Source organism: Marinobacter sp. BW6 (genome assembly GCF_008107725.1).
In the GTDB taxonomy this organism is placed as follows: domain Bacteria; phylum Pseudomonadota; class Gammaproteobacteria; order Pseudomonadales; family Oleiphilaceae; genus Marinobacter.
This window is the reverse complement of sequence record NZ_VIRN01000035.1, coordinates 114,993-230,335: the sequence shown is the minus strand read 5'-3', so window position 1 is coordinate 230,335 and position 115,343 is coordinate 114,993. Positions and strand designations below refer to the sequence as shown.

The following is a 115,343-nucleotide window of genomic DNA, read 5'->3' as shown; positions in this document are numbered from 1 at the left end:
AGTTCTTTGAACAGATCGAAGGGCTTGCCGGCGCTCTGGACACGGAGATTGCAGCAGCCGAGCGGGTTGTTCTGGTCAACAACTCCGGTTACGGGCAATTCGGCGCGCTTCGCGACCTCTCCGAATCCATGTGGCGAAAGCAGTTCAGCACCCACGTATTCGGCCCCATCAAACTAGCCGCTGTTTGCCTGAGGCTTTGCGAACAACACGGGGTACCCTTGCGGGTCATCGCCGTAAGCTCCGTACTCTCCATCGCGCCCCAGAAAATGAAAGGCGCCTACTGTGCCGCCAAATCCGCGATGAACACGGCCCATGAGAGTTTCTGGTTTGATGAACAGAGCAGCGAATGCCTGGAAAGCTTCTCGCTGGTGCTCCCGGGCCCCGTGGTGACACGGTTCAGAGAGCATGCCCTTGCCGCTTTACAGCCCGTGCTTGGGCGAGCGAGCGCGGTGCACCGGGAAAAGTACGAAGCCATGGAAGCAGCGCTCGCGCCAGGCGCCAGGATCAAGCCCTTTACCGCCAGTGCGTCGGATGTTGCCCAAAAGATCTACAGAGCTGCAGAAGCGAAACGGCCCAAGCCTCGATATCTGGTCACACCCCAGACCTACGCTGCCGAATTCATCACCCGGTTTATTCCCCGGTCGATCCAGCGCATGCTCTTCAGCTAGGGTTACCACATTCTCAAAGCCAATCCTGTTCAAGGAGACCCACCATGGAAAATCGCAAAGTCCGCTGGGGCATCATAGGCACCGCAGAAATTGCCACCAAGGTCGTGGCCGGAATGCACGATGCAGAAAATGCCGACGTGGTTGCGGTCGCAAGTCGCTCCCTGGACCGGGCACAAGCCTGGGCAGACGAGTACGATGTGCCGCAGGCGTTCGGCTCCTACGATGAGCTTCTGGCGGATGACAGTATCGACGCCGTGTACATCCCGGTCCCCACTGCCCATCGCAACGAATGGATCAAGAAGGCCGCCCGCGCCGGAAAGCACGTTTACGCCGAGAAACCGCTGGCCGACGGCATTGAAGAGGCCATCGACGTCTGCAAAGAAAACGGCGTCCAGTTCATGGACGGAACCATGTGGCTGCACAGCACGCGCACGCAAGACATCGAGAAGCGCATTGCCAACGGCGATATCGGCGATGTGCGCCGGGTAACCAGTGCCTTCACCTTCAAAGCCCCCTCCAAAGAATGGTACGAGGGCGGCAATGGCCGAACCGACAAGTCTCGGGAACCCATGGGCTGCTTTGGTGATCAGGGCTGGTATCCGATCAGCGCCACCCTATGGAGCTTCGGTTACGAACTGCCCGAACGCGTGCAGATGACGTTCGTCTCCAAGAACTCCATCGACACCATCGTCGCCTGTGGCGGCACCCTCTGGTTCTCTGACGGCCGAATGGCAACCTTTGATGCAGGCTGCGAACTCGCTCACCGATCCCAGGTAGAAACAGTTGGCGACGCCGGCCTTATACGAATCGACGACCTGGTGGGTGGCCAGGGTAGAAGCGGGAATTTCGCGGCCTACGGCGAACGCTTCACCGGCAGCACGCGTTACATACTGGGGGATGCCAATGGCAAAGACACAGAGCAAGAGGTAGAGCCCTGTGACCACGTCGTGAAGCTGGTTGAGAAGTTCTCGAACATCATTCTGACTGGCGAGCTGGACGACCAATGGCCCAAGCGCAGTCTGGCCTGTCATCGAGTGATGTCGGCGCTGTTCGAATCCGCGGAATCAAACGGCGCCGTTGTCTCCTTGTAAACGTTCTCAGGCCCCGCCGTGCTGGCGGCGGGCCTTTTTCACCCGCCGGGCCTGGCCCATTTCATCCTTCAAGTAAGCCCCGATGGCCTTGAAAATGCCCAGGTCCGGATCAGCCTTGCCATCATCCGCCAGCCGGAAAATCTGCTGGTAGTACCAGGCCTGGCCGCCCAGCACGTTAATGACTTTAAGCGGCATCAGCGGACTCGCCGGCGAGAAAAACCCTCGTTGAGCAAGCTTGATGTGGTCTTCATGGCAAACCGTCTTATCGATGCGCCCTTCAAACAGATCTTTGGGCGTATCGGGATCCGTGCAGAGCGGTCGGCCAAGGCCAACCACGTCGGTTTCGCCATTGGCGACTGCCTCTTCCATAAACGCGCGCGTCCGGAATCCACCGGTGACCATCAGCGGGCAATTGCACACCTCGCGAATCGTCTGGGCGTAATCCAGGAAGTAAGCCTCCCGCTTGCGAGTGCTTTCCCGCATGGCCGGCCCGTCGCTTGCCGTGTCGGCATCACCACTGTACCCGAGCAGCCGCGGCTGTTCGTAGGTGCCGCCGGATACCTCCAGCAGATCAATACCCTCCTCATTGAGCCAGCGCACCACGTTCACGGACTCGTCGAGCGTAAAGCCGCCCTTGCGGAAATCGTCGGAATTCAGCTTTACCGCCACCGGAAACTCCGGCCCCACAGCGGCGCGAGTAGCCCGCACTACCTCGAGCAGGAAACGGGCGCGATTTTCCAGCGAGCCACCCCAGCGATCGGTGCGCTGGTTGGTGACCGGCGACAGAAAAGACGACAACAAATACCCATGAGCCCCATGCACCTGAACGCCGGTGAAGCCCGCCTCCTTGGCGATCCGGGCCACATTGGCAAAACGCTGGATAAAGTCCAGGATCTCCGGCTCCGTGAGCGCCCGCGGGCGAGCATAGTTGCCCATCAGCGAAAGCTGCACCGCCGACGGCCCCATCGGACGAGTGGTCACGTAACGCGGCGACTGCCGACCGGCATGGGATATCTGCATCCACAGATGGTTGCCATTGCGGGTGCCCGCCTCGGCCCAGGCACGCAACTGCGCCATACCCTCCGGCTCGCCTTCAGCCGGCGCCGGATCAATCGCCACGTTACCCGGCCGCTCAAGCACCCGGTGATCTATCATCACGTTGCCGGTAATCAGCAGCCCCGCCCCACCATCTGACCAGCAACCGTAGAGGGTTTCATGGCGGTGGGTGGCGTGGAGTTGATCGTCTGCCAGTCCTTCGGTCATGGCAGCCTTGGCAATACGATTGGGCAGGACGGCTCCACAGGGGAGTTTCAAAGGTTCGGCGAGGGGCGATTGGGGCATGAAATCATCCTGATGGTTGTGAATTGTTGGCTTTTCAAGGTTAAAGAAACAAAGCCAATCATAAGCATAAATGCCCACGCTGGCGCCGGTTGTCCCCGGTCCTCACCTTGCCGTATTGTTTGGCGTTGACAGTGCAGATTCAAACACACGGCGCAATCAAAGGGATTGTCTTTATGTCACTCGAAAAACACGATCTGATTCATGAATTCCCCGAATCAAAAGAAGCCATTCATCACCTGAAAACTACCAACAATCATTTCGCGAAATTGTTTGAAGAGTACCATGAGGTAGATCATGCAGTTCACCATTTCGAGGGTGGTGCAGAGAACACCTCTGACGAGCATCTGGAGGATCTCAAGAAACAACGCCTCAATCTGAAAGACCAGCTTTCTGGCATGATTCGCGAGTACGAATCCTCAGCTGAGAAATAGAAGTAACCCGGCAACTGTTCCCCGGGCACGGGCGGGCTCTCTAAGCTCGCACCGGGGCTCCACCCCTTTCCGCGAACACTCCTAAAAAGAATCCAAACCGCGATTTACCGCATCAATAGCGCCGGCCAGATACCCCGTAAACTCACGTGACCACTCACTGCCAATTCCGGTTACCCGGTTAGCCCATACACCTGAGCTCGGCGACAAGGCAGGCATAGGGTGATCGCCAGAGGATCTCTGATCCATGTCGGTGGCGGTGTAGATCTCTTTAGCCCAGTCCTTGATAAATTCTGCCTCTGGATTCTCCGCTTGCGTACCAAACAGTCGCACGAACTGTGTGCGGCAAGCAGTAATAAGCTCTTCTTCAGAAACACGACCGCGCACGTCAGCAGGCACACCCAGGAAACCAAACAACGCCGCCTGCCCGCCCGGAGTAGAGGCATCATGGATCTCAACCATTGGCCCAACGGCACTTCGAGCCTCCCCGGATAACCCTTGATCTCGCCAGAAAGGCCGATCGAACACGGCAATGTATTTTGCATGCGGGGCCATCCAGGTATCTGTCGCCTGCCATTGCCTGGCAAGTTCATCCGTTAAGGCAGGCGAAAACGTTAGCTGAGACTCAACTAATCGGGGTGGCATTGCCAGCAATACATGGTCTGCGTTGTAGCTCACGGTTTGCCTTTGAGCATCATCGCTCTGTAGCTCGATAGAGGGCTCTGAAATGCGCAGACTACGAACCGTTTGGCCTGTCACAACCCGCGCTGGATCAAGCCGCTGATACAAAGCATCAATGAGCGAATACATACCACCAGCGATTCGCATTGAAGGTGGAGAGTTGACGTACCCAGCCGTTCGCTGAGGAGGCTGATTGGATGAACGTTCCAGAAGCATATCGCCCGTTTCAAATTGCTCAAAGGTCTCTAACCCGAGCTCATCCACCAGCCGCGCCATATCGGTCTGGAATGCAGGCCAGAACCAGGCGGGCCCCAGATCGAAGCCCTCACCCGACACATCCGGTTTACCATCAGAGTGGATCGTAGACGCAATACGCCCACCAAGAATCTCCCGGGCCTCGAGAATGACATAGTCTTTGATGCCCTTCTTCTCAAGTGAATAAGCGGCGTATAAGCCCGCCAGGCCGGCGCCAACAATGGCGATGCGGACGTTTTGCATGAATGAACTTCCCGTGATGATCGTGTTGTCTCGGTGATATACGGCTCTAACCCTTCTTTAGGCAAAGAGGTAACCGACTATTAGTGGCCTGATAGGCACTATCACTGCGAAGTGTCTATTGGGATCAGCGCATGGCTGCGAGAGTTCTCTACCTCGAACAAGGCGACTGGCAATTTTTCGGGTTAAAACCGAGCTCTGTAATTCTGCGGCAACAAATGCACATGTTGCTCAATCGCCCCCGGCAAGATGAAGAATCTCGGAGCAGTGGTAAATTCGTAAACCCGATACAAGCGAAAAGCGTCTGAGTAGTCATTGGAAAACGCCCGCTCATTCTCGCTAATAAAAAACGGCAAATATTTCCCTGAGTTCGTCGCCTTAACCTCCAGGAAACGCTCTTGATCCCCCGTCGAGTCAAAAGACCGAATGTCGAAACCTAATCCGTCGCCACGCTCCTTACTCGACCACTCCACATCTGCCGCCAGGTCCGGCCTACCTTGTGCGGTAAGCCTCTGCTTCTCCAAGCGAAGAACAAATTCTTCAGCGCGCTCGCCAAGCTGGCGATTTCGGCGTTCCCTTTCAGAGAAGTCGATACGTTTCGCTAGGTAGCTTGGCCTGTTCTCGGCCACATGAGGAATTCGCTCTGGCGGTTCCGGATCAAACACCGAATCCCAGGCCCGATCACTATGATCCGGCTCTTCGGCGACCTTATCCGCAACGAGATTAACGTCATCAACGACCTTCTGATGGCCCGCAAGATAAGACAGGACTACCTGTTTGAGTTGTTGCTGATAATTGAAAGCGGGTTTGTAACCGGGGATGTATGGGAGCCCCAACTCCAAAAACACAGCACTGACGTTCTGGTGTTTGTATTCGATCGAGCCCTCAGAGCGACTATTAAGGCGCGGCTGCAGTGCCCTGCGGTGTGCCGCCTTGCTGTAGGCGGCACCAACGAGGTGTTTCTCGAGCATCGTCACATAGTCATTGACCAAAAACTCGCATTCTAACCAGTCCCAACCACCACGCTCAGGTTGAAGAAGATCACGAATCGCCTTTTCATCAAGGCTAGTTAACAGTGCGGACTTGAGAAGCTCGCGGGCAATCCGGTTCCCCAGCAGTTCGAAAAGCTCATCGTCCAGAAACGCGTAATCAATGTGAGCGTTAATGACGCCCGGCGATGTCGCAGTTGTAAGTTGCTGATAGATCTCTTGTTGGCCGGGTCTGACTTTGTGGTGCCAAAAGCCTTCACTATGAAGGTGGAAGAAGGGTAAATGCGGATTGTTGTGATCGGAGTGGGATTTCAGCGCCTGAAAACGCTCAGTGAAATGGCGTTTTAGATTTTCATCAAAATAAATCCGGTTGTTCGTAATTTGCCCCGACTCTATGAGATCCATGACCGCCTGCAACATGGCCACTTTATGGGGGCTTTTTTTACCACCACGACGATTCAAACGGAGCGTCAAGAATCGTTTCTCGTAATCAAGCAAACTCATCGCCCACTCCAGTAATCCGCTTTCTCCGGGATGACCCATCGTACTCCGCCACGAGGATCTTGCTGGTCGCCCACATACCTGGGAATCAGGTGACAATGCATGTGCAGAACCGTCTGACCTGCCGCTGCTCCACAATTCATACCAATATTGTAGCCATCCGGCTGATAGCGCTCTTCAAGCCACTGCTTGCCTTGCTCTACCAGCTCCATGATGGCTTGTTGCTCAGCCGCAGTCAGATCAAACCAGTCGGCAGCATGGCGATTGGGAACGATCAACAAGTGACCTTCAGAAACCGGAAAGCCATCCATCCGGATATGAGCCAACGCGTTCGACGGCATTGAGCCTTTTTCTGATGTCTGATTAACGGAGCAAAACGGGCAGTCATGTTGCATTAGGCACTCCTTTCGATGCCTGAATATCCACCGGCGGCACACCCAGGTCCTGCCACTTCTCCGGATGGCAGGTAAACAGCAGTATTTGATGCCGGCTGGCCGCATCAAACAGGATGCGCTTCATGTCCTCGAGCCGGTCGCTGTCACTGTGTACCAGGGTGTCGTCCAGGATGACCAGCGTTGGCCTTCCGGCTTCCCGCAGCAGATCGGCATAGGCCAGGCGGCTGATCAGGCCCATCTGTTCCCGGGCGCCAAAGCTCAGTTCGGTGATCTGTCCCAGTTCGCTGCCCCGGCTGAAGGTGCCCGGGCGTAGCTGTTCGTCTACTTCCAGCGACGCTTCCGGAAACAGCACTGAAAGGTAGTGGTTCAGGTGTTTCTGCAGCGGCGCCTGGAGTCGACGCGTCAGGGCCTGGCGCTTTTCCGTGAGCAGGGTCAGCAGCAGATCCAGCGCCTGGGCGCGGCGGTGCAATTCCTGATAGCGCCGGTTGCACTGGTCGTATTCCGCCTCTTTCTCGTTGAGCTGCTCTTCCAGCCCTTCCGCGCCCCAGGCTTCCAGCCTGACTTTGATATCGCGGAGTTCGCGGCCCCGGTTTTCCTGGGTTTGGCGCAGCTGATTGACCGCATTCTGGTAGCGTTCGATATCCTGCCGGAGAAACTCCGGGCGGGCCTCGCGGATTTCCCGTTCGCGGCGTTCGAGGCTGGCTTCGAGCTCACCCTGCTGTTTCTCGATGGTCGCCAGGTCGGTGGTTATCTGGCGGAGTTGCTCCTGGCGCTCCGGGCTCTTTTCTTCATCCGCCAGCCGCTGCCATTCGGTTTTGGCGTTGTCCCGGGCCTGTTTCAGGGCGGACAGACTGGACTGATGCGCGCGCTCATCGGATTCCGCTTTATCGAGCGCGTTGCCAGCTCGGGCGAAAGCGGCCTCCGCTTCTTCCAGCGCAGGTACGTTTTCTTTCGGATCCGGTTTTGGCGTGGCTTCCAGTTGGCTCCTGGCTTTTCCCAGTTCGCTTTCCGCCTCGCTCTGCTCGGAGACCAGTTGCTCAAGGCCTGCCGGCGCCAGAGATTTAAACAATTCGTCGGCATGCTTCACGGCTCGTGCAGCACTTTCAAAGGCGGAAAGACGATCCTCCGCCTGTTGCACGGATTCCACTCCAAGGGTCTTCAGCTGTTCTTCCAGGTTTTCCTCAAGGGCTTTTAGCTTCCTCCGGGTGCTGGCCAGCTCTTCCCCGCCGGGCGTAATGCCAAGGGTGCCAACCCCCGGGATCACCAGGGTCGATTCTTCCAGAAGCTGTTGCTCGCCTTGCCCGGTAAGCGACTCATCGTTCAGCGTCAGCGAAGCGCCAGTATCCAGCTGCCAGGTCAATCGGGTGGCGATGGTCCGTGAGCGGATGGTCTCTTCGTTCAGCTGGTTCCCGGTTGCTCTCAGCTTTTTGACCAACTCTGCATCGATGCGGTTCTCCCTGGCCTGTTGCCTGGCTTGCTCCAGCTGCTGGTGGTATTCCTTTGCTTTGGCAAGGTTCTGGGTCAGCACTTGTTGTTGCTGTTCAAGCCGGCGGACATCCTGCTCCAGCCTTTGTCGGGTTTGCAGCAAGCCGGCAAGCTTGCGTTGCTTTTCAGCTTGCTTATAGGCAGTTCTGGCTTCTTGCAAACGGCCTGCAATCATCGGCGTTTGCGCTTGCGCGGTGGCGAGGTCTCGCTCCGCACGGTCCAGTTCGGATTTTCGGCCCTCGAGCTGGCGACTCAGGCCTTCCAGGTGTTCTTTGTTCTGCTGCAGCAATCGGTGATTCTGCTGCAGCTGGCCAAGCGTGGCCTTTTCCTGGGTTTGCTGCTGCTCCAAGCGTTCTACCTGCTGATACCGTGCCCGGGCTTGCTCCAGCTGTCGTTGGGCCTCTTCCCAGGGGCGCTCGGTCTCGGCCTGATCATAGTCCTGGGCCAGCTTGCCGAGTCGGTCGACCTGCTCCTGGTATTTATGCACCCGCTCCTTCAGCTCTTCAATTTCCAGCTCATATTGAGCGCGGTCTTTTTCCAGTTTCAGGTAATCGCCCCGGGGCTTGCCAGTGCCGGTCAGCAGGGTGTCCCGCTGGCTGCGAACCGTCTCGATCAGGTCGTCGCCGCCGGAACTGGCCACCTCGCCCACCATGGAATTCAGTGCAGACTTCAGGTGATCGCCAGCGTGTTCTATGGCCTGCTCGATGTCCTGCCCGGTGCCCTGCTCCACCCACAGCAGTCCCGGTATGCCCCAGTGTTCTGCTTTGCTGGCGCCGCGTTTCGGGTACTGGTAGCCCAGCAATTCAGCCAGTTTTTCTTCGGCGTCGTCTTCACTGTAGGTCTCGGTGCCGACAACCAGGTCGCACCGTTTGCGCTGGAGAAAGCTTTTGGTGAGACGCCAAACACGGTTGTCGTGCTCAAAATCCAGCTCGATGGTCGGCGCCGCGGCAGAGTCGCCCCACGGGCGCAGGTCGTCAACGGCCGTTGAACGATAGCGTTCGAAAAACGCCGCACGGATGGCACGTACCAGCGTGCTTTTGCCGGACTCATTGGGGCCGTGAATCAGGTTGAGGCCGGGTTGCAGGTTGTCCAGAACAAAAGGTTTGCGGAACTGGCGTAGCTGTTCAATGCGCATTCGCTGCAGCTTCATTGCCCCACCTCCTGTTCCCGTTCCCTGAGGAGCCCCGCCAGAATGGCCAGGGCATCCCGGGCGACATCGTCCTGGGCCCCTTCTTGCCGCTCCCGCAGGCTTTCAACCACCTCGCCCACGTAACCATCCGCTTTCAAGGCCGCGATGTCCTCATCGGTAGGTGCAAGCTGAAGCCCGCTCCGCTCGCAACGAAGACTGCGGAATCGCGCTTCGGCAACGGACAAGGCCTTCAACAGGGTTTCTTCGCCGGCCAGAGTCACCGAGCCTTCGAGGCGCAGATCAACCACGGCGGATTCGGGCAAGGCGTTCAAACGCTCCAGCAACTGTTCAAGATCGGACTGGACGGTGAGGGTTTCCCGCCACTGGTGCCACTGATACCGCCCCGTTGGGAGTGAGGTCACTGTCGGGGTTGCCCCGGGGTCGGACACTTCAACGATCAAGGCATTGCCGGCTTCGTTATTCCGGAACCGTTCCGGCTCGGGCGTTCCGCTGTACCAGGTGCGTTCATCGATCTGTTTGGTGCCATGCCAGTCGCCCAGGGCAAGGTAATCAAGCCGGCTGGCTTCCGCCCGCTCCGGCGCTATGGGGTTGGTGGAATCAATCTCGTCCGGCAGCAGGCCCTGGACGCTCCCGTGGGCCAGGCCGATCCGTAGGAAGCCTTCCGGTGACTCGTAGCCGCTGAACGGCTCGGTCAGATCGCCGTAGGTATGCCGCTGGGTCAGCGGCGCGCATAGGATGCTGAGGCGCCGCTGCTCCAGGTTGATAACGCCGGGCTGCAGCGCCAGGTGTACGTTCTCAGGTACTGCACCGAGGCGCTGGGCTCGCGTCCACACGCTCTCTGCCAGGGCGGCGTCGTGGTTGCCGGGCAGCATGACCCAGGGGCCAACAAAACCCTTCGTGGCGTTGAATACCCGCCGGATCGTGCGATCGGACACCGTTTGGGCATCAAACACATCACCGGCGACCAGAACGGCATCGCACTGATGCTCATTGGCCAGCTGTGCGAGCGTTTCGATGGCCTCAAACCGGGCCTCGACCAGGGCTGCACCGTCTTCGGTTTCAAAGCGGGTAAACGCCCGGCCCATCTGCCAGTCTGCCGTATGCAAAAACTTTGGCATTTTATCTACCTGAAAGATCTCGGAATTTTGGCGTTATTCTAGACTACCCGCGCCTGTTTTACAGACGCGGTGCGACAATGAACGTCGTTCGGGAGGAGTTTGTTCGCTTCAGAATCTATGCCGGGCTCAACCTGCAGGCTGCGTACTTGAACTCCGGAATCTTCCCGTCCGGGTCCAGCGCCGGGTTGGTGAGCACGTTCGCTGCCGCCTCCACAAAGGCGAAGGGGACGAACACCATGCCCTCGGGCATGGTCTGATCGGCCCGCGCCGTCAGGGTGATGGTGCCGCGCCGAGTGGCAATTTGGATGTCATTGCCCGAGGTTACGCCCATACGATCCAGCTCCGCTGGAGCCAAGTAGGCTGCAGCTTCCGGCTCCCGCTCGTCCAGCACCCGGCTGCGACGGGTCATGGCTCCAGTGTGCCAGTGCTCAAGCAATCGCCCGGTGGTCAACACGATGGGGTAAGCCTTATCCACCGGCTCATCCGGTGGCATCGGCCGAGTTGGCGAGAACCTCGCCCGGCCTCCTGCGCGTGGAAAGGCATCCGAAAAAACGACGTCCTGGCCAGGAGCATCATCGGCGGTACATGGATAGGTCACCGATCCTTCGCGTTCCAGTCGGGACCAGGAGATATGATCGAGTGAGTGCATGCCCTGCTTCATTTCTTCAAACACTTGCTCTGGGCCGGCGTAATTCCAGGCCAGCCCGAAACGCCGGGCCAATTCCTGGATAACCCACCAGTCGGGCTTTGCCTCCCCCGGCGGCGCCAGCGCAGCCCGGCCCATTTGCACCTGACGGTTGGTGTTGGTGACGGTGCCGGATTTTTCCGACCAGGCCGCTGCCGGCAGGATGACATCGGCAAACTGGGCGGTCTCGGTAACGAACAGGTCCTGCACCACCAGGTGCTCCAGGGCAGCGAGCGCGGCACGGGCGTGGGTCAGGTCCGGGTCGGACATCGCGGGGTTTTCGCCGAGGATGTACATGCCTTTGATGGTGCCCGCCTTAATGGCGTCCATAATCTCCACCACGGTGAGCCCCGGCTCCGGGTCCAGTTCAATGTTCCAGAGCTCTTCAAAAGCGGCGCGCAACTGGGCATCCCCGACCGGTTGGTAATCCGGCAATACCATGGGGATCAGGCCCGCATCGGAGGCGCCCTGCACGTTGTTTTGCCCCCGCAAAGGGTGCAGGCCGGTACCGGGCCTGCCGGTATGGCCGCACGTCAGGGCCAGGGAAATCAGGCAGCGGGCGTTGTCGGTGCCGTGCACATGCTGAGATATGCCCATGCCCCAGAAGATCATCGCTCTATCCGCCTGCGCGTATGCACGAGCCACTTCGCGAATGACTTCTGGCTCAACACCGCAGACCGGGCTCATCACCTCTGGGGTCATGCCCTCAACGCTTGCCGCCAGCGCATCGAAGCCTTCGGTATGGGTGTCGATGTAGTTCTTGTCGAAAAGCCGCTCGCTGATGATCACATGGAGCATGGCGTTGAAGAGCGATACGTCGCCACCGGGCGAGAAACGCACGCTGCGCCAGGCATAAGCGTCCAGCGCCTGGCCCCGGGGATCAATGATGATCAGTTTGGTGCCGTTTCGTGCTGCCTGCTTGAAGTAGGTGGCGGCCACAGGATGATTGACCGCCGGGTTACAGCCGGTGAGGATCACGACATCCGCCTCCAGCGCCTGCATGAAGGAGGCGGTTACGGCGCCCGACCCGAGGCACTCCATCAATGCGGCCACGGAGCTGGCGTGGCAAAGCCGCGTGCAGTGATCCACATGATTGGAGCCGAAACCGGTGCGCACCAGCTTTTGGAACAGCCAGGCTTCTTCGTTGGAGCACTTGGCGCTGCCAAAACCGGCGAGCGCATTTGGGCCGTGTTGTATTTTTAGTTGGGTTAATCCGTTGGCCGCCAGATCCAGTGCCTCTTCCCAACTTGCCTCTCGGAAGTGCGTTAACGGATTGGCCGGATCAAAGTCCGGGTCGAGCCCCTTGGGGACGCCCTCCCGCCGAATCAGCGGCCGGGTGAGCCTTGCCGGGTGTGAGGGGTAGTCGAAACCAAAACGGCCTTTCACGCAGAGCCTGCCCTGGTTGGAGGGGCCATCTTTGCCCTCCACAAAGAGAATACGCCCTCGCTGCTCGCCCGCTCCTGATTGGGCGCTGGCAGGCTCGTCTTTCACGTGATAGGTCAACTGGCAGCCCACGCCACAATAGGGGCAGACGGAGTCCACGGTGCGGTCAGCCGTGGCGGAGTCTCCGCGCCCCTGGGCATCGATCAGGGTGGCGGGCATGAGCGCGCCCGTCGGGCAGGCCTGCACGCATTCGCCACAGGCAACGCAGGTGCTGTCGCCCATGGGATCATCAAAATCAAACACGACCTTGGAAGCGGCACCGCGATGCGCCAGGCCGATGACGTCATTGCCCTGCACTTCGCGGCAGGCGCGCTCGCACAAACCGCAGGTGATGCAGGCGTCCAGGTTCACGTTCATGGCCGAGTGAGTGGCGTCATGGCCCCGGGCATGGGCCAGCGAATCCGAGCGCAGCGCAACATGGTGAACCGTTGGCTCCTCACGCTCTGAACGAGCCGGGAGACGTTGGCGCACCGCGCCGGCATCAATGGCCAGTTGATCCGCCGTTTCCCACAGATGGCTTGAACGATCGGGGCTGCTCTCTCGCTCAGGCTGGTCCGCCAGCAGTAATTCCAGAACCCCTTTACGGGCCGTCTGAACCCGTGAAGAGCCAGCACTTCGCACCACCATGCCGGGCGCTGCCTCGCGGATACAGCTTGCGGCGAGCACCCGCTCACCCGCCACTTCCACCATGCAGGCGCGGCAATTGCCATCCGCTCGGTAACCCGGGGCGTCTTTGAAGCAGAGGTGCGGGATGGTCTCGCCGGCGCGCTTGGCCACCTGCCACAGGGTTTCGCCGGGGTAGGCCTGCACTTCAACTTCGTCCAGTGTCAGGGTAAAGCTTTTGCTGGAATCGCTCATGGAGGCCTCCCCTAACCTTTCGCTATCAGGTTGCTGCTGGCCAGTTCGCCGCGGAAGTCTCGCAGCAGGCTCAGCACCGGATTTGGAGCCGCCTGGCCAAGACCACAGATGGATGCATCCGCCATCACACCGGCCAATTGCTGGAGCGTCTGCTCATCCCAGGCATCCCGCTCCAGCAAGGTGAGCATCTTCTCGGTGCCCACACGGCAGGGCGTGCATTGGCCGCAGGATTCATCCGCGAAGAAGCCCAAGAGGTTGGCAGCCGCAGCCTGCAAATCGTCCTGGTCAGACAAAACGATCACGGCGGCGGAGCCGATGAAGCAGCCGTGTTCCTGGAGGGTGTCGAAATCCAGCGGAATGTCGGCTTTGCTGGCCGGCAGGATGCCGCCGGACGCCCCGCCGGGCAGATAGGCCAGCAGGCGATGCCCTTCCGCCATGCCGCCGCAATATTCCTCGATCAATTCATTGAGAGTGATACCAGCGGGTGCGACGTGCACACCGGGCCGAGCAACCCGACCGGACACCGAGAAGCTCCGAAGCCCTTTGCGACCATGCCGACCCTGGCTGGCGAACCAGTCAGCGCCCTGGGCGTGGATGCGAGGAATCCAGTAAACCGTCTCGACGTTGTTAACCAGCGTGGGTTGATTAAACAGTCCCTTCTGGGCAACAAATGGCGGGCGATGGCGTGGCTTGCCGGGCTTGCCCTCCAGAGACTCGATCAGGGCGGATTCTTCGCCGCAGATGTAGGCGCCCGCGCCACGGCGCAGGATCACAAAGCCCGGTTCTACGATGCCGGCAGCTTCTAATTCGGCAACGGCGTCTTTCAGCACAACGAGGAGGCCGGGATACTCGTCTCGAAGGTAGATGTACAGAGCCTGCGCCTCAACCGCCCAGGCACTGACCAGCGCGCCCTCCAGGAATCCGTGGGGCTCGCGTTCGAGGTAATAGCGATCCTTGAACGTGCCAGGCTCTCCTTCGTCCGCGTTAATCACCGCGTAACGTGGCCCGGGTTCGGCTCGCACGGCCTGCCATTTGCGATAGGTGGGGAATCCCGCGCCGCCGAGGCCGCGCAAGCCGGCCTGCTCCAGCTCCTTCGCCAACGACTCGATGCTCACCCGGCCTTCATGGCAATCGGCCAGCAGTCCATAACCGCCGGTCGAGCGATACTCCACCAGACCTTGCCACTGGATTTCTTCCGGGTGAATCTGCCCCTGCTCTACCGCCGCTCCCACAGTCTGGGCATTGGCATGGCAAACGTGATGATGACCAACTTCTACCACTGGCGCCGTGTCGCAGCGCCCCATGCAGGGCGCGCGCCGCACACGTACCTTGGCGGGATCCGCCCCGTCAGAGACCGCCTGATGCAGCGCCTCTGCTCCTGCCAGTTGGCAGGAAAGCGAGTCACACACCCGCAGAGTTATCTCAGGTGGTGGGGTTTGTTCATCGTGAACAACGTCGAAATGGGCGTAAAACGTGGCCGTTTCATAAACGGCGGCCATAGGCAGATTCATGAAAGAAGCCAGGGCCCGGAGCCGAGGCATGGAGAGGTAACCGTAGGTGTCCTGCAGTGCATGCAGGTGCTCAATCAGGCGGTCGCGGTGGCGCAATGACGAATCGGTACGTTCGTCACCGATCAGGTCTCGCAACTCCGACAGTAGAGCTGGTTCCAGCTGACGGCCACGGAGAGCGGACCGTCGACGTTTGGCCATTTGTTCGTCTGTGCTCATTGTTTTTGACCACGCACCGAGGTACGACAGACCACATTTTTAGCTGGCCTGACACTATACAACTCATTGAAGCATATCAGGGTGGGGTGCCACCAGACGATCGTAAATTGACTGGATGGCGAAACGGGGCTGGCGCCTACGACGAAAGGAAGCGGACCTGATCCAGCCGGCTTCCCCGCCTGGCCTCTCTGCAGGTGTTACGCTGAGGCAGGATTTCCTGATGACGAGCCCAGATAGTCCATCAAATCGGCGCTGCTCATGGGACGGGCAAACAGGTATCCCTGCAGACCAGTCAAAGACTTTTCGTGAAGTATGCGAGCCTGGAGCTCAGTTTCTACACCCTCGGCAATAACTTCTAAGTTGAGGCTTCTTGATAGAGCAGCCACGGAATCCACGATGGCTTCTCCGGCGGCTGTTTCTCCCAGTTCGCGGATAAAGCTTTTGTCGATTTTCAACTGGTCCACATCCAGACGATGCAAATAAGCTAGAGACGAATAGCCGGTGCCAAAATCATCAATTGCGAACCGAAATCCCCGCTGCCGCAAGGCCTGCATCTGCTGATAGGTTTCCTGTTGTTGGCCCATCAAGAGATTTTCGGTGATTTCGAGGGTAAAGCGGTCTGCAGTCAGGTCATACCTTGCCAGGAAAAAATCGAGACGTTCAGTGAGCTTGTAGTTTTGGAGCTGGAGGGGGCTGATATTGATGGCAAGCCGGAAGACGGGCGGCAGTCGATCTTTCTTGCGCAATTCTGCAAGCATCTGGCAGCTCTGTTCGAAAACGATATCCTGAAGCTGATAGATCAATCCTGCCCGTTCCGCCACCGGGATGAACGCATCCGGGGGAATGGCGCCTTCTTCCGGATCAAACCAGCGCAGCAACGCCTCTGCGCCGAAGAGTGCCCCGTCCGGTGTCAACTGAGGCTGGAAGTAGGCCACAAAATGCATGCTCCGAATGGCTTGAACCATCCGACGCTCCAGGTCCAGACGCCGGTCAGCCTCCCGTTGCAGCGATTCTTCAAAGAACGCGACTCGATTTCCACCCAGACGTTTGGCCTCATACATTGCTGCGTCTGCGTTGCGTAGCAGGTCTTCTGTTTTCAATCCGGGCTTGTCGGCCAGGGCTATCCCGACGCTGACGCTGACGCTGTAGGCATGGCCCTGACTTTCCAGGGGCGCATTGAAGCAATCGAGTATTCTACGCCCCACTGCTGCAGTGGATTCGGCCAGTTCATCCTTGCCGGTTAAAGTCTCCCGCAACAACACAATGAATTCATCTCCACCCAGACGCGCGACCATTTCCGAACGGCGCGTCTGATCCTCAAGCCGCCGGGCAACCTGCTGGAGCAGCAAGTCACCCTGTTGGTGCCCCAGGCTGTCGTTAATACGTTTAAAATCATTAAGATCGAGGAACATCACTGCACCGCTGGCGTGGCCGCGATTCACCTCTTCGAGAAGCTGCTCCAGCTGTTCCTCAGCATGGCGGCGATTGGGCAAGCCGGTAAGCGCATCGAACAACGCCAAGCGGGCGGCGTTTTCTTCGGCGCACTTACGGGTCGTGACTTCACGGGCCATCCACAAGACGTAGGAGTCATCACGACCATCGGTATAGAAATCATCGACGATCGCGGTTCTGCCCTCGAAGACTCGGCGCTCGCCTTCAGTCACAACTTCGTACTCGAAGATCTGCATCTCTCCAGTCGCGAGTGTCTCGCGCGCTACCTTCATCACCTGTGCTGCGAGTTCGGGCTCGAACAGGTTTTCTATTGACTGGCCCCACAGTGTCTGCGGTGGTGTCGTCAGCTCGAAGGTGTCACTGCAAAAATCAATGTAGTGACCTGACTGATCGAGCACGATAGCCACATCCGGGATTACCTGCATGACAGCAGTAAGCCTGGCGTTTATCTTTCCCAAAGCTGCAGTAAGCCGGGACTGTTGTTCAGCCAGCCTATAATGATCAATGACAAGCAGTGCGAGGGCCGAAAAAGCCTGGATTAGATACAAATGCAATCGTGAGGGGGAGCGCTGGTCGGGATAGTAAATGGCAAAACTGGCGAGAACAGCACCGTCCGAAGCAATGATAGGATTTGACCAACAGGCGCCCAGTCCGTTTGACATGGCCAGGTCCCTAAAGTCCTGCCAAAGCGGATCGGTAGCGATATCGGTGACCACCACCTGCTCTCGACGAAAGAGCGCTGTGCCGCAAGAGCCTATGCCTTCACCTATAGTCACTCCATCGATAGCCTCGCAGTAGGCCTCCGGCAGGCTAGGAGCGGCGCAGTGTTTGAGTCGTTGACCATCAAGTAACAAAATGGAGCAGAGGGCGCGGTCCTCTTTCAGAGTTTGCTCTATCTCGCGGCAAAGCAATTCCATGCTGGAGACCAGACCATCGCCACGAATAGCTCTCTCCAGAACCTTTCGCTGGATCTGGTATATGGCCAACCTCTGGGACTCGTCCAGTTCGCTCTCATCCATGCAAGGACCTTTGTGTTGTGATCTGCGATGTTACCTTGAGCCTAAATATTATTGCACTATATAGCCAGCACCGAGGGTGCGGGGAATGCCACACGGCACTACAATGCCTGAGAGTCGGCCAGTCGGAAATGCCTAGAGTGGCTAAAACAACACCTTAGTTGTCTTGGGTAAGCTGAAAACGACTAAGCTAGAGGGTAGCAGGTCACCAAGAGGCGACTCTATCAGTTGATTTAGCGCTGGCTTGTCGCAGTGTAAGTGCAGAAATATGGGTTCCCAGGAATAAAGAATCCCTATTGCTCCATGGGCAGGTTCATGAAAGCTGAAAGGGCCCTAAGACGGGGCATGGAGAGGTAACCCGTCTGCATCCTGCAATGCATGCAGATGCTCGATAAGGCGGTCACGGTGGCGTAATGAAGGGTCAACGCTTTCGTCACCGATAAGGGCTCGCAACTCTGACAAGACATCAGGCTCCAGCTGACGCCCGCGAGGTGAAACGCGCCGGGGTTTTACCACTTTTCGCCTGTGCTCATTGTTTTGACCATTCCCCGAACAGGCTGAACCTAATTGTTTTAAAACCAGTAAGCAGCCGTAGCAATCCGTAATGACATATTTTAGCGTCAACTATTCTCAATAATAAATGTCGCCCCGCCCAGAACCAGATTGCCTTGCTCCGAACGCATTGTCACTTCAAAGTTAGGGCGCGAATCCTATCAATGGCCTTGCCCCCGTCCGGGGCTTGAGATTATTGCCGAAGGTGTCGACACTGAGGCACACGAAACTGGATTGTTGACCATAGACGCCCGGAATTCCTGAGCTGTTTGTTCGGGAAGCCACCTACAAACTACCAACGCTACTTCTATGAATCTCTCAACTTTGTTAGGCATTTTGCTTGGTTTGACTTCGGTTACGGTGGCTCTGTTCTTCGCCAGTGCCGATGCAAGTCATTTGGTCAACCTGCCGGGGCTGGCTATCGTTCTTACTGGCACTGCGGCAGCGGCCTTTATCGCGTATCCACTACGAGAGATTGGTCAGGCCATGCTTGCAGCAGGCAAAGTTTTCCGTAACGAGCGCATGCACCTTGAGGATGATGTTGAGGAGATCATTCGGGTTTCCCGGCTCTGGTACAAAGGTGAGCTCCAGGACACAGGTAAAAAACTGGTCCACATAAGAAACCCCTTTCTCCGGACCGGGGTTCAGCTTGTTCTGGATGGCGAAGGGTTTGAAAACATACTTGAGCTGCTGACCTGGCGCCTGAATCGTCTCAAGGCTCGCGAACGTAATGAGGCCGGTGTATTCCGAGATCTTGCCGGTTTTGCCCCCGCATTCGGCATGGTGGGTACCGTTATTGGCTTGATCACGATGCTGGTGCAACTGGGCAACCAGGATTTCACCCAAATGGCGATGGCCATGGCCGTGGCGTTGTTAACAACACTCTACGGCATGCTGCTGGCTCACCTTGTGTTCAAACCCATTGCTATCAAACTGGAGCGCCGCACAGAGGCCCGAATCGTGATGATGGGCATGATCATTGAGGGTGTCCGGCTGATCAGCGAGCGTCGCCAACCCTCGTTGGTGAAAGCCACACTCTACTCGTTCCTGGTGCAGCATCAGGACGAACTGCATGACACTGGCTCAAAGCTTACCGATGATGAAATTTATGCTCAGCAGGCGCATTTAAACACTGCCAAAAGCCATTCCGACCTGCCAAAGGAGTCGGTCCGTGACAACCGATGAGGGAAAGGCTCAAGGTTCAGACAAGCCATCGCCAGGTCTGATTTCCAACATGCCCGAATTCAGCGCTCAAGCCTCCTACTCTGACAAGGAACAAGGCGACGGATGGGTCGTCAGTTTTCTCGACATGATGATTCTGGTATTAACCTTTTTCGTGGCGTTCATCGCAACCCAGATGCCCAGCCCGAGCATTCTTGCAGACCAGCAGAACAACGAGTCAAAAACCGAGGTGGCACAAGCGATAGGCGAGTCTGGCGCTCCGATAAATGGAGATGAAGGCGACAATGCCATGGTCGCGACGCCTTCATTGCCTACCAGCTTCAATCAAGCCGCTGAAGACCGCAGGGTTAGCATTGATCAATCCAACGATGGCGTCACTCTGACCATCGACGACCGCTTTGTTTTTCCCTCGGGCAGCGCAGATATCAGTCCGGAGGGTATAGAAACCATCGAAAGACTGGTGCCGTTCCTCAAGGACCTACCTGGAAAAATCGAAGTATATGGCCATACCGATAATGTACCGATTCGCACAGAACGATTCGCTACCAACTGGGAGCTTTCGGCCGCCCGGGCAGTCAACATTGTGCGTCTTTTGATCATGCAGGGGATTGAGGAAAACCGCTTAAGGGCGGTTGGTGTGGCTCACACTCAGCCAATAGCGAGCAATACAACGGAGCGTGGCCGCAGCAAAAATCGACGGGTAGAGATTCAGGTCAGGAAGCAATAACTGCTCGTTGCAGATGAAAGCAATTTTCTGCTCGCATTTGGGCAGTTGGAATTACCGGGGAAATAATGGAGGCGCGGGTCGGAATCGAACCGGCGTACACGGAGTTGCAGTTTGGCACTTTTAATAAATATAAATACTATACTTTCAATTAGTTGAGAAACATTTCTTAGAAACTAAGTGAAGCCAAAATGGCATTTTAGGCGTCAGTAATATCAATAAGTTGCGTTACCTTTGTCGCCATCTACTTTGTCCGGCTTCACTTGTGGGCGCACTACCCTAGCCTGGCTCCCTGTTCATACCTGAGTAACCGAAGTTCTGCACCAGCAGCGCAAGGCGGAGTTTGAATCGAGAGTTAAATAAACCCCGCCCAGTCACCCATCTCAATCCAGTCCTAACTCTATGAGCCATTCTTTCAAGAATGGGTTTTGCTTAAACACTTCTAAGACCATACAACTTGTAGCGGCCGCCAAAAATGTAAGGGTAATTTTGTTCCTCATTAACGGCGTAACGACAGCATACACCGTATCAAAGTTTTCCCAGGCGCTGGCTTCCTCGCTTCCATAGCCGGACGGGGTTATCAGAAAGATCCAACCCACTATGATTGCGGCTACAATCGCCTTCAGCAGTTGCACAGAAAGTTCTGATCGGATGATGTTGGTGATAAATTTTGTTTGCATAGTCTGAGCTCCTTTTTGTTGTCAGAAACCCAATGCTTGCACAGATCCCAAATCCTCCAAATTTGCTGAGACTTACGATGTTGGAGACTTCCCAAAAAAGTGTAGGATTAATTTGGGATAGTTTAATGAGGAAGTTCTTATGAACCTGATGGCTGGCTTTTTGGGTTTTTCAGCATTCACCATCACATGTTTGGCTATAGGTCTCTTGGGCTATTGGCAAGCCGATCGGCTAGAGAACTACGCACGAATCTACGCGCGGAAAGCCAGGCAGAAATCTGCGATGAGACGCCACCGTTAGAGGCCCCGACACAGGTAACGAATAGTTTGAGAACAGCTATCTTCGTCCTAACACAAGCAGAGATATGGGAGGTTGGGCTTTGGAGATTTTAAGCCCATTGACTGATTTCGAAGCCCGAGTGATTAGGGCGCTCGGCTTTGGGGCATGTTTGCCAGCCGGCAAGGGCCTGGACGATCACTTCCATTTAACCAAATCAATTCCAAACAAAATTTGGCCATCAGCCGAACCTCTCTCAGTCTCAGAAAAAGCTGTACTCAAACAAGGAGGGGCTCGGGGCCTCGAAGCTTCTCCCACATCTCTTGAAGGGCTGAAAAACCGCACAAAGATTTCTTTGCAGGTGATTTCAGAGTGCAGGTCCATTGCGGCCCAGACACTCACGCTTAAGGAGGTCTCGAGATTACTCCACGCACCGGAAGATATGGTGATAATCGAATCAAACCGCACACCCCCGAGCTTACTGGCGTTGACACTTGAAGATTCCACGCCAGTATTCTTCGGTTGGCAGTTTAGCGATTCAGGCAGACTACCCCACCTTGCCGAATTACTAGTGTCAGCTGAGGCAATTGATCGTCCTCTCACACTGACGCGTTTCATGCTGACACCGACTGCTGATCTGGATGGCCTCTCACCGAGAGAATGGCTTTTGAGCGGCTACGAACTAGGCCCCGTGAAAACCTTATCGATGTTTATGACGCAGACATAACTGTCGCTAAGTAGATGGGTTCGAGTTCTGGCCCACCTCTGGTTGCGAGCTTGGACACCAAGGCAACGTACACAGGTGTCGTAAGCGCGCACAATTACATTAAAAACACCGCTCGAAACCTTCAAAATCGCTACAAATAATCGGAAGGCGCACTACCAAGTCAGACGTGCGCAGAGGCAACGTTCAGCCCACGTAATTGCGAAGCTTTGCCCATTGGCGTTTCTGATCTCGCTAGGCTCGTTACCCGATACGCAGGTTTGGCCGACCTGCAGGAAGCGAGGACGAATTGTTCGAATTCGACAGATTTCAGCCTTACGACGTTACAGACAACTTCTTGGGCTGTTGCAGATTTGGGCCTTGGAGAGAGATCGGGGGCTTCATATTAACCAGTACTCATCAATACAGCCCTAACTATACTGAAATCCGCGATGTCGCCCCTGCAGTCCTGCAAATTGCTAATACTGAAAAAAAGTCATTCTGAGTTGTATTCTTTCGAGTTACTTGCCGCGAAATCTTCCGCCAGCGATATCAACAATGTTTTCTGACTAGCAGTGAGTCTAGATAAATTCATGATCCGATTTGAGCTAGCATCGTGGGCAGCATCAGAGTCTTCAAAATCTATCTCTTACAAACTACTCACAGAGCGCCCATAACAGATAGCCAGTTTCTTTGCGTTGCTCAGCGGTGGATCGATGTCAGTCATAGTATCCTCCATATTGCCGATTGTTTTCTGAGCAACCTAGAAACGCACCTCGACACCTCGCTTTGACTTGCCTAGCTGCGTCCGCACAAATCTCAGGTTGTACGGCAAACAAATTTTGGTTTCGCTACCGTAAAGCTCCCGCCATCTTTTTACTTAACTTCTAGCTGAGTATTGACCGGTCATGGTCAAACCCATAAAGCATCAATTTGAAACTGGACAAATTTCGGAGATACCAACCTTCAGGACGGAACCGTCGCTATATTTGCAGTACTTAGCACTGCCTTCTAACCAACTACCTTGGAGGGTCCCATAAGCCAAAACCGAAAAAGAAGCGGTAAACAGAAAAATACAGAATGAAACTCTCATTGCTCACCTTTGATTTGTGAAGTAAAAAAGCCGCTTCAAAAAGCGGCTCCTCATTTGCTTATAAATTACAGAAGATAATCGATGATAGAAGCAAATTCAGATTTAAACCGTGAATAGGTCAGATTAGGGTAACCAGAAACCTGAACCAAGTCCTCAAACGCTTCGTTAAAGCCTTTTGAATCACTATCTCCATCACTATAACTGACAAAACGCTGAGCAAAATAGAGGTTGGTCAGTTGACTATTTTCCTCTTCTGACTCAATTCCCTCAACGATGGTAGCGTAGTACTCAGGATTAAGATCGAGCCGATTCAAAGCGTTCTGATCGACTAAAGTAGTCGCTTCAATTTTTTCAAACCCCGGAAAAATTAAGCTAAAAGCTAGACCTTCAGTGAACCAGAAAGGCATATTCGCCACGTAGTTATAACGGTACGTTGTCGCCAGATGCACCCCCAAGTACTTTGCCATCGATAATCCCACTTCGATATTGGAAGTACCGGTAGCGATTGTAACGCTGTTGATACCTACTTCCGTATCAAATTCATTAGGAATATTACCTTGTGAAAGCAAGCAAAGGTTGACTACAGGGTCAATTACAGGGCTATCGAAGATGGCAGCGTACCTCGGATCGGCCGCCAATCTCTCGTAATATGCAACATCAATCCCAAAGCCGGGATCTCCAACAGCATCATAATCAATTCCACCGGCGTTTTCTTGGCTTTTAAACTCATCATAGTCAGCTAACTTTGACTGAAGGCTGATAATATCGTATTCCCGAAGCGCAGATGGCAACTCTAAGAAAGTCTCAGCTACCGCCTCGCGATAGGCCTGCATGTCACCAGACTCATAAAGCAACCTTTCTTCCTGCGTCATCGCATAACCTAGCTCAACTGCGACGTCATGAAGAGGTACCGTATATTCAACACCTGTAAATGAACCGCCAGTTTCATAATTGAAATAAAAATAAGGGACGCCATTAACTGCGTAGTTATCGACAATTTCCCGAATAACGCGAGGTCGTATAGTGCTAAATAATTCAGATTGAAATTCCTCTTTTGATGAACCAATTGCAGCCAATGCCGTCTCAAGTGTCCCGAGAGCCTGATCACCAGCTACTTTTAGTTCAGAGTCCGTCACCCCTCCATCGGAATAAACCCTTACAAATCCATTGTCGTAATACCGATCATCTCGATCCACGCAACTATCTGCGTTGGAAGCGCCGATTTCATCTGTCATCGGATCAAATTCTTTACCACTCGCTGACACACTCTTAATCATCCCGGGATAGTCAAACACAATTGCGTTAACTGTTTCCTTGGGATCAACTTTCGGGACTTCGATCTCAATCGGTTCCGAGGGATTGAGCGTTCCCGATTCTTCTGACGCTGAGCCTGAACTATCGCCGGCGCTGCCGCCGCCACAACCGGTAGCCAAAATGGCCGTAGTAAAACAACACGAAGTCAACGCTTTAGAGAATTTCATTTAATGTCCTTATTCTATTTTCTTGGCGCAGTTCTGATCTGACTAATCTGGGAATTGCGGAGGAAACATCACCACCAGGCTATGAAACGAAGTGGTACTCGCAATTTATGATGCGACTAAAAAACTGGAATCCGCTAACGAGAGATGTCCCTCATCATTAGGCCTTTGGACTCAATTCGGCGTAGCGTAATATAAATACCCGAAAGATATTTCATTGCGAATGTGGCCAACATCGCGCCGATAGGAAGCAACAGCGAAGAAGCCCAAATAGACAGTTGTGTGCCGCTATTGTAGACGTTGCTGGAGAGAGCTGCGGCTGTTATGACGCTGAGAATGCCAACCAGTGCAGTGAGAAACCACATGAACTTAACAATTGGCTGATCTTCATCGGATACGATAGCCGCGGAAACGGTCTTTCCGGAGGCTTTTTCAGGTTCGAGAACCGGGGTGATTTCGTTCTCGCTATACAACCTCGCTGGGCCTTCAAATTTCACTTCAGTATGAGTGTTAGCGTGCTTCTGAATCTGGTCAGCAGAAACTCCTTTCCCCTCCAGAACCAGCCATTGGCCGTTTTCCAGGACGTTCACTGAAACCACAGTCTCGTTGGTGTTCAGACGGTTTTTCATTATTTCGTGTGCCTTTGCCCGAGACGGCGCATCAACCACGGTGGCAAGAAAAACGTCAGGTGTTTCGCAAGTACTTAAGAAACGATAGGTCGACATTACAAACTAGCTCCTTGTTAACATCCAGGGTTTTCGGATCAGCTTCTGGCAGAGGAGAGGCTAGGAACGTAAAACCGCGTAGCACTGCTTCTCGACCATTGGCGGACGAGTAATCCATTATTGGCTTCAAGTTCGGCTCGGAATTCATCCCAAAGCTTTTTTGGAATTTCATGACGAGTTTTGTTAGTCATTACGTGTTGCACTAAGAATTAAACGCTATTATTTCTAACTAGATGGTCCAAAAGTCTGATATCAATAATCCAACGAAGAGGCTATTGCCAGAGCATCCAACAAGCAGAACTCGCAGATCGCAGCCATCTCAAAAGCCTTATTGAGCTCCTTTTTTAGTGCGTCAAGTGGTTAAAGACTATTAGTCAGTGGCATTTGAATTGGACCGTCTCGATTTTTTATTTTTCGTTTTGGGTATGCCATCGACTGGCAACTTATTGGGCAATCCTTGAACGATAGCAGCCTACCTGAGCGCGTAGGTTACTGATAATAATGCACGTTTGGAAAGTGTAAACAAAAACATTGTCAAAAACCGCAAAATCCCTGGACAAACAAACACGCGGCCAGCTCTAGGTGCCAAGAACCGCTGATTCCCCAGGCTCTGACAGCTGCATAGATTTAAGTTATCCAGGGCAAGCCTAAATGGTCTGAACAACTTTCTTGAGCAAAAGACAATCGGCCATCGCACGATGTGGCCGGGCCAATTCCGCTAACGATTTATTCAGTTGAGCTCGCTTATTGAGGCTAACAGCCTGATCAATTGGCATAAGAAAAGCGGGGCACCGCTTTCCAACTGCATCAAAGAGTTGATTCAACCATTGTTGATCCTGGTAAGGAGCGTCCGAAAAAACCGGATGATCGTTTAATAGTTGTTCTAATCGATTGGCGACTACCACAACATTTTCTCCGCGTTCGCAGCATTCACGACGGCTAATGCCATGTATCGCCGACTCCGCAAAGTCATCCCAGCTGTCCCAGCCGCCGGCGCTCTCCGGATTGATGAGGACAGAGAATTCGTCGGCTCCTTCCAAAGCACACCAGGCAATCTCAATGGGGTAGCTTTCTTCGTTCAGGCCACTGGCCTCAATGTCGAGAATGTACACGTCAAAACCCTCCATGCTGTGTCGGTTCACATAAAACCGATTTGGCGTTTGCGGTCTTGAATAGAAGGAACATGCTCAGGTCTTAGCCTAAAGCGCTCCTGACCATTCGACTCCCCGACAGCGCGGATAACGGCTCGCTCCAAGTTCAGTTTCATGTCACGAATCGAGCCTTCAGTCAGCCTAACGAGAATCGCGTTGCTCAAAAGGTCAGGAAAATGGACCTTCACGTTGAAGCGTTCCAATAGCTGTCGATACATTTTCTGAGCGAGCAAACGCATCTCCTCTCGGGAAGGTGCTTCAATGTGGAAAGATGAAAGCCGCGATCTCAACGCCGGACGTAAAGCCTCCAGGTTATTGGTCGTGCAGAAAGCGAGAACGAAGCTCGTATCCATGGGCAGGTCCATAAATAGGTCCCGAAAGTGCCCCGCGCTATCCCGATCAAACAGCGTATAGAGAGGATGTATAACCGAATGATCTTCCGTGTCCTTGGCCATGCACAACTCGTCGAAGAGGATAACAGGCTGACCTTCCTTAGGCTCCTCTTCCAGTAAGATCCTGGCAATCTTGCCCGGCCGTGCTCCTCGCCAGCCCTTCGACATGCCTGCAAGTTCGAACTTATCCATCATCTGGGAGATTTTCAGATCATGGAACGGCTGCCCCAATGCCGTTGCCACAGCCCTAACATAGGTTGTTTTGCCAATGCCCGGAGGTCCCTGAAGATTGATGACTGGCAAGGAAAGCGGAGCCCCTCCCAACAGAGAGATTTTGTACCGGCCGATGATCTCTGTAGTCACTTCACGAAAGTTGGGAAACTTCGTCCGTAGAGCATTCAACTCATCGAGAACCTCAACACGGCACACATGGAGCTGCCTCTCTGGACCATTCTCAATAACTCGCTTGATGAATGCCTCTTCTTGCTCGGACTCAGCGACTATCGGATCTATTCGCTCCCAATCACCGGAGCGAAAGAGCCTGACAGTTACCTTGTTATCAGGGTTGTACTCCTGGCGATCCAAGCCCCTTTTCATTTGCTCGCGAATCAAATCATCAATACTGATCTGTTGGCGACCGGATGCGTCCTCGGTTTTACTAGCGGTTGGCAGGCGCTTAGCTGAACTCATTCACATTCTCCCGAGGCAAAGACGGAAACTACCCTCCCCGCGCAGCAAACATTTGTCTCCTGCTTGTCTAGAGAGGGTTCGCATTACTAAAACGTTTGAACCCGAAAAAACCGGAAAAGTCCACGCGCTTATGGTTCGATTAAACAAGTTCCGGTAACGATTATTCGTCATCCACAAAAACATCGAACAGATCCTTCGGAGGCTCCGCCTCAGAATCCTCATGGCCAAAATACTGCTCAATTGAAACTCTGCTGTATTGGGACTCAAGATGACCCAAGCACTGGCAGATACATCCCCAAAGCTTTTTCGAAAGCATCAGCGATGCACTACCGGTGTAAAACCTCACGAAAGCCTCTGCAGGGTTCTCATCATCATCGACTGGAAAGACTTTGACCTGCTCATGCACATCGGGGGCTGTTTCCCTCATCAACTGCCGCACCAACCCACTCTCAAGAGGATCACGTTCTCGCACCCGCCTATCCGTTGGCCTCATGTATTCTTCAACAAAAGGCATCACGGTGATCATCGGAACTTCGCAACGCCAACCATGAGCATCATGACGCGTAATAGAGAGGATCAACCCTCGCTGCCAAAGGGTTGGAGTGAGACCTTCCATATAGCCCTGCAAGCTGACGCAGTACTCCGCGTCCTCACAGACGACCACGTCGACCTCATGATGATCCGGGCACAGGTCCGCCTGTGAAATTTCAAGATCCTGCATGATGCTCAAGAAGCAATCATTAAAGGAATGACGAATTGCAGAGACTCCCGCCATCGGGGGTCTCGAATTGAGTTCGTGAAACGGGTTCTTCACGAAATCCAGAACACCCTCATAGTTGGGAATTCTTTCAGGGTCTGGCATACCCGCGAAATATCGGCTCATGTAAGGAGCACCAGGGATAAAGCCTGCCTTGACTCGAGAAACCAACGTCCCTTTGCCATGGCGCTCCATGGCTCGGCCTACCACGTAGGCTTCACCCGCAGGAAGATCACTCCTTACCACTGAACTGATCTGCTCCGCATCCGCTGCTGATACCCTCCCCTTTAATAGTCGATCCGTTGCCGGATCCGCCGAGGAGAAGGTGATGACGGTGCCAATATTCTGCAGCAGACAATCGAGCGCAATGCCAGCCCCTGCCTTTGACTCAAGCGCCGAAACACTCTGCGTCGCGACGAGGTTGATATGTCCATAACCCCTGCAACGATCGAAGAATGTCGTGTCATCAAACAAGCCGTTGTGCCCAATATCCGCATCGAGATTGATCAGATGCTGGTATTCATCAGCCGCAAAGAATGTATAGAAAAGCTCGCCACACCCCACTTGTTTGTGACGACGAAAGCCAGTGATCGTCGAAATGAGGCGGATCCTAAGGAGCTTTGAGATGACGTGCGCGGTTTGACCAAACCGGTCAACTGGAATGTCCATCAACAGAACTTTGCGATCCCGATAGAGCAAATCCTCCATTGAAGGCATTGGCGCTTCAGGCTCTCCATCATCGGTCTGCTTCGGCGAGAACTTTTCCCGCAAGCACACATCCGTAGAAAATGGGGCCAGTGCACTGATCAAACCGTTGGTTTGCCAACTGTATTGCTTTTGCACGTCTTCCATTACCGGCGCACCGATATCCAAGAGTGCCGAATCACCCATTGCAAGAATGCTGAATCTGTTGGACCTGACGGCCTTTAGAAGCTCCAGGTAATCGCTAGGCAGGCAGCTTTTGTACTTCAAAAATGCATCAGACAGACCGACGAATGCCTGTGGATCTTTCAAGGCATCCACGATGTCCGCCAGCGTCGGCTCTCTGTCCATTAGCTGATAGGTCTTCCTGACGAACTTCGCATCCTGAACGCCCATGGCTCCCCAGTATGGCTCCTTAACGCTCGTGCGATGCTCGTTCAGAAACGCCGTGAACTGCTCGTCGGATAACCCCTGGATCAGGTTGTAAGGCGTAGCGTCCTCATCCGCACCGATCACCATCACCCGTTCCGGATATTTCTCTGCCAAATGTCGGTATTCGCCTTTCACATCGACAACCAGACCGGAGCATCCTGTCTCGATTAGACGTACAATCGCCGGCGCCTGAACGGAGGTCGTCTTCCTAGAGCCTGTAGCTCCCAGCGTGATCAAGTGTCGATTCGCATCATCGAAGGTAATGACGACAGCGTTGTCCATACCATCATGGATGGACGTTGGCCCGTCGACGCCATCATCGTAGGTTGCATAGCGACCATGCAGCGGCTTCGAGTCAACACCTTTCATCACGATCAGCGGCTGGTGGCTCAAACTCATAGGCATCTCCTTACGTAATGGTGACGGCATCGAACTACCGACTCACCAATGTTTCACAAGGTGAGCGGAAGTTTTGAAATCGTAGTTTCGAGCCTAGTGAAGAGTACCTTTCGATGCTCTGACCGAAGGACTTCAGAGGGCGTGCTAACTAAAACGTAGGAAGGCGAAAAAACCGGAATATTTTTGGGAAAATTCAGCTTCTGGGATGGTACAGAACCTGAGCTCGCGCTATTTCGAGCTCAGGCCATTCATTACTTGATCCAATAGAGTTCGTCAGGCTTTCTGACGAATATCGGACAGATAATCCAGTAACCCCTCCCACATCTTCTGCTGAGAATCATCTCTGCGACGCTCTTTGATGAACTCACGATCCATCGGGACCTGAATTTGCTCAGCTTCAGCCATCTCAGGGTCGGTAAGGTCCGCATACCCATGGGCACGAATGACCTCTTTCGACCGGCCTCTTGAAGCCAACACATCGGTGACCGTCGCTACACCTACAAAACCTGAATCAACGTTTTCAAAGTATCCATTTTTGATATCAACTTCGCTATGCAGGCTCACATCGCCCAACTCTATGATGTGACGTTCGAATAGATCGCTCTGCACTGCCTTCACATAAGCATTCCGTGTCTCAACGTACCCATCTGGGTAGGTTACATCGACATCGTAGAGCAACTCCTGTTGATATTCGGGAGCCTTCAACCGTTCCAGCTTTTTCTCAAGAACCGCAGCTTGATGAGTCAGCTTCGAGACTTCAGAGTTACGCTCACGTTGTGAACCGAGGGTCTTTGCGGCTTCTGCATGGGCACTGCTCAATGCGACCTGCAGCTCTGAAACCTTAGCCTTGAGGCCGCCACTGCCATCATTTCCAATCGCGTGCATGACCTCAGCCAGCTCCCGGAAGTTGGAGCGGAGGATTTCTCGCGCCGCACTCTCAATTTCTGGTGTTTCCAGAAAAATAGTGCCTATGTGAAGATACGAGCATTGATTGTTTAAATCGCGGGTATCTATGGTTTGATAGCCTCGTTGAGCCGGGCAGTCAGAGGGCAGATCATTTCGGCCAGTGTAGTCCAGAGAGCGGTACTCCCCGATTAGGCTCTCGTCGTAACGCAAAGATCGACGGCCTTTGTAACCCAAACGCTCTGCCAATTTTGACATGCTGGTGGCTGCCCTCTCATAGATCGCACCCACCTCTTGTTGAGCGGCGTTGAGCTCTTCAACGGCCGCATCGTAGGCTTCCTGTTCACCTTTTACTGCTTCCTCGAACTTTGCTGTAGCAGTTTCCAACTTCTGCAAATTAGTCCTTGCTACATCTAGAGCCTTAGCTGCTTCAACTATATCGGCTTCAAGAACTGCCTGAGTCTTTCTGTAAATTACGTTGGCATCATCCACAATCCTCTGAAGCATCAGAGTCATTTGCGAATTATCCACTCCCGAATATTCAAGAGGAAAATCAAGTTCATCCAAGCTGCCGCTATCTATCATTTGTTGCCTGATTCGATATTTAACCCCTTTGAGCAGATCCAGGTCTTTTTCATAGGCTAGGACTGCACCCTGGGCCGTATCCTTCAAGCCAAAAGCCTTGCCGGTAATCTCATCAATGTCAGCAATCTCGCGCACTATTCTGGTATCAACGACACCTGTTGAGGGGTAGTCAGAGCAACCAGCAAATAGCGAAGCAGCCAAAGCCACGAGAAATAGCCATTTCCTTTTCATAGGGGATCCTTCTTAAGTCCGTTTCTGTGCGCACGCTGATGCAGTCTGAGATGGAAACTGCAAGAGCGGCTGTAATTGCGTGGAGGTATCAGTGAAGTATTTACTGCAGACCGTTCGCCGCATCCAATAGCGGGTTACCACTTGAACTGGCACGGGTGTTCGTTTTGTAGGCCTTGGTCAATTGCCCTGACGCATCAAACCTGACAATCGTCGTCTCGTTGATGTTTTGACCGAAGTGGGGAATCTCACTGTACGGGTAAGACCAGATCTCTCCATCATTGGAGCTATCAATCTCTGGGGGGTAGCCAATCAATTGCTCAACCTGAGAAGCCGGCATGCCAACTTCCAACCTGGCCAGCTGCTCCTCGGTAACCTTGACGCCATTGGTGTATGGCTGAAACATTCCCCCAACTGCGGAACCAACGCCATTAGCCACTTGTTGAAGTGCGCCACCAACTTGGCCCGCTGCATCAGAAAAACCGTTGTTTTTGCCACCATTGGCAGCGCAACCAGTCAGCGCAATCCCGAGAACGAAAGTTGCAGTCCCTTGCTTCAATTTTGACATCTTAGTCATGAATCACCTCTTTTTGCTTTTTTGGAAGGGCGAGTCATTCGCCCCGCGGGAAGATGAACGCCCCAAAAGGGGAACACAATTAAAACATTGTAAAATATGTACTTTTTGGCACGAATAGCTTACTATTCGACCTGTTTTCGACTTATCCTTGCTTTTCCATCTTTCTTAGATCCACGTCTCTGATCGCCCTCTCACAAGAACGGTTATCACGAGACGGTAGAATGGGTTAATGAGAGTTCACTCCCCAGCAGGGAGATGCGGAGCATTCGAAAAAGGTCGGGGTGGCAGCGATTGAGTTCCTCTAGTACGTGCGTCAAAAGATGCGAAGGACAACCCCAAAGTCCTTCAGAAATGGCTCCTGCCATGGCACATACCGAGTCGACATCTCCGCCGGCCGAGATGCACTCTCGCATGCACGTCTCAAAACTAACGGTTCGGCAGGCAATTTCTATCGCGGTGACGACTGACTCCCACTGGAACGGCGACCCAGAGCGGGGAAGCTGGAATAGCGATGGGCAATGCTCTACCGCGAATTCGTGTATATCTTTGGGAGCATATTGGCGATGGGCCAAAAAAGTCGCGCCACCGATTAATTCAGCCAGCTTTACGGCGAGTTCGTTATAGTGAGTTACCATGGCCGCTTTTCTGGAGAGAAAAATTGCCTCTTGAAGATTGTTAGCGAAAATAGCGACAGGACTGACGCGAATTGCTGCACCATTCCCATGGTTAAAGTGCTGCTGCTCGTCGACGCCATGTGCCCACTTATACATCGGCTCAGAAAACCCAAGGTTCTGATAATCCCTAATGCTTTCTCGATAACTGGCCTCCAGGTCCCCTTCCACTGCCCAGGTATAAGATGTAGCGATGGTCAGGACCGTATCATCCGTAAAGTGGCTCACATCGCTGAGAAGCTCACCCCTAAACTGAAAAGGTTCTACTCCCTCCCACGAACTTCCAATGAAATCACCAACGATAGCTCCAAGCATTTCAACTCCTCAGTTGTGTCGCTGAGGACTAAAACGGTTGGGGATGAGAAAAACGGAAAATAAAAAATCTTTCCGCTCTTTCCCGAGTGGCTCGTTTTAGATGGATGACCAGAAGACAAACATTACCGAGGACTGCGAATGACTAAAGTTGCCCGAGCAAAGCTCATCGAAATGCTCAACGAAACCTTTGCAAACAAGAAAGTTAAGATTGAAGAGGCGATTTGGGCCGAATTTGGTCCAACCAACCCTCACGCGTTCACACAATCTCTTGTCGAACGTGCACCGATTGATAGTTACGAGTATTTCTTAGCAAAGCTAGAGGGCGGGGAGGAATCGAGCTTCGACGACTGTAAAACAAACGATGATGTTTTCTATCGGCTTAAGCAAAAAGCGAAGAACGTCGCCATGGATTATGCCCGCCGGAAGAGCGCTTCCAGCATCGTTCACGGCATTCTTGATGCTCCGCGCTCCGAGGACGAACCAGTCACTAATCTGGAATACTTCGAAGCGATGAGCATTACCCACGACGCAGATCCACTTCTAGATAAGCTAACTGTGCAGGCGATTGCAGAAAAACTGTCGGAACTCTCGGATGAGGACAGGCAGTTCATGGATAAATTAGTTGGAGCACAACTGGATGGTGGTTACGTTCGCCCTCCCCTCAAGGCGGTTGCTGAAGAACTGGGCACAACCACTCACAAGGTTCAGTATCGGTGGAAACAACTTCAGAAGAAGATCCTCGAACTGACTCAGGAAGACAGGGATTAACCACCGCCCATTTTTGCCCCGGCTGTCTCTTAATTGCCACAAAGTAGGAGGGATCGCTCTGATGAAAATCAGCCCTGAGGTACTTCAAGTTTTCGGTGAGGCCGGAAAAACTGTTCAAGATGCACTGCAGGAGCGGCGGCTGACTGCGGTTTCAGTAGAAAATCGCAGCGGGCAAAAATACGTTCAAGTCATCGCACCATGGCCCATTGATTATACCGCTCTGAATGAGGCCCAGAACGTATTGAGGACTGAGCATCATTTACCGGTATACCTTGAACCCATTAACCCTGATCACCCGATCGCTCGATATCCGATCGAAGTGGCAACCAGCTCAGCCTTTTTTATGCTTATTGTGAGAACGTTGCGTAAATACCGTCTTTATCGGCCTCGCTTTGGAGGGCCGACGGATGGGCTTACAGTCACTGTAACTGTGGGAGAGCCGTTCGATTGGGGCCGAATTAATGCAGCGCAGAATGAATTGAGGGATTATGCGACCTTTGAGATTTTTGTTGAGCCGAGGGATTTATCTGTATTGCGCTAATTAACCTGTCAATGAAACTATTCCCCAAAATCATCCTTAAGGTGGCGGTGGAAATGCCGAATATCAGTCACCTGTCCCAGAGACCGATCTGCCAGGGATCAGTTGAGATCGTCAATAACTGCTGAAGGCGAAACTGAAAATAAATGAAAATATATGTTCCACCGGAGTTTATCTAATTGCCTCGATTAACCCTAGGACAGCGTCTTATCCTTCACTTCAGTCGCCACTACATGCTTTAACATTAAGTCAATAGACACGTCACTCATAGTGACGTGTCTATTGACTGCGCTTTCTCTCGCAAAAGACGTGCACTTTCAAAATTCCCCAAGAATTCATGACAGAAGGCAGTATTATTTAGATTTTCCACATAGTTTATCGCCCAGTTCTCTGGGTCTTTTTCATAGGCGGACTCACGAATCGAAAGAGCCTCTTCATAAAGTCCCAAAGCTTCTTTCATTTTGAGATCCGTGCATAGGGTGAAAGCAAGGTCAGCAAGAACCGCTGCGTAATTCTTTACCATATGATCGCTGTCGGCATCACGGTGACATTGCAAAGCGCTGACGAGTTCGCGCAGCAGGCTCGACGCCTCTGACCACGAATGGCCAGACATTAGAATGTCGGCCAACTCTCGTAAACCATACAAATAGCTAGCCTCCCACAGCTCCGGCCTTTCCTTGTAACCCTTCCTCGCATACGGTAGAAGATGCTCGTATGTCGATATTGCGTCTTTTACTCGGCCGAACGACCTTAGCGCGCGGGCATAGTTTAACCAACTTGCGACCTCCGCATCCCTCCAACGCTCACGATCTTCCTCGTCTTTTGTGGGAAAAACCCAGACCAATTCATCATATTGAGCGAGGCAATCCTCAGCTCGATTCAAGGCTTCAAATGTTTTCGCTTGTAAGGTTAGGTTGAAGATCAAGTGTTCGCGCCATCGTGTCGGCGTCTTCTCGCTTCTGGATCTAATAATTGGTAAGGCTTTTTCTAAGCAAAGCAACGCATCTTCAGGTTGATTGAGCGAGCCTAGTGCCAATGCTTTTTTATGCAAACACGAGACATACAGGAAATCCCAACGTTCTGGAACTTGAGAAAATCCTCTCTCAATGACCTCAAGAGCCGTTGAGTATTCTTTCATTGCATCCTTGTACCGATCCAAAGCTTGGTAAGTGGACCCCAGGTTGTGAAGACAGGTAGCAAACTGCATTTCCCAACGTTCTGGCGCCTCGTCATAGCCATCTCGAATAACGGAAATAGCCTCTAGGTATCGGACCAACGCTTTCCGAGGGTTTTTAGGTTTCAGAGCTAACGCGGAATTGGTTAGAGTTTTAGTATAAAAAATCGCCCAACGGTCGGGCGCGCTTTCGAGACGTGGTCTAATAATCTCAAGGGCTTTATCATACCGTTGTAAAGCGCCGTCGAGATCGTCGAGATCATCTAAAGTCAACGCCAAGTTATTTAGACTTCTTACGTAGTCCTCAGAATATTTATGAGCTTCAGTTTTATATAGTGTCTCTCGAATAGCTAATGCCAGTTCTAATTTTGGAAGTGCGTCCTCATGTTTGCCTAAAGACTGAAAAATCGATGCCAAATTATCGACATTAGACGCGTAGAATTCCTCTCCTATCTTCGGCGTCTGTTTATAGTGTCGCTCCAGAATAGACAGAGCCAATTCTTGCTTTGGCAATGCCTCTTCTGGCATTCCCATAGCATCGAAAGTCATGGCCTGATTACCCAGATTCGTTATGAGCCATTCCGCCCAACGGTCTTCATCAACCCGATAGTTGCTCTCAATTATGGCATGGGCTTCTGTATGGGACAGGATCGCGACTTCTGGTCTGCCGAGAGCCTCACGCATTGCTGCTAAGTTATTTAAGCTAATTGCAAGACCCTCAGCCCAATAGTCGGGGTCCTCACTGTGACCCAACCGACTAATCGATAAAGCTTCTTCACAGATCACCATTGCAGCGGCTAATTCGCCTCTAACGTGAGTTTCAGTTGCTAAATAATTCAGACTCAGCACATATTCTTTAGCCCAGTCCCCAAGATGACTAGTTAAGTCCATCATAACTCGGTACCGATATCCTGTTAGGGCGACACGAAACCTTGCCTTCTCGATTTCATGGACTTCCTCCCAAGCAAGCTTGTCGACGAACTTCTCATTCCAGTTATCGAACCAGGATTCCCCACTAACCCAAAGATAAGCCACAATATTTTTCAGGCTTTCATCAATTTTGTCTGGCGTCGAGTAAAGATCGAACAATCGTTGAGTGAACTGTCCAGCTAAAAACTGACTTAGCAAGTCATGCTGATGAGAATAACGAATGCTTAAATTAGTGTTGTCTCGAATCCGCCAAACAATTTCATACGCCCGCTCCAAAACCTCGTACTGTTCCAAGAGCGAGGTATGGCGACACCTTTCCCGCAAGCTTTGGGTCAGCGGATACAATTCAGGGTAGTCCTCATAAGGCAAATCAATTAGCTCACGAAGTAACTGTTCTACTAACTCAATCCGAAAAGGACTGCCGAGGACTGCAGAAAACAACAAGCTATAACGAGCGGTGCCCCCGTATTCCCCAAAATACTGCTCGATAAGGTGTAGGCGTTCCTCCAGCACGGCATAGGAGGATAGATTAAAACGTTCCCCTCCGAAGGTTCGTCCGGTCTCAATCAGATAGCTGGCCTGGTAGGTCTCCCTAAGATTCCTGAAAACTCTGTTTAGAGCCTCCGTCAGCCCCCCGCTCTCCGGTTCGTTGAATCGATAACGATTCGTGTCCGGAAGCGACTCAATCAGCCGGGGCAGTTCAGGATTGCGGCGATAAAATTGTGGATCACTAATCACGTTGAGAGTTTCAATAGCAAAAAGAGTAATAATCTCTGAGGCGTTGTTTGCCCCGGAAAGGTTGTTGGTAACAGCGGCCGCAAATTGTTCCGCCTGTTCCTTCGTGATGTCGCCATAGGTCAGTTTTATCAGTTTAGCCAGCATCGGCTGATCCATACCTTTGAGCTCAAGGCAGCTGACCAAGGCTAGATCTCCTATCTGTTTGCCTTCTTTTTCTTGTTCCTCGTCATGGTCTCGTTCCACATCGACCGATCCTGCATGGATAAGCCCCAGTTCAGTAAACAGTCGATTCCGATTCCAGTTCAACGCTTGATGCTCGCTAGATTCTCCGGTGGTAGTGAAGCTGTCCGAACCGCGGGCGGTGGCGAGGATGTAAACTGGAACGTCAGCGGGCCATTCCTTCAGCAAGAACTCGGCGGTGAAATCATCCACCCACTGCAAGTCGTCGACCAGAAGGAGCAAAGGAAACGCGCTTCCTCTGGGTTGGCTTTCACTATCGGACGAGCATTTTTCAGCCAGTTTGCGTATTTCCAAAAGCGATGCCCGCAACAACTCAAACTGCTCTTCCTTGTGGTTGGCTCGGTAAGATTGACCGAACTCCTCCTTGCGCATACTGCGCATTTCATCTTGTTTGCTCCAGCCTTTGACACTGCCTGCAACTCCCATAACGGCATCTATGCCCAGAAGCTTGGAGACCATTTTCGCAACGCGTCCTTGCATCCGCTTTATGGCTTCAGGGTCATCGGATGTGGCATCATCTTTCCAACTTTGAACCCCTTCGGTGATCTGATGACTTGATCTGGCCAACCAGCCAACCCTTTTCCGATAAACTAAAGTCAAACGCCGAAGCTCGTCCGCCATTGAGTTCTTTAGCGATGCTAGGCCTGTTGCCTGGGCACTGTGTCCGGTCTGATTAAGCAGCCTCAGGGTTGGAATGCTCAGCCTTTCGGGATAAGCGGTGTCAGATCGGATCTTATCAATGAATTGGTTGGCCAGAGCAGTCTTACCGGTACCCGGTTCGCCCCTAATCAGGCACCAGGTTTGATTTGAGGCGGTGTCTGGTTGTTCGCAGAGACTTTTCCAATACCGCCGAAGGCTTTCAAGCTCTTGGTTACGGCCCACGAAGGTACTGGCACGGACTGCCGGCACGGGAATATCCGAGTCCAGCCGTTCCAGAAGGCTATAACGCGACGCCATCATGCGTAGACGGGAGATGGCTTGCTGCTTATCAGCCATTCCTTTGTTCACGACTGTGTCGTTGAGCTGCGCGCCAGTGAAGGTGAGCACTACGCTGATCCCGACGGTCTTTGCCCTGCCCTGTCCCGAGGAGTCAGCATGGGCAACTTGGCGCAAGTCTTTTTCCAGGGAAACCAGCATGGCCAGCAACGCCAGGGAGGCGTCATCCAGGCGGAATGGATCGTTCACCACAATGACTTTAGGTGCGCCCAGAGCGGTGACCAGCAGCATTTCCAGAGCCAACTGCAACGTTTCGTGACTGGTGGCTTTGTCACTCAAACGGGGTGCAAGTTCTTTCAGTCGCTTTCGAGCATCCGGGGATAGATAAATGCTGTCCTCTGATGAGAACTGCCCTGCTATGGCTTCCGCGCCGGTTCCACCAATATCGCCAACAATCTCGCCGCTTTCATCGGCCACACTTTCGACACCCGCCTCAACAGCTGATGTCAGGACGTCAGATGCACTGCCATTGAACTCCGCCAGGTACTCCATCATTTGCCCAGCGCCAACGCTCAGGCTATCGCCTACCGCCTCACTAACCACGCCCCCAAGGGCCTGGTTCAGGCCAAAGCCCGCTAATTTTTTTAGTATTTCGCGCTTGTGCAGGTCGTCGAATTCGTTATCGAGGCTGCCGAGCAGACAACCGAAAATGGACAATGGTCCCTGGCCTTGACCTTCACCCACCACGAGGACATTTGTCTTGCCATCCTTCACGCACACATCATAAACCGCCGAACTGGCATCGCAGACCACACGAATTGGGTTAGGGCTCTGATCAACCCAGGAATCCAGATCACTTTGCAAAACTTCGATTAGCAAAGCCTGCTGTTTGGCTTTAAGAAGGTCCTTACCAAGATTGGACAGGCGGTCGTCTGACATAGGTGCGCTCCGGCATCGGTTTTTCAGGAGTTGGAAGGGGCACTGGAGGGATACTAGATTCGCAGCGGCACGTTAAACGGATTCATGCTTTTGCGGGTCAGTTCATGCGAAGAACGGGGAGGCGTTCAATTATCGGGCGAGCCTCTCCATAGCCACCACCTTTTTATTGAGGGACTAACTATACACGCTAAGGCTCTGAAGATTATTGGGTTTTTCTTAAATAAGTAGAATTTTACAATCTTTGACAGCATCGTATTCAGAGCCGGACTTTTCTGACAATGAGCGGTACTAAAACGGGGTCAGGGCAGACCAAAATCAAATGAATGGTCGGTGTCCGGTTTAGCGGGGGCAACTACACTACCCAAAGAGCATTAGGCCTGTTGACGCCACCTCATCCTTGAACTCTTTAGTTATTGAAAACGCCGGCACCTCAGGCCCATCGCGCATGAGGTCAGAAGCTGCGATCGCCTTTTTCGCATCAAGCAACGAAGAGCATGCCTCTAAGAAAACTTCACCTTTAGGACCGAGAACTTCGTACAGGCCTTTTTCTGTTCGAAGTACCATTGGTGACTTATCGTTAAGAGCCAGAATTAGAGAGGTCTCAGGCAAACCCCATGGCTTGACCAGCTTAGCCAGTTTCCTGGGCAATAGCTTGTCATAGAACTCACGGCCACCGTCCGTAAAGTGGCAGCCGTAACGCGCTTTTTGTATCTCAGAATTCGCGATTGCAATAGCATCGACCTGACTCTTGGCCGCTAATTGCAGAACAACCTTCAAGCCAAGCTCATACCAATCAGAAAACCAAGGCATCGACCGCAATTGATCGCTCCCGTCTCTAAATGTTTGTCCCCAGTCCGATCTTTTCTGCAACCAGTCGCTTTGAAGTTCATCAACGAGGAGACATCGAAGCCCATCGCGTGAATACTGTATCGATGTCCGAACGTGCAGAAGGACATTGTTCACTTCGTAGTGGGGGTTATTTTCAAAACGATGAGGAAAATCATCGAGAACCAACAGATGTTCCTGACGCTCGTCGGAGTCGGCTAAAGTATATTCAGCCCATTGCGCGCTATCTGAGTATAGCGCCCAACTCCTAACCACTCTGTTGATTGACGATAACACCCTTACTGCAGCATCTTGAATTGTGTCGTCAGTGATGTCAGCTCCAGGACTCAATGGTCTGCCTTTATTATCGATAGCGATCCAGCCGCAGCTGCTCCCGAGCAAATCGTTCTTGGAGAACCGAACAACAGAGAAGCCCAATGAAGGGTGCTGGAGAACAACACGGCTATCTTCACCGATTTTCGGCAGATTGCGCCTCTCCCCCCTACGGAGCCCCCTGTTGCAGCGCCATAGTACGCCAGGATCCGGTGAAACCGATCCTACCAAGCGATACAATCTTGGGATTACATGCCGAAGTCGAAACTCAGAATTGAGCTGACTCGGATCGACGGGGCCCGGCGGCCGTCCATAAAAAGCCCAACGAACCAGATCATGCCAAAGGCACTCTTCTTTGCGAAGGCCTGGTTGTTTTAGCATCCGGTTGCGAAACTGGTCCTCAGGGCATTTGTCTTTAAATGACTGCGCCCATTCAGTTAGGCGAGACCGCCACTTCATTGGAACTTCTAAAATCCGAAAGGTACTTTCTCTGGCATTTCCCCGATACGTCTCAAGCTCAGTGAATAATGCCGTCAAATCCTCTGTAGAGAGCAAAACTTGCAACTCCTCAGAATCCGATTCTGGCAGGCCCACACAGAACTGATCGGTGGTGTTAAGCGAGTACCCGCAGAACAAATACTGAACTCGCGGATCCTCCTCTGGGTAGATCTCTATCCATTCAATCAAACTCTTTGTTTCCGGGCTTTCAATGTTCACTTTTAATAAATTGCTAACCTTGAGCAGTCGGTTCCGGGCGCGCACAATTGTTAGCCCGAACGTACGACCGGAACTCAGAACAAAAGCAATGGCTGGAACTGGAACCGAAACCTGAATAACGCCCGGCAGAGTACTGGGAAAAAACGGGTCGAGTAGGTTGTTCAAGCTTCGCCCTCTATTCCTGGACCGCTGGAGAGTGCCATCACTCAATCCAAGATCGTTGCATAAGCTGCTGATAATCCATCCCTTCCCTCTCCTTGGATATGGCTTGCTGTTTAGGACATAGCGCCGGCATGAAATTCCGGTCTGAAGCCAGTGGCCAAAACATTAACCACTGAACGTGGTGTCAATACATCGACGTTTGCCGGAAACCTTTCCCAATCTGATGGGCTATAGCCGTTGAATCCCCATTCCAAAATTTTCCCCTCGCAAACAGCGAAGCTCTTATGATCAAACTCAAACATCGCGCCATGAGGCAAGTCCGATAATCGACCGCTCCAGGTCAGTTTTTTCTCGGCCTCAATTCTTTCCCCATGCAAAACTTCATCGATTTCCGGAGCTCGGATGGCAGAGCCGCCTTCCCAAAGATTCCCGTCCATCCAGGCCGTGCGAAACTCGTTGTAGCGGCTGCGTCTGCACTGTGCGCAAGGCCTATGGCCCGCTGCAAACGCCGTAACCTCGTCGAGAAAGAAAAGTTCTGTATACCCATTCGCTGACATTAAATCCCTTTTTCGGCCCTCAAAATCTAGAAGGCAAATAATCCAGGCTTTGGTCTTATACTGACGTTTAAGCTCCTTGTGAATATTGTGGAGCACGCCGCGATTTCCCATGAGCATGCCTCTGGCATCGTTTGTTTCGATAAGACCACAAGGACTGACTCTATTCTGTAAAGGCATATATCCTGCATTCCTTGTCCAACTCTTTGGTTATATGTCTGCGCCTTTCGTGTGCCGTCGCTATTCCTGAAAGCACCTTTAGATTTGTTCCTTAAAGCTTATTTCTCGCCGGCGATTAGGCCTGTACCCACGCAGAGTAGACTAGTAGCACAACTTCTTTCGCGAAAAATTGTCTAAAGGCACGGCGAGCGATAATTTCCCACGCCCGCTTGCCACATAGTCGAAAAAAGGAAACATGGTGCCTTTCAACCCCCGTCACAGGGGCCCCGGTAATCGCAATGAAAGCCCTATTCCAAGGAATTATCCGGTTAACTGTTTTTGGCTGCTCCCCAATCGACGAGAGTCCCCAGCCATTGTTTGGTTTAATAAAGAGCATTTACTTCCAAATCTGAATGAATTTAGTAAAGGGGACCAGGACAATCCCAAGATTTAGTATTTTTTAAGTAACAACGCTTTTCAAAGTATGAGTTGTCGTTTCCGACATCTATGCGACGCCCTACTGAGCACAAGACTGACATCGATGGCGGTCTTCTCTTACTTCTGAATACAAGCACGTCGCTAGCACGTCAAAATCACCTTTCATGTGCGCATAACCAATTGAAAAAAATGGTCTTTTAATCTTGACACCAGAAAAGGTCTACCGCATGATTAGGGTAGAAGGGCCGTTCAACGGTGCCAAAAAGGTGTTAGCTGAACACTGTAAATAAACAGCATTTGCACCAACACCGGCATTAGACGACCGGTTCACAGACGAAGCTACTCAGAAATGCGTTCACACGCATCGTAACGAACAGTTTGTTCGTTAATCCCACCGCCAGCAATGGCACCAACATCTTTTCTAGCGAATGATCGAACGTTAGAGAGATGAAACAAATTGGAATTTAAAAATCCAATACTTTCAATGACCTGAATTCAAAATTCGGACTAAAACTGGCCATAAATGCTGACTAAAACCAGTTAGGAGTGGAGTTTCTCCACCAGTGCGTCATCACTGGCATACTCGAGCGGATCAGTTTGCATCAACGTCGCGTTTCCCAATCCAGCGACAATCACTCCTTGCGTTCTCGCGCCGACGACGCGACCACACCGCTCCCCCCAGCGCCCAGAAATAAACCTTCGTGCGCTGACCACGGTTCGCTAAGGAAAAAGTGCTTGTAGCGGCACGAGAGACACCCCACCTGATCAGAGGAGATTTCCAATGGTTTCGTATCTGACTGCGAATTAGGGGGCGGGGCGTCAGCAAGGAAACCGGGCCTGCTTCGAACAGCTCAGGGTTCAACTTGCATCAGCTGCATGTTGTTAAAACTGTGAATAAAGGCTGACACCGATGAAACGTAAAAAGAAAATTCCATGCAGTAAAAATCGAAATTATGGGTTTGGAAAGACGCTTCTATTTGCATTCAAAAATGCGATCGATGCTCTCTTCGGCCGCTTTGATCATTACGGGACCCGGCGATCACACATGATCAGGATCCGAGTATTTGCCGAGTTCTGCAGAAGACACGGTATTCGAGACGCTCGCGATATTGATGCGGAATTAGTCGCTTCTTTTGGTGAGTATCTCAAACAAAGGCTAAAAGAAGTATACGAATGGCCAGACGGCACAAATGACAAGCAAATTTCTGCCGCCTACGCCCACAACCTTATCTCGACAATGAACACGTGCCTTTTTGCTATGCGCCGGGATGAAGTACTACACCTCTCAGCACGCAAAGCTCTCGGCGTAGCACGCTCTAACGTTAGAAGGACTCAAATCGCAGCTGATGTTGCGGACACAAAAAGTGCAACTGACCGGATGGTCGCAACCGGCTTACAACGTGGAGCGGCTGTAGTTCTGCTAGCCAGGGCTTGGGGCATGCGAGTATACGAAGCCATGCTGCAGGATCTTGATCGGATGCAGAGTGAGGTAAAGAAAAACGGGGCCGCCGCAATTCTAGAGGGAACGAAAGGTGGCCGGAAGTGCCTTACCCGAACCATCCAAGCAGGTGATTTTCAGATGGAGGCTCTCGATTTAGCGCTCTCTGTTCGACCGACAGGATCTCGTTGCTTGCTTATGGAGACAGAAAAACCAATCTCGTTTTACCGAACTGAACTCAACCAATGCAGGAGAATTCTACAGAAATATGGAATCCCCTCCTTCAGGGAACTGCGTAGCGGATTCGCAGAGGACATTTACGAGGCAATCGTACAAGGGCCGTCGCCCCTCCGCGGGTCGATAAAAGATCGAGAACTCGACCGAATCGCTCGAAAAGAAATTGCTCGCCTCTTGGGACACGCTCGATTTCAGATAGCTTCATCTTACATAGGAGGCTACTGATGGATATTCGTCAACTCATAGCACGTATCAGATGGAAAACGGGAACCAGCGAGAACACAAAAACTCGCACAATTAACCGGATACAAACACTGGCAGATGCCGTTGAGAGCCAATTTCCCGAGGTACGGAAGTGGAATCAGATCAAGTTGAAGCACCTGATGTTTATCAGGAACACTTGGTTTGATCGTGAAAACCTAGCAACTACAACAAAGGAAGACTACTTCCGCGCGATGAGACTGTTAATCATGGCGATGGGCAAAGATCGACATTGGTTCGGTCCGCTACACCTGAAAAAAAACCGAGACCGTGGAGGGCGTCCTACTATGTCTCGGATCACCCGATCCAAATCACGGAGCATTGCAAAGAGATATTGAAGCTATGGGGCCTGGATGCAAAAAATCCGCACTCGGAGCCCCTAACGAAGCTTTTTTTGGGGAAATTGCCCTACTCTTATCTAAATCAACTCAGTATCAATGAAAACAAGCCTGCCGTACCTGCGGATATCGCCCCGCCCTGAACTAGCTGTCGCCTCTCTTCTATAGTCATAACTCTGCCCTGCAACATCACCCTCACATTGCGTGCCAGTGCCACCATTGCTGCAGCCCCCATACTATCCGACATATTAGGTTCGTAATAGTTATCCAAATCCCCAATCATGGTTTCAACATCTTCACCAAGCTTTTTGTTGGATAGACCAGAGGATTGCAATTCCACTGCAGAATCCGCTATTTCAGATGTCGCAAAAACTTCGATAGATTCGAAGCGTTCGTTATGCTGTTTTATATGATTCAGGTAATCCGTGGCCTTCAATTGGATTTCCTGAACCGCCCCTGTTTCGATATTTGTAATCCGAACATCTGCACCTGGATGATTAGTTGCCTCAAAAAGCTCAGCAACGTAGAAATCGCCATCGTTGTTTTCATTATCGACATATCGGAGCTCATGGTAGATACCTTTCACATTATTTTGCAGCCCCTGAAGCTGAATTGGGTCTAGAGCCTGAACATAAATTGAAAGTTCTTCTTCAGAAGCGTTAGCCAGATTTTGATTGGATCTGCGAAGCGCATCTAAAACTAGCAACTGATCTGGTGAAAAATCCGATAAATCTTCTGCCAATAATTGCAGAAATACCGCACTAACGACCCCAGTAGTAAAGTTGGGCCTTTGCGACGACCAATGTCCCAACAAAACAACAAACTGTTGCAGTCGTTGGCGTGATAATTTTAGCCGGCGTCGCGCCATGGCCGGCCATTCAGCAACTTTATTTTGTAACTCAACCAACTCCTGGCTAAGTGGTTTGAGGGCTTCGTCATGGAGATACCGCGCACTAACTGTATCGACTGGAGAACCCGCTTCAGATTGCTTCCTAAATGCGATGGCCAGTGCAAGACAAGAATCAACGATTCTGCGTTCCTGCGATTCCAGTTCAGTTATTTCACGTTTGTCACCATACAAGAACTTTCTGGAAATCCAAGCAGCCCCTGCCGCTGCACCAATGCCTCCCGCAACTGATGCGACACCAAGGATTACTGTGCCAGCGAGAACCGATCCGCCTATCCATGCAAGAGACGCCCCGGTGAACGCTGCACCCGAAAGTGTTCCAATTGCTGTACCTGTACTGGCAGTACCCAGTAATGATGCTACGGAAAAGATACCAGCCGAAGTTCCTGCCGCACCTAACTTCGCAGCAACGCCTCGACTGATCCTGCTGGAGACTCCTTCACTATTGCCCAGCACAGCATCAGAAACCTCCTCACAGGCCCTCGCAGCCCTGAGATACCAATTTTTTTCATGCGTCTCTTCTGTCGCACGTAGCCACTTGCTTTTCCCCCAGTCAGACGCGTCCGATGAAAGATCCTTGAGCCTGCGTGCCGACTGGCCAGTAGCTTCTCTAGCTTTACCGACAAGGTCGCTGTTGAACGCCTTCTCAGTCGTGGTGCGAGTCCTACTCGCCACTTCATAAGCAACCAGTTTTGAGCTTTGGACTGCCTCACCCATACCCAGCTCTCTTAACTGACGAGCCAACCGTCGAGACCTACTTTTTGCATCCTTCCATTCCATGGCTTTTCACTCCGACCATTATCTTTAAGCAAGCCAAATTGTAGAGACCCCAACTTCCAAAGAACTACCTTTGGAACCAATCACTCATCTGCCCATATCCAAAAATAAACGCCAGCTTGCGAGCCCTGGTAACGCTCACATAGACCAGTGCACGCTCTTCGTTCTCTCGATGCCTTCTCGTTACTGCGTCAGCAGCAGAATTAATCACGTAATCCAACGGTACGAGCCCCTTGTTTGCCGAGGCCAAGAAAACGGCGTCGAACTCAAGCCCTTTCACTCGGTGCATCGTGCCAAGATTTACAGTGTTGTCCGGTGTAGAAACACTTCTACCATCCAGCACGTGGCAAAGCTGCTGCCGGCTTTCCAAAGCTGCTTTTAGCTCCCCAACTTCCCGGCGGGTGCGGGCAATAACGCAGCAGGCTTCAGGGGCGAGGTCATTTTTACGAATTGCATCCAGGATGGAATCCGCTTGCTCTTGCATGGAATCAAAACGGCGAATTTCTGGTGCCGGACCGTGCATCAGTGAGTGGTAAAACTTTTGGGTGTCCTCACCGCCATCAAGATCGTCAACCTCTACACCTTCGAGTATGCCCACCGCCAATCGGCGCGTCTCATCGGTGGTGCGATAGTTGATTTTGAGACGGGAACTGCGGCCGCGAATATCAATGCCACATTGCCCCAACACGACTTTGTTCTTGCCATAAATTCTCTGATGACCGTCACCAACAATGAACAGGTCATTAGGGTCTGGTGGGACAAGAGCACGAATCAGCATGAAGGCCTGGGTGCCCATATCCTGAGCCTCATCCACAATGACTGCCGCCAGATCGGGGCGCAGCTCCGGTTTGCCATCAATCAGCATACGGGCATCGCGGTAGGCATCATCCGTCTCTTTCAGGTAGTTACTGGCCAGCAGATGACGATAACGCTCGAATACCGGCCAGATTTCCACCCGTTGCTGGCGATTCAACCGTGTACCACGACCAATCCGCGAAGCCTTCTTATATTCATCTACGCTGCGCACTGATTGGGGCTGGATCACCCTCGCCCATTCTTCTTGGAAAAATGCCATACCCAGATCAATACTGGCGGGCTTCTCTGAGTAGGCCTCTTCCCATAGTTTCTTCTCTTCCCGGCTATCCAATAACAAACCGTAGTCGTAGCCCTGCTTTTTCAGGAAGTTCATAACCCAGGCGTCAAGATTCTGCACCTCGATACGAGCCAGCGCCTCCGGGCTGCAGATCTTGTTCAGGTTCTGCTGGATGTCGGCCGCCAGGTTCTTGGTGAAGGTCGTGAACAGTATTTTTCCATCGCTTTCTTCCAAATGGTTGGCCAGCCATTTAGCCCGATGCATAGCCACTACAGTTTTCCCGGTACCCGCGCCGCCGAGCACGCGAACCGGGCCGTTTTTCTTGCCCTCTGCCAGTCGGCGCTGGGCCGGGTGCAGGAACACCCGCCACTTCTCAATCGACTGGTTGAGCACCTCCTGCAGAGCCTGCTCGTTTTCGGCTACCGTAAAGACAGCCTGAGATTCGGGGCGTGTCAACGCTGCGGTGAAGTTTTCAGTATCCACCGTCTCCGGGGCCGCCGGAACCACTTCGTTATAGGCTTCCTCATAACTGGCACCGGCCATTATCATGAACAGGCCGTCGTGAACGTCTTTCGGAATCTTCTCTTCAGTCAGCGCGGTTTCGAGGTCCGCCTCAATTTTCATAGTACGAACCAGGGGCAACGCCTCTTCTGGAACGCCCAGCTGCAACAGTTGCCGATCCCTAATGGCATCAAACAAGCCGGGCCGTGATGTCCCTCGCGGTTCTTCCCCTGCCGGCTCAAGAACACTCTCTTCAACCGTAAATACCTGAACGCTGCCAGTGTTTGGGTTGATCTCGATCTTACGCTTCTCTGCCCATTTATAGGCTGGATCGTGGTGGTCCACATAGAGCATCAGATACAGATCTTCCTTCTCCGCCGCCGCCAGAATAATCCGTACATCCTGATTTGCCCGGATAGAGCGGACCTTATTGTCCTTGAAAGCTGGCAGCTTCTCGTAGTTGAGGCTGGTATGGTTGCGATCCTGCTGAAATAACATGACCGCTTTATTGGCCTGACTTTGCTCCTTCGGTGTCAACTTCAGGAGGCTTTCAAAATACTTGTCAGAAAACGCAACACTCGCCATCTCAGGCTCCTGATTCCAATTCATTCAAGGCATCAACCAACTCGTCCACCGAGGAGCAGATACGCCACCCATCCGCTTCCAGATAAGGCCTGGCAGCCACCTGGTCGTCCATATCATCCAGCAACAAAGCCACCTTTGCGCTGGCAAACAACAGTTCGGCTTCGCCTACCACTTCGTCCAGCTCACCTGCAGTAACGGGCTCTGCAACCAACACCTCCGCCGGCCAGGCCACATCTTGCTCTTCAAGCCTTTCCCGCAACTCATCCTCGAGCTGGTCAAACCAGGGCGGAGCCTGGTCTGGCTTGGTGTCGGGCTTCCCATATTGGCCTGTGTTTTTCGTCCAGAGCAGACCCGCCGCAATACCGCTGTTTTTCGAGTCTGGGGTCCACGCGTAGAACGCGGGCAGGAACTGCAGGAAGTTCACAGCTGTCCAGAACCGTTGCCATTGGTAACGGGCCTGGTCTTCACTGCCTTTTTGCAGGGTGTAGCTAGCAGAGATCAGAGCCTTGCCCAGATCAAAGGTTTTGAGTAATTCCGGCCCGGCCAGCAGGCTCAGGGTAATCTTCGCTGCGGCGTTGTCATCGGTTAGCTCAACCGACCCTGCCAATGCGGCAGGATCAGGCGCTAGGTCAGTGAAGCTCGCAGGCAAGCCGTTCAGACTCTCCAAAACGCCAGTTTTAACCTCGGCATCCGCCAAAGACCGGGCCGGCAGGCATTGCAGCATGAAAAACAGCGCCTGCTGCTGGAGCAACGCCTTGTCCTGCTCGGTCAAGAAGTGCATCAGCAAGTCAAAGGTGGTTTTATTGAGGTGCTGAGCAGTGTTATTCAATCCAGCCACCTTGGCGAGACCCGCAATGGCCTGATGATTCTGTTCCGCCGAGGTCATGCCGAGCGGTAAGGGCACATCCATGGCCTTGTCGCCCATAACCTTGTTGACGTCGTACCAATTCAGCGTCCAAACCACAAAGCCGGCACGCATCAGAGCCTGGCGCTTGAGCAAGTCTTCGCTGGCTTTCTCGCCATGAAACTTATAGCCATCGAGGAAAACCGCCACAGGCAGCAAACCGTTACGTGCCGGCCAGAGAACAAAATCCGGTTTGCTCGCAAACTGCACGCCTTCCGCCATACCCAGATTCACCTGCGGTTCTATCTCATAGGCGAGGTCGCCAATGGTCAGCCGGTAACCGCTTTTACCCCGGATAATGTCCTTGCCGACTCGCACCTTGTGGTTGCCCACACAGTCTTCACCAGAAAACCGTGCCAGCGCCTCCGGGAAGCGCGCTTCAAGCTCACTGTCTATCCAAGGATTACCACCCAGCGCGCTCAAGCCTTGTTTGTCCTGCACCCACTGGTGGTTACCGTCGACAATATCTTTAAGCATTTCCAGCGCCAGTTCCTTACTGGTGCTTTCCATGCCATAGGCATTGCGATACTCCAACAGGCAGCGATAACAGCCGTCCATAGTGTTGTCGTAACAGTCACAGGCATCCATTACGTCGTAGGCCATACGGAACACCGACTGCATGTTCTCCGCCCGGCTCAGCAGCTCATGCAGGTAGCCGGTACCACCAGGCACGGAGTCGTACAACACAATAAAGTGCCTACGCTCATCGGTCTCGCCCACTGGCTCGCTCTGGTAGGCTACCCGCAAGTGGTCTACCTTGCCGCCAAACCGTCTTTTCAAGCCCAGCTGCAAGGCCGCTACAAACGAATTCACCTGCTCTTCAGTACCGCCCGTCGACAGCCTCGGCAGCAGAATCCGCAAAGCTTCAGACGAGAACTGGCGGTACAGGTACAGGCAATTCTCCAGGCCCGTGTCTTCCTTGCCGTTCGACAGTTTCTTTGGGCCACGGGCGTAACTGCATGACTTAAGATGGGCAGCCTCTTTCTTGCCATTGGCTGCAGCTTTGGATTGCACCGAGCCACATTCCCGGCAGATAGGGAAACCAGCTCGCTGGATGTGCTCTCCGGCCACATCGAAGTAAATCTCCTCCCCTTCGCGGCGGCCAAAGTTCACTTCCAGAAATTTGGCGGATCGGATGAATTCGAAGCCGAAGGGCTTATCCTTATCGTCCAGCACCCAGGTAATCGGTACATCGGAAGGTTTGAAGTCGATCAGCATCTGCTTGTTAAAGAACACAGGCTCCCGGTCATCTGAGCGGTCGTCCAGAATCGCATCCCTGGCGTTTGTGAACGCGTAGACCTGCGTCATCTTCAGCATTTTGGTGCGGGCGCTTTCATCGCCCCACTGGTTGGTATGGCAGCGGGGGCAGGTTTTATCGCTAAAGCCCGCGGTGGGGTCATCGGCGGGCGCGGAGTAATGGCATCGGGGGCAAAAGCGCCAGTCCTGAATATTGCGGCCCTTCGAGGTTTCCACACGGGTTATCTTTACTTTGCGGTTGCCGGCGTAGAAGACCGACTCCGGTGCCAACTCCGTCAGCGCAGCCTGAGCGGGGCGCTGGTATTCGTATTCCCGCTTTACGAATTCATGCTCTGCGCCGTCGCTTCCCGAACCTTTCTCGGAGCGGAAGATTACCGAATGCAGGGTCGCCCCTTCTTCCGGGAAGGCGTAGTTTGGCAGCAGCCCTTCGTCGGTAAAGAAATTCAGGGTTTCACGCTTATTCAGGCGAATGCGCATCCCACGGTAGCCAGCTGCTTCGCGCTCCAGCTCCAGAATTTCGGCCTGGGTATGTTCGTCCTGGGGTTGCTTGCGCAGTTTATCCAGCTGCTTGTCCAGATCTTTAATGGTGGTGGCCATGCGGTTGCGTTCATCGGCCACTAGCTTGAGCCGGCCGATGAGATACAGCTCCAACCGGTCCTCATCGTATTGCGGCCCACCAAACAGATATTGCCGCAGCAGCTCCAGATCTTCCCCACTTAGTTCAGTGGCAACATGGCTACTGAACCCGTCCCAGATTTGCTGCATGTTATGTTTCAAGAAATTCAGCATGGTGTAGGGGAATCGGTCTTCCTGGGCCTTTTCTACCGCATCCAATACCGGCTGCATGGTATGGGGCACCTGGTTGTCCCCCTTTGCCCAACGGGTCCAGCAGTCCATGGAGTAAGCCAACAACTGGCGGCGCAGCACATGGCGGGCCTTCAGGAACACCGCCGGCGGCTCAACCGGCGTATCCAGCATCCGCCCGGGATCGGCGTAAAACACCAGATCGTGTGGGCGGCCATTGGCCACCGTCAAGACAAAGGAGTTGCCATCCCGGCGACCACCACGGCCCACGCGCTGCAGGTAATTCGCCTGAGCCGGCGGTACAGAACACAGCAAAACGCTGGAAAGGTCACCAATATCGATACCCATTTCCAGCGTAGGCGTTGCCGACAGTAGATTGTATTCCCAGGGCTTCTCACCCTTAATAAAGCTGTTCTCTACGCGAACCCGCTCGCTGGCCGCCAGCAAACCCGTATGTTCGTGGGCGATTACCCGGTGTATTTCACCATGGCGGTACAGGTTGCCATACAAGGTGTCACGTACAGGAACGACATTCTCATACAGCAGCTCCGGACCAGCGGCACTGATCATCGGTAACCCCAGCCAGTTGCGGGCCTTGTCGGCGGGCACGTGCATAGGGCGGTAGCCTTCGCACTCCACAGCCCGAACATCGGTGACAATGGTCAACAGCTCCGGGTTCAGCGCCCATAGTTTAACGCCACGCTCATTGTTTTCAGCCTGCACCATTCCCACATCCGCCAGCGCATCCAGAGCGGCAGCAAGAACCAGCTCCATTTGCTTGCGATCTACGAGGGTGTCCGGGTTCAGGCAGATGAGCCAGTTTTCGTACCAGGACTTCGAGGCATTAGTGTGACTCAGCGGCTCATAGCCTTCAGCCTTAGCCACAGCAGGGTACCGAGGCCGTGGGGAAGACGGGCCCAATGGTGGGGCGTAATCCAGAAATTTGAGCAGGTAACTCTTGCCGGATTTGTCGCGGTAGTACGCCAAGTCCTTCAGCCCGAACGCGCCCAGATTCACCAGATGCTGAACCAGGCCGGTCATCAGGCCAGCAGCCGCCTCGCTATCAATGCTATAGCCCAGCGTGTTGTCTACCGTTTCCCGCCAGGCCAGCGCTGCACGGGCAACCGACTCCGCCGGCCAGTCCAACGCCGCAATGCCCAGACGATTCAGTGAACGCCCAACCTGAGCCCGCCAGCCCAGATCTTCCAGTGTCTGCCACAACATCCGCCCGCGAATCAGCTTGAGCATCCTGGCCGCATCGCGCACCTCGCCAGTCGTTTCGAAATGCTCGAAGTCCGCGGTGAAGCGCTTGTCCGGCGGCATGAATTCACGCAGGTAACGGGGCAACCCAAGACGCCCCGACCCATTTCCCTGATTCAGCCAATACGCCTCAAACAGATCAGGTAACTGCAGTAACGGTAACGGCTGGGACTGATTTTCCAGTAACTGGGTGAGCGCCATACGCACATTGTTCTGCCAAGTACGGGCGGCAAAGAAACCGGCGCGATGGGTAGCATCCTGAACCGAGTCGCTGAAGGTCAGCAGTTTGCGGTCATCATTGTCGCGGCTGCTGAACAACTGGTGAATGGCCACGGCACTCAAACTGGCGGCGCGGGCACCGAACACTACCAAAGCGGATTTGGCGGAACAGTAGGGACAATCGTGCTCATGGATATTCTTATTGGTATTGTCCCGTTTGACCTCCTTCAACTGATGAGGTTTGCTCACCCGCACCAACGCTTCATTGCCCGCCTGGCAGCCCTTACAGGGGCCTGTATAATCCGCAGCCGCCGTGCGGCCACATTCACGGCACAGCCGGAAATTATCCAGGTGCATCCCCGCTGGCGAAACACCCTCGCCCTGTTGCCAAGGCAATAAGAGTGCGGTTTCCTCGTGGTTGCCAAAAAACGCGCTGTAGATACTCTGCAGCTCGGTTTCCACCACCTGGTCAGAAACGTGGCTCATCTCCATGCGAGTTAACCAGGCGGTGCCATGGCACTCCCGGCACTGCACCAGCGGCAAACGTACCTGCCGTTGGTCCTTCGGTGGTTTGTCGTCCCCAAAAGCCAACAGCGGGGGCAAAACGTCTGCGCGCCCGTTTTCAGGCGCTTCGTCCGTCAGAAGGTTTTGCGGTTGCGGCTCCCGCAAGGTGCCTACAATCCGCCGCAACTCCCGGGACCAAAGCTGCAAACGCAACTGCACAAACGGCCGCCCTACTTCGTCTCGGGCATGGGAAAGCAGCGCTAACAGCGCAATCAATGCCTGCTCTGGCTGGCGCTGAAACTTCGGTGGTATCTGGGACGCCAGCTTATCCACCAGTTCCCGAAAGCGGGGCGTACCCTGCCCCAGTTTGAGCTGACGCAGCAGGTTTGCCAGCTGACCATGCTGCTTAAGATCCTTGCCCAGTTGAATACGTCCTTCTTTGGCATCCAGCGGTATTCCCGGTTCTTTACTGAAATACAGGTCGTAGGCCTTCAGAAGATAGGCCTGCAGCCCCTCATTCAGGGCAAGCGAAAGATGCTCAGGCCCCACTTCTTTGTTCAGCCCGAGAAACGCCAGGTTATCGAGAAACTCTGAATCATTCTGCCGCTGCTCGGCAATGACCGAGTCCCGGCGAAACGGGCTGGAAAAAATGTCGGACGCATAGCTCAGCAAACCCTTAATACTGTCATCGCCACCGAGGGTGGCAGAGGTTCCCACGCACACCAACTGCTCCGGCGTCATCTCAAACCGGGCCCGCAACCGTCGAATCAGCAGCGACAGATCCGTACCCTGGGCGCCATCAAAGGTATGCAGCTCGTCCACCACCAGATACCGCAGGGTGTCCGGCCCGTTGTAGGCCCACAACTTCTGGTCTTGCGGGCGCATGAGCAGGTAATCGAGCATTTTATAGTTGGTGAGCAACACATCCGGTGGGTTGTTGCGCAGGGTTTCCTTGTCGGTAATGACCTGATCCGGGCCCATGGCCTTGGTGCCCTGGCCATCTCCGCCAACGAACAATCCCACCCGAAGCCCTTTCAGCGCAGGCTGGCGATGAATTTCTTTGGCAAAACGCTTCGCCTGGTCTGTGGCCAGCGCATTCATGGGATAAATCACAATGGCCTTGATGCCGGCACCGGTCTCTCGGTGGCAGTGATCCAGAACCGGATACATGAAACACTCGGTTTTACCCGAACCGGTACCCGTGGCCACCAAAGTATTCGCGGCCCGCCGATCAGACGCTAATCGTTGCCAGGACTGCTCTTGGTGGGCAAACGGGGGGTGCTCGGTTTCAAAACCCTTGAAGAAGTCCCGGCCGGTGCTCCCCCGCAAGAATGGCAAACCTACCGAGACATAAGGTCCTTTGAGAAAAGCCTCCCCGTCCTGTTGTTCTTCTACCAGTCGACGAAACTCTCCTTTGAAGGGATCGGTTTCTGTTTCGTAGCCGGTAACAATGAATTCGCGCAGGGCGGCCGATACTTCCTTGGCCAGCAAACCGGGGATCATGTGTTCTCCAAATTGAACAAGTGCAAGGTGTTTAAGTTAGCTCAGATTTTCGTAGTTGGTGACAATACTTTAGAGGAACTGCACGGATAGGAAATCAATAGCCCGGATAACGATCCCACTGCCGCTCGTCGTCCATATAACTGCTCCAATTCCGACAACTCCAAAGGTCAGACGCAACTGCCTCGATTACCTCGCGCAGCTCCAGCGATTCCAGCCAACGGCCAGGGATGACTCTGGTACCGTGCAAAGCGCCGAGAATGTTCCCCGCGATGGCACCCGTGGAGTCTGAGTCGCCATCATGGTTTACAGCCAGAATAACGCCCTGCTCAAAACTCTCTGCAACCAGGACACAATAGACAGCAATCGCCAAAGCCTCTTCTGCAACCCATCCCTCTCCAAGCTCCTTAATAGCTTCGTGGTGGCGAAGCTCAGAATCACTCAATTTTTTCGCTTGATTCAAAGCGTCCAACGTTTCTTCATGTCCGGGATACTTCACCAAGATTGAAGATGCCTCATTCAGAGCGTCACCAACTTGAGCGCCATCCAAGATCAAGAAAATCAGAGAGGCCAGAACGCCGCCGCTGAGATAGCCACTCGGGTGTCCGTGTGTGATTGCTGCGCACATGACTCCGAAATCGAACACCTCAGTGATCCCCCAATCCTCTTTGAAAGTCCAACAAAATAGCCCCACCGGCGCGACCCGCATCACCCCACCACAACCTTTACTGTCATTATGGGCAATACCGGGTTCGCCTTCGTAGTCCGCCAGGGCACTCAGGCAGGTTGTTCCCGGAGCGCGTTGGCTATGAAGCTCCCGCTGTTTAAACAGCCAGCCATCCAATATCGTCTCAACATGGCGGTTTTCATGCCCTTGAGTCGCCAGCCACCGAAGATAGGCGGCGGCAACCGTATGGTCGTAAGCAGTTATACCTTTACTGACGCCCCGCATTCGGCCACGCAACAGGCCTTCTGCGGTAAATAAAGTCATCTGAGTATCGTCGGTTATTTTTCCCTTTCCACCATATGCATCGGAGTAATCTTTAATTCCGTCAGGTCCAAAGCGATCCAGAATTGCAGATCGCGAAATAAACTCCACTGCACCGCCCAAGGCATCACCTATGGCTCCACCAAGTAGGCAGGCGGTGTAACGGTCGACGGGATCGGGCGCGGAGTCTATTTGAAGTGAACGCAGATAACTCAGAGCTTGTTTATCAAAATGCCTGCTCAACCATTGATCTGAGAGCTCCATCAACAAAACCAGCCGGCTCGTGCCGACCACCTTACCCAACAAAAAGTGATTGCTGCGCTCAATCGTCTGGATGGTGTAGACCTTGTCTTGCACACCTTCAGGATAAGCTGCATGGAAGAATGACAGGTCAAAGCACCGAGAACCCTTTCCCGGTGCTGAAAGCGAGGTCGCTAATATCGGTGAATAGTGCCTCACCTCGGTATCGAATTCCGGGCCGAAAAGCTCCATCGCGTACCATCTATCCGGGCAAAGAGTGAAGCGGCTCACTCGCAACACCTGTTATTCGTGGACATAAGCCCAGCCCCCTATACGCTCCAAACCGCCACCAAAACCTGCCTCAGGGTATGCCTGATCCGGAAAATAAATAAAGCGGTCCCAATTCAACAAACCTCGGGACACCAAGGCAGTGAGCGCCCAGGGATTATCACCATACTCCACCAGCTTTTTTGGATCCGTCACTATCTCCAATGGCGGAAGCTTCGGCGGTAGGCTGTCGATATAATTGGGAACAAGCGCAGAAAGTGCTTCGGGCGGCTGGCCATTGTCACGGGTGAACTCTTCTATCGCTTTAATCATTGGCTCGGCACGCTCTGCCGCGAGTTCGAACCCATACATTCGAAGCTCCCCTCCCAACCAAATGCCGAGAACCGCGCCAATAACGATCCCCAGCGTTATTTGGGATGATCGACTTTCTTTATCAGCTTGCTGCCGTTTCGCCAGCAATCGGACTAACTTTACGATTAAGCCCAAGCTCCAGATAACCAGCGCGATCAGAACCGGAACAATCAACAACCCGATTCCAGCTGTCGACCAGCCGCCAGTGCCTCTGGCTGTCAGAACACTCGGCCATATAAAAAGCGATGCAGTGATCGCCGCGAAGATAGCGGTTACAGCGATTCCTTTTTTCAACGAAATTCCTTAATGCGTACCATCTGTAAAATTGTGCTCTGAGAATATTTACAGTGCCCAATAGTATCCTTTGATTTTCTCTGCCATCGCCACACGCCGCTGAGACAAGAACTCTTCGTATCTCTCTGGGGCGTAGTCCTCTAGATGGGCTGGCAGACAGTTGGCCTTGAGGTTTTCCTGCAGTTTCGCGAAGTCGGTAATCGCACCGAGCATCGGATTGCCGGTTTCACACTGTCCGAAAATCGTCTCCATATAGGAAGCTGGAGGTTTATCGCCAATCTTGATATTTACCTCCTGCTGCACGTATACAAAGTTGGCCACCTGATTGTACTTACCGCGAGACAAACCCTGCTTTTTGAGGAAGTTTCGAGGATAGACATGATGGATATCCCCGTGGTGATTCAGCATGTCTCGCACACTGATATCTTTCGAGAGGAAGCCCTTATCCCCGAGATAAGCCTGAGCCGCGAGGAATGCTTTGAACACCGGCGAGTTAACCGTTGAAGTATTCAAGGCCTGCACCAGCCCTACACTCCAGAAGGTATCTGAGAGTTCCGCTGCCTCGATGTCTGCCAGCAAATCCCCAAAGGGCCGGTCGTTTATGGCCTTTATATCTTTGTCCATCTGAGACTCAGGAGATGAAGAGTAACGGCCAGTGAGGATAGAGAGCACAAACCAACGCCGTACCCAAGTTTCAATACGCGGCTCGTTACCCAGATCCCGTTTGAGTTTCAGGTACAGAATGTAGGCAAAGTTGAGAGCGTTCCGCGAGCGAATCATGCTGCGATCAACAAAGCCAGAGGATCGAATAATCATCAGGAAACGCTTGAAATGAGTTTCGTTAATAAATTCCAGAACGCCGAGCCTTAAAGATTCGAAAGATGATTCCTCAATGGCTTTTTCATAGGTACGCGTTTCGAAGTTCCGCCCAGACAATAAACCAACCAGATCAGCCAGCTTGCCCCGATTGAAACGGGACGTGAACGCCACTCTCAGCAGATCCGAATAACCAGGATCATAAAGATCTTCATTTTCCTGACGCAGCCAACGCATGGCCTTGAAATAATCAGTTTGCGCGAAAGCCTGATCGTTTTGCTCGATCAGCGTGTAAAATTCAGGAGCAACCGCCATGTGGCAAAAGTAATCGACCGCCTTTCGTAGAGTGTTGCCGCCAAACTCCTCATTAGCCGCAATTTTAGACATAGCGAAGTCGGCCTGACTCAAGACAACCCCTTTCGAATTGATGCGGATGAAAATCTCGGTGACGGTTTCAATATCAAGATCGTGGGAAAGCTCAATCAGGCCAATCTGCTTCTTCAGAATGTCCGTTAACTTATCCAATCGCTCGTGCAAAAGGTCCTCATCTGTCTCCGGATTCACTGCAAGATATTCCCTTGCGACTTTGTGAGATTTGAGCTCTCCGCTGATGATAGGCCCAATATCGGGCAGCCACGATTTATCTTTATCAATAGCCGAGTTTGCAACCTCAAACCGCTCATCGATTGGATGAAACGCAATCCGGATCCGAACTGTCTTGTAGTCTTGATTAACCACTTGCTGGCTTGCAATTGCGGCTCTGAGAGCCGTCACTCGTTGCTGGCCATCGATCAGCACCTTTTTGCCCTCAGCGAACCCACCGTCCTTTAGCTTCACCGAAGGATTACGCCAGGCGATGATATAGCCCACCGGATAACCCTGATAAAGACTATCCATCAGATCTCGAACCTTGGAAGAGTCCCACACAAACGGCCTTTGAATTTCTGGAATAGCGATTTCCCCGGAGTTTACCCAAGCCATTATGGTTTCGATGAGGTACTGATTTACTGAATAACACTGTGAGCTCACGCTATTCTCCCGCCCTGTCCATTGGGACTGAGGGTTCGCCGTAAAGTTGAAGGTAAAAATCTGAACACTCTATAGTTTTCAGATAATTGATCGCCTTTTGTGTGTCGCCATAGAGCATTAGAAGATTTCCGTACATCACAGAAAGAGACTCGCAAACGAACCGCTTCGAATAGGAAAAGTCCTTGAAATAGCCGAGCATAATCGCCAGATCTTGGGCTGGCGCGACTTCTCTTAAATTAAAGTCTCGAAAAACATATTCTTGCAATTCCACTTCGTGATTTGAAAGAATCTTGGAAACAGGTCCACCAAGTACTTCACACGACAAAATCATTACCAAAAAACCTCGGTAATCATGCGGCAAACTTTGATAGGCTCGATAATATGAAAGCACGACCTCGTGAAGTCGCGCCTCAACCTCGTTAATTGATAGGTAATAGAAGGCCTTCCCTGATCTTTTGGCACTGTCCTTCAGAACATTTTTGACACTAGCTTTGAAGTCGGTTCCCAACAGGTCATTTTGCCTATCAGGGAACTTACGAAACTGGAGAAGGTGAATATGTTCATGAGATACTATGGCATCCAAAGAAAGCCCGGCATTTTTGATGTCCCGCGGCTTCACAACAATTTCGCTTTTTTGCTGTGTAATCGGAGAAAAGAATCCGAGTGAATTCAAACCCAATGACGGAATTCTGTATAAACGATAAATCAATATAATCAGCAAGAAAGCAAAAAATATTAGAAAAAGTGGAGAAATTAAAATCACTAATAAAAGGCTTAACGTCTTATTGAGTAAGTTAAGCTTTTTAAACTTAAAAACTAGGTCTTGCAGCGAGGTCACCAAGCCATACTTCACATCCTGAACCTCTTTGTGCATGAGCCTTACGTTTTCATCTTCTATCTCATCTTCATCAGCCTTAAAAAGCCCGAATACTCGAGATAGCGAATAATACTTGCTCCCAATTCCGGAAAGATAAATGACGTCGAACGTATGCTTCAGGGGTGGCGCCCTGAGTGGCTTCGGGGGGAACTCACCAAAATCCTTGAAGAGCTGTTCATGACAGTCAGTTGAGTACTTCCGATACAAGAGCATAATTTCCTTAATTATTTAAAAATAAAGTGTCTCTCAAACGAGCCTATTTTCGGTCCCTAAATTCTCGCAAAGCCTCCTCAAGCGTAACGGCCCTCCAGCCCATCGACTCCAGGTTATTTTTCTCAGTGGCATTTCCTACAACAGCAAACTCCGCAGAAGGCCAAGCAATCTCCGACTCAGCGACAACCGCGCCGTCAGCTCCAGTTATCTCATAACCAATTTCGGGTTTTGCACTGCCTTGTTGCTGATACAGCCTGAGTAGTCCCTCAAATGCAGAATCCACAAGCCCGAACAACTCATCCCAGCTTGTCGAGGCACCAATAATATTCTGAGCTTTTCGAAATTGCTGGATAATCAACATGTCACGCTGTTTGATGTACATGTGATCATGCAACGGCTGCTTACGATGGCAATCAGCGCACAGAGCTTGAAGATTCGCTTCATTGTTATTCCGCTTGTTGCCATCGATGTGATGGGTGTGGAGCAATGCTTTAGCTTGTTTTAAATCGACACCGCAACTTTCACAAATATACTCTTTGCTTTCTCTATACCGAGCCGAAACCTCTTTCCAGTTCTCGGCGTAACCGCCTTTATCCTCGATGAACGATTTCGGAAGATAACGGAAAAGAGAGCTGTAATGCGCAAAGAAATTCTTCAAATCGAATTGAGACAGAATTTCTCGCTGCCTTGCTGGAGTTGAAACATAGCCGCGGTAGTTCAGATGTTTGAGGCAATTAATACACACTCGCAGGCGAGCACTACCCTCCCGTGAGCTAAAGGTATTCTTCGAGTACCCGAAGACCTCAAAGTCTCCAGATGTGTTCACTACAGCCCGATATCGTTGAAAGCGGTTACGCTGCCTCATCTGTTCGAGGGTTTGACAATCCGCCACATGCACTTTTTTTCCCTCGTGGCCATTCTCCAAAACACTATCAATATTCTGGCCCTGATCGGGAATATAGAGAACAATTTGAGCTCCATTACTGCTTAGCAACCCGCCCGTGGTCTCGACATCTTTCAGTTCAATTTCGGCACCCCCCTCATTGAACCGATTCACGATGTCGGGCAAGGGATCAGGCAACGAGATATTCAATGTATAGGGGCGTTCAGCGGCGCCCATTTTCCGAACTTGAGCCCACAGTTGCTCAACGGGGAAGTGCAGCTTCATCCATCAATCTCCAGAATCTGCTTGATGCGAATATCTGCATTTGAGACCACACGAAAAGTAACGCGACGGCTTTTAGTTAGGTCTTCCTCACCATCGATGCCAATGATGGGCTTGGCAGAGGAAAACCCAACTGCCGCTATATGCGATTTGATCCAGTCCTGATAAGGCTGGATGTCCCCGAGCCTGTATATGTACTCGAGAACACTTCTGGTCCGACCCTGCGACAGTTGCATGTTCTTAAAGTATGCATCCGTAGGACTGGTAGAGCGGTTCCAGATGCTACTGGTATGTCCTTCTATTCGGACCTCATTGATTGAGTCTTTAAAGCCATCGAGAACCTCCATGTATCTAGGAAAGAAGTCACCAAGCAAGGCCCGATATTCCTCGCTCAAGTCGATTTCTCCCCGTTCAAACAGAACTTCCGGCGACTTGAAGGTAAAGGTGAGCGTATCCTTATCGATTTCGGCGTTCCATCGAGGTAGATTCTTTGAGAATTCGTCGACCAAGGCGTTGTAAATATCGACCTGGGTTTCCTGATAGGCAACAGCTACCTCTTTGATTCGATCTCTTTCAAGCAAGGCGTTACGCATCAATGCAATTGCAATAAACAGGAAAACCACCATCAAGCCCGCCATCAAATCGGATACGGACAGCCAATGGTTTTCCTCTTGCTCGGAGGCTTTCGGTTTTAAAAACTGGGCCATACATGTTCCTTATGAGGCGCGTGCACGAACAACTTGGTTCATTTGATCGACCAGTCCACGGTAGTCCTCTGTGAATTGGCCGGTAATGGTTGCCAAGGCGTGGCCCATCTGCTCCATTGAACGGTTGATCTCCGCCTGCAGGGCCTGGTCCAGAATTTCTATGCTGCCCTCAACAGATTCGGCGCTCCTTCGAATCGATTGCTCCATCGCTTCCTTGAGACCTGTAACCAAGCTCTGAAATTGAGCTGCCTGCTGATCTGCCATCTGCTCAAGATTGCTGCTTAATTGATTGCGCATACCCTCCAAGCCCGACTCGAAGGCTTCGCGGCTGCGCTCAGCTTCTTCAACGACCGCTTTGCCTGACTCTCTTAGCGAATCACCAATTGATTTGGTTTGGTCGTTCATCTCAGCAGCTAGCGTACGGAAATTGCTATGGAGGTCATCAGCCATGTCGGAGAAAAGCTGACTGGTTTGCTCTGAGCTCTTGTACATAGCGTCTGAAGTGCTCTGCAAGGATTCATTGACCTGCCGTGCGCTATCGGTGAACTCGGTAACGCCTTGGGAGATTACTTCTTGATAGCTTTCGGTAGCTTTCGTTATCCCCTCAACCAACTGTTTGGAGGCGTCCTGAACCCCCTCCACTGTAAGGCCAATTTGCTCTTTTAGCTGCGGAACCGCCTCAACAGCCTTATCGCGAACATCTTTAAATGCCTCAAGGTGACGGCCTAGCTCATCAATCTGATGTTGATTCACTGTCATCACTTCACCCAGCTTGGTCATGGAGTCAGGAATCTGCGTGGTATGCTCCTGAATCTTTGCAACGGCAGACTCTGTCTCAGTGATCGCAGTTACGCCTTGGGCGTACTGCTGGGTCATTTCATCAATCTGAACTTTGTAGTTCTCTTGCCACTCGACCAGTTTCTCCACGGCTTTGTTCAATTCCTTGAAGTTCTCTCCAAACTGCTCGGTCAGATTGTTATTAAAGTCAGTAATGACCTGTTTGAGCGCCTCGATAACGGTTTCCGTCGCAGATTTCGACAACATATCTGCGAAGTCCTGAAGCTTGATCCAGAGCTTTTCCTGAAACTCTGAGAATTCTTTGCGAGCCTGCTTGTCCGCATCATTGATGTCCGATCGCATCAATTTCATCTGGCCGGTAAGACTGGACTCATCCCCGCTTCCAATCGCCTGGTTCAGTGCACTGATACCATCACGTTGCTCCCGCATGACGGCGTACAATTCTGCGGCGCCAATCTGGTCTTCATCAATTTCCTCAGAATCAGCAACATAAAGAATCCCCACTGACACAAGAACTTTGTAAACAATCGAAAGGAACATCCCGGCCAGACTGGTGATGAACGCCGTCTTCATGCCGCTTAACAGGCCTTCGATGCTTCCATCAATGTTTTGAACATCGAATGCCAGCAACCCTGCGACGATACCGAAAAAGGTACCCAGAATACCCAATGTAGTGAGCAGCGTAGGCGCGTATTGCGTAAACGAATGGTGTTTGTTCAGTCGCTTCCAGATACAGGCAAGTATGAATACAAACAGCAACAGACCAATAAAAATATCTGTGACAAGACCAACCTCAACTGAGGCTACTGCGTTCTCCAGAGGTACCGAGAACATAAAGACTCCATAGTTTCGAAGTTAGATACCACGCAGCTTCAAATCCCTCGAAGTCATTTGCTCTTCCTGAGCACAACAATTCACTCACATGCTGATTAACGGGTGCGGAACCCTTGACGGCTAAATAGAGGGCATAACCACATCCTCACCACCATGCCTTTCAGGCTCTGGTTTCAGATACTTCTCTGGCAATACCACAGAGTTAAAAACCTGGGCACACAACGGCTTTATCTTTCCAAACTGAGTCTCGACTAACTCATGGTCACGCTCTAGAGCGCCGGCAGAACACTGAACGGCGACCATACGGTCGTGATAGAAAAACGTGTACTGGCGTAATTTCTGGTAAATCGCCATGCCAGCCCTTTCCATCAGCAAGTCAAAATCCATGAAATAACCCGGCAACCCCTCAACCGACACCATTCCGTAGTCCTGCAAAGCGCCACCATACGGAACAAGGCCCTCTATCTCGCCTGGTTGCATCATCTCGGCAACATCTGCACGGGTTATTGAGACACCTTCAGTACCTCTAACCTGCAGCATTATCAGCTCCATGCCTGTGCCCGCATCGCTTTTCCATTTGCGGACGATATGCGGCCGGTTTCCCTCCTGCTCCTGCCAGGATTGAGGCAATTGAAGGTTCATAACCACACCAAGAGATTTACCAGACCCATCGGTATGAAATCGCTGGCGAAAACCTCTGGCATACTCCTGAACGGGATTATCACCAAACCTTATTGCCAAGAGGTACTCAAGCGTGGGGCTATAGATTTCGCCCTCAGCCCGCTTGCGGACATCCTCGAGAAAGCTCTCAGCAATCGCTCGCGTGATCTTTTGCTGCCCGTTCATCTCATTTAACTGGCCTTCAAGTTGCGCCCTATACTCCCGAAATCTCTCCTCTCCCATAAATTCGATGAATTTCGGGTTCAGCTGGTCATGGATATCCCCAAATGTTCTTTCAAAGGCGAGCTTAGCCAGCAGAGCCTCCCGGGCTAGAGCTGGATATTCGCGGGAAATTCTGTCCAGCGACAGATTCTGTCCCATCACAAAGCCATAGGCTTCCGCGAGTCCAGAGAGGTTCCCTTGATTTGGTTCAATCGCCTCAAGCGATGACGAACATGTAAGCAACACAACCAGTAGCAGGAGCCCTTTCATGCAAGACTCCTTACAGGTAGCCAAGTATCTCGATAAAAACACCAAGGCTGGCCAACACCCCCAACCAACCAAGTACGGCGGCGACCTTTGCCAGAATGGCCCAGGCCTTGCGCCCCTGATACTTTTCCGCCGCACGCCATACCCCAAGGAGAACCATTACCTGGTAAGGGATTGCCAGGGCGAGAATCACTGCAAGGGCACCCAGAGAAGGAACAATCCGTGTAAGAACGTTGATCACTATCCCGACCACAAAGCCATAGAGCCAATATGTTTTCGCCAATCCAAAGTCGCCGTTTACCAGCTTTGAAAAGAATCCCTTCGACTCCAATCCGTTTGAAGTATTTCCTATTTCAGACATTACGATCTCCGTGTCTTTCCAATAATTTCTCGGTCTTTGAGCAATTACTTGTTAGCAATTTCCTTTTATCCTCGCCCTGAGCCTTTATGAGCAATTCGTCGACGCAACCTGATACTCAACGGAATGCCCAAAAACATACTCAGAGTCGATATAAGCGCTAACCTTTTCCGCACACCAGTTGAGCGCAAGGTTCTGCTCCTCATAGTCAACGCCATCCCAGCATTGGCTAATATCTTTAGACCGGTCCTCAGCTAGAAGAGCATCGGACTGAGTAATAGTGCAGGAGCTGTAGGTGGAAGCTTTGGATCCATCCGAGTTATCACCACCCCCGCCACAAGCCGTAAGCACCGCGCATGCGGACAAAACTGCCAAAAACCTATTCACTCGCGAATCTCCCTCTTCTCGCCACACCGGACGTAGTCCAGTTTCAGATCAAGCTGTAACTCTACTTTTTCACCTTGCAGGCAGGGATAAAGCAGTGCGGTACCGGCGTTCAGCTCCCGATATTCGCCATTTACCCATAGCTCAACCTGTTCGTTTGAAAGGTTCAGCACAGAGACCGAGTTCGGAGGTTCGACTTCCGCGCCGGCAAATGTTAACGATGACGCCACTAAGCCAGTGAATAGCAATTTAAATCGCATAAAGTTCCTTAGTTTTTTTCCGAATCGAACGCCCATCGACTTTCAGCAAAATCAATCAACCTTGCTTCCGCATGATTAAGGAGTTCCTTGTACTTTCTAAACCGGGTTTTATCCTTCAACTTCTTTCTGTAATCCCGAGGCTTTTGGCCAAATACCGTTTCAAAATCATCAAATAGTCTTCCCGTCTGGGCTAGCTTGGTACCCTTTTCCTTATTGGCGTTCAGTTCCAGGTGCCCCAATTTCTCCTCAATCGGGTTATTGCTGACACTACTATTTACGCCCCATTCCAGAAGCATGAAATTTCCAAGCCGGCGTTTTTGACGCGCAGTTTCCAGCTCTTCTTTTCCTGCAAGCTCGCAGCTCTGGGCGTAAATATGCTCTATTGAGAAATAGTCGTTGTGCCGACTCGTGGAATCACGTCTCTGTTTAACTAGGTCAATGTTGATCTTTCGTGAGGGATCAAGGTACTGCTCATAGTTCACGAGAAAGTATCTGAGCCCGCGCCACTTATAAAAATCCTGGTTAGTGTCCAACGGGTTTAATCTGAAACACTCTTTAAACTCGTCCAGGTTCCGATGGCCGTATTCAAAAGCGAATTCTTTCAACCAGAACTCGCATTCGGCTAACGCTTTTTCTATTTCGTGATCAGGTAGCTGGGCACTGGTATCACCACCAAGTCTGCAAAAAAGATCATGAGCTATCCGAAACAGCTCCCCATGACCGCTGTCTGAGCGAACGCCACCAACAGGTATCATGTACACTCGAAAATTCACTCGCTCTATCAAATGTAATTTTGCGTGGAGAGCTTTCTCGTTGATCACACGATTGTGGTAAAGCCACATCAGGCAGAGAAATAAAGGTAGGATCCCCGAATGGGCGGTTTGCGCCCTTATCAACTCAATTTGTTCAACAATGCCTGTTCCCTTGAACAAATCATCATCTCGAAAACGGGATTTATAGTTGAACAAAGCCTCATAATATCGGGCGCAACGGGATAAAAATTCAACAAAATCTGAGAGCTTCTTTGCGTGGCTTAGGTCATTGTCATGGAGGGAAAACTCCTCCTTGATCTTGTTGTAGGCAGCGTTGCTTTCCTGCTTTCTGAACCCGAAATAAACGATCGCGGCAGAGCGCAACAGCTGCTGATTATCGATATCGCGCATTTGATGGGCGAGCGCCAAGTGCTTGAGAATGCGTCCCCACTCTTCGTTAATCGTATCCTTGAGCTTGGATGCATCTTTTTTAATCGCGTAGTAGATGAGGTAGTTCTTAACCTTCTCAAGTTCAGTCAGGGGCTTGCCACGATTGTTAATTACTTCAAACATCATCCCAGCTTCGTTTTCATCTTGAGGCTGATATACGATCAGCCCCAGGCCGCAAGTGACAACGTCTATCCACTTACGAGCGTCTCTCGTGGTGCTCGCATTTTCTTCCGCCCAGGCATTCATTTTCCTGTAGGCGTCTTTTAGTCGTTTCTCAGAGAGAAATTCAATGTTTTCCCCCTCAGCTTTGTCATCCAGTAGCCGACGGAAAAACGGTTCGATATCACTGTTCAGCTTGAGCGTCGGAATCTCATTTATGCCCTTAACGCCTCTTGAGATGTACTTTTGATATAAATCATCTAGTGGTATCTGGTCATCATCATCGCAAGCACATTTTTTTATGAGAATGTTCAGGAGCATCGACAACGTGGTCAATCGCTGTTGACCATCCACGATATCGAAAACCTCTTGGTCGCCCGCTGACTTGGCGGAAGGTACGAGAACCAGTGTTCCCGTGTAATGCAGGCTAAGGCCGATTTCAGATTCAGCGAGAACCTCCAAATCTTCCAGAAGCGCTTCCACCTGAGGTGCCTCCCATGCATACCCTCGCTGGTAGTCCGGCACGCGAAAGCATCGATCTGCGAAGAGCGCGCTAATCGTGGTCAAAGATTGGATTACGTTGTCGGATGCAGACACACTTACCCCATTTGTTCGTTTTAGTTTTTCGACAGCGACATATCAGGCGTTGTCTGGGAATCTTTCAAAAAATCGTCTCGCTCAATTTGCAGTAACAGATTCCTGACAATGTTCTGGGTCAGATCCTCACCATTCGCGATGGGGCCGCCCTGGAAGGGAAAAGCGAACATCATTGGTAACCACTGAACCAGCACGAAGGAGTCTCTGAGCTCATACGTCTCTGTCTTTCCCTGCTTGTTGTCTACCTGGACTTCGAAATCGCGGGTCTCTGTTACCCAGGAAGGGATCGTATATAGAGAGGCTCCAGTTAGAATCGCTGGAATTACAGCAGCGGAATTGCTGTGGTCAGTAGATTTCACCGACAAGACCAGGTCTGAATTCGCCGAGTCATCAGAAATTTCGCAGCATCCAGAGTTAACCAGCGCCTCATCGAATTTCTTTTTCTGGTACGACGCTGCTATGTCTCGATCAAGGATTACACTGGTGCTGTCGACCTTGAATCGGGAAAAAACAACCACCTTGTTATCCTGTTTCACGAAATCCATGTCCGATTCGGACAGGTTGGGGAGATTGTTTGACTGAAAGCCGGCACAGCCCGTCGTTGTAATGAGTACCAGCAGCAGTGCAAAAACATTCTTCATACAACAGTTCCTTTAAAGCAAAAAAAAAGCATTTGTCGTTCACTAACTTCGATATCAGTTTCGATGGCATTTCGCTGCCAACCTCTGCCAAACCTCAAAGCGCCAACCGCTCTGTCAAATTCCGGAATTCCTCACGAACCTCTTCATTCTGGAACTCCCGGATATCGGGCATCTGCAAGGAGATAAGCTGATCAAAGGTATTGGCGCCTTCGCGAATCATGCTGACCACGGAGGAGCTCAAAGACACCGTGCGGTAGGTGTTGTCAGCCACCTTCATCTCACGCACCGTCACCTCGTGAGCTGCGGCAACCTTGTCTCTTTGTCCCTCAAGCATGTCCGCGTAAAGTTCAATGACTCGTATGGTGAGCTTGTTCGACTCGATGTTGTTTTCGAGGGTTTCCTCGTTGCCGCCCTCGCTTATCAGGTCCCTTGATTCCTCAATGTTTGACTGTGCGTTATCGCGATACTGAGTAAGTTTCGGGAGGTATGTTTCGTCCACATCTGCAATGAAGCTGGCCTGCATATGGGCCATAATCCGGTGCAGAACGACCACCATGCCGTAGTATTTCTTGGCATGAGCCAGATCCTCACCAGAGCTCTGGGTCAGTTCTGCCAGCTGGGTGGTCATATCTTTTATGGCATTGAACACCACGGACATGCTGACAATGTCATCGCCCACTACAGAGGACATCATCGCCTCGAGCTGATCAGAGTCGAGATCGACACCGATGGCATTCAGAGCCTGACTCATCTGAGTCATGGTCCGTGCCTTTTCTTCTTCGTAAGCCTCAATATTGTTTTCAGAGGCTTCGATAAGCATGTCGTAATCTGCTTTAGTCACCGCGACATAGCTCTTTAGGGTATCTCCGGGCATCAGCTGCGTTCGCAAACTGCGCCCATCCTCTACCGCCAACACGCGTTCAGAGCGATACTCGCTTAGGTTCTTTTTCTGCTCTTCGATACGCTCCTCAAGCTCGCGATATTGCGTTCGCAGATCGTTGATAGCCTCTGATTCGAACAACGACATCGCATCTTCTACCAGCTCGTCGAGATCCGCTTCCGCATCCCCCTGATCTCGGCCAATAAAAGTGCTTTCCTCCAACGTGGGGATTTCATCATGCACCACCAGGGCATCTTCGAGTGCGCCGAGCACTTCCCGGGTATCAAATTTGAGGATGGCCTCGCGGGACCAGTCCTCAGCGACAGCACTCCCACTTCCCAAAAGGCTGGCTAGCAGCGCAGCCTTTACGACATTTTTTAACCGCATCCAATCACCTGCTCAGAAAAGCCACGGCCTTACAAAAGGTGCCGGGAGATGTGCTTCGAGATTTCGACAATGGCCGCATTACCGGTGAACTCAAACCGGATTTTGCCCAGGGATGAGAAGTAGATTTCCAGCTCGGAATCAAGATCAAAAGTGCCCGAAGTCTCAACGGAATAAGCCACAATGTTTTTGTAGGGCAAAGAGGTAAAATCTTTTTTGCTACCGGTAATACCCTGAACATTGATTGAAATAATTCTTTTGTTGGTGAACACCACGCCATCGCGCATGGATTTGTAGGAGTCAATCACCTCCTCACCATCAAGGAGCAGGTCTCGAACCCTGTCTCCGTAGTCCCCGTTCTGCTTTAGCTTGAAAAAACCTTTGTTATCAAAATCAATCATTTACTTCTCCTTGCCAATAGTTGACCTACTACGAGGTCTCGGAAAATTCTTTAAAAATACTCTGCGGCGCTTTCATCCTGTGACGTGCCGCCTTCTTCGAAATACTCCTCTGGCCCGACCTGGTCTTGGCTGCAAAGAGCGCGTGCTCTATCCAGGGCCGCTCGGGAGCCATTCAGCGAGAGCTCCGCATACATGGGGTCAGAGCTTTCATCAGCCATAGAAAATTTGAAACGCACCATTTGCCCAAGCCGCATCTCCGAGATAAGCCGGGGAAGGTCACCGACCAAGACATAGCCATAAAGCGTGTTATCACCAGACACAGTGGCTAATTGAATCAAGGATTCATGGATGGGTTTACGGTCAACCCGAGCCGCAACCTTCCTGATGCCTATAGTCTCGGTCTCGGAGAAACTGCGATTATTGTCGATCTGAACTTCCAGTTCCGGCTCGCATTCTTCTGAATCAAAATCGATCATCACCCGCATATCCGAGTAATCATCAATATTAATGGCACGGTAAAACCGTTGATCTCCAAGCGACAATTTGACGGAAGACCAGGCACCGTGATCACGAGGTTCTTCTGCATTGAAAGTCGCACCGTAGGTCATGGCAGACAGGCCCCAAAGCATGGTAAGTGCAATGATTCGAATACATGCTTGTTTCATTACTCTCCTCCTGCGGATTGAGAAAACACCTCCCAAGCCACCCGATAATCCCCCTCCCGATCCGGCCGGAAGAACGGGGCTTTGTATTCCACTGTTCGCTCCACTGGCCCACCCGGCAGGGTGTCATCCAGGTAGGTTTTGTAGACGCTGCCTTCCTGCAGGTGCTGGATGTCTTCCCAGCCGAGGGCGATGTCGTCTTCTTGTCTTTCTGGTGTGTCTATGCAGTAGAAGGTGCCTTCGGTCAGCTCCTTCTTGTTGGCCTTGCGGGGCAGGCCTACGCCTACCAGGCCTTTGCTGGGGGTGAAGACGATGCGGCCGGTTTGGTCGTAGAAGGTTTCGGCTTCGTTCTGGCGCATGACGGGGAACTGGACGCGGTAGATGGTGAGCAGTTCTTCCAGCGTGAGGCCGAGGGCTTGAGCGACAAGGACGTCGATTTCGACCAGAGCCTGGCGGCGGGCGTAGTCGGTGCGCAGGGCGTTGTGGCGTTGCCACTCGGGGGTGAGTTTGGCGAAGAAGTCCTTGGGCAGCGCGGCGATGGGTTCGCGGGTGGCCCAATGTTGTTGCTGGAAGCTATCTTGCCAGTTCGATTGCCAGAGGTCGGCGTAGTGATTGGAAATACTCACCAATGCCATTGCGCGAACATGCAGCGCATTGCGTACCCGATTATCCGTTAGCACCGGGAGCTGGTTAATCAGTGAGGTGTTCGCGTGACCCATACCGGTGCTTTTCACTCTGTAATCCAGAACCACCGATAGCGTCATGCTGAAATAATCCAGCATGGTTTGCTCGGACTTGAACGCCGAACATAGGCAAGTATTGATGTGGGCCGCACCCTTGGGAATGATCGTGGTAATGAGTGTTCGCTCGGAAGATGGGCCGATCATTTCTCTGTTTGCCAATCGATAATACTCCGTCACCAACCGCTCCCGATGCTCACCCTCTTCCACCCAGTGCACGCGCGGGGTGCGGTCGCGGTAAGTGTCGGAATCGCAGGCGGGGATGTAGTTGGTGCGCGGAAGATAGTCGTCCGGCAGAGTTTGCAGGTCAAGGATGTCGTAGTGGCTATTCTGGGTGCACTCGGCCCGCGGGGTTTTGTTAAACGGGTTACCGACAAAGAAGTGGGGACCGGAGAGTATCCATTGTTCCGGGTTTTCCGCGAAGCGGGTTTCTCGCTTCATGGTGCCGTCTTGCTGGGCGTTGACTTCGTTCCAGTGCTGTGTGGAGTAGTACTGCCCTTTCAGGTCCCCCAGCCGCCGGGGTTGGGCAGCGAATTTATCCAGCACCGCCATCAACTGGCGGGCGTGCAAGGCCGGAAGGCGCGCTTCCAGGGCATCGGTGCCAGCTTCGTCATAAAGCTGCGCAAACAGGGCCAGTTCGTGCTGGCCGATTTCGATGATTCGGTCATGATGGCCGTTGGTGTTCCAGCGTGTAGTAACTTTACCATTGGCTTCTATCGTTTCTTCCTTTATACCACCCACCTGTCCTAAGCCATCATGGGAGAAGCAGCTATCAACAGTCGATGGGTGATAAAGGTTGTTAATGCTGTAGAACTTCGGCGTGTCAGTCGGTGCCGCGTAGACATGAGTACCAAAGCGCATCCGACCATGATCATTTGTACCTTCAAACAATCCGAACTCATTCTGGTATTGGAAATGCTGGCGAAGCCTGCGATAAACCTCGCGACGAAAGGCACCTCCGTTGGGGTCATCGTAAATGCCCTCTGGGTGGACAAAACCAGAGACGCCTCTTTCGTTTGAATTCATCCATGCAAGCGGCAAAAAGCATTTGTACAAGTTTGCTTTTTGGCCTGCCAAGTGAGGATAGTTCTGAGTGGCGTTTAAAAATCCTTGAGCCCCTTCTGCTTCTTCAAGCTCCGAGAACCAATTATGACGGAGTTCCGCGTTCCGCTCGAACGCGGCTTCTCGCTGCTCAGTGAGCTGCTTAGCGCTTAGTTTATGCAGCACAAAGGCCGGGTTGTGGTCGCCGAGGATGCCGCCTTCCTGCCACTCCACCTTACGCCAGGGCGGGTTACCCAGGGTGATGTCGAAGCCTCCGCGGTTGGCGAAGATATCGCCGAAGGCCAGTTCCCAGTGGAAAAAGCGGAAGTGTTCGCCCAGCTGGTTGGCAATGGCCAGGGTGTTGAAGAAGGGGTTTTTGAACAGCTTTTCCAGGTTGAGTTCGCCACGCTGGTTGCTGACTTCGCGGGCAGCCTGGGTTTCGGCGCGTAGGGTTTGCTGAGGTTCGTCGGCGGCGAACAGGTCGTCTACCGGTTTGGCGAACAGGTCTTCGCCCTGCTCTGTCTGATTTTCCTCTTCAGGGGCGGCAGAACTTTCCAGCAGGCTCTCCTGCTCCGGGGCGAAATCAAAGGTTCCAGCGCTGTTTAGGATGGTGTTCAGGTCGAACAACCATTTCTGTCTGTCCGGCAGTTCATCCACTTTGTCCAGGGGCCAGAACCAGAGGGCGCACCAGTAGTCCATGGCCAGTTTCAGACGGCGGTACGGGGAAGCGATTCGGGCATTGGTGTTGAAGATGCCGTGGGCCCGCAGGTTATCTTTTTCCCGAGTGGTGGTGTGGTGTTCTTCCACCTGTTCCTGGCCCCACAGGGGGTAGGTGTCTTCGGTGCGCTGCCGGTGTTGTTCCAGCATCTGGGTGTGTTCGCGCCACAGGCGGTCTACGGCGTCGCTCAGGCTTTGCAGGGTTTTGATTTCCTGCTCGTCCAGCGGGGCGCAGAAGTCTTTTTTCCAGTCTTTGATCTTTTTAAAGGCATCCGGCCGCAGTTGTTTCGCCACTTTGTCGTTGTAGCCGGCCATGCCGGGGTCCGGCAGCAGGAAGTGGTAGATCTCCCCTTCGCTACGCCCACCCTCGCCTGACGGGTTCTGCAAGGTTTCCGGGTTTAGTCTGCGCGGGGCGTTGTTGTACCAGTAGCCTTCTTTGGCCTGTTTCTTCAGGGCGATCTTGGGGTACACCTCGCGGCGGGCGCCGATCAAGCTGTTGCCGGTGAACAACTGGTAGCCGAACCAGGGTACGTTGTGGCCGCCGCTCAGGGCGTTCAACCACAGGGAGACTTCCGCCAGTTCCACGGCGATGGGATTCAGGTCTACCCCGTAGACGTTGTGGTCGGCGATGTGCATTTTTACCCGCTGGAGTTCGCGCTGGTAGTCCTCGTGGGGGATGCGTTCGCCCTGCTCTTGCTGTTTGCGGGTTAAATAGGCTTCGGCCAGTTGGTTCACGGCTTCGTTAAGGAAGGCCGCGCTGCCCATGGCGGGTTCGCACACGGTCAGGTTAAGGATGTCGTCTGCCGTTACGTCTTCCGTCAACCGTTCTTTAAGCGTGTACTTAACCAGGCTTTTGGTGAGGACTTCCGGGGTGTAGTAACTGGCGGATTTTTCCCGGTCGCGCCCGGCCATGCGGTAGATGAACTTGCCTTTGGGGTGTACGCGCAGGCTGAGTTTGCCTTGGACTTTGTCGTACACGCGCTCTTTGTCATCGAATTCGTCCAGTTGGCTCTGGGTGACGAAGTAGCCGGTGTCCAGTTCGTCCGGGTTGATGTTCTGGCCTTTGGGGGCCACTTCGTAGAGGTCTTCGGTGGCGAAGAAGCCGCGGTAGCTGAGCAGCGCTTCGTATACGGCGCCGAGCTGGTTGATGCCAAGCTGGGTGTAGCTTACGCGGCCCCGACGTTTTCTGCCGCTTGTGGGCCGGGTGAGCGACATGCTCTGGATAACCTGCTGCAGGGTTTCATTGCTGAAGGTGACGCGGTTCAGCATCGGGGTTTTGGCCGGGTCGAACAAGTGGCTGTCCAGGCCCTGCAGGGTGAAGGCATTGGCGTTGCTTTCGTGCAGATCGTCTTTCTGCCGGCTGACCTGATTGCCTTTGTAGATAAGGCTGAACATGCGCTGCAGGCTTTGATGAAAATACTCGCCTCGGCGGCTTTCTTCAGTGGTCAGACGCACGCTTTCCAGGTCACGTAAGCTGTCCAGGCTATACCCCATGCGCCAGGTTTCGTCTTCAGCAGGCAGATAGCCGAGTTCAGGGCGCGCTTCAATGTAGAATAGGAAGAGTATGCGGTACATGTAGCGCAGGCATTCTTTAGAAAGCTGGTCCGCGTCCAGAGCATTCTGCCCGCTGTAGATGCCTTCCTTGCGATCGCGGGCCTGTTCTACCAATTGTTCGGCAGCTTCGTTGCCTAGTAATTCGATGGCTTTCCGCAGGGCATATTTGAGATCGTCGGATACGGCGAAGGCATGCTTGTGGCTGTTTTCGTCCAGGCTGTCGAGACGGCACTGGCCTTCTTCGGGAGCCAGGCTTTCCCGGTGCAATAGAACGGCAGTGGCCTTGAGAGTTTTGTCGTCCCGGCGGCCGAGAATCTCTTCCCAGTCAAAGCGCAGCATGCGGTTCTGCGACCATTTATACCGGTCGATCAGAATGCCTTGCCGGTCGGACAGCAGTAGCACCCATCGCGGTGGGTTGTCCTGCCGGAAAACGGCCTCGTTGAGGATACTGTACCAGTCGGTGTTTTTCAGTTTGTCGTGGTGCGGGCCAGTGCCGAAGAACTGGTTGCTGTGCAGTTTCAGAGAGAGCGGGTCTTCGCCCTCGTTGTTTGCATCCAGCGCACCAAGCACCCAGAGCTGGTCGCCCATGGCCGAAAGTACCGGCAGTTCGGTGTTGGGTGCCACCTCACGATTGTCCGGCTGATAAGGAATACCCAGTACCGAGGTAAGATCTTTGAAGAAGTCGCGCTGAAGTCGGATTCGCTCGGCTGCACTGCGCTCGGTTTTGAGTTTGTGGCGCAGGGCAAAGTAGCTCTGGTTGAGATTCCGCAGGGCACGATGAGGCGTGGTGTAATCGCGCCCCTCTCCCTTCGAAGCTTCTTCACGAGCCTCCCAGTCTTTAACGGTATCGGCGAAATCACCCTGGAAGACTTCAGCCAGGTAATGAGCGCTGAAGAATTCGTTTTCGTTAGTCAGTCCAATGAACGTGGCGGCGGTATCCTGAACGGCCATCTGGTAATACTCCTTTGCCCTACCCGGGCTTTAGTCGTCTTCCCGGGTAAACACGGCGATGATCTGGATGAACGGCACCGGCTCGATGGTTAGGGTGTCCTGCACCCAGGTTTCGTATTCGTTAAAAACCCGTTCGATTCGGCTCAGGCGCTCTTCTTTTTTGGCGGCCTTGAAATGCTCAGCCTGGGCGGAACCTTCCAGCTGAAGATCTAACTGCTTGACCTGCCGGCCTTTCAGGGCTTCCAGTTCCTGGAGCTGCTGCGCCAATTCAGATTGTTTCGCCGCCGTGTATTCCTGCTGGTGTTGCGACATTTCAGACTTTGCAGCCTCAATCACTGGGCTACGCAAAGCCTCAAGCTGTGAGAGATCAATCGGCTGAGCGCGGTTCGGCAGCTTGGTGTTCAACTGCAGCTGCTGTAGCCATTCCTCGCCCTTCTGCACCTCAACCACTGAACCGCTCTTGCAACGGATGGCGAACCATTGCCAGATGACCGGATGCGCCTTTCGGTTAGGAATGAGCCCGCTTACAAGAAACACAGCCTCACCCGGCTCAAGGGTGCCGCTCACCTGCGGCGCATCCGGCAATGCCAGTACCGGGGCGCTGTGGCGAGCCACCTGGGCCAGCAGTTTGTCTTCCAGCCATTGAATGGCCGGATGCTGTGGCCAGAGATAGTGAAGCTTGGGCCAGGCGTTCTCATCCTGCCGACTACGACGGATTTCCTCTTCAAATCGGGTTTTATCTGCCGTAAGCACCAGGCTGCCATTTTCAGGGCTGATTTCCGATGGCAGGAAGCGGAAGCGGTAGTTCAGATCATCCGGCGGGGTCAGCGTTAGCGTTTGCTTCTCGTTATTGGCAGTGAAGTTCACCTGCTTACGGTCGCGGTTGATGGCTTCCAGGGCCTGACGGGCAAATTCGTAATCGCTGGGGAACAGGCTGTACCGTTCCGCGGTGTGCTGCTCGGCCTCTTCTTCTGTCTTGGGTTGTGCCGCCTCAGGGTTGAGGAACAGGGCCAGAAGATCGTCGCCTTCGTTGCTGTCATCCGGCTGGTATTGCTCATCAAATTCTTGAGCTTCGGTGCCACTGGCCATGGCATCTGCCGTGAGACCTTCCTCGGCTTCCGGATCATGGACTTTCATGAATGTGGCGGGATCGCCAATGTTCTTGTATGCCTGCTCGTCCTTCTCTTTCAGAATTTCGAGAATCCGCTGATCACCCTTCACCGTGGGATTGTCGCTACGGTTAATCAGGTAGGTGATGATTGGCGTCTCTGTCTGGCCATAACGATCCACCCGACCGTTGCGCTGTTGAAACACCATCAGCGACCAGGGCAAATCAAAGTGCACCAACCGGTGCGACAGGTAGTGCAGGTTGATACCTTCGCTGGCCACATCAGAGCACAGCAGCACGCGCAGTTTGCTTTCCTGTTTACCGAAGGCTTCAACGATTTCCTGCTGCTCGATATCGCTCATGCCGCCGTGCAGAATCTGTACGGCGTCGTCTTTCAGCTTCAGATCGCCCATCATCTGGCCCTGCAGCCAGTTAAGGGTTTCAATGCGCTCGCTGAAGATGACCAGCCGGTCTTCGGTATCGGTTTTCTTCCAGCCAAAGTCTTTTCTGTTCAGCAGCTTCAACAGTTCCTGGTATTTATTAAAGTGAGCCGCATCGACGTTGCGGAGAGCCAGCAATAGGCTTTGCAGGGCCTCGATTTCCTGTTGCTCATCCTCGGTGGTTTCGTCTTTGCTCTTCAGCTTTTTGATGCGCTGCTCAACAGAAACCTGCGCCGCTGCCGGCGAGCTGAAGATGGACTTCTGCAGACCTATGCGAACCAGTTGGCCGTTGCGTTCGGCATTGTGTTCTCCCCGATAGGTGAAGGGAACGTCTAGCAAAGCCTGGTAAGCGACCTCTTCTTCCGGTGAGGCATCCAGGTAGATGTCGTTCACGACCCGCTCTTTGAATTCCTGCTGCACCTGGTCGCGGATATCTTTCTTGAACCGGCGTATGACCAGGCCTTTGTCGCGGAAGTCTTCTTTGGCGTAGTCATCAGGATCAGATATGGCCGTGGGATCGAGCATGTTCATCAGGCTGGCGAAACTTCGTGCCTTGCCGTCATGGGGCGTTGCGGAAAGCATGATTAACGTATCTGAACGGCCCGCCAGCAATTGTGCCAGCTTCGCACGCTGGGAGCTGCTACCGCGTTCGGCCACGTTGTGGGCTTCATCGATAACGATGATGTCCCAGTAGGCCTGCTCCAGATGGCGACGGTATTCGTTGTCTTGCTTAAGTGTGTCGATGGAGATGATCGACTTGTCGTAATAATAAAACGGGTTGTGGTTGCCCGGGATGTTGTTGCGCACACGCTGGAGGCCGGCAGAGTCGAGCCGCGTGAGCGGGATGGTAAAGCGGTTCCACATTTCCTTCTGGAACTGGGTCATCATGCTTTTGAGCGTAAGCACCAGAATACGCTTACCCCTCCCCCGCCGCATGAGCTCAGTCATCAGGATGCCTGCTTCTAGGGTTTTACCCAGACCTACGGCATCTGCAATCAAAATACGCTGACGATTCTGCTTGAGCGCCTGTAAGGCTGGATCCAACTGGTAAGGAACCGGATCCATGGCGGCCTTGTGGCCCAGGTGGATACGCTGGTCTGCAGGGGTAATCTGGCGTAACTGGGTTTCGATAAACAAGCGGCTTTTTTCAAAACCCGGGGTCAGGTCTTGCTCAAAGCTGGTTTCTGCGGGGTCCAGCACGCGGATGGCATCTTCCGCCTCTTCAAGCCGGGTGAGGAAGCGAGCGCTTTTGCCGTTAACCAGTTCTGACAGGCCATCCACGGTGAGGATGTAACCCCCATCATCGCTGGGGTCAGCCCTGCGGACGATCCATTCGCAATCGCGGATAACTACTCGCGCCCCTGGAGCGTAAAGTGCTTGCATACCGAATCCCTGATCTTGAAGCGACTCTTAATCCAAGAAGGGATGCTAACCAGAGGGGCCGACATCCACTGTCGCTTATAAGACGTTACGTTTTAGTTATGAGTAGGATGATGCGTCAGATTGGTGCAAAGTGGAAGGGGTATTTGTAAATTTTTGCGGCTTAGTTGGTTGATTTTTTTATGTATTTGAGGAAGTGAACCATTAACCCAGATACAGCATGCCCTCATCGTTAGTAGCAGAGCGCCGCTAAAGATCTACTTCGACCCTGCCATTATCTCTTTTACCAAATAATACAAAACACCTAGGATCAGCCCGACTGGTACAACCCACCCCTCTGGCAAGATTTTAAAAATTGAGAACAATACAACGATTCCTATTAATAGCGGCATGATTTCAAAGCCCCATCGATTTCAATACTTCATTTTCAGATACTGCCTCAGGCGTCACAACTGCGTCTTTCAACATAAGCTTGCCTCGCAACAACCGGTCAAGGTGGACGTCGAAGGCATCGTACTCAGGGTGTAACACTGCCGGCAGATGAATGCTGACTGGCTTTGTTTGGCCAATCCGATAAACCCGGTCCGATGCCTGGGCTTCTTTTGCTGGATTCCAATGCCGTTCCAAGTGGACGACGTGGTTGGCGCCTACCACGGTCAGGCCGACCCCTGCTGCCACAGGGGACATAATCATAATATTGAATCCGTCTTTGGCTTCAAACTGAGTAATCAGTTGTTTGCGGCTGAGCACATCGGATTTTTTTGCGACAGCTGCGGTATCACCATTTATCACAGCAATGTCCAAGCCGTAAATTTGGTCGAGCCAAAGTTTTAGAAGGCGCTGCAGACGTTTGGTAACCATGAATAGAATGACTTTTTCGCCGCGTTTCCTGATGGAATCCAGAGAACCGAGAAGCACGGCCAGCTTGGCGGACTCCTTCATCACATTTCTCGCGGATTGGGCATCATTGGTCACCAGTTCCGCTTCGTGTCGAAGGCGGGGGTGGAGTGAAATCTCCCTTAGTTGCTGTAGTACAGAAAGCGCTTTTCCGCGCATGTCCTCGGTTGCCTGTTGTTCACGGTACCCTTTCAGCGCGTCTTCATAAGCTCTGCGTTGAGCTCCGTCCATCGTGCTCGTGAGCTCTTGGGTATAGACCAGATTTCCATGGTTAGGCTGCGGGACGCCGCAGCGAATTGTCTTCGCTGGCAAGCCGGAGAGTTGGTCTTCTTTTACCCGCCGAAGCATGAATGGCCCTACAGCATCCCGAAGCTTCTGACCCAGGGCCGCTCTGACTGATTCGCGGTTTTCCTCATCTGCCCCCAAGATCGGCTTTATCCAGGTATCCCGAAAAGTCGTCCAGTTCCCCAGCAAGCCAGGCTGGGCGGTATCCAAAAGGCACCAGAAATCACCCAGACTGTTCTCGACTGGTGTACCTGTTGCCAGTAATTTGAAATCTGCCTTGAGCCCCTTTGCAGCTCTAGCTTGAAGGGTATTGGGGTTTTTGATGTTCTGCGCTTCATCGAAAATCACCATTCCCCAGTCGATTCGACATAGAGAGAACTGGTAATCGCGAAGGGTCTGGTAAGTTGCAAGCACCAGTCTGCGCTCCTGATCAAGCCGCTTGGCACCCGCATCTGGGCCGATATGCAATGCATAGCGAATCGCATCTTCATCTATCACCTGGTCATTATCCAGGATCTCCGCCATCTGCGCCGCTTCCCGTTTTTCACCTTTGACACGATATTTGGCGAGATCCCGGCCAGATTGAAGCACAACAATATCTTTGAAAGGTATGCCGTTGTAAGTGACCCCAACTTCATCCTCCCAGTTTTCAAGCAGGCTGAGTGGAGCGACAACCAATACAGGTTTTTGCTGTTTACTTGATTCTTTTTGGCGCCGCAGATATTCACCCACGGCCACCAAGCTCATGTAGGTTTTGCCGAGCCCCATATCGTCAGCGAGCAGCGCTCCCTGGAGGCGGTAAAGATTGTCCGCTTTTTCATTCCGTGCCTGTTCAATCAAACCCAACATCCAGGAAATACCTTCCTTTTGGTGGGGAAAGGGTTGGCGCGCGTACAGTTCCCAATCTGGCTCTAGTGTGCTCGGGGACTCCTTGGCTTTTTGCTGGAGCTCTGCATGCAACTCCTCGGCTTCTTTCAGAACCAGGCTGAGTTTTTCCTTGCTAACAGGAGTTTCGTCATCCAAAGGTTCTTCGTAGGCCTGCGGATTTCGAAGCTTTTCGGTAATTTGTTCAAGCTGCGCTGAAACCGCCTGACGATTTGAAACATCGATGTTTTCGCCATTAAAAGACAAGGTATCGGCACCCTGCCCCCAGGCCGCTTCAACCGCCTCTTTAAATTGGGACAACTCTTCCTCTGACTGAATTACCTTGGGTAATGAGTCGGGAGGCGCTGGAAGTTTATCAAGTGCAAACCAATCCTGTTTCTTGGCGTCAGCTTCGCCAAACTCCATGTGCTGGAGCTTGCCTACCCCCTCAACGCGCACAGAAAACCCAAGCTCGAGGTTGACCAACGAGGCATCGAGGAAGGCACCTGGCGTTTCTATAAACTCCTGAACTTTATCTGCCGGAATCCGCCGGTTGCCAAATACCTCTTTTACGGCCTGAACCTTCTCTGGCTCCAAAAGAACAACCCGCTTGCCAATCCTTAGCGCGCCGCCAGTGTCCGTATCAAAATCAAGCTGGTCCCATCTTTTGCCAAGCTCTTCCGTTGTCGATCCATCACCGAGACTTGGGCTAAGGAAAAGACTGCCGTCGGGCATTTTGGTTGCTACAACGCCTATACCTTCCGGTACAACGACATCAAGTTTTTGGAAATGCCCCAAGTCCAGATTCATGCCATTGCGTTGCGCCGTCTGAAGCTCGGCCATCAAACGGAGATTCGCACCCTCGCCTCTGTCATCAGGACGCAATTGCTGATGATGGTCCAGCGCCTGGAGTGCAAAAAGCTCTGGAGGAGTCAGTCGATAGATTTCAGTGGATGTCAGATAGAGAAACGGCCCTTTCCTAGTAAAAGGAGCGGTCTCCCCATTGATCACAGTGGTTGCAGTCACCCGGAAGCCGCTATTGCCGGTTCGCCCGCTGATTTCAGTACGAAACTCCCCAGGAAATCTTGAGGGCAGGTTAAGAACATCCGCCTGCTCATCATCGAGGCCAGCAATGTTCTCAGCACCAATGTGGTAGCCATTGGCCATAGGTTCCGCAAAACCCTGCTCTTCAAGCATTCGGAGAGCAACGAGCTGCATCTTCTGAAAAGCTTGCCCCTTACCTCGCTTAAGCTCGGCGAACTTTGCCGGTTCTACGAAAAACAACACGCCAGACGAGTCCGCGCGTAGTTCAAACCCCGCTTGCGCAGAAACGCTCTCCTTGTCATCTGAAACCATTGAGCGCAGTAGGTCGAAAAGGCCCATAAAATTCCTTTTTGTTTATTTAAACTTATTGATGAATTCGGACTTTACCACCCATGTATGCAGGTCTTTCCTCACAACAAACGGCTCAAGTGGGCCTGCGAACATGGCAACGAGCTCCTTAAGGGGAACACCAAGAAGAGCAGCGACATGTCGAGCTTTCGCGTTGGGATTGTGCGCCAAGTAACCCAAAACCGTTTTGTGCTGATCAGATAGATTTTGAGACGTGTCCTCTTTAAATCTCTGCTGCTTTTCGACGTAGGCATCTCTGCGCTGTTGCGCAGTTGTAGATGGTTTTCCACGCAAGAATCGATCAGCAGCACTAGGGTGGCGTTGGTGTTGGTCTGAGAACAGATCCTGAAACTTTGGTGGCGGTCGTCTCTGGGCTCTCTGACGCATCCGAACATCCAGATGTCCTGGCAAATCCTTAGGCTCTGGAATCCTTGTCTTTGGAGTCTTCACTACCGGATAACCATGTATTGCCAGGTGCCCCCGGTATTCGGCTGGACTTAGCAGAGATTCTATATCGAGCTCAACACCATGCTCAGCAAGGAAATTGATCACCTTGGACTGCCATGTACCGTTATGAGTCACAGCCTCATAGGGCAAACCATACATGGCGCTGTACTGCGACGGAGTGATATGAGTCAGCTCACCGTGAGTAAATGACGAACAATCATACGATGGAACAAGCTTTCCCGGCGGAGCGAGATAAACCCAAATCTTGAAACTGTGGGAGCCCTCTACAAGGTAAAAATCGCCGCAATCAACGTAGATGATAGCTTTATCCGCGAGTCCGCCCTCCAAGCTCGCAAAATTGGTTTTAATCTCATCTCCGAGCAGTCTTTTAACAATGCCCTCCGCCGATCTACCCAGCATCAAGCGCGTGTTGCGAATGAGCTTCTGGTTATAGAGGCCCTCAAGGAAACGTTTTCGTGCAGGAAACATACGCTGCAAGTCTGATTTTCCACTCTCGATTCCGTATTGTTCCAGGGCTTGGAGAAAGAGCTTGAGATCTTCTCGGGAAAGCCATCCTCTGACTTTGTCTACACGGGCGGCGCCCAAAGGCCTCCACCACTCCCGGTAATTTGTAGCCGAACTGTTGATTCGAGGATCTCCGGCAACGCCCAAGACAAAATCTTGCCAAACCTCTGAGACTTCAGAGCCCGCTCGATCTATGAGGATTTCCAAAGCTGCGTGGCCTATCCTTTTGCCTTCACCGAAAGGAGCGCGATTGACTGACGGTTTGAGAAGTTCATCGAAAATAGGATCCCACTGGCCGAGCTCTACTTCTTTGAGAGTCTCAATATAATAGTGCGCCCGGCAGAGGTCTCCATATCGCCCCTGGTCATAGCCGACTAAGCCAAGCGCCGCGAACTTTTGCTCAAGTTCCTGGCCACTTTCACGGACCTGTCGAGAAAAATAGGAGGGGCCCTCCATGCTGATCAGCCAGTTGATGTTTTCCTGGATCGATGCAACAGGATCCCTCGACATTTGCTTGTGCGTCTGACGAGGCAGTTTTTTGCTTTGATCACGGAGCACTACTTCTAATTCAGCGGAAAGTCCCGGCTCTGCTGTTTCCAAACGGTCAAATTCTTGGAAATAAAGCTGGCATAGTTGCAGGAAGGTTGTTCGGGTAAGCCTGGGGGTTTGGAGTTCAACCAAAGTGCCTAACACTGACCCTCTACAACTGGCTTTCCTTATTTTTTCGTCGTTACACCACAACCAGGTCAGCGCTCGTGCGCCGAGGCGTTTCTCCAGAGCGTCATAGACGTCGCTGAAATCGCTACGATTAATTGCTTTGGCGATCCTCTGACACATCGAATCAAAGGCACTGCCGCCTCCCGCTGATTGAGCAAAGCTTTCGGCCTGCTCAACAAGATTAGACCAACCAGACTGAACGTGTTCCGGCCATTCGTTTTTGAGTTGCGGGGGCTGCGGCAGTTTCATTTCGTTAAATCTACCTTTGCCCGGACCTTTTCATAGTCCTCGCTACTGGGCCGTCGAATGGTAAATCGAATATCAATTCGACGATTCTTGCTGTAATCATCTGCTGTCCGCTGATCCTCGACTACAGGCCTGGTTTCCGCATAACCACTCACGGAGAAAAGTGGTTTGCCTTCGCCATTTTTCAGGCTACTCAGCTTGCCATTCTCCTGAAGTGAGCGCTCCCAGAACTGCCATAGTGAGATAGCTCTGAATGTAGACAAACACCAATTGCCTTTTTCTCCACACAGCCGTCCGGTAAACGGCCTGCTATCGGTATGTCCCTCCACGAAAACCGTATCCAAATAATCCGACCGGTCTTCTTTGGAAATGAGTTGGTGGAGAACTTCACCTATCTCACGCGCTGTGTCCTCGTATTGCTGTCCTATTTGGTCAGCGGCAGTATCAAACCCTAGTAATTGGTTCGGAATCCTGAGAACGGTGCTGTTTTCACTCACCTCGACTTGAATACCCCGCTTTTGGAGGATCTCGGCCGCTTCGGTGAGGATATTTCTCCGCACCTGTTCAGCTTTTCTCAACTCTTCAATTTCTTTTTCTAGCTCGACCAATTCCTCCTGAAGACGCTCCTGCTTTTGTTCCGTTTGCTGCTCCAGTTCCATTAGTTGCAGAATCAAAATAACGGAAGCCAAAATGAAAATAACTAGGAGCCCAGACATAACATCAGAAAACGACATCCAATAAGGATTTTCGTCGTCGACTGAAGTCGCTTTTGGGCTTCGCAGCAGAGCCATTAACGAGCCTCCAGCTCATCGAGAATACTGTTCATATTCTCGACTACCCTCAGCATGGAATCTGCATACGCCCTCGAACTGTTATTCCATTTCTCCATGCGGTCTTCGATTTGTTGGTTCACCTGTGTGGAATAACTCGATAGCCAGGATTCTGCCTGTTTTTCGATTCCAGAAACCTGATCTGCCAGATTCTCAGATAGCCCACTGAACTCAGCTTTTATTGATCTCAACCACTCCTGTTGATGCTGCTTGAGCTCAGCGAAACCTTCGTTAGTCAGTTTTGCAGCATTGCCGTACTGCTCAACGCTCTCTTGAATAGACCGTTGAAGTCCTTCAAGCAGTCTGGACTGTTCGCTCAGTCGATCTGAAAGTAGTGTGTTTTGCTCACCAGCCGATTCTATGACTGACAAAACCTCTGACATACGAGTGCCCAAAACGTCGGTGGCTTGTTTTACCTGTGAACTGAGCAGGCCAAGCTGATTCGAACTGCTGTCCAGATGTTTGCTGCTCTCGGAAATGGAACCCGTAACCTTAGTGAGTTGTTCGAGAGTTTCTCGATGCTGGTCAGCCAACTGGAGGCTTTGTTGCTGCGTTGTTCTGACAGATTCCGCGATTTCATTCAGAAGACGTTGCTGCTGCTCAGCGACTTGTTCATTTTGCTCGCGGAAGCGTTCTTGTCTGAGACTTTCTCGCTCATCTGCCGCCTCAATCTGTGACCTGAGGCTCTCCATCGTCCGGCCTGTCAGGTCCGCGAACATTTGTTCCATTTGCTGCTCGCGTTTCAGAGATCCTTCTGATGCCTGCTCAGCTCTCTGATCGGCAGCCTCCAGTTGTGTTTCGACCTTTTCTGAGAAGCTGGCCATCAACTGAACGAATTTGTCCTCCAGGGCTTTTTGGCTGGTTGATGCGGAGTCCGCAACCCGACTTATCTGCTCATCAAATCGACCAGCTTGTTGCCGGGAACTCTCAAGCTGTCTTTCTTGCTGTTCGTTGAGTTTGGTGAAAAGCTCTCCAAGCTGGGAGCTCATATCAGTGACTGCTGTGTTCACATCCGAGGCCGCCTGCTCCAGCATTGCCCCTTGGTTTTTCGCTGCCCCACTAACCCCCTCAACAAAGTCGCCCACCAGCCGCTCGAGAACCTGAGTGGACTGCTGGCTTGCATTATTGACTAGAGACTCGATGGCAGGCGCCATAATCTTGTTTAACGCGGTGGTAAAAGCCTCCTCCATCGAATCAGAAACGCCTTTGATACTTTCCTGTAACCGGTCGCCTATTCGCTCATGAAGCTCCTGGAGTGCTTCCTTGCTTTCCCGACTGCTATCGGCGATGTGCACCAAAGACTGCTCTGCGGGTATTCTCGGATAGAGGAAATCAATCTCTTGCTGCACCGACTTAATTTTCGATAGCGCCGAGCGCTCCATAAACTTCTCAATCATATTGAGGAGTAAGCTAAGACCCACACCCCAAACAGAAGTCATGAAGGCAACTGTTGCCCCTTGTATGAGTCGATCGATCCCATCGCGCAGTTCCGGGATGTCCGAGCGGGAACTCAAGTTCAGGCTGTCCAGACCAACTGTTAAACCGACGAAAGTACCGAGCACACCGATTGCCACCAAAAAGCTTGGCGTCGCAGCAAGCAAACGACTTCCTGTAAGGCCTGGCGCAAGCGTTCGGGCGTTAAAAAAATGATCAGCGTCCAGGGTGTTAAATAGGGCCTTCTGATCGCCAGAGATTACCAGGCTCTCGTCGAATTCCCGCCAAACCTTACCAACATCCTCTTGTTTTAAGCCCAGAGCTTTCTGCAGAACTTCACGACGATTGCTCGCGAGTGATTTCTTGTCTTGATCACTGATGAGGGTTCTGAGTGAACCCAACCTGCCTTTGAAACGCAGAAAATGACGAGTAACTGCAATGACTGCGACCAAAAAAATCACAATCATAAGCAGCCAAAACAGTGTTGCTAGACCTTGTGGTGTGCCGTTTGATAAAGCATTAAAGTCAGGAAGTAGGTGCGAAAGCAAACTGACAAAATCCATTTTTATTCCCTGTTTTTATTGAATTTCTTCTATCTTCTATGGCGACTGACATAGCAAAAATTATTCTCTACGAGCTCCCCCTCGCCGTCCCATCTGTAGGCGCAAAGCTTTCCGTCATGATCCGCAGCAATACTGAAATCCAGACAAGCCACATGTTTGCTCATCGGCGCAGGTGTTCCTGTTAACCAGTAATGTCCTACGAAAACGGGTTTCATGCGGTCGTAGCCAGGTAAGGCGTTGTCATCAATAGATTTCTTCGGTAACTGCTGGATTACTGGCAGAGGAGCCAAGGCAATATCGTCAACAGTATGGTGGGAGCCCGAGAGCCACCATTTGGCACGAATATTTGAGCGGGGATGTCCATACTTGTCTAAAAAGTTGAGACCGTCCGGCAACTTAATTTCAAGGCCTTTTAGGACCGTTTCTAGCGCCTCGAAAAGTGGAGTCCCTTTTTCGGAACTTTCTCTCCATGACGCCTCCAATAGACAATTCTCACTATCAGTATGCTCAGAGATAACCTCAAGATTTTGGGGGTGCCAACAGGCGTGCACTACACGGAAATCACCGCTTTCCCAGTATATTGGCAGGCTTTTAAACCAATCGATGAACTCTGAATGAAGCTTACTGCCCTCGCCGACTTCTTCCAGAAATTCTTGATGTTGGTCGAGGTTTTTTTGGGTATGTGAACGCAAATATTGACCAGGATTCAATGGATCTTCGCTAGCCCAAAGGACGGCATTAAATTCATGGTTACCCATGACTGCCCTTGCGCTACCACTTTGAACCATTGCTTTTGCAATCTGAACAACCTCAACCTGCTCTGGTCCTTTATCGATGAAGTCTCCCAGGAAAAACGCCGTGCGTTCAGGGTGCTGCCAAACACCGCTAACTTCCCGGTAGCCCATTTTGTCCAGGAGAGATTTCAGTTCAGTAGCGTAGCCGTGGATATCACCGATGAGGTCGTACATGAATACTGCATCCTTTCAGGTTACCGATTGGGCTCTCTGCTGCCCACTTCAATCAGTTCCATTTCGCGGCTATCCACCACAAGATTCGCTACATGCCCCGAATGCTTTCCGGTAACAACACCATTAAGGGCCAATAGGTAGGCTGCGTCTTTTTTGTAATAAAACCAATACTGCTTGATTTTCCCCCAGATTCCAAGATCCCCGCCCGTTTCGTAGACATGTTCCCGAACACGACACTGGGCGCGGCCCAGTTGCCGATCGATTGAAAGACGCCAGAAGCCCTTCGGAAAGTCCAGATAGCGCTGATGCTCGCAGACAGCTAGCGCGAACAGAGGCTCACTTCTGCGCTTGAAGCCGGTGTCCACCCAAAGGTAAGGCTTGAAGGCCTCACGCTCCTCATCCAGGTATTTCTTGATCCGGCTGATGCGGTGGTCCGCCAGAGCCATATCCATTCCAGTGACGACGCAAAGCGCTCTAAGGAAGCCTTCGCTGCTGTATTTGAAGTCGAATCCGCTTTCTGTCAGGCCAAAATCGGGATCATTGAGCACAGACTGGAGGCGTTCCATATTCGCAGAGGTCGGTCTCGGATAGCCCATAGCCTTAAGGATTTCTTCACGAGGCATGGCAGCTACGCGCAAAACCAGATCTGTTTTGAAGTTGTCGATCATTTATCCCCACTCCCCAATGAGTTCCAGCACTGGTTTTAGGCGGTCCGAGTCAAACCGGTCACCATCAAAAAACCACTCCGAGATCTCTGCGATCATGGCTTGCTCCAGGTTATCGCCTGTCAAAAGCCTTGCTCTGATGGCCTCAGCAATTCCGTCATACTCATCGACACAGCCATTTTCTTTGCAGCAGGTGTTCATCGGGTCCGCTTTAAACAGGGCCTGGGAAATTTGATCTTTGGTGTATCCGGACATTATGTTCATCCTCCCGCTCTTTCTAAATCATCATCGCCGCTGGGTGCGACAGAATACGTCGCCTGGGTCTTGTATGCTTTTGAGCAAGCCCAAAAGCAGGAGCAAAGTTCATGAACAAAGCAAAGAAGGAAGAAGCCAGGAAACTGCGCGAAGCCTACGAAAACCTATCTCAGGAAGAGCTACAGGAGTTTGAGCAGCAACGTAGAATTGAGGCGTTGGCAAAGGAGATTCACTCCGAACTCTTTCCAGAGGAGTATGACCACATGATGGACTCAAACTCCGACGCTAAGGACCGACGCCGCGGGATTAATCCTATGAGCGCTGATTACACAGCGAAGGTGAACGCCCGCCGAGAGGGACTGGGGGTATCGCCGCTTGGTGATAATGGAATGCCGATTGACAAGAGTAGTTGGGAAGTAGCTCGAGCTGAAGCAAAGCGCCGCTTAAAATAATACCGTTTGTATTGACGTCCACGCCCGTGTTCATTGCCTGAAAAGGACCGTTAATGCCTTACCCCATCGAAGACAAGCTGGTAATTGCGGTTGCTTCAAGCGCCCTGTTTGACCTCTCCGAATCCGACAAGGTGTTCCAGGAACAAGGTGCGATTGCTTACCGTGACTACCAGGAAGAACATCTGGATGCCCCCCTGGCTAAAGGGGTGGCGTTTCCGTTCGTTCGACGGTTTTTAGCGATCAACGATCGGTTCCCGGATAAATCCCCAGTGGAAGTTGTCTTGCTCTCAAGGAACTCAGCAATCACGGGGAAGCGGGTGTTTCGTTCCATCGATCATCACGGATTAAACATCACCCGGGCTGCATTTTTGGAAGGCAAATCGCCTTATCCTTACATCCCGGCGTTCAATGCTTCTTTGTTTTTGTCTGCAAACGAATCAGACGTTCAGCAAGCTATAGACTATGGCCACCCTGCCGGCACGGTGCTTCCTAGTCACGTAGTAGATGATGTCGGTGATGCTGAACTTCGAATCGCCTTCGATTTCGATGGTGTGATTGCGGACGATGCTTCTGAGAAAGTCTACAAAACAGGCTCTTTGGAAGAGTTCCAAGAGCATGAAACTTCACGGTCCCACATACCACATAGCCCGGGGCCCTTGGCTGACTTGTTTAGAAAACTTTCACACCTCCAAAAGCTGGAAGATCATGCATTGGAGGCTGACCAAAATTACAAGCGGGCACTGAGAACGGGCATCGTGACGGCTCGGAACGCACCGTCTCACGAACGCGTGATCACAACTCTGGAGCATTGGGGTGTCGATGCAAACGAAGTGTTCTTCCTTGGCGGCATGAAAAAAGATCGGATTTTAAGCGTCCTTCAGCCACACATGTTCTTTGATGACCAAAGGTCACACCTGGAGTCAGAAGGTGGAAATGTTCCAATGGTGCATATTCCGTTCGGGGTGGCGAATTAACTTACGTATCGGTGGGACTCAAGTGCCCCCACCCTTGCCCAAAAAAAACATCGGAAGAAAAAGCGCTCAATCAGATCAATAGGCCATTCATAATGTTCCGAAAACCCTCGATATACTCATCACTCAGACCTATTGTTCCGGTCGCATGAGGCAAAGAAACAACGGTTGTGACGGGGAAATCCTGCTTAAGGAGCTTAAATTTTGTTCCCTTTACAGGTACATCTGACCGAAAAATTTCAGCATTCCCGGGCCTTGGCCCAAGTATAGACTCAACACGCTCACGAACCCTGATATCGTTCAGCGCTTCGATCAGATCACTTCCTGTGAAGATGACCAGGCGCGGCTTTCGCGCTTCCATGAGAGACAGAATGCCATCGGACTCAGCAACGAGCTTGTTGATCGTGATCGTATCGTCAGCAATCGTATTCGTTTGCGTTCCAAGCCAGTTGGTCTGAAAAAATGACTTTTCGTAGCTACCAATTCTATCGGCATCGGTTTCCAATGGACGCCCCCATTTGTCTAGCCATAAAAGCATACGATTGCGAAAAAGCGTGTTATTCACCTGAGGGTCCGAGAAAAAAGACGGCGCAGATTCCTCAGTCTTTAAGCCTTTTTCTTCATCGTCCTGATCCTGAGAAGAGAAGCCGAAGTTGTAGCCACATATCATAATTCCACCCAAAAGATTTTCTGGGTAGTCCGCTGTAACAACCGGATGTTGATCCATAACACTATGCTCCAAGTTCGCGCGTTAGAAGTGGCAGGCTAATCCCCCAAGTTGACTTACTAGCAAAGCTAATTATTGCATTCGCCAGTCGTTCCGTTGCATGTGATCCAAATGCAACTGCTGAGAAATTTGACGTCTGGTAGGTGGCAACAGTCGACATTTGGAATGGTCGGCGGGCATCCATACTTTTGTCCGAAATAATGCAGAACAACACCCCATGTTTCACCATTTGGCTGAATCCGTTCCACACTGCCAATGGAATCGGGATTGTTTCGTGCTCGTGACAAAGAATCACCAATAGCCCGTTATCTGCGACTAAACACTTAATATCGGGAAGAACGCTCTGACAAAGGAAGTCGGCATATCGGTCAAAGTCATAAGGTGGCGCTAGTTCGCTCACTAACGAGCTAAGACTGTAAACCAAAAAAGGGACCTGGGTGGGTCTTTTCTGGATCTCAGATTGGGGGAATGACGGAAGCCTGATCGTTAACTCCTCCAGTCCCCAAAATACCAACGATTGCCCTATCATCCTCACTCCTGACGAGCCTCTAAAGTGCTACTTTAGCAACCCGGGGCGACAGGAGTTGTCGCTGTTTATCGGTAAGTTTAAACATCCAACCCCGATCAAAACAGAGATCGGTATAGCCTAAAGAGCATATGACCTAGGTGAGGATTAACTTTGGAACCCGATACTCGAATGATAGGCCAACCAGACCAGCGTCGACTTTTCTTTGATTTGAGCGCCATTCTTGGTTATCAGATCCATCTGGTAGTTCATGGCTGGCAAGCTGAGCAACCTCTCCATTGGTTCAGCCACGATCGAACAAGCGTTATTGCCCGAGGGAGCTTTCTTGAAGCGCCTGGGCTTCCCGTCTTTACTCTGGAGGATGAAGACGGAGGCGGACTTTCGGACCAGATTCCCTTGAAAATCGCGAGAGTGGCGAAATTCATGCCCGCAATCGATTTTGAATTGTGTCAGGCATGTGCTGCATCTGACAAGGCATGTCAATTGGCAGTGGATGCACCATTGCTCTTTATTCTTTTGGTTGATTTTGCCCGCAAGAACTCCTTTTCCGTTCATAAACTCAACCAAATCCTAGCGCTCAAACGCACAGATATTCTGAGACACATTGGGCTGCCGGGGAGCCGATCCCTTGCACGTATTATCCGACGCATAAGGCTATCGACACTTCTTCCCTGGGAGCTCGAGGATGTATCTCAAGCTCTACGCAATCCGGAAGTCCTGGCCGTGCTTAGGCACCACCCTAGGCTTCATCTGAACCATCTTCGCTTTGTGCTTCGCCTCCGGCAGCCAATTGAACCATGCATGCTAAACCTGATTGATGAGCACTCTTCCGCTCAAGACATCAACTGGGTGCGCCGAATGATTCTAGATACAAGGAATTTAGCAAGAGGGAATGAACGAGCTATTGCGGGAATTGCTTCGAGGCAATCGTTACAGGAGGTGCATGATAGACTTGTCGAGCGGTTCAACCGCGATCACGGAAAAGATCCCGCAGCATATCGCGGACTTCTCTCCGAGCGGCTGAAAGCAGAGCACGGGGATTATCCGTCAATTCCTGTGCCGGCCATTGATGGCATAGAGCCCCTGTGCTCTTGGTTAGACCTACTGGAAGAGGGGGCCCGAATGCACCACTGTGTCGGTAGCTATGACATTCACGTCGCTCACGGGGATGTGTTCATCTATCGCATGGTTCAACCGGAACGACTGACTATTTCCCTTGAAAAAAAGAACAACGAATGGATCGTTGGCGAGGTAAGAGGCTACTGCAATGCAAGCCCCTCAGCGAAAGCACTGGAAATCGTGCGACGCTGGGTGGAGTGTTAAAAACTAACCCAGCTCATCACTTCCCTAGCGCTTCAGGGAGTGATGAACTGGCTCTTGGATAGCTAAAGCTGTATCAGAACCTAAATTCGGGCCCCACGGAGAACACATTGATGTCAGTTTCGCCCAATTCGTCTTCGTCACCAACATCCAACAGCAGATCCCAGTCTGCCCGCAAGCGAATTCCTTCCGAGACTTCATAGCTCATACCAAGACCGGTCCTGAATGCCACACCGGTATCGTCGTCACTTACAGAGATAGTCTGAAAGCCGTTGCTCGCTGCCGCCTCGTAATTCAAGCGCCACAGCATGAGGCCTGCTTTGGTGAAAACCTTGAATGGGCCTGTTTCGGGCATGCCGAGTTGAAGCGTTGTATCGACAAAATGACCATTTACCGCAGCTGCCACCCCAACACCGTTGATTACACCGGAAGCTTCAACATCATCGATATAGCGGTAGCCAAACTCGAGATTGGCAAAGCTATTCAGTTCAGTACCACCGTAAAACCGAACGGCCAGCGCGCTGTCGTCACATGATGATGATCCTTCACAGAAATCATCTACAGTCGCTTGGCCGGCAGAAATACCAAAATAACCGGGCCGTGCCTCGGCAGCATAAGCTGGTGCGTGAGCCATTGCGGCGACGGAGACCATTAGGGCGATTCTAGTCAGTTTCATTTCGACATCCTTTTTCGAGAAAAAATTTCAAAGCGAGCCATAGCTCTCAATTTTCAGCTACTGATAATAGGGAGTCGGAGCGACAACTAGGGTCGCAGATTCGACAGAGGGTTCAAGACAGGTAAAAAATCATCCGTCTTTCTGAGTACGTGCCAATCCCTTTTCCAAAGTCGAGGTAATCTCTTGACGTAACCAGGCCGGTTCGAGGATATCGCAGTGCACGGCCTGCGCCGCAAGCCACCAGCGCAAATCCTGGGTATCTCCAACAGTCACCGTTATTTCAAAGACGTTTTCATTGATGTCCGTTGTCACCTGGTCGAAGCCTAGCGGCGACTCGATCAGGTGATTAAGCACTGGCTTGTCGCAGCGTAAGTGCAGAAATATGGGTTCCCGGGAATGAAGAATCCCCATTGCGCCAGAAGAGATGTAGAGGTCTAAATCGAAGCCCTCCGGGCGTTCCAAAGGCTGTTCAACGAGCTCACCGCCGGATGCCCGGTGCAGAACCAGTTGGCGAACACCCTCCCTTCCCTCAATGGTTCCGATCAAATAAACATTCGGGTCCCGAAATATGAGGCCCAACGGGTGCACCAGAATTTCTTCAGGTTTCGGCCAGTTTCGGGCCTGATAGGTCAGCTTGCACTGAAACTCCCTAAGCAGCGCCTCAGTGACGGTCTCTAACACGTCAGCATCAATATCTGGCCTTTGGCCGCCAAGACCGCGGTTGATCACCCTGACACGATTTGGCCATTTCCCGAGCGGACTTTTCTCTCGCAAAAGCGCCCGATGTGCCTCATCAAAATGCGGCTGCAAATGTGAAAGTGCTCGAGGAGGTAGCATTGGCCTGAGATAAGCCCGGGCAAGCTCGAACGTAAGTGCTGCTGGTAAATCTAACGCCGGGATGATGTTTAGGGTCGCTTCACGTTCAAATGACCAACGGTACGGACGCGCATCGGCATCAACGAGAAGTGGGAAATACGTTGAAAGCTTTTCGAGGTCCCTCTGAATCGAGCGTTTGGTCACGGGCATTTCCCGTTCATTTAAACGCTCGGCCAGTTCCGTTGTGGTAATAGACTTCGGGAATCTTGGAACCATACGGAGCATGGTGAGATATCTGACCGCCGTTTCGGACATGCATTCGCTCCTTGAAATAAACAACCACCGCGTCGAGCGGCCTGATTGTTTGAAAATAAGAGAAAACTATAGAAGCTAATGATACGGAAAAAAAGTATCGACCTTTGATTGCAAAGCCCCTCTGTTGTGGTCAACTAACCACGTACATTTGACAAGGAGCTTCGCGGCACTGCTGTGCTATGTGCCGCTGCCGCGCGATATCCATCTAATGGGTTCACACCACGAATGATTTTCAGTCTTTGGCGGCGCGGCAACTTTAGACACAGATAGGGTAAATAAGCCCTCCGTGGACCTTCAGAATAACTACGCTCTAATCTACAACCAGCTAGAAATCGCTCCAATGTTGCCAAAAAAGTCAATTTAAGACTCCCCGCCCGCTCTTAATCAAAGCCAAACTAGGTTCGCAGCTCATTGCTGGTGATGGACCTGCAGTATAAAAAATCGCTCTAGGGGTAGTTATGGCTGTTAAAAATGCATTATTAGTTGCACTAAATGAAGATAAAGAACGAATCTATCTCTCACCGAAAAGCAAGGAAATATATATGTCCGTTTGTCTCTGTGCGGAGACTGCAGAGGAAGCACTCGCAGGGCCTTTTTGTGGGGATTATTCAGAGCTTTCCAAGAGGAGCGAAAATCGAAGCGGATACAATACCGTAATTCTTCTTGGAACCTATATCACACAAACAACATTAGATGTGGTGCTAAAAAACATAAAGAGCACAATTACGCTGGCTATAATGCAAAAGGACTTGCCTAGAGCCGACAGAAGACTTTATTCAGCAATCTACGACATTCAGGAACACGCTAAAATGTCGCTAGAGCTTGCGGTAGAGGATTTCGAAAAATGCATCTACGCAGAAGACCCTCATCTTGCATATTATGAGTGTAAGCCTGTCGATCTCGGTATCGACAAAAAAACTCCTTATGGAGATCTGGAGACTATAGCCGAGAATGTATTTCAATCAACATATCCACCAATGCACCCATATGATCTATATATGTTCTTTTGTGAACTGAAAGAATCTGAATCTTAAATTCTCTAGTCAACGTTGTGGGTGAAGTCTATTACTTAATGGAGTGAGTTCATTATCTGGTATAATGAGCTCATTCTTGCGCGGTTAAACGTTTTCTTGGCTTACCCTGGACATGGCGGAGCAATCTTTAGATTGTGCCAGCAGAAATTACCTTAACACATGATATGAACGGATAAACGGGCTTCGCGAGAGGTAAACAGCGAAGTTCGGGGCGTCTGGTCGGGGGCATCCATCACAGTCATAAAGCTGCAGTCGCTTGACCGGCGAAATGAGCGATATCCGAATGCTAGTTAGCTAGCTGGTTCAGATCGAGTGTTTTTTCGATTAGCAATTTAGAAGGACCAAAACCGACCGCACTTGGTAGAGCATCAGATTGCGTTAAGCTGGACATTCACATCTGAATGAGGCGAACAGCATGGCAGCGATCACAATAATGATTATTGGCGCAGCGATCGGCGGACAACTTGGCACAGTGGGCGCTATAGTGGGTGCATATATTGGTCTGGCGCTGGCAACTCCAATCAAACAAACGAGTACATTCAGCAACATAGATTGCGGGACCGAGAACAAGTCAACGCTAGGGTGGATACCCGACTTTCCTCCAGCAGCATCATACTCGCCCCTGGCCAATTACGAGACGCCAACTTTGCACCAAGACGTTATCAACGATTCATCTACTCTATTTGACGATCCGATGTCGTCTTCCGAACCATCTCATATAAATCCCGCCACCGGCTTACCAATGATTGATGACGGTATTACCGGGTTTGATGTAGGGGGCAACACCTTTGGCACAAGCTCCGATGATTTTATGTAATTCGCGGAACAGTTTCTGCCATGTAGTCAAAAAAGTGCATTTAACGTCACAAAATGGGGAGCCGGCCACATAAGATCTAAACATGAACCTCTTGAACGGATACTCAGAATTCAATGAGGCTCTCGATACCTAAACGATCTGGCTGGAGTCCAATATGAGACCAGTATCAATAAGAAGCTTTATAGAGATTGTTTACTGCTGCGACGAGGACCCACCTTCCGAATCTACGATTCGTCGTCGTATTCACGAGATCCCTGGCGCGTTTCGTGACGGAAGACGTTGGCGCATCGACCTAGATTATTATCTCGAAGTGATGGACGCGCGCATTCGCGGCCTGCCCGAAACCCTCCACGAGGCGAGCTTTCTTCAATCCCTGGCTAATCAGCTTCGTTAACGATGGCGCCGCAACGCAGGAAACCTGGCCAACGATACTTGGCCCAATACCCCGGCCTTTACATCCGTGACCGTGATGGATCTTTCTACGTTCGTCATCCGATCACGCGTAAACAGGGAAGCCTGCAAACCAGTGACCGCAACGTGGCAATACGCCGCTGGGCTATGCTCCAGCAAATGTGGGAGCAGGAACGGAAAGACTTTGATGCCAGAGAAATGGCAGACAATCTCTCCATGGTCGAATCTGTTGATGCAGCCACTCGGATAACATTAAGAGAATACCTGCATTATTGGCGCACAAAGCTGATTGGTCACGATGTTGTGAAGGGAAAAATACGCTGGGGCGAATGCAAGGTGTTCAGCCAGCGTGGCCGTAACCGGGGTCATCCGATTGCAATGGGCACCCGAGCCGACTACGCCGCGGATGCTCAGCAAATGGAATCTAATGAGCATTCTAATTTTTTCCTCTCGGACCCCCAACTTCTTCGACGGATCAGACGCCTCCTCTCCCCCTGGCAGACGAAGCCCACGCACTACAATGGGCTCAGGAACACCTTGTCTCGGGTTTTCACCCAGGCAGTCCAGGACGGCCTCATCGATAGAAATCCAATGCGAGACATTCAAAAGATCAGCGAACCCAAACGAGAGGTCCTGATTCCGGATGAAGCCTACAAGGAAATCACCGCCCGACTCTGCGTCCATAAAATTAACAGACGCAAGATGGACGGAACCTGGCGCGCAAAAATCTGCGACATGATTTACATGATGAGCCAACAACCTATCGACGTTTTCGGACTAAAGGAAGATCAGATCAAGGATGATGAGGGCGAGTTTGGAGAAATCCACTTCGCACGGCACAAAACGGGCGTGCCCATTGTTATTGAGATGAACCAAGACCTGAGAGCACTGATCGAATGGTTCAGGGATTGGAAGCGTGAACAGGAGATTATTTCGCCATATCTGATGGTCTACCCTCGATATTTTGATTTCAGGAGTCGCACAAAACCGGTGCGGCACCGTTTCATGCAAATATCTTGGGCAAAGGCCTGTGAAGAGGCCGGATACAAAGGTAAGTATCAATTGCGAGACTTGAGGAAGAAGGGCTTAACCGACGAGTTTTTGTCCCAAGGGGAGAACAACAAAGGTGGACATGAGACCGAGGCAATGCGCAAACACTACCGATTGGTTCGTCCGCCAGAGCGATCAAAATCGACACTGAAATCGCTTCGCGATCCGGAAAAACCATGAATCGTTGTCGCCATTTTGTCGCCATGATGTCGCCATCAAAACGCCGGCTCCGGCTCGAAACTGGTAACTAGTTGTAATTAAATGGAAATAATGGAGGCGCGGGTCGGAATCGAACCGGCGTACACGGAGTTGCAGTCCGCTGCATAACCACTCTGCCACCGCGCCGGAAAAGATCGAAGAGATCGGATCTTTGTGCTCTCAGGTGGGCATTGAGAGACTTGAAATTGGAGCGGGAAACGAGATTCGAACTCGCGACCCCAACCTTGGCAAGGTTGTGCTCTACCAACTGAGCTATTCCCGCTCTTTGTTTCCGGGGCATTGCCTCGTCAACGGCTGCGTATTCTACGGATTACCGTTCGGGCGTCAATAGTTTTTTATCAAGTTTTTGTTTTATTGGAGATTGTGGGTAAGCTAGTAATTTGCAGGCCAAATCACTCAGGGATTCGACAGAACGTGCCCAGTCCTGATTCTTCCGAGCAGACCGATACACAACGACCGTCTTCCAAACCCGGGTCCATAACCGTCGAAGCCGGCACCCTGCGGGTGACGAATGACTGGTTGTTGAGCCATTACCGGTCGCTGGCATCCGTGGTTTCGTCGATATCTTCCAGGGATACGAGTGCATTATCGATAGACCTCTCCGGGCTGGATCGGATTGACACCGCCGGTGCATCACAGCTGGCCTCCCTGCTCGGACCCGAGCGTTTGCTCCAAGCCACCAAGGCTGCCGGAGAGTTGCCTCGAGAAAAGTCGGCCCTGATTGCCGCCGTCTGCGAGGCTATGAAAGACCAACCCGGGCCTGATGGGCACGCACCCTCTCTGGTCTGGAGCTTTGTTACCGGTACGGGCCAGAAGGTGGAAAGCATCTTGCGGCTGCTGTGGATCCTTGTGGGCTTTATCGGCCAGACGCTCGGCACTCTGGCCTGGAACCTCCCGAGACCCTGGCGCTGGCGAATGACGCCCTTCGTTGCGGCCGTTCACGACACTGGCTTGAATGCCTTGCCCATCGTGGCATTGCTCACCTTTCTTGTGGGCGCTGTGGTGGCGTTTCTGGGTGCGACAGTGCTGGACGATTTTGGCGCGACCATTTACACGGTCAACCTGGTGGCGTTTGCCTTCCTGCGGGAATTCGGGGTGCTGTTGGCCGCAATCCTGCTGGCCGGCAGAACCGCCAGCGCCTTTACCGCTCACATTGGCGCCATGAAGGTCAATGAGGAGCTGGACGCCATCCGGACTCTGGGTCTGAACCCGATCGAACTGCTGGTGCTACCTCGAGTGATGGCGATGATGGTGAGCCTGCCGATCCTGACCTTTGTGGGGATGATCTCGGGTATGGTTGGTGGCGCGATGGTCTGCGCCCTGGTTCTGGATATCTCGCCAACCCAATTTATGGCCATCGTTGAGCGGGACATCGCTCTTCAGCATTTCGTTGTGGGCATTGTGAAGGCGCCGATCTTTGCGTTCCTGATTGCCGTTATTGGCTGCCTCGAAGGATTCAAGGTGGCTGGCAGCGCCCAATCAGTGGGCGAACACACCACCTCCAGCGTGGTTCAGTCCATCTTTATGGTGATTCTGCTGGATTCCATTGCTGCACTATTCTTTATGGAAATGGGCTGGTGATTATGGCGGTAATGGCGGCATCTTCGAGTACTGAAGCCAGAAATAAACCGGTTATTGCGGTGCGGGACTTGTTCAACCGCTTCGGCGATCACGTGGTTCACGAGAACCTCGACCTGGATCTGCTTCGGGGTGAGATATTGGGCGTGGTTGGCGGATCAGGAACCGGCAAAACGGTACTTCTGCGCAGTATCGTCGGGCTGAACACGCCCGCCTCGGGCCATATCCGTGTGTTTGGTGAGGATCTTATTCAGCTCTCGGCACGCGCCCGCTCCCGGATTGAGCAGCGTTTCGGGGTTTTGTTCCAGGGGGGCGCCCTGTTTACCTCCCTGAACCTGCAAGAAAATATCGCCGTTCCGCTGATCGAACACGCGGGTCTGAAAAGGCCCGAAGCGGAACAGCTGGCGCGCATGAAACTGGCGTTGACCGGTTTACCGCCTGACGCAGCGGTTCGCTATCCGTCTGAGCTCTCCGGCGGCATGGTGAAACGCGCAAGTCTGGCACGGGCCCTGGCCCTTGATCCGGAGATACTGTTCCTGGACGAACCCACAGCGGGGCTGGACCCGATTGGCGCTGCCGCCTTCGACAGGCTGATCGTGACGCTCCGGGATGCCCTGGGGCTGACGGTGTTTCTGGTGACCCATGATCTGGACACCCTGTATTCAACCTGTGACAGGGTTGCGGTACTGTCACAGCGCAAGGTGCTGGTAGCTGATACGCTGGAGGCGGTTGCCAGCACGGAGGACGCGTGGATTCAGGACTACTTTAACGGACCCCGTGGCCGCGCAGCGAGCTATGCATTCAGGAAACACTCGAATAAACGGAATCAGGAGTAGTAACCATGGAGCCGAGGGCCCACCACCTGATCATTGGCCTGTTTACCATCCTCGCTTTTGCGGCCGCGCTGATCTTTTCTCTGTGGTTGGCGAAATCCTCCGCCGATCGCGAATGGGGCTACTATGAAATCGTTTTTGATCATGCCGTCAGCGGCCTGTCCGAGGGTAATCCCGTGCTCTATAGCGGTGTTCAGATCGGTGATGTAGTCGAGCTTAACCTGGATCCGGACAACCCCGGCCACGTGCGGGTTCTGGTTCGAGTTGATCAATCGGTTCCCATTCGCAAAAACACCAAAGCCGGCCTGGTGCTCGCCAACATAACCGGCAGCATGAGCGTTCAATTCAGCGGTGGAAGCCCGGACCAGGAAGCTCTGAAAGGCGACCGGGACAATCCACCGATCATTATTGCCGAGCCCTCGGCCTTCAATAGCCTGCTTGCCAACGGCGAACAACTCCTCACCAAGGCGGACCGGCTGCTCACCAGTGCCACTGAGCTGTTATCCGGTGACAACATTGAGAACGCGTCTGCCATCCTGCAAAACACTCGCGAAGCGACGGACGCCCTGCTCGACCAGCGGGACCAACTGATCGCCCTGCTCGAACAATTCGATGCCGCCGCCACTCGCGCCGAAGAGGCCGCCATAAAGGTGTCCAGGGTTTCGGATAACGCCAACGACCTGCTGAAAAACGATGGCCAGCGGGTTCTGGAATCCATGGATAGAGCACTCGGTGTTATCACCACCACCATAGCGCGGATCGATGAGCTGACCCGTAACAACCAGGGCGCGATGGATGCCGGGCTGCAGGGTATGGGAGAGTTGGCGCCCGCGTTACGGGAGCTCCGGGCAACCCTGCGCAGCCTGAATCAGTTCACGCACCGCCTGGAGCAGGATCCGACGGGTACTCTGTTCGGCAATGAAACCATGAAGGAGATGGCACAGTGACATTGAGGTCAATCGGAAACCTGATACTTCTCCTCGGCGTTACCTTTGCCAGTGGCTGCACGGTGTTTCCGAACCCGGAGCCACCCAGGGTTATGGACCTGGCCGCGGTCCAGGCGGTGCCAGAGGCCAAGCAACCAGTTCAGGCATCACTTCGCGTTGATACACCTTACGCCTCAGAGCCTTTGAATGGTTCGCTGATTCTGGCCAAACCCACACCCCGGGAGTTTCGGGCCTATGCCGGGACGCGCTGGAGGGACACGGCGCCAGTAGTGGTTCGGGACACGCTGGTTAGCAGCATTCGTCAGAGTGGCGCGTACACCAACGTTATTACGGATACCAATCCGGCGCAGGCTGAATTGACCCTGGTCACTGAACTCTCGGCGTTTCACGCGGAAACCCCGGAGTCCGGACCAAAGGTGGTGATTGAGCTGCACCTGCAGATGATTCACGACCGTTCCAGGTCCAGCCTGTGCACCCGCACTGTCCGGATCGTGGAGCCGGCCGCTGGCACATCAGTTGACCAGATTGTTGAGGCCTTCGGAGCCGCTGGCAGCGACCTGGCCGCCAGGGTAATTGAATGGGCTACGACGTGTGATTATCCGCCTGGCCTGATGCCTTCTCAGGGAACAGATCAGCCCAGGCAGCCTTGAGGTAAAGCCCCATGGACCAGAGCGTGAGAATCGCGGCGAAATAGAGCAACGCCAGAGCGACATTGGCCCAGAGCACGCCGGGAGGAAACGCCAGAAGGCCGACAATCGCACACATCTGCGCGGTGGTCTTGATCTTGCCGATGTAGGAAACCGCCACACTGGCGCGGCTGCCAATTTCCGCCATCCACTCCCGCAACGCGGAAATGACAATTTCACGGCCGATGATAACAGTGGCCGGGATCGTCAGCAGAATCGCCGAGTGCTCCTCAATCAACACCGCCAGCGCAACAGCCACCATCAACTTGTCAGCAACCGGGTCGAGAAAGGCGCCGAACGGGGTGCTCTGGTCCAGTTTTCGGGCCAGATAACCATCCAGCCAGTCCGTGGCCGCTGCCAAGCCGAAAATGGCCGCGCTCACGAGGTAGCTCCACCCCACCGGAAGGTAAAAGATCACCACAAACACCGGAATCATAATGATGCGGGAGAGGGTGAGGATGTTTGGTAAATTCATGCTGTCCTTACTCGTCGTGCAATGCTGCGTATATGGTTTCGGCCAGTGATTTGCTGATGCCCTGCACCTTGGTCATCTCATCAACCCCGGCCTTGCGGAGTTCCTGTATTCCGCCAAAGTATCGAATCAGGTCGCGACGCTTCTTCGGCCCCACGCCCTCAATGCCTTCCAGTGTAGACTGCCGGCGCTTTTTGTCCCGGCGGGCCCGGTGCCCGGTGATTGCAAATCGATGCGACTCATCCCGGATGTGTTGGATCAGGTGCAGCGCTGGCGAATCCGCCGGCACCCGGAACACATCACCGGTCATGGCGTCGATAAGCTGCTCCATGCCTGCACGACGGGTCACGCCCTTGGCGACACCGATCAGCGGGATATCGGAAATCTCAAGCTCGTCAAAGACTTCCCGGGCAATGTTCAGCTGCCCTTTACCACCGTCGATGAAGACCAGATCCGGGCGCTTGCCCTCCCCGGCCACCATCCGCTTGTAGCGACGGGAGAGTACCTGACGCATAGCCGCGTAATCATCGCCGGCGGTCACGCCCTCAATATTGTACAGGCGATAATCGCTCTTCAGGGGGCCATTCTCATCGAAAACCACACAGGATGCGACGGTATTTTCCCCATGACTGTGGCTGATGTCGAAACACTCCATTCGTGACGGGGTTTCCGCCAGCTCCAGGAGGTCCCTCAAGGCCAGCAAGCGCCGGTACACGGTCTCCTTGCTGGCCAGGTGCGTGAGCAGGGTCTGGCGGGCGTTGGTCATGGCCAGCTCCAGCCAACGACGACGCTCACCGCGCACATTGCCACGGATCCGGGTTTCCCGGTTTGCCGATTCAGTGAGGGCCTGGGCCAACAATTCCTGGCCTTCCACCTCAACCGGCACCAGGATATCCCGCGGAATCTCCCGACGGGTGTTGCCGCCGAAATAATACTGGCCGAGAAAGGCGCTGAGCAGTTCGCCCTCGGTCTGCTCGATGGAATACCGGGGGAAATAGTCCTTGGTGCCAAGCACACGACCACCCCGCACGATGATCACCACGAAACAAACTATACCCGCGTCCTGGGCAATGGCGATGACATCCGCATCACCGCCCTCGCCGTCTACCGACTGCTGTTCCTGAACATGGCGCAGATGGTTAATCTGGTCCCGGTAGGCCGCCGCTTTCTCGAACTCCAGGTTCTTCGAGGCGGCCTCCATGGCATTCATCAGATCGTGGAGGATCGCGGGGTTCTTCCCCTCCAGAAACATGGTGGCGTGGCGGATGTCCTGCTGATACTCCTCGGGCGTAATGTATTCAACACAGGGTGCCGTGCAACGGTTGATCTGGTACTGCAGGCAAGGCCTTGTACGATTCCTGAAAAAGCTTTCACTACAGTTTCTTATGCGGAAAATCTTCTGTAATACATTAAGACTTTCCTTGACCGCACCCGAGCTCGGAAACGGCCCGAACCAGGTGCCGCCACCCTTTTTGGTGCGCCCACGACGAAACGTCAGCGAGGGGTAGTCGCTGTGGGAAGACAGATAAATATAGGGATAGGACTTATCGTCACGGAGCAGGATGTTATAGGGCGGCCGTAACGATTTGATCAGATTCTGTTCGAGCAGCAGCGCCTCGGTTTCACTGCCGGTAATCGTCACCTCGATAGACGCAATCTTGCCGACCAGGGCTTCGGTTTTGGGAGCCAGGCCGGTCTTGCGGAAGTAACTGCCAACCCGTTTTTTCAGGTTGCGGGCCTTGCCCACGTAAAGAACCGAGCCACCCTCGTCGTACATTCGGTAGACGCCGGGACGCTCGGTTAACCGTTTCAGGAAGCTCTTGCTGTCAAACTCCCCGATGTGGGTGCTCTCAGGGTCAGACCTTGTCGGCATCAAGCAACCCGAGCCGCACTGCCATCAGGGCCAACTCAACATCACTGGAAATTTCCAGTTTCTCGAAGATCCGGTAGCGGTAGCTGTTCACCGTCTTCGGGCTCAGGCAGAGCTTGTCCGAGATATCCTGTACCTTCTGGCAATCCACCACCATCATGGCAATCTGCATTTCCCGCTCGGAAAGCCGGTCAAACAGCGAAAGTTCGCCATCTTCATCCCGATCACCGCCGCCCAGCTGTTTCAGGGCCATCTTCTGGGCAATTTCCGGGCTGATGTAGCGCTGGCCGGTGTGGGCCATACGGATGGCGCGGACCATCTCTTTGATGTCGGCGCCTTTGGTGATGTAGGCGGTGGCGCCACTTTGCATGACGCGGGTCGGATAGGGATCGTCCGCGCAGGCGGTCACCACGATCACCCGAATAGAATCATCAATGCGGAGTATACGGCGGGTTCCCTCAAGGCCCCCGATGCCCGGCATGCGGATATCCATGAGTACAATGTCCGGCCGCTGTTGGCGGACGAAATCGATGGCATCCTCTCCGGATGGCGCCTGCCCGATGACTTCAATGTCCGGGTTGTCAGCCAGCATCCGGGTAATACCGGACCTCACCAGCTCATGGTCATCTACAACCAGTACCCTGATCAAAATTCACCTCGCACACCGCTTTCGGGAAATCAGCGCGATTGTAACGTTTAGTTCAAGCCCCGGGTAGGTGCAAACACAAATACCGTGACACACCTTACGTCTAAGCCGGCACACCCAGACCGGCAGCATTCTCCACCGGGTCGAACCAGACCACCAGATCGCCCCGACGCACCGCAGACATTACCCTGCTCTGCTCGGCCATGGGATTTTCGGTATCGTTCAGTCCGTGGTAGCGGGTGCAGTACTCTTCCACCAGGCCCTGGAGCTGGTCTTCGGTCAGCAACTCGGTGTCAACGATGAATTTTTCCTGTCTGGGGTCTTGCTCTGGCTGGTTTTCGGTACTGTCAGTCATACTACCTCCTGCGGAAACCCCATGGTAAGAGTAATAGCGCTGAGGTAGAAGCCCGGAAACGGGTTCCGGGCAAACAATTTGAGATCAAGCAGGTTCTGCGGCGGTTCGGAAGCGTGCGATCAGTTGTCGCATGGAAACCGATTCCTGCCTGAGGGCATCGCTGATGGTCCGGGTTTGCTCGACCGTTTCAATGAGGAAATCGGCGCTTTCGTCCAGTGCTGTTGAACGGCGGCCTACCCGCCCGATCTCGTCCCGTTGAAACGCAACGGCCGAGCTGATCTCGGCACTGTGGTTCTCAAGATCCACGAACTGGTCCTGCAGGGATTGAAGGTGTCCCTTGAGTGCAGCGAGATGCTCGCGGTTGCTGCTGCCGGCATCGCGCATCTCCTCCAACAGTGCATCGACGCTGCTTACGCCGGATACAAGGTCCTGCACCCACTGGGATATATCCCGGGTAGAGTCGGAGGTGCGACGGGACAGGGTCCGAACCTCATCGGCTACCACGGCAAATCCACGACCGTGCTCCCCTGCTCGAGCCGCTTCGATCGCAGCGTTCAGAGCCAGCAAATTGGTCTGCTCGGCAATATCGGCAATCACTCCGATGACCTGCTCTATCTTGCCCGTGGATTCGTTAAGGGCGTGAATGGAGCCGGAAACGCGGGAAATGACATCCACCGTATGTTCCGCAGCGCCCTCGCTGGTGGTGAGTCGATGCTGGACTTCTTCGTTGGCCGCCACCGCCGATTTCACGGTGTTGGCAGACTCATCTGTGGCTCGCTCAATGGCCGAGGCCTGGTCGGCAATGGCGGCCATGGATTGGCTGACATCATGGATCTGCTTCCGGGTTTTCTCGGATGCTGCCTGAAGTGATTCGGCACCGTTATCCAGGGCGCCGGAACGCTCATCCAGACCACCGGCAGCCGATCGGATGTCTGCAATAAAATGCTCGAATCGGGAGACCAGACCACCCAGCGCCTTTGCAACTCCGGCAACCTCGTCCCGCCCCCTCAAGACAGGCACCCGCGTGAGGTCAGCGTTTCGCTCCATGGCGACCAGATCATTTTCCATACCCTGCAAGCGCAGAATCACCGACTGTCTCAGCCACCAGGTCATGACGATAACAATAAGCAGAAAGGACACGGAACCAGCAATCAGAAAGGTCTGCTGGCCAGCCAGAAACGACAGCAACTCGTCGGCGCCCCCGGATACGGACTTCCTGCTTTGAAACTGGCGCCCAGCAATGGCTTCAAGCATCGGCTCCATGGCCGGGAAAAGGTCGAAGTCCACCACCTGGCCCACACGGTAATAGCTTTTCTCTGCAATACCCTCTTTCATCCGGGCGATAAGCGTCAGTACCCGCTCGAAATCCTCACGATGTGCCTCCGCCCACTCGCTCAACCCCGGATCCGTTTCCAGATTCTGCCAATGCGCCGGCAAAGCGGTCTCCAAACGGCTGAACTCGGTCTCGATTTCATCCCACAGCAGAAGCTGGGCCTTGATCTTGTACGCAAGATCCTGGAGATGCCGATGATCCTGTTCCAGATCCGCCAGTAACCAGGCTTCGTTGAGGTTGGTCTGGATCAGGGTTTTGGAGGCATCTTCCGCTTTCAGGATGATGCTCCAGGACAGAGCGGAAAGTCCTGCGACGGCAAAGACCGAGAGGAAGGCGAAAAAAAGGATGCGGGTTTTTACTGTGCCGAACATGACAACTCCAACAGCGGGCTATGCCGCGGATGGTATGCCGATTTTATGACACTTTTGTTGCACCGGATGCGCCGGCATTTTATCGCTTGCAGTCGAGAATGGTCTTAACCACTTCAAAAAATTCCACCGATTCTCTATGATCGCCGCTTTCTGACCGTTTGGATGCTAATGAACCAGTCCGTTTTCAGACTCACGTTACCCATATTGTTCGGCTATCTACCGCTGGGCATGGCATTCGGTGTGCTGTTCACAACCCAGCTCGACTATGCCTGGTGGACAGCGCCGTTGATGGGAATCGTGATTTACGCCGGAGCCGGCCAGATACTGGCCGTCAGCCTTCTGGCCGTTAACGCGGGTCTGCTGGAAGTATTCATCGCGATGTTTGTTCTGAACGCCCGCCATCTGTTCTACGGGCTTTCATTGCTCGGCCAGTTCAAGGGCGCGGGCTGGCGGAAACTCTATCTGATTTTCGGTTTGACCGATGAAACCTATTCCCTGCTCACCAGTCGCCCACGGGGAAGTGACCGGGCCCACGAACAGGAGGTCGATTTCCGAATTACCGGCTTTAATCAGTGTTACTGGGTGGCGGGGTGCGCAATCGGTGCATTGCTTGGCGACAATGTCGCCTTTGACAGCACCGGCATTGAGTTCGCGCTAGTGGCTCTGTTCATTGTTCTGACTCTGGAGCAATTCAAAGCCCTGGGAGAGGGTTTCCCGATCTGGCTCGGAGCAGCGGCCGCGGGCGTCGCCATGCTGATTTTGCCACCGGCACACCAGTTGATCGGCGCCATTGCGCTGGTCACTGCCGTCCTGCTGTTCGAATACCGGAAGCATCGCGGGCAGGCACCGGGCAAGGAGAGCGGCCATGGGTGAATCCGGCTATCTGGCAGCATTCATTGCCGTAGCGGCAATCGCAACCTTTGCCACACGGGTGATTCCGTTCCTGTTTTTCGAAAGGCATACCGAACACCCGCTGGTCCGCCATCTTGGCCGCTACCTTCCCGCGGCGGTTATGGCATTGCTGGCAACGGTATTCCTGCAGCGATCTGCGGACTGGTCTGGTTCCTGGGTTGGGCTTGATGCTCTGCTACCCGGCGCGCTAGTGGTCATCATTCACTTGTGGCGGCGAAATGCCCTACTCTCCATCGCCGCAGGCACAATCAGCTACATGGCCATCCAACAAGCCGGACTATAAACCGGCTCTTAAGGCATTCTGCTTTCAAGGTTGGCAACCAGCCGGGAATCCTGCAGTGCGGCGGTCCGATGTTTGACCACGCCTTTGTATTCCGGGCTTTCAATCATGGCCATGAAGGCGTCGATTGACGGATAGCGCACCAGCAGCACCTGATCCCAGGATTCATCGGGGGGCGCGATCAGCGAGCCAACGCTACGGCCGGACCAGATGACTTCTGCGCCCACCGATTCTACGCAAGCAGCAGCCTCTTCCATATACAACGAGTAGGCTTCCCAACCGGTTCGCTCCGGCGCCTCTTCCTTGTAATTTGCCCGATCGCGAAAGCGCAGCAGATTCAGCATGACCACTGGCTGGTCTTTTGGGGTATCCGCCAGGACTTTTTGAAGCTGTTCGGGGGTGGGATTAACGGCGTCCATCCTTATCCTCTTCTTCTCGTGTTTCCGGGGCCTACTATAGCCCAGGCCCAAGGCGTTCGCGCAAGCGATTTTATTACCTTTCATTCAGATTGCTCTTTTTACCTTTTGGCTTCGTAGGCCTACAGTGAAGGAAACGCGAAACCCATAACCGAGAGGACGATATGGCTACCCTCACGATTAACGGCGAGCGCTATGAGCTCGACGTTCCCGACAACATGCCCCTGCTTTGGGTAATCCGCGATGTCATAGGCCTCAAAGGAACCAAGTTTGGATGCGGTATGTCCCAATGTGGCGCCTGCACGGTTCACCTGAACGGAACAGCAATCCGCTCCTGCGTCACACCCGTCTCTGCGGCCAGCGGCGAAATCACCACCATTGAAGCCATGGCCGACGACCCGGTTGGCAGCAAGGTTCAACAGGCCTGGCTCGATCTCGGGGTAGCCCAGTGTGGTTACTGCCAGGGTGGCCAGATCATGAACGCCACAGCCCTGCTAAAAAAGACGCCAAACCCTGAAACCGGGGAGATTGTCGACGCCATGGCAGGCAACCTCTGTCGTTGTGGCACCTACAACCGAATCCTTGCAGCGATCGAAAGGGCTTCCGACAAGGAGGGTGAAGCATGAGCGCCGATGACAACTTGATGATAGCCAACGTGAGCCGTCGGCGCTTCCTGATGGGCCTGGCGGGTGGCTCTGCCCTGGTGCTCGCGGCCCGTTGGGATGTGGCCCTGGGCGGCAATGAGAAAGCTCAATTTGGCGCCGGAGCAATGCCCGGCGGCTGGGTAGACGACCCCAACGTATTCATCCACATCGATGCAGACGGCCTTGTCACCATCGTGAACAACCGGTCTGAAATGGGTCAGGGTATACGGACCAGCCTGGTAATGGTCGGTGCCGACGAGCTCGGCGCAGACTGGGACAGGGTGAGAGTCGAACAGGCCGAAGGCGACCACAGCAAATACGGCAACCAGAACACCGACGGTTCCCGTAGCATGCGCCATTGGTACCAGCCCATGCGCCGCGCCGCAGCGGCTGCCAGACAGATGCTGGAACAGGCGGCCGCCAACGAATGGGGCGTGCCTGTTAGTGAAGTTCATGCTGGGGTTCACACCATCGTTCATAGGTCTTCAGGCAAGGAACTCAGCTTTGGCGAGCTTGCGGCTAAAGCACGGGAACTCGATGTTCCGGGACGCCATGCTCTGGTATTGAAGCGCGATGATGAGCTCCGTTTTGTCGGTAAGGAAACCGGGCTGATCAACGGTGAGCTGAAATCGGCATACCCGAAAGCAATTGACGGCGACGATATCGTGACCGGCAAGGCCATCTACGGCGCAGATGTTCCCTTCGATAACCTGCTTTATGCCGTAATCGCGCGTCCTCCCGTTTACGGCGCTACCGTTGCCAACTTCGACGATACCGAAGCCCTCAAGGTGCCCGGTGTAGAGAAAGTCCTCAAGGTTGAGGGTACGGGCCAACCGGCGGGCTTTAGCCCACTAGGTGGGATTGCCGTGGTGGCTTCCAATACCTGGGCCGCCATGGAAGGCCGTAAAGCGCTGAAAATTGACTGGGATCTGGAGACTGCCGGAGACAACGCCGACTATACCTCGTCTGCCTACCGGGAATCCCTGGAGAAAGCAGCGCAGCAACCCGGCAAGGTCGTCCGTCAGCATGGCGATCTGGACACAGCTCTGGAGAGCGCCGACAAACGCGTCTCTGCCACCTACTACATGCCCCACATGGCCCAGGCACCCATGGAGCCTCCGGTCGCCACCGTGCAGATCAAGGACGGCAAGGCCGAAGTGTGGGCGCCGGTGCAGAATCCGCAGGCGACCCGCGATACCGTCGCCGGGCGATTGGGCATGGATGCGGAGAACGTCACCGTTCACGTTACCCTGCTGGGTGGTGGCTTCGGGCGCAAATCCAAACCGGATTTCGCCATTGAGGCGGCCAGTATTGCCGAGGCTTTCAAGGGCCGGCCAATCAGGTTGCAGTGGTCACGGGAAGACGACATTCACCACGCTTATTTCCATGCCGTGTCTGTTGATTATCTGGAGGCCGGGCTGGACGACAGTGGCCAAGCCACCGGCTGGCTACACCGGACCCTGTCACCCAGTATCGGCTCGCTGTTTGCCCCCGATCCCAAACACAAGGGTGAGTTTGAACTGGGCATGGGCTTTAACACCATGCCGTTCTCGGTGCCGGCCCTGAGGCTGGAAAACCCGCCTGCACCTGCCCATGTGCGTATTGGGTGGTTCCGGTCGGTCTACAACCTGCCCCATGCCTGGGCGATCCAGAGCTTTGCCCATGAGATGGCTGTGGCTGCCGGCAAGGACCATCGCGATTACGTGCTGGACCTGCTCGGCCCGGACCGGGAGATCCACAATCTCACGGTGGGCGATGGCTGGAATTATGGCGAAGACCCGGATCTCTACCCTATCGACATCGGGCGCATGCGCAATGTGATTGAGCGTGTTACTAAAGAGGCAGACTGGGGTAAATCCACCGGCAAGAATCGGGGTTTGGGCCTCGCCTTCCACCACAGCTTCGTGTCGTATACTGCGATTGTCTTTGATGTGGAAGTGGATGATCAGGGTGAGCTCACCATCCACCGGGCAGACATCGCCTTCGACTGCGGCCCACAGGCCAACCCGGAGCGGATTCGTTCCCAGCTGGAAGGCGCCATCGTCATGGGCATAGGCATCGCGCTGCAGAGCGAGGTGACCTTTAAAGACGGCGTGGCGCAACAGGGCAACTTCGACAAGTTCCTGATTCCCCGCATGCCGGATGCGCCAAAAACGCTCCGAGTTCATCTGGTCGACAACCCGGACGAAGCCATGGGCGGTGTCGGTGAACCAGGCCTGCCACCGGTAGCGCCGGCATTGTGCAATGCAATCTATGCCGCAACTGGGAAACGAATCAGGCGGTTGCCTGTTGGAGATCAACTGAAAGGCTAAAACTGATCAGGGCCCTGCGGGGCCCTGTTTTTATTACGCCAAGCTGTCTTTGCGCCCCATACCTTCGTGGTATTCCCATAGCATCCTAGCTTTCCGGCCGCTTATAATCCGTTTGAAGACCTTCACTTTCCTCGTTCAAACGGCCGCGCCAGATGACCCTGATCGATCTGTTCCTGCAAACCATGGAAACCACACTGCCCGTGTTTGCCATGGTGTTTATCGGCCTCGGGCTTCGCAAGATTGGCTGGATCGACAATGCCTTTGTAAATACCGCGTCGGCACTGGTGTTCAAAGCTACCCTGCCGACCCTGGTGTTTTTGAGCATCATCCGGGCCGATCTGAATACCGCGTTCAATCCCGGCCTTCTGGTCTTTTATCTTGGTGCGACCCTAGCGAGTTTCGCGATCACGTGGGTCTGGGCCCGCTGGCGCGTTGTTCGGGAAGATCGGGGCGTCTATGTACAGGGCGCCTTTCGGGGTAATTGCGGTATCGTCGGCCTGGCGCTCGCCGCCAACCTTTACGGGGATTTTGGCCTCTCAGCGGGCGGTATCCTGCTTGGCCTGGTGATTATCTCCTACAACATTCTTTCGGTGATCGTGCTGGTAGCCTACCAGCCAGGGCAGACCACGGACTGGACGAAGATATTTCACGATATCGTCCGGAACCCGCTCATTCTCGCGGTCTTTGTGGCCATCCCTTTTGCCGCCCTGGATATCACGCTACCCGGCTGGGTAATGACCAGCGGCGACTACTTTGCTTCTCTCACCCTGCCCCTGGCGCTGTTGTGCATCGGCGCCACCGTCTCCCTGAGCGCCATTCGCAGCGACAGCAGAACGGCGTTGGGCTCCAGCCTTTTCAAGATGGTGATACTGCCGACTCTTTGCACCGGCGCGGCATGGCTCGCAGGTTTTCGTGGTTCCGAACTGGGCCTGATGTTTCTGTTCTTTGCCAGCCCCACCGCAGCGGCCAGTTTCGTGATGGTGAAGGCATTGGGCGGCAACGACCGCCTGGCGGCCAATATCATTGCCCTGACTACCCTGTTGGCGAGCATTACTGTGACTCTGGGGGTCTTCGCTCTTCGCAGCGCCGGATTGATCTAGGCTTCGCCACGCCCAATGGCCTCGATCGCAGCGAAACCTGCTTCGCATCCCCCCAGGTAACCACTGCCGAACAGGTTGTAATGGTTCAGATAGTGGTAGAGGTTGTAGACCTCCCTCTTGACGCTGTACACAGGTGTCCGCGGGTAGTGCGCATCGTAGGCCCGGTAGAACGCCTCTCCGAAGCCGCCAAACATTTGCGTCATGGCGATATCGGCTTCACGGTCACCGCAGTAGACGGCCGGATCGATCAGCCAGGGGCCGTCAGTGTCATAGAGCACATTGCCGTTCCAGAGGTCACCGTGGAGCAGGCTCGGGTGATCACAGTGGGCGTTGAGCCATTCCGTAAGCACACTGCCGTGCTCATCCAAAACCCTCTTAAAACGTTCCCTCTGGGCGCTGTCACGGATGCGGGAGACCTGATAGCCGAGACGATCCCGGACAAAAAACGCACCCCAGTTGTCACACCAGCGATTGGGTTGCGGCGACAGACCAATGTAATTGTCCCGACCCCAGCCATAAGCCTTCTGACGCAATCCGTGCATTCTGGCCAGCCCTTCACCAAGAACCTCGCGCGCCCGATCTGAGGCACCTGAAGACCGGATGGCGGTGATTTCGAGTTCGGTTTCATTCACCCGATAAACGTGCGGTACACCGACGTCATTTACCCCGGCCTCATCAAGAGCGCTGGCAAGGCGTTCCAATCCCTCCGCCTCGCAGACCAGGGCACCGGCATAACCAGTGGCATTGTGTTTCAGGTGGGTGGAGGCCATCGGCGTTCTCTCTCCTTGAAGTGGTCGTGCCCGAACCGGTAGATTGAAATAAAGCCTGACACGACAAAACGAGCGGGAGCAAACCATGGATACCAAACGCTGGCAACTTCTGATATCCGGCCGGGTACAGGGGGTCTACTATCGCGCCTCAACGGAGCAGAAGGCCTCTTCCCTGGGCTTGACGGGTTTCGCTCGCAATCTGCCAGATGGCCGGGTCGAGATTATTGCCGAAGGGCCCGAAGACCGGTTAAATGAACTCAAGACCTGGTGCGCGGACGGCCCACCGGATGCCAGGGTGGACGCGGTCGATCTTGCCCCGGAGTCTCCGACCGGAGAATTCAGCGATTTCAGCGTGCGCTAAACGATGCGCCATAAACTACCCCCTGTCGAAAGGTCGGAGCATGCAAAAAGACAAGCCGTTTTCTCAAGCCTGCGAGAATAACAAAGCGCCGATTCTGGAAAAACTTGCAGAACTTTTCAAACAGCCGGGCACCATTCTGGAAATCGGCACGGGCACGGGCCAACACGCCGTTCACTTTGCCGGCCACTTACCCCATGTGGTTTGGCAGCCCACCGATCATCCCCAGAATGCTCAACTGGCTCGGGCGTGGATCGACGACTCACATCTCACCAATATCAACTCGCCCATTGCCCTGAACGTGCTGGACGGAAAATGGGCCGATCTGCCGGCGATCCACGGTGCATTTTCTGCCAACACAGCTCACATCATGGCTTGGGAAGAAGTGGAGGCGATGTTTCACGGTGTTGCCGGCGCCCTGCCGAAGGACGGAATCTTCTGTCTGTACGGGCCTTTCAGCTATGGCGGCCAGCATACCAGTGAAAGCAATGCGCGGTTTGACCTGTCGCTCCGAACGCAGGCGCCGCATATGGGGATACAGGATATTGAGGATATCAAGGCACTCGGTGCGGAAACGGGGCTGGCGCTTGAAGAGGATTTTGAGATGCCGGCCAATAATCGGTTGTTGGTTTGGAGGAAATCCTAGGTCGAACCCGCGAGGGTTCTTTCTACCCTACCCTTCGGCCAATAAAAAACCCCAGCGTTGCTGGGGTTTTGTATTGGCGGAGAGGGAGGGATTCGAACCCTCGAAACGCTATTAACGTTTACACACTTTCCAGGCGTGCGCCTTCAGCCACTCGGCCACCTCTCCAATAAACTGTTTCAAATCAGCGATGTCGTCGCTCATTTGAGGGCGCAAACTTTAATGGTTTTATGGCCGGTTGGCAACTCCCTGGTGGAAAATCCTCAAAAAAATTCCTGCCGGGACGGTTTTCTGTTTATCGGTCGAACAGATTAAGGACTATCGTTAGTACAATACCAATGACAACCATCGAGTTGATGGAGATCATTCCCCAAAGCTACGGAGAGACCGGTAATGCTGATGAAAGCCGAGCAATCGACACTGCTGCTCATCGACGTTCAAGAGAAGCTGATGCCGGCCATAAGCCACGGCGATGAAGTGGTGGACCGGTGCATCGTTCTTGCCACCATTGCGGGGCTTATGGACGTGCCTGTGCTGGCTACCGAGCAGCTGCCTGACAAGCTGGGGCATAACGTTGAAGCGGTCCGAGAGCTGTGTAATCAGACTCTGGCCAAGCATCATTTCGATGCCTGTCCGGATGGGCTTGTCGACCAGTTGCCTGAAGGCCGGCAACACATTGTAATAGGTGGTTGCGAGACCCATGTCTGTATGATGCAGACCGCTTTGAGTCTGCTTGATGCCGGCTACAAAGTATGGGTGGTGGCCGATGCGACAGGGTCCAGGAACGAATTTGACCGGGATGTCGCACTGGACCGTCTGAATGAGAGCGGGGCCAAAATTGTAACGCTCGAGATGGTGGCGTTTGAATGGATGCGTCATTGCAAGCACCCGCAGTTCCGGAACATCCAGGCCCTGATCAAATAGAGGCATCCGGAAGGCTGGCGCCCACGTAACTAGTCACTTCAATTTCAGGTGGTTTTGAGGTTCGCAATGCTCAACATGGACTTTTCCAAGA

86 protein-coding genes and 3 tRNA genes (2 of these 89 cut by a window edge) are annotated in these 115,343 nt (G+C 52.9%); 28 read left to right on the top strand and 61 right to left on the bottom strand.

What is annotated here, in order from left to right; genetic code table 11:
* Together FMN52_RS01130 and FMN52_RS01125 are read left to right on the top strand one after the other, a co-directional pair.
* A protein-coding gene (locus FMN52_RS01130) for an SDR family NAD(P)-dependent oxidoreductase (protein ID WP_148606886.1) crosses the window boundary here: on the top strand, positions 1–668 show its 3' portion. 151 nt of this gene lie to the left of the window's left edge; only the last 668 of its 819 coding nucleotides appear in the window; its start codon lies beyond the left edge, outside the window; the stop codon is at positions 666–668.
* A 44-nt stretch (positions 669–712) separates the two neighbouring features.
* Positions 713–1,759 carry a Gfo/Idh/MocA family oxidoreductase gene (locus FMN52_RS01125; protein ID WP_148606885.1) on the top strand — a complete coding sequence of 349 codons (1,047 nt, stop codon included), beginning with the start codon at positions 713–715 and terminating at the stop codon, positions 1,757–1,759.
* A 6-nt stretch (positions 1,760–1,765) separates the two neighbouring features.
* On the opposite strand, the gene FMN52_RS01120 is transcribed toward FMN52_RS01125, so the two are convergent.
* Positions 1,766–3,100, bottom strand: coding sequence for an NADH:flavin oxidoreductase/NADH oxidase family protein (locus FMN52_RS01120; protein ID WP_148606884.1), 1,335 nt, complete (start codon positions 3,098–3,100; stop codon positions 1,766–1,768).
* A gap of 173 nt (positions 3,101–3,273) precedes the next feature.
* Between FMN52_RS01120 and FMN52_RS01115 the strand changes: the two genes are divergently transcribed.
* Positions 3,274–3,531 carry a DUF465 domain-containing protein gene (locus tag FMN52_RS01115; RefSeq protein WP_148606883.1) on the top strand — a complete coding sequence of 86 codons (258 nt, stop codon included), beginning with the start codon at positions 3,274–3,276 and terminating at the stop codon, positions 3,529–3,531.
* An 81-nt stretch (positions 3,532–3,612) separates the two neighbouring features.
* On the opposite strand, the gene FMN52_RS01110 is transcribed toward FMN52_RS01115, so the two are convergent.
* The 8 genes from FMN52_RS01110 to FMN52_RS01075 all read right to left on the bottom strand — a co-directional run bounded on the left by FMN52_RS01110 (position 3,613) and on the right by FMN52_RS01075 (position 17,526).
* Positions 3,613–4,707, bottom strand: coding sequence for an FAD-dependent oxidoreductase (locus FMN52_RS01110; protein WP_148606882.1), 1,095 nt, complete (start codon positions 4,705–4,707; stop codon positions 3,613–3,615).
* Positions 4,708–4,889: 182 nt separating this feature from the next.
* Positions 4,890–6,197, bottom strand: a complete 1,308-nt coding sequence (locus FMN52_RS01105) for a DUF3883 domain-containing protein (RefSeq protein WP_240339362.1) — start codon at positions 6,195–6,197, stop codon at positions 4,890–4,892.
* Positions 6,194–6,535 (bottom strand): HIT family protein, encoded by a 342-nt coding sequence (locus FMN52_RS01100; protein ID WP_240339361.1) that lies wholly within the window; start codon positions 6,533–6,535, stop codon positions 6,194–6,196. The genes FMN52_RS01105 and FMN52_RS01100 overlap by 4 nt, the downstream gene beginning before the upstream one ends.
* Positions 6,536–6,578: 43 nt before the next feature.
* Positions 6,579–9,224, bottom strand: a complete 2,646-nt coding sequence (locus FMN52_RS01095) for an AAA family ATPase (protein WP_148606879.1) — start codon at positions 9,222–9,224, stop codon at positions 6,579–6,581.
* Complete coding sequence (locus FMN52_RS01090; protein WP_148606878.1) at positions 9,221–10,342, bottom strand: DNA repair exonuclease; 1,122 nt, start codon at positions 10,340–10,342, stop codon at positions 9,221–9,223. The genes FMN52_RS01095 and FMN52_RS01090 overlap by 4 nt, the downstream gene beginning before the upstream one ends.
* A 115-nt stretch (positions 10,343–10,457) precedes the next feature.
* Positions 10,458–13,328, bottom strand: coding sequence for a formate dehydrogenase subunit alpha (fdhF, locus tag FMN52_RS01085; RefSeq protein ID WP_148606877.1), 2,871 nt, complete (start codon positions 13,326–13,328; stop codon positions 10,458–10,460).
* Between the two features lie 11 nt (positions 13,329–13,339).
* The gene (locus FMN52_RS01080) at positions 13,340–15,055 is read right to left on the bottom strand and encodes an NADH-ubiquinone oxidoreductase-F iron-sulfur binding region domain-containing protein (protein ID WP_148606876.1); all 1,716 of its coding nucleotides are present in this window, start codon (positions 15,053–15,055) and stop codon (positions 13,340–13,342) included.
* A 197-nt stretch (positions 15,056–15,252) separates the two neighbouring features.
* The gene (locus FMN52_RS01075) at positions 15,253–17,526 is read right to left on the bottom strand and encodes an EAL domain-containing protein (protein ID WP_148606875.1); all 2,274 of its coding nucleotides are present in this window, start codon (positions 17,524–17,526) and stop codon (positions 15,253–15,255) included.
* An 894-nt stretch (positions 17,527–18,420) separates the two neighbouring features.
* Between FMN52_RS01075 and FMN52_RS01065 the strand changes: the two genes are divergently transcribed.
* Both FMN52_RS01065 and FMN52_RS01060 read left to right on the top strand, forming a co-directional pair.
* Positions 18,421–19,260 (top strand): MotA/TolQ/ExbB proton channel family protein, encoded by an 840-nt coding sequence (locus FMN52_RS01065; protein WP_205424875.1) that lies wholly within the window; start codon positions 18,421–18,423, stop codon positions 19,258–19,260.
* Positions 19,247–19,984 (top strand): OmpA family protein, encoded by a 738-nt coding sequence (locus FMN52_RS01060; RefSeq protein ID WP_148606873.1) that lies wholly within the window; start codon positions 19,247–19,249, stop codon positions 19,982–19,984. Before FMN52_RS01065 ends, FMN52_RS01060 begins: the two co-directional genes overlap by 14 nt.
* A 380-nt stretch (positions 19,985–20,364) precedes the next feature.
* Here FMN52_RS01060 and FMN52_RS01055 read toward each other — a convergent pair whose 3' ends face one another.
* Positions 20,365–20,661, bottom strand: coding sequence for a hypothetical protein (locus FMN52_RS01055; protein WP_148606872.1), 297 nt, complete (start codon positions 20,659–20,661; stop codon positions 20,365–20,367).
* Between the two features lie 395 nt (positions 20,662–21,056).
* Between FMN52_RS01055 and FMN52_RS01050 the strand changes: the two genes are divergently transcribed.
* On the top strand, positions 21,057–21,662 hold the full coding sequence (locus FMN52_RS01050) for a hypothetical protein (RefSeq protein ID WP_148606871.1): 606 nt from the start codon (positions 21,057–21,059) through the stop codon (positions 21,660–21,662).
* Positions 21,663–22,796: 1,134 nt separating this feature from the next.
* Here the strand turns inward: FMN52_RS01050 and FMN52_RS01045 are convergent.
* The 8 genes from FMN52_RS01045 to FMN52_RS01010 form a co-directional block, all read right to left on the bottom strand.
* Positions 22,797–24,212 (bottom strand): hypothetical protein, encoded by a 1,416-nt coding sequence (locus tag FMN52_RS01045; protein WP_148606870.1) that lies wholly within the window; start codon positions 24,210–24,212, stop codon positions 22,797–22,799.
* Positions 24,213–24,346: 134 nt separating this feature from the next.
* Complete coding sequence (locus tag FMN52_RS01040) at positions 24,347–24,934, bottom strand: hypothetical protein (RefSeq protein ID WP_148606869.1); 588 nt, start codon at positions 24,932–24,934, stop codon at positions 24,347–24,349.
* Positions 24,935–25,581: 647 nt separating this feature from the next.
* Positions 25,582–26,046, bottom strand: a complete 465-nt coding sequence (locus FMN52_RS01035) for a hypothetical protein (RefSeq protein ID WP_148606868.1) — start codon at positions 26,044–26,046, stop codon at positions 25,582–25,584.
* Positions 26,047–26,072: 26 nt separating this feature from the next.
* The gene (locus FMN52_RS01030) at positions 26,073–27,167 is read right to left on the bottom strand and encodes an AAA family ATPase (protein WP_148606867.1); all 1,095 of its coding nucleotides are present in this window, start codon (positions 27,165–27,167) and stop codon (positions 26,073–26,075) included.
* 160 nt (positions 27,168–27,327) lie between these two features.
* Complete coding sequence (locus FMN52_RS01025; protein ID WP_148606866.1) at positions 27,328–29,457, bottom strand: hypothetical protein; 2,130 nt, start codon at positions 29,455–29,457, stop codon at positions 27,328–27,330.
* Positions 29,458–29,730: 273 nt separating this feature from the next.
* On the bottom strand, positions 29,731–31,176 hold the full coding sequence (locus tag FMN52_RS01020) for a hypothetical protein (RefSeq protein ID WP_148606865.1): 1,446 nt from the start codon (positions 31,174–31,176) through the stop codon (positions 29,731–29,733).
* Positions 31,177–31,276: 100 nt separating this feature from the next.
* Entirely contained in the window at positions 31,277–31,750 is a 474-nt protein-coding gene (bamE, locus tag FMN52_RS01015; protein ID WP_148606864.1) for an outer membrane protein assembly factor BamE, read from the bottom strand.
* A 206-nt stretch (positions 31,751–31,956) separates the two neighbouring features.
* Complete coding sequence (locus FMN52_RS01010) at positions 31,957–32,736, bottom strand: ADP-ribosylglycohydrolase family protein (RefSeq protein ID WP_148606863.1); 780 nt, start codon at positions 32,734–32,736, stop codon at positions 31,957–31,959.
* 138 nt (positions 32,737–32,874) lie between these two features.
* On the opposite strand from FMN52_RS01010, the gene FMN52_RS01005 reads away from it, so the two are divergent.
* A complete protein-coding gene (locus tag FMN52_RS01005; RefSeq protein WP_148606862.1) occupies positions 32,875–33,504 on the top strand; it encodes a sigma-70 family RNA polymerase sigma factor in 630 nt (209 codons plus the stop codon).
* Positions 33,505–33,565: 61 nt separating this feature from the next.
* Positions 33,566–34,045 carry a hypothetical protein gene (locus tag FMN52_RS01000; RefSeq protein WP_148606861.1) on the top strand — a complete coding sequence of 160 codons (480 nt, stop codon included), beginning with the start codon at positions 33,566–33,568 and terminating at the stop codon, positions 34,043–34,045.
* 262 nt (positions 34,046–34,307) lie between these two features.
* Here the strand turns inward: FMN52_RS01000 and FMN52_RS00995 are convergent, their stop codons facing one another.
* From FMN52_RS00995 to FMN52_RS00985, 3 genes are all read right to left on the bottom strand, one after another.
* Positions 34,308–38,999 carry a tetratricopeptide repeat protein gene (locus tag FMN52_RS00995; RefSeq protein ID WP_148606860.1) on the bottom strand — a complete coding sequence of 1,564 codons (4,692 nt, stop codon included), beginning with the start codon at positions 38,997–38,999 and terminating at the stop codon, positions 34,308–34,310.
* 357 nt (positions 39,000–39,356) lie between these two features.
* Positions 39,357–41,039 (bottom strand): hypothetical protein, encoded by a 1,683-nt coding sequence (locus FMN52_RS00990; RefSeq protein WP_148606859.1) that lies wholly within the window; start codon positions 41,037–41,039, stop codon positions 39,357–39,359.
* A 110-nt stretch (positions 41,040–41,149) separates the two neighbouring features.
* Positions 41,150–41,770, bottom strand: a complete 621-nt coding sequence (locus FMN52_RS00985) for a hypothetical protein (RefSeq protein ID WP_148606858.1) — start codon at positions 41,768–41,770, stop codon at positions 41,150–41,152.
* 1,327 nt (positions 41,771–43,097) lie between these two features.
* Here FMN52_RS00985 and FMN52_RS00980 point away from each other — a divergent pair.
* Positions 43,098–44,087, top strand: coding sequence for an integrase domain-containing protein (locus FMN52_RS00980; protein WP_148606857.1), 990 nt, complete (start codon positions 43,098–43,100; stop codon positions 44,085–44,087).
* A gap of 459 nt (positions 44,088–44,546) precedes the next feature.
* On the opposite strand, the gene FMN52_RS00975 is transcribed toward FMN52_RS00980, so the two are convergent.
* The 27 genes from FMN52_RS00975 to FMN52_RS00840 form a co-directional block, all read right to left on the bottom strand.
* Entirely contained in the window at positions 44,547–46,148 is a 1,602-nt protein-coding gene (locus FMN52_RS00975) for a hypothetical protein (protein ID WP_148606856.1), read from the bottom strand.
* Positions 46,149–46,212: 64 nt separating this feature from the next.
* Complete coding sequence (locus tag FMN52_RS00970; RefSeq protein ID WP_162525010.1) at positions 46,213–48,324, bottom strand: UvrD-helicase domain-containing protein; 2,112 nt, start codon at positions 48,322–48,324, stop codon at positions 46,213–46,215.
* A 1-nt stretch (position 48,325) separates the two neighbouring features.
* The gene (locus FMN52_RS00965; RefSeq protein WP_148606854.1) at positions 48,326–54,775 is read right to left on the bottom strand and encodes a DEAD/DEAH box helicase; all 6,450 of its coding nucleotides are present in this window, start codon (positions 54,773–54,775) and stop codon (positions 48,326–48,328) included.
* Positions 54,776–54,869: 94 nt separating this feature from the next.
* Positions 54,870–56,291 carry an ADP-ribosylglycohydrolase family protein gene (locus FMN52_RS00960; protein ID WP_205424874.1) on the bottom strand — a complete coding sequence of 474 codons (1,422 nt, stop codon included), beginning with the start codon at positions 56,289–56,291 and terminating at the stop codon, positions 54,870–54,872.
* A gap of 12 nt (positions 56,292–56,303) precedes the next feature.
* Positions 56,304–56,933, bottom strand: a complete 630-nt coding sequence (locus tag FMN52_RS00955) for a hypothetical protein (protein ID WP_148606853.1) — start codon at positions 56,931–56,933, stop codon at positions 56,304–56,306.
* 48 nt (positions 56,934–56,981) lie between these two features.
* Positions 56,982–58,778: a DUF262 domain-containing protein gene (locus FMN52_RS00950; protein ID WP_148606852.1), complete on the bottom strand. Its 1,797-nt coding sequence runs from the start codon at positions 58,776–58,778 to the stop codon at positions 56,982–56,984.
* Position 58,779: 1 nt separating this feature from the next.
* Positions 58,780–59,862, bottom strand: a complete 1,083-nt coding sequence (locus tag FMN52_RS00945) for a hypothetical protein (RefSeq protein ID WP_148606851.1) — start codon at positions 59,860–59,862, stop codon at positions 58,780–58,782.
* A gap of 49 nt (positions 59,863–59,911) precedes the next feature.
* Positions 59,912–61,036, bottom strand: coding sequence for an HNH endonuclease (locus FMN52_RS00940; RefSeq protein ID WP_148606850.1), 1,125 nt, complete (start codon positions 61,034–61,036; stop codon positions 59,912–59,914).
* Positions 61,033–61,740, bottom strand: coding sequence for an OmpA family protein (locus FMN52_RS00935; RefSeq protein ID WP_148606849.1), 708 nt, complete (start codon positions 61,738–61,740; stop codon positions 61,033–61,035). Before FMN52_RS00935 ends, FMN52_RS00940 begins: the two co-directional genes overlap by 4 nt.
* A 9-nt stretch (positions 61,741–61,749) precedes the next feature.
* Entirely contained in the window at positions 61,750–63,372 is a 1,623-nt protein-coding gene (locus FMN52_RS00930; protein WP_148606848.1) for a MotA/TolQ/ExbB proton channel family protein, read from the bottom strand.
* A gap of 120 nt (positions 63,373–63,492) precedes the next feature.
* A complete protein-coding gene (locus FMN52_RS00925) occupies positions 63,493–64,524 on the bottom strand; it encodes a hypothetical protein (RefSeq protein ID WP_148606847.1) in 1,032 nt (343 codons plus the stop codon).
* A 10-nt stretch (positions 64,525–64,534) separates the two neighbouring features.
* Positions 64,535–64,882 (bottom strand): hypothetical protein, encoded by a 348-nt coding sequence (locus FMN52_RS00920; protein WP_148606846.1) that lies wholly within the window; start codon positions 64,880–64,882, stop codon positions 64,535–64,537.
* A 380-nt stretch (positions 64,883–65,262) separates the two neighbouring features.
* Positions 65,263–65,523, bottom strand: coding sequence for a hypothetical protein (locus FMN52_RS00910; protein ID WP_148606845.1), 261 nt, complete (start codon positions 65,521–65,523; stop codon positions 65,263–65,265).
* Positions 65,524–65,531: 8 nt separating this feature from the next.
* A complete protein-coding gene (locus FMN52_RS00905; protein WP_148606844.1) occupies positions 65,532–67,481 on the bottom strand; it encodes a DUF262 domain-containing protein in 1,950 nt (649 codons plus the stop codon).
* 20 nt (positions 67,482–67,501) lie between these two features.
* On the bottom strand, positions 67,502–68,122 hold the full coding sequence (locus tag FMN52_RS00900) for a hypothetical protein (protein ID WP_148606843.1): 621 nt from the start codon (positions 68,120–68,122) through the stop codon (positions 67,502–67,504).
* Between the two features lie 94 nt (positions 68,123–68,216).
* Positions 68,217–69,389, bottom strand: a complete 1,173-nt coding sequence (locus tag FMN52_RS00895; protein WP_148606842.1) for a hypothetical protein — start codon at positions 69,387–69,389, stop codon at positions 68,217–68,219.
* Positions 69,390–69,418: 29 nt separating this feature from the next.
* Positions 69,419–69,787, bottom strand: a complete 369-nt coding sequence (locus tag FMN52_RS00890; protein ID WP_148606841.1) for a PH domain-containing protein — start codon at positions 69,785–69,787, stop codon at positions 69,419–69,421.
* A 50-nt stretch (positions 69,788–69,837) separates the two neighbouring features.
* A complete protein-coding gene (locus FMN52_RS00885; protein ID WP_148606840.1) occupies positions 69,838–70,452 on the bottom strand; it encodes a hypothetical protein in 615 nt (204 codons plus the stop codon).
* Positions 70,452–75,452: a class I SAM-dependent DNA methyltransferase gene (locus tag FMN52_RS00880; RefSeq protein ID WP_148606839.1), complete on the bottom strand. Its 5,001-nt coding sequence runs from the start codon at positions 75,450–75,452 to the stop codon at positions 70,452–70,454. The genes FMN52_RS00885 and FMN52_RS00880 overlap by 1 nt, the downstream gene beginning before the upstream one ends.
* A gap of 30 nt (positions 75,453–75,482) precedes the next feature.
* The gene (locus tag FMN52_RS00875; RefSeq protein WP_148606838.1) at positions 75,483–78,383 is read right to left on the bottom strand and encodes a DEAD/DEAH box helicase; all 2,901 of its coding nucleotides are present in this window, start codon (positions 78,381–78,383) and stop codon (positions 75,483–75,485) included.
* A gap of 393 nt (positions 78,384–78,776) precedes the next feature.
* Positions 78,777–81,809 (bottom strand): DEAD/DEAH box helicase, encoded by a 3,033-nt coding sequence (locus FMN52_RS00870; protein ID WP_148606837.1) that lies wholly within the window; start codon positions 81,807–81,809, stop codon positions 78,777–78,779.
* Positions 81,810–81,824: 15 nt separating this feature from the next.
* Positions 81,825–83,756: an EH signature domain-containing protein gene (locus FMN52_RS00865; RefSeq protein WP_148606836.1), complete on the bottom strand. Its 1,932-nt coding sequence runs from the start codon at positions 83,754–83,756 to the stop codon at positions 81,825–81,827.
* Positions 83,753–84,544 carry an OmpA family protein gene (locus FMN52_RS00860; RefSeq protein WP_148606835.1) on the bottom strand — a complete coding sequence of 264 codons (792 nt, stop codon included), beginning with the start codon at positions 84,542–84,544 and terminating at the stop codon, positions 83,753–83,755. Before FMN52_RS00860 ends, FMN52_RS00865 begins: the two co-directional genes overlap by 4 nt.
* On the bottom strand, positions 84,544–86,580 hold the full coding sequence (zorA, locus tag FMN52_RS00855) for an anti-phage ZorAB system protein ZorA (protein WP_148606834.1): 2,037 nt from the start codon (positions 86,578–86,580) through the stop codon (positions 84,544–84,546). Before zorA ends, FMN52_RS00860 begins: the two co-directional genes overlap by 1 nt.
* 29 nt (positions 86,581–86,609) lie before the next feature.
* Positions 86,610–87,548: a metallophosphoesterase gene (locus FMN52_RS00850; protein WP_148606833.1), complete on the bottom strand. Its 939-nt coding sequence runs from the start codon at positions 87,546–87,548 to the stop codon at positions 86,610–86,612.
* A 20-nt stretch (positions 87,549–87,568) separates the two neighbouring features.
* Positions 87,569–88,216, bottom strand: a complete 648-nt coding sequence (locus FMN52_RS00845; protein WP_148606832.1) for a hypothetical protein — start codon at positions 88,214–88,216, stop codon at positions 87,569–87,571.
* Positions 88,217–88,477 carry a hypothetical protein gene (locus FMN52_RS00840; RefSeq protein WP_162525009.1) on the bottom strand — a complete coding sequence of 87 codons (261 nt, stop codon included), beginning with the start codon at positions 88,475–88,477 and terminating at the stop codon, positions 88,217–88,219.
* 101 nt (positions 88,478–88,578) lie between these two features.
* On the opposite strand from FMN52_RS00840, the gene FMN52_RS00835 reads away from it, so the two are divergent.
* Entirely contained in the window at positions 88,579–88,920 is a 342-nt protein-coding gene (locus tag FMN52_RS00835) for a hypothetical protein (RefSeq protein WP_148606830.1), read from the top strand.
* A gap of 53 nt (positions 88,921–88,973) precedes the next feature.
* Positions 88,974–89,894: a 5'-nucleotidase gene (locus FMN52_RS00830; RefSeq protein WP_148606829.1), complete on the top strand. Its 921-nt coding sequence runs from the start codon at positions 88,974–88,976 to the stop codon at positions 89,892–89,894.
* A 70-nt stretch (positions 89,895–89,964) separates the two neighbouring features.
* On the opposite strand, the gene FMN52_RS00825 is transcribed toward FMN52_RS00830, so the two are convergent.
* Positions 89,965–90,618, bottom strand: coding sequence for a hypothetical protein (locus tag FMN52_RS00825; protein ID WP_148606828.1), 654 nt, complete (start codon positions 90,616–90,618; stop codon positions 89,965–89,967).
* A gap of 679 nt (positions 90,619–91,297) precedes the next feature.
* Between FMN52_RS00825 and FMN52_RS00820 the strand changes: the two genes are divergently transcribed.
* A complete protein-coding gene (locus FMN52_RS00820; RefSeq protein ID WP_148606827.1) occupies positions 91,298–92,467 on the top strand; it encodes a PcfJ domain-containing protein in 1,170 nt (389 codons plus the stop codon).
* Positions 92,468–92,540: 73 nt separating this feature from the next.
* On the opposite strand, the gene FMN52_RS00815 is transcribed toward FMN52_RS00820, so the two are convergent.
* Positions 92,541–93,140, bottom strand: coding sequence for an outer membrane beta-barrel protein (locus tag FMN52_RS00815; RefSeq protein WP_148606826.1), 600 nt, complete (start codon positions 93,138–93,140; stop codon positions 92,541–92,543).
* 129 nt (positions 93,141–93,269) lie between these two features.
* A complete protein-coding gene (locus FMN52_RS00810) occupies positions 93,270–94,271 on the bottom strand; it encodes a WYL domain-containing protein (RefSeq protein WP_148606825.1) in 1,002 nt (333 codons plus the stop codon).
* A gap of 458 nt (positions 94,272–94,729) precedes the next feature.
* Between FMN52_RS00810 and FMN52_RS00805 the strand changes: the two genes are divergently transcribed.
* The 3 genes from FMN52_RS00805 to FMN52_RS00795 all read left to right on the top strand — a co-directional run bounded on the left by FMN52_RS00805 (position 94,730) and on the right by FMN52_RS00795 (position 97,763).
* Positions 94,730–95,305 (top strand): hypothetical protein, encoded by a 576-nt coding sequence (locus FMN52_RS00805; protein ID WP_148606824.1) that lies wholly within the window; start codon positions 94,730–94,732, stop codon positions 95,303–95,305.
* Between the two features lie 415 nt (positions 95,306–95,720).
* Positions 95,721–96,122 carry a hypothetical protein gene (locus FMN52_RS00800; protein WP_148606823.1) on the top strand — a complete coding sequence of 134 codons (402 nt, stop codon included), beginning with the start codon at positions 95,721–95,723 and terminating at the stop codon, positions 96,120–96,122.
* Between the two features lie 432 nt (positions 96,123–96,554).
* A complete protein-coding gene (locus FMN52_RS00795) occupies positions 96,555–97,763 on the top strand; it encodes a hypothetical protein (protein ID WP_240339360.1) in 1,209 nt (402 codons plus the stop codon).
* A 91-nt stretch (positions 97,764–97,854) separates the two neighbouring features.
* On the opposite strand, the gene FMN52_RS00790 is transcribed toward FMN52_RS00795, so the two are convergent.
* Positions 97,855–97,928: transfer RNA gene (locus FMN52_RS00790), tRNA-Cys, on the bottom strand.
* A 60-nt stretch (positions 97,929–97,988) separates the two neighbouring features.
* Positions 97,989–98,064: transfer RNA gene (locus FMN52_RS00785), tRNA-Gly, on the bottom strand.
* A gap of 152 nt (positions 98,065–98,216) precedes the next feature.
* On the opposite strand from FMN52_RS00785, the gene FMN52_RS00780 reads away from it, so the two are divergent.
* From FMN52_RS00780 to FMN52_RS00765, 4 genes are read left to right on the top strand one after another with little or no spacing between them, the layout of a single operon-like run.
* Positions 98,217–99,383 carry an ABC transporter permease gene (locus FMN52_RS00780; RefSeq protein WP_148606822.1) on the top strand — a complete coding sequence of 389 codons (1,167 nt, stop codon included), beginning with the start codon at positions 98,217–98,219 and terminating at the stop codon, positions 99,381–99,383.
* Positions 99,384–99,394: 11 nt separating this feature from the next.
* Entirely contained in the window at positions 99,395–100,216 is an 822-nt protein-coding gene (locus FMN52_RS00775) for an ABC transporter ATP-binding protein (protein ID WP_162851845.1), read from the top strand.
* A gap of 5 nt (positions 100,217–100,221) precedes the next feature.
* Positions 100,222–101,160: an MlaD family protein gene (locus tag FMN52_RS00770; protein ID WP_148606820.1), complete on the top strand. Its 939-nt coding sequence runs from the start codon at positions 100,222–100,224 to the stop codon at positions 101,158–101,160.
* The gene (locus FMN52_RS00765) at positions 101,157–101,810 is read left to right on the top strand and encodes an ABC-type transport auxiliary lipoprotein family protein (protein WP_148606819.1); all 654 of its coding nucleotides are present in this window, start codon (positions 101,157–101,159) and stop codon (positions 101,808–101,810) included. The genes FMN52_RS00770 and FMN52_RS00765 overlap by 4 nt, the downstream gene beginning before the upstream one ends.
* On the opposite strand, the gene pgsA is transcribed toward FMN52_RS00765, so the two are convergent.
* The 5 genes from pgsA to FMN52_RS00740 form a co-directional block, all read right to left on the bottom strand.
* Positions 101,743–102,321: a CDP-diacylglycerol--glycerol-3-phosphate 3-phosphatidyltransferase gene (pgsA, locus tag FMN52_RS00760; RefSeq protein ID WP_148606818.1), complete on the bottom strand. Its 579-nt coding sequence runs from the start codon at positions 102,319–102,321 to the stop codon at positions 101,743–101,745. The genes FMN52_RS00765 and pgsA overlap by 68 nt on opposite strands.
* 7 nt (positions 102,322–102,328) lie before the next feature.
* Positions 102,329–104,191, bottom strand: coding sequence for an excinuclease ABC subunit UvrC (uvrC, locus tag FMN52_RS00755; RefSeq protein ID WP_148606817.1), 1,863 nt, complete (start codon positions 104,189–104,191; stop codon positions 102,329–102,331).
* Complete coding sequence (uvrY, locus tag FMN52_RS00750; protein WP_148606816.1) at positions 104,175–104,837, bottom strand: UvrY/SirA/GacA family response regulator transcription factor; 663 nt, start codon at positions 104,835–104,837, stop codon at positions 104,175–104,177. The genes uvrC and uvrY overlap by 17 nt, the downstream gene beginning before the upstream one ends.
* A gap of 100 nt (positions 104,838–104,937) precedes the next feature.
* Positions 104,938–105,189 (bottom strand): YheU family protein, encoded by a 252-nt coding sequence (locus tag FMN52_RS00745; RefSeq protein WP_148606815.1) that lies wholly within the window; start codon positions 105,187–105,189, stop codon positions 104,938–104,940.
* 84 nt (positions 105,190–105,273) lie between these two features.
* Positions 105,274–106,893, bottom strand: a complete 1,620-nt coding sequence (locus FMN52_RS00740) for a methyl-accepting chemotaxis protein (protein WP_148606814.1) — start codon at positions 106,891–106,893, stop codon at positions 105,274–105,276.
* Positions 106,894–107,061: 168 nt separating this feature from the next.
* Between FMN52_RS00740 and FMN52_RS00735 the strand changes: the two genes are divergently transcribed.
* Together FMN52_RS00735 and FMN52_RS00730 are read left to right on the top strand one after the other, a co-directional pair.
* Positions 107,062–107,766 (top strand): AzlC family ABC transporter permease, encoded by a 705-nt coding sequence (locus tag FMN52_RS00735; protein WP_148606813.1) that lies wholly within the window; start codon positions 107,062–107,064, stop codon positions 107,764–107,766.
* On the top strand, positions 107,759–108,088 hold the full coding sequence (locus FMN52_RS00730; RefSeq protein WP_148606812.1) for an AzlD domain-containing protein: 330 nt from the start codon (positions 107,759–107,761) through the stop codon (positions 108,086–108,088). The genes FMN52_RS00735 and FMN52_RS00730 overlap by 8 nt, the downstream gene beginning before the upstream one ends.
* Before the next feature lie 8 nt (positions 108,089–108,096).
* Here FMN52_RS00730 and FMN52_RS00725 read toward each other — a convergent pair whose 3' ends face one another.
* Positions 108,097–108,504, bottom strand: coding sequence for a DUF1330 domain-containing protein (locus tag FMN52_RS00725; protein WP_148606811.1), 408 nt, complete (start codon positions 108,502–108,504; stop codon positions 108,097–108,099).
* A gap of 161 nt (positions 108,505–108,665) precedes the next feature.
* Between FMN52_RS00725 and FMN52_RS00720 the strand changes: the two genes are divergently transcribed.
* From FMN52_RS00720 to FMN52_RS00710, 3 genes are all read left to right on the top strand, one after another.
* Positions 108,666–109,127 (top strand): (2Fe-2S)-binding protein, encoded by a 462-nt coding sequence (locus tag FMN52_RS00720; protein WP_148606810.1) that lies wholly within the window; start codon positions 108,666–108,668, stop codon positions 109,125–109,127.
* Positions 109,124–111,457 (top strand): molybdopterin cofactor-binding domain-containing protein, encoded by a 2,334-nt coding sequence (locus FMN52_RS00715; RefSeq protein ID WP_148606809.1) that lies wholly within the window; start codon positions 109,124–109,126, stop codon positions 111,455–111,457. The genes FMN52_RS00720 and FMN52_RS00715 overlap by 4 nt, the downstream gene beginning before the upstream one ends.
* A 152-nt stretch (positions 111,458–111,609) precedes the next feature.
* The gene (locus FMN52_RS00710) at positions 111,610–112,557 is read left to right on the top strand and encodes an AEC family transporter (protein ID WP_148606808.1); all 948 of its coding nucleotides are present in this window, start codon (positions 111,610–111,612) and stop codon (positions 112,555–112,557) included.
* On the opposite strand, the gene FMN52_RS00705 is transcribed toward FMN52_RS00710, so the two are convergent.
* Positions 112,554–113,327 carry a fructosamine kinase family protein gene (locus tag FMN52_RS00705; protein ID WP_148606807.1) on the bottom strand — a complete coding sequence of 258 codons (774 nt, stop codon included), beginning with the start codon at positions 113,325–113,327 and terminating at the stop codon, positions 112,554–112,556. The two genes, FMN52_RS00710 and FMN52_RS00705, sit on opposite strands and share 4 nt — an antisense overlap.
* Positions 113,328–113,412: 85 nt before the next feature.
* Here FMN52_RS00705 and FMN52_RS00700 point away from each other — a divergent pair, with 85 nt between their 5' ends.
* Complete coding sequence (locus tag FMN52_RS00700) at positions 113,413–113,688, top strand: acylphosphatase (RefSeq protein ID WP_148606806.1); 276 nt, start codon at positions 113,413–113,415, stop codon at positions 113,686–113,688.
* 40 nt (positions 113,689–113,728) lie between these two features.
* Positions 113,729–114,331 carry a DUF938 domain-containing protein gene (locus FMN52_RS00695; protein ID WP_148606805.1) on the top strand — a complete coding sequence of 201 codons (603 nt, stop codon included), beginning with the start codon at positions 113,729–113,731 and terminating at the stop codon, positions 114,329–114,331.
* A 74-nt stretch (positions 114,332–114,405) separates the two neighbouring features.
* Here the strand turns inward: FMN52_RS00695 and FMN52_RS00690 are convergent.
* Positions 114,406–114,496 (bottom strand) — tRNA-Ser (locus FMN52_RS00690).
* Positions 114,497–114,721: 225 nt separating this feature from the next.
* Here FMN52_RS00690 and FMN52_RS00685 point away from each other — a divergent pair.
* On the top strand, positions 114,722–115,252 hold the full coding sequence (locus FMN52_RS00685; protein ID WP_148606804.1) for an isochorismatase family protein: 531 nt from the start codon (positions 114,722–114,724) through the stop codon (positions 115,250–115,252).
* 66 nt (positions 115,253–115,318) lie between these two features.
* On the top strand, positions 115,319–115,343 hold the start of the coding sequence (locus tag FMN52_RS00680) for a cupin domain-containing protein (protein ID WP_148606803.1). 635 nt of this gene lie beyond the right edge of the window; the window shows 25 of its 660 coding nt (coding positions 1–25); the start codon lies at positions 115,319–115,321; its stop codon lies beyond the right edge, outside the window.

What these genes read in the sequence shown, in the direction of transcription:
- FMN52_RS01125 (WP_148606885.1), top strand. Translation starts at nt 713, where the DNA reads ATGGAAAATCGCAAAGTCCGCTGGGGCATCATAGGCACCGCAGAAATT.
- FMN52_RS01120 (WP_148606884.1), bottom strand. Translation starts at nt 3,100, where the DNA reads ATGCCCCAATCGCCCCTCGCCGAACCTTTGAAACTCCCCTGTGGAGCC.
- FMN52_RS01115 (WP_148606883.1), top strand. Translation starts at nt 3,274, where the DNA reads ATGTCACTCGAAAAACACGATCTGATTCATGAATTCCCCGAATCAAAA.
- FMN52_RS01110 (WP_148606882.1), bottom strand. Translation starts at nt 4,707, where the DNA reads ATGCAAAACGTCCGCATCGCCATTGTTGGCGCCGGCCTGGCGGGCTTA.
- FMN52_RS01105 (WP_240339362.1), bottom strand. Translation starts at nt 6,197, where the DNA reads ATGAGTTTGCTTGATTACGAGAAACGATTCTTGACGCTCCGTTTGAAT.
- FMN52_RS01100 (WP_240339361.1), bottom strand. Translation starts at nt 6,535, where the DNA reads ATGCCGTCGAACGCGTTGGCTCATATCCGGATGGATGGCTTTCCGGTT.
- FMN52_RS01095 (WP_148606879.1), bottom strand. Translation starts at nt 9,224, where the DNA reads ATGAAGCTGCAGCGAATGCGCATTGAACAGCTACGCCAGTTCCGCAAA.
- FMN52_RS01090 (WP_148606878.1), bottom strand. Translation starts at nt 10,342, where the DNA reads ATGCCAAAGTTTTTGCATACGGCAGACTGGCAGATGGGCCGGGCGTTT.
- fdhF (WP_148606877.1), bottom strand. Translation starts at nt 13,328, where the DNA reads ATGAGCGATTCCAGCAAAAGCTTTACCCTGACACTGGACGAAGTTGAA.
- FMN52_RS01080 (WP_148606876.1), bottom strand. Translation starts at nt 15,055, where the DNA reads ATGAGCACAGACGAACAAATGGCCAAACGTCGACGGTCCGCTCTCCGT.
- FMN52_RS01075 (WP_148606875.1), bottom strand. Translation starts at nt 17,526, where the DNA reads ATGGATGAGAGCGAACTGGACGAGTCCCAGAGGTTGGCCATATACCAG.
- FMN52_RS01055 (WP_148606872.1), bottom strand. Translation starts at nt 20,661, where the DNA reads ATGCAAACAAAATTTATCACCAACATCATCCGATCAGAACTTTCTGTG.
- FMN52_RS01045 (WP_148606870.1), bottom strand. Translation starts at nt 24,212, where the DNA reads ATGAAATTCTCTAAAGCGTTGACTTCGTGTTGTTTTACTACGGCCATT.
- FMN52_RS01040 (WP_148606869.1), bottom strand. Translation starts at nt 24,934, where the DNA reads ATGTCGACCTATCGTTTCTTAAGTACTTGCGAAACACCTGACGTTTTT.
- FMN52_RS01030 (WP_148606867.1), bottom strand. Translation starts at nt 27,167, where the DNA reads ATGAGTTCAGCTAAGCGCCTGCCAACCGCTAGTAAAACCGAGGACGCA.
- FMN52_RS01025 (WP_148606866.1), bottom strand. Translation starts at nt 29,457, where the DNA reads ATGAGTTTGAGCCACCAGCCGCTGATCGTGATGAAAGGTGTTGACTCG.
- FMN52_RS01020 (WP_148606865.1), bottom strand. Translation starts at nt 31,176, where the DNA reads ATGAAAAGGAAATGGCTATTTCTCGTGGCTTTGGCTGCTTCGCTATTT.
- bamE (WP_148606864.1), bottom strand. Translation starts at nt 31,750, where the DNA reads ATGACTAAGATGTCAAAATTGAAGCAAGGGACTGCAACTTTCGTTCTC.
- FMN52_RS01010 (WP_148606863.1), bottom strand. Translation starts at nt 32,736, where the DNA reads ATGCTTGGAGCTATCGTTGGTGATTTCATTGGAAGTTCGTGGGAGGGA.
- FMN52_RS01005 (WP_148606862.1), top strand. Translation starts at nt 32,875, where the DNA reads ATGACTAAAGTTGCCCGAGCAAAGCTCATCGAAATGCTCAACGAAACC.
- FMN52_RS01000 (WP_148606861.1), top strand. Translation starts at nt 33,566, where the DNA reads ATGAAAATCAGCCCTGAGGTACTTCAAGTTTTCGGTGAGGCCGGAAAA.
- FMN52_RS00995 (WP_148606860.1), bottom strand. Translation starts at nt 38,999, where the DNA reads ATGTCAGACGACCGCCTGTCCAATCTTGGTAAGGACCTTCTTAAAGCC.
- FMN52_RS00985 (WP_148606858.1), bottom strand. Translation starts at nt 41,770, where the DNA reads ATGCCTTTACAGAATAGAGTCAGTCCTTGTGGTCTTATCGAAACAAAC.
- FMN52_RS00980 (WP_148606857.1), top strand. Translation starts at nt 43,098, where the DNA reads ATGAAACGTAAAAAGAAAATTCCATGCAGTAAAAATCGAAATTATGGG.
- FMN52_RS00975 (WP_148606856.1), bottom strand. Translation starts at nt 46,148, where the DNA reads ATGGAATGGAAGGATGCAAAAAGTAGGTCTCGACGGTTGGCTCGTCAG.
- FMN52_RS00970 (WP_162525010.1), bottom strand. Translation starts at nt 48,324, where the DNA reads ATGGCGAGTGTTGCGTTTTCTGACAAGTATTTTGAAAGCCTCCTGAAG.
- FMN52_RS00965 (WP_148606854.1), bottom strand. Translation starts at nt 54,775, where the DNA reads ATGATCCCCGGTTTGCTGGCCAAGGAAGTATCGGCCGCCCTGCGCGAA.
- FMN52_RS00940 (WP_148606850.1), bottom strand. Translation starts at nt 61,036, where the DNA reads ATGAAGCTGCACTTCCCCGTTGAGCAACTGTGGGCTCAAGTTCGGAAA.
- FMN52_RS00935 (WP_148606849.1), bottom strand. Translation starts at nt 61,740, where the DNA reads ATGGCCCAGTTTTTAAAACCGAAAGCCTCCGAGCAAGAGGAAAACCAT.
- FMN52_RS00930 (WP_148606848.1), bottom strand. Translation starts at nt 63,372, where the DNA reads ATGTTCTCGGTACCTCTGGAGAACGCAGTAGCCTCAGTTGAGGTTGGT.
- FMN52_RS00925 (WP_148606847.1), bottom strand. Translation starts at nt 64,524, where the DNA reads ATGAAAGGGCTCCTGCTACTGGTTGTGTTGCTTACATGTTCGTCATCG.
- FMN52_RS00920 (WP_148606846.1), bottom strand. Translation starts at nt 64,882, where the DNA reads ATGTCTGAAATAGGAAATACTTCAAACGGATTGGAGTCGAAGGGATTC.
- FMN52_RS00910 (WP_148606845.1), bottom strand. Translation starts at nt 65,523, where the DNA reads ATGCGATTTAAATTGCTATTCACTGGCTTAGTGGCGTCATCGTTAACA.
- FMN52_RS00900 (WP_148606843.1), bottom strand. Translation starts at nt 68,122, where the DNA reads ATGAAGAATGTTTTTGCACTGCTGCTGGTACTCATTACAACGACGGGC.
- FMN52_RS00895 (WP_148606842.1), bottom strand. Translation starts at nt 69,389, where the DNA reads ATGCGGTTAAAAAATGTCGTAAAGGCTGCGCTGCTAGCCAGCCTTTTG.
- FMN52_RS00890 (WP_148606841.1), bottom strand. Translation starts at nt 69,787, where the DNA reads ATGATTGATTTTGATAACAAAGGTTTTTTCAAGCTAAAGCAGAACGGG.
- FMN52_RS00885 (WP_148606840.1), bottom strand. Translation starts at nt 70,452, where the DNA reads ATGAAACAAGCATGTATTCGAATCATTGCACTTACCATGCTTTGGGGC.
- FMN52_RS00880 (WP_148606839.1), bottom strand. Translation starts at nt 75,452, where the DNA reads ATGGCCGTTCAGGATACCGCCGCCACGTTCATTGGACTGACTAACGAA.
- FMN52_RS00875 (WP_148606838.1), bottom strand. Translation starts at nt 78,383, where the DNA reads ATGCAAGCACTTTACGCTCCAGGGGCGCGAGTAGTTATCCGCGATTGC.
- FMN52_RS00870 (WP_148606837.1), bottom strand. Translation starts at nt 81,809, where the DNA reads ATGGGCCTTTTCGACCTACTGCGCTCAATGGTTTCAGATGACAAGGAG.
- FMN52_RS00865 (WP_148606836.1), bottom strand. Translation starts at nt 83,756, where the DNA reads ATGAAACTGCCGCAGCCCCCGCAACTCAAAAACGAATGGCCGGAACAC.
- FMN52_RS00860 (WP_148606835.1), bottom strand. Translation starts at nt 84,544, where the DNA reads ATGGCTCTGCTGCGAAGCCCAAAAGCGACTTCAGTCGACGACGAAAAT.
- zorA (WP_148606834.1), bottom strand. Translation starts at nt 86,580, where the DNA reads ATGGATTTTGTCAGTTTGCTTTCGCACCTACTTCCTGACTTTAATGCT.
- FMN52_RS00850 (WP_148606833.1), bottom strand. Translation starts at nt 87,548, where the DNA reads ATGTACGACCTCATCGGTGATATCCACGGCTACGCTACTGAACTGAAA.
- FMN52_RS00845 (WP_148606832.1), bottom strand. Translation starts at nt 88,216, where the DNA reads ATGATCGACAACTTCAAAACAGATCTGGTTTTGCGCGTAGCTGCCATG.
- FMN52_RS00840 (WP_162525009.1), bottom strand. Translation starts at nt 88,477, where the DNA reads ATGAACATAATGTCCGGATACACCAAAGATCAAATTTCCCAGGCCCTG.
- FMN52_RS00835 (WP_148606830.1), top strand. Translation starts at nt 88,579, where the DNA reads ATGAACAAAGCAAAGAAGGAAGAAGCCAGGAAACTGCGCGAAGCCTAC.
- FMN52_RS00830 (WP_148606829.1), top strand. Translation starts at nt 88,974, where the DNA reads ATGCCTTACCCCATCGAAGACAAGCTGGTAATTGCGGTTGCTTCAAGC.
- FMN52_RS00825 (WP_148606828.1), bottom strand. Translation starts at nt 90,618, where the DNA reads ATGGATCAACATCCGGTTGTTACAGCGGACTACCCAGAAAATCTTTTG.
- FMN52_RS00815 (WP_148606826.1), bottom strand. Translation starts at nt 93,140, where the DNA reads ATGAAACTGACTAGAATCGCCCTAATGGTCTCCGTCGCCGCAATGGCT.
- FMN52_RS00810 (WP_148606825.1), bottom strand. Translation starts at nt 94,271, where the DNA reads ATGTCCGAAACGGCGGTCAGATATCTCACCATGCTCCGTATGGTTCCA.
- FMN52_RS00805 (WP_148606824.1), top strand. Translation starts at nt 94,730, where the DNA reads ATGGCTGTTAAAAATGCATTATTAGTTGCACTAAATGAAGATAAAGAA.
- FMN52_RS00800 (WP_148606823.1), top strand. Translation starts at nt 95,721, where the DNA reads ATGGCAGCGATCACAATAATGATTATTGGCGCAGCGATCGGCGGACAA.
- FMN52_RS00775 (WP_162851845.1), top strand. Translation starts at nt 99,395, where the DNA reads ATGGCGGCATCTTCGAGTACTGAAGCCAGAAATAAACCGGTTATTGCG.
- FMN52_RS00770 (WP_148606820.1), top strand. Translation starts at nt 100,222, where the DNA reads ATGGAGCCGAGGGCCCACCACCTGATCATTGGCCTGTTTACCATCCTC.
- pgsA (WP_148606818.1), bottom strand. Translation starts at nt 102,321, where the DNA reads ATGAATTTACCAAACATCCTCACCCTCTCCCGCATCATTATGATTCCG.
- uvrC (WP_148606817.1), bottom strand. Translation starts at nt 104,191, where the DNA reads ATGCCGACAAGGTCTGACCCTGAGAGCACCCACATCGGGGAGTTTGAC.
- FMN52_RS00745 (WP_148606815.1), bottom strand. Translation starts at nt 105,189, where the DNA reads ATGACTGACAGTACCGAAAACCAGCCAGAGCAAGACCCCAGACAGGAA.
- FMN52_RS00740 (WP_148606814.1), bottom strand. Translation starts at nt 106,893, where the DNA reads ATGTTCGGCACAGTAAAAACCCGCATCCTTTTTTTCGCCTTCCTCTCG.
- FMN52_RS00735 (WP_148606813.1), top strand. Translation starts at nt 107,062, where the DNA reads ATGAACCAGTCCGTTTTCAGACTCACGTTACCCATATTGTTCGGCTAT.
- FMN52_RS00730 (WP_148606812.1), top strand. Translation starts at nt 107,759, where the DNA reads ATGGGTGAATCCGGCTATCTGGCAGCATTCATTGCCGTAGCGGCAATC.
- FMN52_RS00725 (WP_148606811.1), bottom strand. Translation starts at nt 108,504, where the DNA reads ATGGACGCCGTTAATCCCACCCCCGAACAGCTTCAAAAAGTCCTGGCG.
- FMN52_RS00720 (WP_148606810.1), top strand. Translation starts at nt 108,666, where the DNA reads ATGGCTACCCTCACGATTAACGGCGAGCGCTATGAGCTCGACGTTCCC.
- FMN52_RS00715 (WP_148606809.1), top strand. Translation starts at nt 109,124, where the DNA reads ATGAGCGCCGATGACAACTTGATGATAGCCAACGTGAGCCGTCGGCGC.
- FMN52_RS00710 (WP_148606808.1), top strand. Translation starts at nt 111,610, where the DNA reads ATGACCCTGATCGATCTGTTCCTGCAAACCATGGAAACCACACTGCCC.
- FMN52_RS00705 (WP_148606807.1), bottom strand. Translation starts at nt 113,327, where the DNA reads ATGGCCTCCACCCACCTGAAACACAATGCCACTGGTTATGCCGGTGCC.
- FMN52_RS00700 (WP_148606806.1), top strand. Translation starts at nt 113,413, where the DNA reads ATGGATACCAAACGCTGGCAACTTCTGATATCCGGCCGGGTACAGGGG.
- FMN52_RS00695 (WP_148606805.1), top strand. Translation starts at nt 113,729, where the DNA reads ATGCAAAAAGACAAGCCGTTTTCTCAAGCCTGCGAGAATAACAAAGCG.
- FMN52_RS00685 (WP_148606804.1), top strand. Translation starts at nt 114,722, where the DNA reads ATGCTGATGAAAGCCGAGCAATCGACACTGCTGCTCATCGACGTTCAA.